The organism is Chelatococcus sp. KU-N122, assembly GCF_055391085.1.
This window is the reverse complement of the sequence record NZ_AP043981.1, coordinates 1-113,255: the sequence shown is the minus strand read 5'-3', so window position 1 is coordinate 113,255 and position 113,255 is coordinate 1. Positions and strand designations below refer to the sequence as shown.

Genomic DNA, 113,255 nt, shown 5'->3' with positions numbered 1-113,255 from the left:
CACCAAGCCGAACCACGCTTTTCGAGGATGTGTTTCAATGCCCGGTGCTCTTCAATGCGCCGGCCGTGGCGATCGTCTTCGAACGGCGCCACCTGATGGCGACCTCGAAACGGGCATCACAGTCAATCGTGACCATGGAGGATGTCGCGCGGGACCGGCCTGGTGGCGCTCCACGAAGCTTGTTCGGCGTCGCCGTCGAACAGATCCGCGCCCAGCTTCTCACAGGGAGCGTGTCGATCGACGATGTCGCGCGATCGATGGACACCAGTGTTCGGACATTGCAGCGAGAGCTGAATCGCACTGGCACGGACTTTCGCAGCCTGACGACTGCGGTCAGAATTCAGCGCGCGACCGAACTGTTACAAGACCCGAGTCTGTCGATTACTAGCATATCCAACGACTTGGGCTATTCCTCGCCCGCAGGGTTTTCCCGGGCTTTTCGAAAGGCAACAGGCTTTGGGCCGCGCGAATTTCGCACCAAGGAGCCAACCTTCCCCGGCTCCTGATTGGAGGAGAAACACGAGCCACTAGGTTCACAGGTAGGCCACGTAGGATTGGACCCAGAGCAGGACATACGCGATGAGGCCGATGACGCCGGCGGTCTCGGAAAAGACCGTTGCAGTCCCGGAGGTCCCCAAACGCAATATGCTGCGGTCGGCGCCTTGCGGAACTGAGATCACGGCCGGGTAGGCGCCGGTACCACCGATCGATCCGACTCGAGCCAGTATGCCCGATACTGCGATCTCGCCCTGTCCGACACCTTTCGGAATGTCGACGATGCTGGCCTCGTACATGCGGCCAGGATCGGCATCGAGGAACAGGCGCACCTTGGCGCCAGGACGGATCGTACGGAATCCGTTCTGCAGGAATGTGCCGACGATCCTGATATCGGACTCGACGATGAAGGACATTGCGGCGCTTGCCTTGAGAGCGCGTGCGCCGATCGCGAGCGCCACGGTGCTCGCATAACCGTCCGACGGAGCCCTGACCGTCGTCTGCGCGAGCTCCCATCTCGCGTCGTCGAGCTCCGCGCGGGTTTGCAGGACCGTCGTGTTGACGCCATCGATGGACGATTGGAGCGCGGCCCGCGCGCTCTGCTGCTGCGCCTTCGCCGCCTGCAACTGAGCCGTGGCGATCTCCAACTGCTCGCGCGTGTCCTGTTCGCGAAACGCGGTTGTCGCTCCGCTCCTCGTCAGCGTTGCGATGTCGGCCAGCCGCTCTTGATGGAAGCCGACCTGCTTCTCGAGGCCGACGACGTTCGCGCTGGCCTGATCGTAGTTGGCCTGAAGCACCTCAGCCTGTTGCTGGGCGGCGACCAAGGCCGCCTCCAGCCGGCGCACTTTGTATTGGAACGGGGCCGGGTCGATCTGGAAGAGCACCGTGCCGGCCTTGACCGGGACATTGGGCTTGACCGGAATGGCGACGATTTCACCACTGACGTTCGGCGTGACCTCCACCACGCGTGAACCGACCACGATAGGGCCGGTCGGCGTCAGCGAATTCAGCAGCGCCCCGAATATCGCAAGGATTAACATGCCGGCAACAACGGCTAAACTCCCGCTCACCCAGGTCAGGCGCATCAATTTGAGCTTGAAGAATAACAACCAGACCAGGACAAGGTAGGTGACGAGTATGATGAGCATGCTCGGACTTTTTCTACGTCCTAGAGCGCTTCTCTAGCGATTGGGCGGCATCACCCAATCGCTAGGGAAGCATTCCAGATTCGAAATACTCTTGGGTGGCGCCGAACCTCGTGGAGCCGTAAACGTCCGCTCCACGTGCATCATCCCCCGCTGCCCGTTCCACCACGGTCGCCGGAAGCACATGCCCGTTTCGCTCGCGGCTACCACTACCGCGGCGAGCTGATGAATCTTATCATTTCACGCCAGCACCCCATCCGCGGTCGCCGCCCACCGCATTTGTGAGCGGTTCAATGCAGCTTCGGCGCCTTCGCGCGTGCGGTCTTCGCCATGACGGGGCGGCTCGCGGTGATTGACACCCGCTGCGGCGCAGATCTCGCAGTCACAAGCCTTCAGTATCGGCGGGGCACTGTTGATGTGCGGGCGCGGATGCGGCACGGGACGTCGCCGTCGCACCGCGCATAGGCGGCGAGCAAGGGTTCGGCGGGTGAAAGGATCAGGGACGAGGATGCAGACGAGGCAGGTTGCGGCGTTACCGTACCACAGGAAGGGCGGCGTCAAGATCCTTCTGATCACCTCCAAGGAGACCCAGCGTGCGGTCATCCCCAAGGGCTGGCCGAAGAAGAAAAAGAAGGAGCACACTGCCGCCGCCAAGCGGGCGCGCCGGGAGGCGGGCCTTAAAGGCAAGATCGGGAAGCAGCCCATCGGCGTCTACAGCTATTGGAAGCGCCGCGAGGGCCACTACGAGCTGTGCGAGGTCGCCGTCTATCCCCTCCGCGTCGCCAAGTTCCGCAAGCGCTGGCGCGACATGAAGGACCGGCGCATGCGCTGGTTCAAGCCCGGCGACGCGGCCCTTCTGGTCGACGAGCCGGACCTGGGCGCCCTGATCCGCCAGTTCGCCAAGAACAACGATGGGAAGCGGAAGGCGGCGGAGTAGGCCATCGGCTAGAGCGCTTCGCGATTGGGTGGAATCACTCAATCGCAAAAGAAGCGCTCCAGATCAAAAGACCATGAGCATTTCTCTGCCATTGGATGGGTCCATCCAATGGCGAAATGCTCTAGCTCACCGCAACGTGCGGGCGAAGGCACGGATTTCGCCCATGAGCAGCTCGGGCTCCTCCAGCGCCGCGAAGTGGCCACCGCGCGGCATGTCGGTCCAGCGCACCAGGTTGTAGCCCTTGGCGGCGAGGCTGCGCGGCGGCGGCGGGTACACCGGCTCGGGGAAGGCGGCGACGCCGGTGGGCGTCTCGACGCGGCCCGCCGGCAGCCGGTTCGGGGTCTCCAGCAGGCGGCCGCGGTAGAGCCAGGCGGCGGTGGCGAAGCTCCTGGTCACCAGATAGATCATGACATTGGTGAGCAGTTGGTCGCGGCTGTAGCGCGCCAGGAGATCGGGGCTGCCATCGGCGGTGCGCGGCAGGTCGGACCAGGCGGCGAACTTCTCGATGATCCAGGCTGCGACGCCGACGGGGCTGTCCATCAGGCCGAAGGCAAGCGTCTGCGGCTTGGTGCCCTGCAGCCTGAGATAGGCGGCCTCCGCATCCATGCTGGCGCGCATGCGCTGGGCGTAGGCGAGCTCCTCCGCGCTCTCCGGCTTCATCAGCGGGCTCAGCGCCGGCACCATGTTGAGGTGCACGCCGATGCAAGCCTTGTGGTCGTAGCCGAGCCAACCCGAGATCGAGGAGCCCCAATCACCGCCCTGGGCGAGGTAGCGGTCGTAGCCCAGCACATCGGTCATCAGCTCGTCGAAGCAGGCGGCGATGCGGCGCGGGCCGATCGGCTTGTCCGGCCGTCCCGAGAAGCCGTAGCCCGGCAGCGACGGCACCACCACGTCGAAGGCGTCAGCGACGTCGCCACCGAACCGCTCGGGGTGGGCGAGGGGCTCGATGACGTGCAGGAACTCGAAAAAGGAGCCGGGCCAGCCGTGGCTGAGCAGCAGCGGCAGCGGCTTGCGGCCGTCGGGGCCGACCGAGCCCGGCACATGGATGAAGTGGACGTCGAGGCCGCCAGCTGTCGCCTTGAACTGGGGAAAGCGGTTGAGCTGCGCCTCTTGGGCGCGCCAGTCGTAGCCGTCGAGCCAGTAGGCGGCGATGTCACGCATGAAGGCGAGATCGGTGCCGGCGCTCCAGCCGCCCGCATCGGGAAGCATCGACCAGTCATAGGCGCGCACGCGCTCGCGAATGGCGGCGAGGTCGGCGTCGGATATGGCGATGCGGAAGGGGAGCGGCCCGGCGGCCAAGTCTGAGCTCATGGAGGATTACCGTGCTGGGTGAGGGCGCTCTCGACAGTGTATGCGCACGGTTGCCGGCGGGCCAGGCTCTTTCGAGGAGGCGGGTTCTGCAGGCGTCGAGGTTCACCCCCACCAGGCCCTTCCGCTTCGCGCGGTGAGCCTCCCCACAAGGGGGAGGCCGTTCGGCTGGCCGCTCCGCCCAACTTCTCCACGGTGAAAAATAAGACTCCTCCCTCCCCATGAAGGGCTATCGGATTCACAGATCTGTGGCAGCGGCCGTCGGGCTGCATACCTCGCCTCACTTGTGGGGGGAGGTCGGCTTGCGCGCCAGCGCAAGGCGGGTGAGGGGGCTCCCGGAGAAGACGCCAGGCGGTCACGGCACGCGGCAAGCCCCCACCCCTCCCTCTCCCCACAAGTGGGGCGAGGGTGTGCGGTGGCTCCGTCGACGCAAATGCCGTCAGACAGAGCTTCGCCCTATCGCTCGCCGTAGCGGCGGCGGCGCACGTACACCGGCTTGCGTAGGCGTGGCGCCGCGGCCGGCGGCGGCGCCACATCCTGCGCCGCGCCGACGCCGAGCAGCCGGAACACCATGTCGACGTGCAGCCTGATGAGGTCGGCCTGGGAGACGCGCCCGTCGGCGCGGTACCAGTAGCAGACGCCGGAGAGCAGCGAGAGGACGGCGAAGGTCGTGACGCGCGGGTCCTCGGCCTTGAACAGTCCTTCGTCGACGCCCTGCTTGATGAGGTCCGTCAGGATCGCCGAATAGCGGTCGCGCAGGCCGGTGATGACGGCCCGATCCTCGGGCGACAGGCTGCGCAGCTCGAGGTTGCCGATGATGACCTCTTCCTGCTGCTCGGTATGAAAGCGGATGTGCAGCTCGATGAACTTGGTCAGCCGCTGCGACACGTCGGCGATGCCGACACACTCGCGCTCGAAGTCCGCGAGCATCAGCTCCAGGTGCTCCTTGAGCAGGTTGAACAGGAACTCGTCCTTGCTGCTGATGTAGTTGTAGAGGGACCCGGCCTGGATGCCGACTTCTTCGGCCACCTTGCGCAGGCTGGCGGCCTTGAAGCCGTATTGCGCGATCATCGAGACCGCGGCCTGGCGAATAAGCCGTGCAGTGGTTTCCCTGCGAAACCCGACCCGCCGCATCAACCGTCCTCTGTCATCGGACGGCGGGATATCCGCCGCCTCCCGGAAGAATCGCTTCCGACTGTACCTTGCATCTGCTGAAGCTGGAAAAAGCGCCGTGCCGCCGAAGATTCGGAGGCGACCCGACATATCGGAGCATGCGGAGGCAAGCTCCCGATCAGCTTGTTCCTCCTGTAGCGCGGCGGCCGCTGGCCTGTCCAACGGCGCAGGCGCGGTCATCAAAGCGGCTCATGCGCTCTCCGTGCGGCCATCCAGGGCGGGATAGTCGATGTAGCCCTTGGGGCCCGGCGAATAGAACGTTGCGCGATCCGGCTCGGCGAGTCCGGCGCCGAGGCGAAGGCGCAGCGGCAGGTCGGGATTGGCGATGAAGGACCGGCCGAAGGCGACGAGATCGGCGACCCCGCTGGTCAACTCCTGCTCGGCAGACGCCTTGTGGTAGCCGCCGGCGACGATCAGCCGGCCGGCGAAGCGCTCCCGGGCAAAGCGCGGCACGTCGACGGCGGTGTCGGCACCCGCGGCCGCGCTGCGGTCGCCGGACACCTCCGGCTTGATGACGTGGAGGTAGGCGATGCCCAAGCCGTCCAGGCGCCGGATGACGTGATCGAAGAGGGCTGCCGGGCCACTGTCGGCGGCATCGTTGAACGAGCCGAAGGGCGACAGGCGCACGCCGGTGCGGTCGCCGCCGACGGCTGCCGCCGCCGCCTCGACGACCTCGACGAGCAGCCGCGCCCGGTTGTCGATGGTGCCGCCGTAGCGGTCGGAGCGGCGGTTGGAGCCGTCGTGCAGGAAGGCGTCGAGGAGGTAGCCGTTGGCAGCGTGGATCTCGACGCCGTCGAAGCCCGCCTGCCGCGCATTGCGGGCCGCCGCGGCGTAGTCACGCGCCACGCGCGCGCATTCCTCCGTCGTCAGGGCGCGCGGCGGGGGGAACGGCACCAGGCCGTCGGGCGTGAAGATGGTGCCGGCCGCCGTGATAGCGGAAGGGGCGACGGGCGCGTCGGCGATGGTGCGGTTGGCCGGGTGGGCGATGCGGCCCACGTGCCAGAGCTGCAGCACGATGGTGCCGCCCGCCCGATGCACCGCGTCCGTCACCCGCCGCCACGCAGCGATCTGCGCCTCGGTGTAGATGCCGGGCGTGCGCAGGTAGCCCTGGCCCTCGGCGCTGATCTGGGTCGCCTCGGCCACGATCAGGCCAGCGCCCGCGCGCTGGCCGTAGTAGGTGGCGTGCAGATCCGACGGCAGGCCCTCGCCGACCGCTCGCGAGCGGGTCAGCGGCGCCATCGCCACGCGGTTGCGCAGCGCCCAGGCGCCGACCTGCACCGGTTGGAACAGCAGCGGCTCGGTGGCGGCCATCAATGGCCTGGCCGCGCCGCGGCGCCGGAACGCATGACCTTGCCCGGCAGCGGATGGCCGACGATGGCTTCGGCCATCTCGGCGCAGGCGACCAGCTTCGCCAGATCGATGCCGGTGGTGATGCCCATCTCGTGGCACATGTAGACGAGGTCCTCGGTGCAGATGTTGCCGGCGGCGCCCTTGTGCCCGGCGAAGGGGCAGCCGCCGAGCCCCGCGCAGGAGCTGTCGAACTGGTCGACGCCGAGCCGCAGCGCCGCGTAGGCATTGGCCAGGCCGGTGCCGCGCGTGTCGTGCAGGTGCAGCGCGAGCTTGAGGTCCGGCCAGCGCTCGCGGATGGCGCCGATGCGCTGCTCCATGGAAAGCGGCGTGCCGTGGCCGACGGTGTCGGCGAGATAGACGCCCTTGAGCTTGACGCCGTGCTCGTCGGCCAGGTCGAGCAGGCCGCCCACCATGCGCAGCACCTGAGCGATCGGCACGTCGCCCTCAAAATTGCAGCCGAAGGCGGTCATCACATATCCCCACTCGGTGGGGATGCCGTGCTCGCGATAGATCGCCAGCCAGCGCCGCTGCTCAGCAAAGGTCTGCGCGATGGTCATGCCGGTGTTCTTGACGCAGAACGTTTCTGACGCCGTCACCCGGATCGCCCCCACCACATCGAGCGGCGCGCGCAGCGCTCGCTCCAGCCCGCGGGTGTTGAGCCAGAGCCCGGTGTAGCGCACGCCGGGGCGGCGGTGGATGGCCGCCGCGACCGCCTCGGCGTCGCGCATGCCCGGCACGCGCTCGGGGTTGACATAGGAGATGCAGTCGATCTGCGGCACGCCCGTCTCGGCCAGCGCCTCGATGAAGCGCACCTTGTCGGCGGTGGCGATCGAGGCCGCCTCGATCTGGAAGCCTTCGCGCGGTCCTTCCTCGTGGATGCGGACGGTTTTGGGAAGATCGGACATGGTGCGTTCCTTTCAGCTGAGGGCCGGCACAGGCCGGCGGCTCACGCCGCCACGCTGGCCCGCTGTTCGATCTCGCTCTGGTGGGCGGCCAGGAAATCCGTGCTCAAGCGGCCGGCGCGGAAGGCGGGATGCGCGAGCACCGCCCCGAGCCAGCCCACGTTGGTCGTCAGCCCGGTGATCTTGAGCTCGCCGAGCGCCCGGATCAGGCGGTCGATCGCCTCCTCCCGCGAGGGGGCGTGGGCCATCACCTTCATGATCATCGGGTCGTAGAACGGCGTGACCACCGAGCCCGCCCGGCAGCCGGTATCGACGCGCACGCCCGGGCCTGTCGGCAGCACGAGGTCGGCGATGGTGCCGGGCTGCGGCATGAAGCGGCGTGCCGGATCTTCGGCGTAGACGCGGGCCTCGACGGCGTGGCCGTCGCAACGGATGGTGTCCTGTGCGAGCTCGGCCGCCACGTCCTCGCCCATGGCATGGCGAAGCTGGGCTGTGACCAGGTCGATGCCGGTGATCAGCTCGGTGACGCCGTGCTCCACCTGGATACGGGTGTTCATCTCCAGGAAGAAGAAGCCGCCGGTGTCGTCGTCGTAGAGGAACTCGATCGTGCCGGCGCCGTCGTAGGTGCAGGAGCGGGCAAGATCGACCGAGACCTTTGCCATGGCTGCGCGGGTGGCCTCGTCGAGCCCGGGCGCCAGCGCCTCCTCGATCACCTTCTGATGGCGCCGCTGCAGCGAGCAGTCGCGGTCGAAGAGGTGCACCGCCCGGCCGTCGCCGAAGCCGAACACCTGCACCTCCACGTGCCGGGCGCGCCGCACGTAGCGCTCGAGGTAGACCGCGCCGCTGCCGAAGGCGCGCTCGGCCAGGCCCCGCGTGGCGGCGATGCCGGCGAGCAGCGCGTCCGGCGTCTCGACAAGGCGCATGCCGATGCCGCCGCCGCCGGCTGCCGCCTTGATCAGCAGGGGATAGCCGATGGCTGCCGCCGCGTCGGCAACGGCGGCCCCATCCGGCGGCAGCTTGTCGGTTCCCGGCAGTACCGGAACGCCCGCGGCGCGGGCGAGGGCGCGCGCCCGCTCCTTGTCGCCCATGGCGGCGATGGTCTGCGGCTTGGGGCCGACGAAGGCCAGGCCCTCGTGGCCGCAGCGCGCGGCGAAGGCCGCGTTCTCGGCCAGGAAGCCGTAGCCGGGATGGACGAGCGTCGCGCCGGTGTCGCGCGCCGCCGCCAGGATCGCGTCCTGGTCGAGGTAGGATTGCTGGGCCCGCGCCGGGCCGACACGGCGGGCCTCGTCGGCAAGCGCGACGTGCGGGGCGTCCGCATCGGCATCGGAATAGACGGCGACGGTGGCGAGGCCGAGCGCCCGGGCCGACGAGAGGATCCGGCAGGCAATCTCGCCCCGGTTGGCGACGAGCAGCTTGTGCATGAAAGGTAGCCTATTAACGTACGTTTGTTAGTTTAGATGGTGGAAAATTAAGGTCAAGCGGCGGACGCCGGATGATGCGCGGCGATCCAGGTCCTGAGCTCACGCTTCATGATCTTGCCGGAGTAGTTGATCGGCATCTCATCGTAGTCGACGAAGATGACGGTCTTCGGCGCCTTGTAGCTCGCCAGATGTTCCTTGGCGAAGGTGATCAGCTCGTCGGCCGACGCATCCTGGCCGTCGCGCAGCACGACGACGGCCGTCACCTCCTCGCCCCATTTTTCGCTGGGGAGACCGATGATGCCGACTTCGCGGATCTTGGGGTGCCGCTGCATCGCGCGCTCGACTTCTTGCGAGTAGACGTTGAGGCCGCCGGTCTTGACCATATCCTTGATGCGATCGCGGAAGTAGACGAAGCCGCTCGCGTCCATGGCGCCCGCATCGCCCGTGCGCAGCCAGCCGTCGTGGAAGGCGTCGCACGTCGCGTCCGGCCGCTTGAAGTAGCCCTCCATGACGGACGGGCCGCGCACCAGGATCTCGCCTTCCTCGCCCACGTCCGCGTCCGTCAGGTCCGGCCTCGCGATCTTGACCTCGAAGTTGAGGAAGGGCCGCCCGATGGAGTCGGGGGCGAGATGGTAGTCCTCCTCCTTCAGCACGGTGACAATGACGCCGGCTTCAGTCAGGCCGTACTGGTAGTAGATCTTCATGTCGGGAACGAGCCGGTGCATCTCCTCCCGGTCCTTCGCCGACAGAATGCCGCCGCCGACGTACCAGCCACGGAACGTCCGCATCCGGGCCGGGTCGGAACGGGCGGCGAGGCATAGCTCGCGGGCGACCGACGGCGGCGTGAAGCCGTTGGTGCCGCCGTGCCGATCGATCAGCCCGACCATGCGGTCGGCGGAGTAGTCGCCGAGGATCGTCGAGCGGGCGCCCAGGTAGAGGTGCGGCAGCAGCCAGCAATTGAGGGCGGCGGCATGGTGCAACGGCGTCGCCAGCACGGTGTTGCCGAACTCGTTCATGCCGGTGTCGAGGGCTTCGTGCACCGTATTCCAGAACACCTGGCGGCTGCGCATCATCACGCCTTTGGAGCGGCCGGTGGTGCCGCCGGTGAACATGATCAGCTGCAGATCGTCGTCGCTATAGCTCAGCTGCGGCGCCGCATCCGACGCCTTGGCCAGGATCGCGCCATAGCGATCGACGCCAGGCCCGTCGTCCAGGAGCGCAACCGGACTCTCGGTCCGGCCGGTCAGGTGCTGTTCGGCCAGCTCGGATGTCGCGAAGACGAACCGGCATTCGGCGTCCTCGAGGTTGCCGAGAATCTCCGGCGTGGTCAGGCGGTAGTTGATCGGCACGCAGGTGGCACGGACGGCCGAGATGGCGACCATGGCGACGACCCAGCGCAGGCTCGATTTCGCCAGGATCGCCACCTTGTCGCCGGGCGCGATGCCGCGAGCCAGCAGGAAGTTGGCAAGCCGGTTGGCGGAGGCGTCGAGCTCGGCATAGGTCATCGACCGATGCTCGTCGAGCAGCGCCGCGCGCTCCGGAAACTTGCGGGCATTGCGGGCGACATGCTGTGAAACGACAGTGGTCAAGCGATCACTCCCAGATTAGCCGGCCGCAGATCTTCTACGAACTGCACCGCACCGAGCCTTGATTGGTGCCGACGGAGCAACCGCGCACCCTCGCCCCGCTTGCGGGGAGAGGGAGGGGCGAGGGGGGCTTGCCGTAGGAGCCCTGTCCTGGACGCCCCCTCACCCGGATCACGCTCCGCGCGATCCGACCTCTCCCCGCAGGCGGGGCGAGGTGTGCGGCTGGACCTTGGGCGGTATCTTCGTCACCGAGCGCGGATCCGAATGAGGACCTCACGACAGCTCGATCAGCGGTGTATCCTGGTCGACCACCTCGCCCTCTTCGACCAGGATCTTGCTGATCGTGCCGCGGTTGTCGGCCTCCACGGCGATTTCCATCTTCATGGACTCGAGGATCATGACGGTGTCGCCGTAATCGATTTCATCGCCCGGCGCCTTGACGATCTTCCACACCGTTCCGGCCATGGGGCTGGCAATCTTCTTCATCGGGGGCTCCTCAGACCGGATGGACGGCGTTGCGCCGCTCGATGGCGGGCGTGGGCTTCAGCGAATAGAGCGCGAAGCGGTTGATCAGCTCGCCGCGCAGCTTGTTGGGGTGGATCACGGCCTCGGAGGCAAAGCTGTCGGCCGCCGCCGAGTAAACGTTGATGTCCTGAGCGTATTCCTCGCGCTTCTCCTTGATGAAGGCGGTGCGCTCGGCCGGCGGCAGCTCGGCGATCTGGTTGAAGTACATGGCGTTGACGGCAGCCTCGGGCCCGACAAGCGCCGGCATCGCCGTGGGCAGGGCGAGCATGGCGTCGGGCTTGGTCGGCGCGCCGGACATGGCGAGGAAGCCGCCGCCGTAGGCCTTGCGCACCATCACCGCGATCCGCGGCACCGTGGTCTCGCAGACGGCGGAGAGGAGCTTGGCGCCATGGCGGATGATGCCGGTCTTCTCCACCGAGCTGCCGATCATGTAGCCGCTGATGTCCTGCAGGAACAGCAACGGGATGTTGAAGGCGTTGCAGAGCCAGATGAAGCGGGCCGCCTTGTCGGAGGAATCGTTGAACAGGACGCCGCCCTTGAACTTGGAGTTGTTGGCGACGACGCCGACCGGGCGGCCGCCCAGGCGGATGAAGGCCGTGGTCATCTCCTTGGCGAACAGCTCCTTGCTCTCCAGGAACGAGCCATCGTCGGCGAGCGCCTGGATCAGGGTCTTGATGTCGAACGGCACGTTCTGGTCGCGCGGCAGCAGCGTCGCCAGGTCCGGCGGGTCAGCCTTGGCAGCCGCAGCCGCGATCGGAGGCTTTTCCGACCACGAGGAGGGGAAGTAGCCGAGATAGGCCTTGGCGACCGCGATCGCCTCGGCGTCCGACTGCACCAGGATGTCGCCCAGGCCGCTCAGGGTGCAGTGCATGCGCGCGCCGCCCAAATCCTCCTCGCTGATGTCCTCGCCGATAGCCATCTTGGCCATGCGCGGCGAGCCGACGTAGGCGGTCGCCTTCTTGTCGACCATCACCACCGTGTCGCAGAGGCCGGGGATGTAGGCGGCGCCCGCGGGCGAGGGCCCGAACAGCACGCACAGCTGCGGCACCACGCCGGAGAGCTGCACCAGGTTGTAGAAGATGTTCCCCCAGGCGGTGCGGCCGAGATAGGACTGCTTCTGTTCGTCGATGCGGGCGCCGGCGGAATCGACGAAGTAGACCAGCGGAATCTTGAGCTCGCGCGCCCGCTCCTGCATGCGCGTGATCTTGAGCATGGTCTGGTAGCCCCAGGAGCCGGCTTTGACCGAGATGTCGTTGGCGATCATCGCCACCATCCGGCCGTCGACCTTGCCGATGCCCGTCACCACGGCATCGGCCGGCACGCGCTTCTCGGCGCCGGCGAGCAAGCCGTCCTCGATCTCCAGGCCGTTGTCGAAGAACTGGTCGAGCCGGTCGCGGACGAAGATCTTGCCCTCGAGCAGCTTGGCCGACTTTTCGGCGTTGCGCCCGCCGGCGAGAGCCCAGGCCTCCCGCTGCTTGAAGTCGTCGTACACGTCCATCGGAAGGTCCTCGATCTCAATCACCGAAAAGTCTTGCGCCGAAAATCATGCGCCGAAAATCATGTGGCGGACGTCGGAGTCCTGGCTCAGCTCTCGGCACGTCCCCTGGCGGCGCACCACGCCTGCGCCCAGGATCAGCGCACGGTCCGCCACCTCGAGCGCGAGGCGCGCGTTCTGTTCGACGAGCAGCACGGTGACGTTCATCTCGCGCAGCCGGCGAATCTCCCGGTAGATCTCGGTCACGATGACCGGCGCCAGCCCCATGGAGGGCTCGTCCAGCATCAGCAGCGTCGGCTGCGCCACCAGGGCGCGTCCGATCGCCAGCATCTGCTGTTCGCCGCCGGAGAGGTTGCCGGCGGCCTGTCGCCGCCGCTCGCGCAGGCGCGGGAACAGCTCGAATACCCGCTCGATGCGCTCGCCGAGATCCGGGCCGCGCTTGGCGTAGCCGCCCATGCGCAGGTTCTCGGCGACCGACAGGGTCGAGAACACCAGCCGGCCCTCGGGCACATGGATCAGCCCGGCGCTGATGCGCTGGCGCGGCGTCAGACGGGTCGCCTCCCGGCCCAGATAGGAGATCGCGCCGTCGGTCCGGTCGAGCACGCCGGAGATGGCCTTGAGCAGCGTCGTCTTGCCGGCGCCGTTGGGGCCGATCAGGCAGACGCATTCGCCCGCCGCGATGCTGAGGTCGACGTCGCGGATGGCGCGCAATTCGCCGTAGTAGGCGCTGAGGCCCTTGACCTCGAGGACAGGGCTACGCATCGGCATCGAGCCCCAGGTAGGCGGCTACGACGAGCGGGTCGCGCCGGACCTCCTCGCCGCTGCCGTGCGCGATCACCGCCCCCGCATCGAGGACGTAGACGCTGTCGGAGACGGCCATGACCAGGTCGAGGTCGTGCTCGACCAGGATCAGCGTCACCCCCGTGGCGATGATCTTGCGGAACAGCTGGCCGAGCGCCGCCGTCTCGCTGGTGTTGAGGCCCGCGGCCGGCTCGTCGAGCAGCAGCAGGCGCGGTCCGGTGGCGAGCGCCCGGCCGATCTCCAGCTTGCGCTGCAGGCCGTAGGAGAGATCGCCGGCGCGACGCTGCCACCACACCGGGTCGAGGTCGAGGAACTGCAGCAGCTTGCGGGCATCGGCTTCCACCCTGCGCTCCTCGGCGCGGCTTGCCGGCAGATTGAGCAGGTCGGCCAGCAGGCTCGCCGTCTGGTGCCGATAGAAGCCGGTGGCGATCACCTCCCAGGCCGGCATGTCGACGAACATCTGCAAGTTCTGGAAGGAGCGCGCCAGGCCCATGGCGCAGATGCGGTGCGGCGGAAGGCCGGAGATGCGGACGCCGTCGAGGCGGACCTCCCCGGCGGACGGCGCCGCATAGCCCGAGATCACGTTCATCAGCGTGCTCTTACCCGCGCCATTGGGGCCGATCACCGAGGTGATGACGCCGGCGGGGATCGCCATGTGGACGTCGCGGAGCGCGTGCACGCCCCCGAAGGATTTGGACACGCCGTTGATCGATAGCATGGCGCTCACCCTGCCTGCGCCGGCCGGCGCAGCCGGGAGGTGATCCGCAGCCGCAGCCGGGACGCGATCTGGGTGAGCCCGTCGACCAGGCCCTGCGGCGCGAACTTGACGATCAGCACCATGAGGACGCCGAAGGCGAGGGTCTTGTAGTCCTCCGCCCGGTCGAGCAGCAGCGGCAGCACGGTGACGATGAGCGCGCCGACGATGGCGCCGGAGATGCGCTGCAGTGAGCCGACGATGACCATCACCAGCACGTCGATCGAATAGGAGAAGCCGAACGAGGAGGCGTTGAAGGAGCGCGCGAAATTGGCATAGAGGCCGCCGGCCACGCCCGCCAGCATGGCGCCGAGCGAAAACACGAGGGCCTTGGTGCGCACGCAGTCGATGCCGACGCCGGCGGTGGCGAACTCCGACATCTTCATGGCGCGCAGGCTGCGGCCGACCTTCGAGCGGGTGATGTTGGAGCCGATGAAGGCGGCGGCGACGAGGAACGCCCAGCAGACCCAGAACAAATCGTTGGAGCGCGGCAGCTCGTGGCCGGCGAGCTTGAAGCGGGCGATGGTGACGCCGGGGTCGAGGCCGCCGGTGAGGCTCGAGAGGTTGGCGAACAGGATGTAGGCGATGATGCCGAAGGCCAGCGTGCCCATGGCCAGGTAGTGGTCATGCAGCCGCGACAGCGGCCGGCTCACCAGCCAGCCGAACAGCATCGCCACCAGCCCGCCGACGACGATCGCCAAGGTGCTGTCGAGATGCAGCCGGTTGGTGGCGAGCGTCGTTGCATAGGCGCCGATGCCGACGAAGGCCGCCTGGGCGAGCGAGATCTGCCCCGCAAGGCCGAAGATCAGGCAGAGCCCGATGGCGGCGATGGCGTTGATGGCGGTGTAGATCAGCAGCGATTCGTGGAACGAGTTGCCCGACGCGAGGAAGGCGACGGGGAACAGCACGAGCAGGGCCGCTGTGATGAGGCGATCGTGAATCATCGGCTGGCGTCACAGCTTCTTGAGGGCGCGGCCGCCCAGCAGCCCCTGGGGGAACAGCATGAGCACGACGAAGAGCAGCGACAGCGTGATCGCATCCTTGTAGGCGGAGCTCAGGTAGCCGGCGGAGAGCGCTTCGGTCAGGCCGAGGATCAGCCCGCCGGCGACGGCGCCGATGGGGCTGCCGATGCCGCCCAGGATGGCGGCGCCGAAGCCCTTGAGCCCGAGGAACAGGCCGTTGTCGTAGCTCGCCGAGGCGATCGGCGCGACGAGGGCGCCGGCGGCGGCGCCGAAGAAGCCGGCGATGGCGAAGGACGAAGCGGCGATCCAGCGCGGGGCGACACCCATCAGCACGGCGGCGTAGGGGTCGAGCGCGACGGCGCGCATGGACAGGCCGAGCCAGGTGGTGCGCAGCACGACGGCCAGCCCGAGCGACAGCACGATGAGCGTCAGCACGATCCAGGCCGCCTGCGGGCTGACGAAGATGCCGAACACCGGCCACGTGGCGGCGCTGGACAGCGGCGGCAGGAACAGGGTGGCCTTGCCGATGGTCACCTCGACCGCCCCCTTGATGGCGATGGCGAGCCCCAGGGTGAGCATGATCTGGGTCAGCGGATCGCTGGTCTTCTGGTCGAGCACCAGCAGGTAGAGAACGAGGGCGATGACGGCGACGCAGACGACGGTGGCCAGCAGCGCCGCGGCCATGGGCAGGCCGAGCGACTGCGAGAAATAGACGGCGAGCACGCCGCCGAGCATGACGAACTCGCCGTGGGCGAAGTTGATGATGCGCTTGGTGGCGAAGACGATGGTGAAGCCGATGGCGATGAGCGCGTAGACCGCGCCCAGGGACAGGGCCGAGATGATGATCTGGGTGATCATGGTCGAAGCTGCCGTGCGGACCGTGGCGCGTTCACTCGGCCACCACCCACTGGCCGTCCTTGGCCACCAGCAGCACCATCGACAGCGAATTCTTGTTGAGGCCGCCGTGGTTGTCCGGCGTGAACTGGAAGATGCCGTTGCCGCCGATGATCGAGACTTTCTCGATCGCGGCGCGCAGCTTGTCGCGCGTCAGCTCGCCGTCGATCTTCTCGGCGGCCGCCTTGACGATCATCAGCGCGTCGTGGCTGTGGGCGGCGAAGGTGGCTGGCGCCTCGCCGTACTTGGCCTTGTAGTCGGCGTAGAGCTTCTGCACGACCGGGCGCACCGGGTCGTCCGCCTTGAGCGACTCGGGCGCCAGGAGCCGCATGGAGGTCACGTAGGTGCCGTTGGCGGCAGGGCCCGCCTGCTGCAGCAGGTCGCGGCTCGCGGCGGCGTAGCTGTTGAAGATCGGCTTCTGGTAGCCCACCGCCGCCGCATTCTTGATGATGATGCTCGGGCCGGGCAGCGCGCTCCAGATCAGCATGGCCTGCGCATCGGAGTCCTTGATGCGCAGCACCTGGGCCGTCATGTCGGTGTCCTGGCGGTTGAACTCCTCGTGGCGGACGATGTCGATGCCATAGTCCTTGGCGAGCTCGCGCAGCACGTTGGCGCCGGATTGACCGAAGCCGTCGGCGGACGACATCAGCGCGATCTTGGCGATGCCGCGCTTCTGGAGCTTGGCCAGCAGGTCGGCGGCGACGATGCGGTCGGACGGCGGCGTGTTGAAGCCGTAGGGCGTCGTCGGGGTGAACACCTTCTCGGTGCCGGCGTGCATGATGATCGGCGTCTTCGCCTCGTTGGCGATGGGCAGGACGAGCAGGCTCTCGCCGGAGCTCGACGGCCCGAGGATGACGTCGACCTTGTCGGAATCGATGAGCCGGCGCAGCTGCTGCGAGGCCTTGGTGCCGTTGCCCTCGGTGTCGTAGACGATGACCTCGACCTTGCGGCCGGCGATGCCGCCGCTCTTGTTCAGCTCCTCCGCCGCAAGCCTCAGCCCGCGCTCCTCGGGGATGCCCAGGAAGGCAGCCGGCCCCGACGTGGCATAGACCGCGCCGACCTTGATCGGTTCGGTCGCCCGGGCGGCGGAGCCGAGCGGCGCGGCCACGGCGAGCGACAGCGCGGCGGCGGCGGCAGGACGGCAGAGCGAGTGGAGGTTGGGCCATGGGCGCATGCGCGGTTCCCCGAGATTTTTATCTAACAGGCGTTAGTTAAAAGTTGACGGGACGGTTTGTCAAACGCATTTTGAGCGGAGGCAGCGCGTCGCCATTGAGGCTCGGCTGCTTGACTAACGTTTGTTAGCTTCGTACCGATTCCCGTCCCCTGCATAGCCAACGAGTAACCGTGATGACTTCGTTGTCAGAAGAACAGATTGCTTTTCAAGATGTCATCAACCGGGCCATCGTCGAGACGTCGCCGGTCGAGCGCGTGCAGAAGCTCGACAGCTCCAAGACCTTCGACGGCGATCTCTATAAGGTGCTGGCCGAGCTGGGCGTGCTTGGGCTCGGCGTGCCGGAGGAAGACGGCGGCAGCGGCGGCAGCAACATCGAGCAGGTGCTTGCGCTGCGTGCGCTCGCCAACCGCGCCACGTCGATGGCGGTGTTCTGCGTCGTGCAGTTCCTCGTCACGCGGCTGCTCAAGGACAATGCCAGCGACGAGCAGAAGCGGGCGTTCCTGGCGCCGCTGGCCGCGGGCCGGCAGAAGGCATCGTTCTGCCTGACGGAAGCAGGCGGCGGCACGGATATCCTGCGCGCCATGAAGACGACCGCCCGAGCCGACGGCGGCGACTACGTAATCAACGGCGCCAAGATGTGGATCAGCGGCGCCACGACCTCCGACTTCTACGTCGTGCTGGCGCGGACCGCGCCGGGCAAGACCGACGGTGTCTCCACCTTCCTGGTGCCGAGCAAGACGCCCGGCATCACGGCGCGGGAGATCGATACCTTCGCCATCCACAGCTACGACACCTGCCAGGTCTTCTTCGACGACGTCCGCATCCCCGCCGCCAACCTGATCGGCGCAGAGGGGCGCGGCTTCCGGCAGGTGCTGGCGACGCTGAACTCCGAGCGGATCAATGCAGCGGCCGTGGCGATCGGCATCGCCCAGGGCGCCATGGAGGTCGCCGCCGACTACGCCCGCGAGCGCCAGGCCTTCGGCAAGTCACTGGCCGAGTTGCAGGCGGTGCAGCACAAGCTCGCCAATGTGGCGACCACGGTGGAATTGGCCTGGACCTTCCTGCTGGCGACGGCGCAGCGCGACGACAACGGCGAGCCGGTCGACGTGGCGAGCTCCATGGCCAAGCTCGCGGCGTCGAATGCGGCCAAGCAGTCGGCCGACGTCGGCATGGAGATCCTGGCGGCGGCGGCCTTCGATACGGCGAGCCCGATGCAGCGTTACTACCGCGACCATCGGCTCTATTCGTTCGCGCCGCTGAACGACGAGATGTGCCGCAACCTGATCGCCGAGCGCTATTTCAGCTTCGGTCGCGCCTTCTGACGGCGTCGCGCGCGGTGATGACGACAGACCAGGGGGGCGATGAACGATGCAGCTGCGTACCTCGCCCTGCTTGCGGTGAGAGGTCGGGTTGCGCACCAGCGCAAGCCCGGTGAGGGGGCGCTCAGAAAGAGGCTCGAGATCGGTCTCACGCCACGCGGCGGGCCCCCTCTCCCCGCAAGCGGGGCGAGGGTGCGCAGCGTCACCGCCAATGCGCGCAGCGGCAACGTCCAGGCGTCCGGGACAACAAGGGCGTCGGATGAGTGTGAAGGGAGGAAACGATGAATAAGCTCAATTCGATGCGCCTTTGCTTTGCATGGCTCGCGCCGTTGCTGTTGGGCGCAGGCGCCGCCGCCGCCGCCGCAGCAGCCGAGTCGATCACCATCGGCGCCATCTATCCGATGAGCGGCTCGGCCTCGTTCCTGGGCATACCCGAGGAGCGTGCGCTCCGCATGGTCGTTGATGACTGGAACAAGACCGGCGGGCTCGGCGGGCGGCCGGTCAAGCTGATCGTCTACGACACCGAGGGCAACAGCACCAAGGGCGTGCAGCAACTGCGGCGGCTGGTGGAATCGGACAAGGTCGACGTGCTGTTCGGCCCGTCGAGCTCGGGTGAGAGCCTCGCGGCCATTCCCATCGCGAACGAATTGCAGACCCCCATGATCGCCCATGGCGGCACCGAGGGGATCGTCAATCCGCCGCTCAAATATGTGTTCAACTCCTGCCCCGTCGATCGTGTGGCCATCTCGCACGTGCTGGCCTACGCTCAGCGCAAGGGGCTGAAAAAGCTTGCGATGATGAGCGCGGCCGACGGTTACGGCCAGTCCGGCACGCGCATCCTGCGCGAGCTCGCGCCGACCTACGGCATCGATGTCGTGGCAGCCGAGGAGTTCAACCGCCAGGATCCGGACATCACCGCCCAGGTGCTGCGCGTGCGCGAGCGCAATCCCGACGCCATCGTCGTGTGGAGCGCGCTGCCGGGGCCGACCGTGCTGCTGAAGAACGCCCGGGCGGTCGGCTACGACGTGCCCATCATCATGGGCTATGGGGCGGCGTCGAATGCGCTGGTCGCCAATGTCGGCGCGGCCGCTGAGGGCGTGTACATCTCCTCGTTCCGGCTCCTCGTCCCCGACAGCCTGCCCGACACCGATCCGTCCAAACCGGTCGTGCAGAAGCTGTATGCCGACTACAAAGCGAGATACGGGCAGGCGCCCGAGAATTTCGCCCAGCACAGCTATGATGCGGCGCTGATCCTGGAGCAGGCGGTGAAGTCGCTCAAGGGACCGCTGACGCGCGACACCCTACGCGATGCCCTCGAGACCGTGCAGGTCACCGGCGCCAACGGCCAGTTCCACTTCTCGCCGGAGAGCCACGGCGGGCTCAACCTCAAGTCCAAGCCCCTGGTCATGCTGCGCTACGACAAGGGTCAGTGGCAGGTGGTGGAGTAGCGCGGCGCCCGACGGCAACCTCCGTCGAAACCTTTGGCAGCGGAGCAGGCCATGCCCGACATTTCCCAGAACACGCTCCCCGAGATGTGGTCGTACAACGCCTGCATCGCCCCGGCGAAGCGGGCGATCGCCTGCGGCGACGAGGTGCTGACCTGGGGTGAGTTCGGCGCGCAGATGAACCGTATCGGCCATGCGCTCCTCGGGCTCGGCCTGCGCAAGGGCGACCGGGTCGCCTTCGTCATGTCGAACACGGTCGAGCATCTGGTGCTGCTGTGCGGGGCGATGAAGGCCGGCGCCTGCGTGGTGCCGCTCAGCACGCTGCTCGCGCCGGAGCAGATCGCCGGCCTGATCAATGATTCCGGTGCCGTGCTGCTGTTCACCGATGCGGGCTTCGCGGAGGTGATCCGTGGCATCCGGGACCGGCTGACCACGGTGCGGCCGGACGGGCTCTTCGCCAGCGGCGGTAAGGCCGGGTTCGGCTCGACCGAGGCGCTGCTCGCGGCGGCGAGCCCGGCCGACCCCGGCATCGCGCTCCACCTCGATGACCTCATGAACATCAGCTACAGCTCCGGCACGACGGGGCTGCCCAAGGGCGTCGCCTATTCCCACCGCGCCCGCCAGATCATGGGGCTCACCTACGCCATCCCCATGAAGTTCGGCTCGACGGCGCGCACCCTCCTGACGACGCCGATCTATTCCAACGGCACCTGGATCACCCTGTGGCCGGCCCTGCTGACCGGCGGCGAGATCGAGATCATGCCGACATTCGCGGTGCGGCCGTGCCTGGCGCTGATCGAGGCGCGCCGCATCACCCACACCTTCATGGTGCCGACCCAATACATCCGCATCCTCGAGGATTCTGCCCTCAAGGACGCTGATCTCGGCTCGCTCAGGATGTGCCTGACCGCAGGCTCGTCCATGAGCCCCGAGGTGAAGCGGCGTGTCCAGCAAGCGCTCGGCCCCTGCCTGCACGAGCTCTACGGTTATTCGGAAGGCGGCGCGACGATCATCACGCCCGAGGAGATGGCCGAGCGGCCGGCCTCGGTGGGCCGCCCCACGCCCGGCTTCGACATCTGCATCCTCGACCAGAACGACCGCGCGGCCGCGCGTAACGACGCCGGCGAGATCGCCTTCTACGGCGGCTGGGCCATGCGCGGCTACCACGGCAATCCGGAACAGACCGAGGCGACGATCTGGCGCGACGCGCGCGGCCGCACCTTCATCCGCTCCGGCGATATCGGCCGGCTCGACGACGACGGCTACCTCTACGTGGTCGACCGCAAGAAGGACATGATCATCTCCGGCGGCTTCAACATCTATCCCTCCGACATCGAGGCGGTGCTGAGCGCGCACCCGGATGTCGTCGAGGCCACGGTGATCGGCGCCCCGCATCCGAGCTGGGGCGAGACGCCGGTCGGCTTCGTCATCTTGCGCGCGGGCACGGCGTCGTCGGGCGAGGCCCTGCGCGCCTGGGCCAACGAGCGGCTCGCCAAGACCCAGCGGCTGGCGAAGGTGGTGCCCATGGACGAGTTTCCGCGCAACGCGCTGGGCAAGGTGGTCAAGCGCGAGCTGCGGGACCATCCGGAGGTTGGGCTGCTGAAGTAATTTTCAAGTAGATGGATGGCGGGTCAAGCCCGGCCATGACGGCATGAAGGTAAGGCGCACGCCTTCCAACGTCATGGCCGGGCTTGACCCGGCCATCCATCGATCAAAAGAGAATCCCGACGTGGATGCGGGCGAAAGCTCTCCTTCGCATGTGCCTAAGACTGCCACCGCGGCTTGCGCTTCTCGATGAAGCTCTGCATGCCCTCGGCCGCCTCCTCCCAGCCCCACATCTCGGCCACACGGTCGACGGTGTAGATCATGTTGTCCGCCGCCGTATGAGTCGAAACATACTCGATCAGCCGTTTGGCGGCCGCGAGCGCCCCCGGCGCGCATTGCAGGATCATGGCGATCTCCCGCTCGGCGGCGGCGTCGAGCTCGGCCGCCGGCACCGCCTCGGTCAGCAGCCCGATCGCCGCTGCTTCCGCCCCGGAGATGCGGCGGCCGGTGAGGAACAGCCGCCGCGCCGCGGGCTCGCCGATGCGCCGCACCACGTAGGGGGAGATCATGCCCGGCAGCAGGCCGAGGCGCGCCTCGGTGATGGCGAACGGCGCGGTGTCGACGCCGATGGCGATGTCGCACACCGCGATCAGCCCGAGGCCGCCGGCGTAGGCCGGTCCGTTGATGCGGCCAATCACGGGCTTCGACAGGGTGTCGAGCTCGCGCAGCCAGAAGGCGAGCTTGCTGGCCTCGGCGAGGCGCTCGGTCTGCGGCCGCTCGGCCTGCGCCCGCTGGTACTTGAGGTCGCCGCCCGAGCAGAAGGTGACGCCCTGGCCGGAGAGCACCAGCGCGCGGATGCCCGGGTCGGTGTTGCAGCGGCGGACAGCTTCGCGCGCCTCGTCATACATGACGCCGTTCATCGCGTTGTGCGCCTCCGGGCGGGCCAGCGTCAGGCGCGCGACGCCCCGCGCGTCGACGTCGAACTCGATGGTGGACAGGGGCGGCATGGGCTCTCCTCGAAAATCTAACTAACAAACGTCAGTTTACTTTGCGCAACGAGTCGGAGCAATATGCAGCCGTCGGCCCGCTGCAATCGGGTCGGCTGCGAGGCAGGAGGGACATGTCGATGGAGCTTTCGTTCTCGCTCGCGGGCCGGCTGGCGCTGGTGACGGGCGCCGGGCAGGGCAACGGCCGGGCGATCGCCGCAGGCCTCGCGGCGGCAGGTGCCAAGGTCGGGCTCGCCGACATCAACGGCGAGGCCGCCGAAGCGGCGGCGGACGAGATCCGTCGCGCCGGCGGCGCGGCGTGGGCCGCGGCGCTGGACGTCGCCGACCGCGCTAGCTGCGCGACCTTCGCCGCGACGGTCGGGGAGCGCGACGGGCCCGTCTCTATCCTGATCAACAACGCCGGCATCCTGATGCGCGGCCCGGTCGATCAGCCCGACGGCGATCTCGCCTGGGACAGGACGCTGCGCGTCAATGTCGACGGCGTCTACAACATGGTGCGCGCCTTCCTGCCCGCTCTACGGGAGACGAGCGGCACGATCGTCAATCTCGGCTCGATCCAGTCGTTCATCGCCACGCCCAACTCCGCCGCCTACACGGCGTCCAAGGGCGCCGTTCTACAGCTCACCAAGGCGCTGGCGGTCGAGTTGGCGCGGGACGGCATCCGCGTCAACGCCATCGCGCCCGGCTTCATCGAAACGCCGATGACCGAGGCCACGCGGGCCCGCCCCGAGCGCATGGCCGCCCTGCTCGCGCATACGCCCATGCGCCGGGTCGGGCAGCCCGAGGAACTGGCCGGCGCCGCGGTGTTCCTGGCCTCGCCCGCGGCGAGCTACATCACCGGCGCGACGCTGCCGGTGGACGGCGGCTATCTCGCGGTATGACGCCGTCCGATCCCGCGTCCGGTCCAGGGCCGGGCCGGATCGATGTGCGCGCCACCCGCGTCCTGCCGGTGCCCGCCGCAGAGGTCTGGGCCTTGATCGGGGATTTTGCCGGGGTTGGCGCGTGGCTTCCCGGCATCGAGGCCGTCACGCTCGAGGGCCACGGCATCGGCGCAACGCGCGTCTGCCGGACTGTGCTCGGCGTCTTCCGCGAGCGGCTGATCGCTGTCGACGGGCAATCCTGCCGCTACGCGATCGACGCCGGACCGGTGCCGGTGCGCAACTACGAGGCCGTGCTCGCCATCGAGCCGTGGGGCGCAGGCACGCACTGCCGCGTGGTCTGGAGCTCGTCGTTCGAGGCGGCGGCGGGCACGGACGACGGCGAGGCGCGTCGCCGGATTGCGCAGATCTATGCCGCCGGTCTCGGCGCGCTCAGCGCCAGGTTCGGTGTGCCTGCCAGCGACGCTGCGCTTGACAACGCAGGTCGCTAAATTAACGGTTGTTTGTTAGTTAAATCTGGACGGCATGTTAGGGGAGGTCGCTATGGCCGCAGATGTCAAACCCATCGTCACGCGCAAGGATCACCTGGACACGCAGACCGCCCAGTCCGGCGGCGCCGTGCGTGTGTCGGGCGTGAGCCGGCAGCACACGCCGGCGACGAAGCTCTGGTACGGCAAGGTCAGCAACGAGCCGGGCTTCCGCTCGCTGCCGCATCACCACGGGGAGGCGGAAACCGGCGGCTATGTTCTGCACGGCCGCGGCCGCATCTACTTTGGCGAGACCTACGGCGAGTGGATCGATATGGAGGAGGGCGACTTCGTCTTCGTGCCACCCTTCATGCCGCACGTGGAGGTCAATCTGAGCGCCGACGACGATCTCGTCTGGCTCACTACCCGCACGCCCGAGAACATCGTCGTCAACCTGCCCGACGTGCCGGACGAGTCCCTCGCCGGCTTTGCCGAGATCGCGGCGGCCGCTGCCGCCCGCGCCAAGGCCTGATCCGGGTTGCCGCCATGAGCCCATTCGTCGTCGAGCCGCCGGCCATCCCGTACCTGGACATTGCCGACGAGGCTGGCCGCTTCCCGGTCCGCCGCATCTTCTGCGTCGGCCGAAACTACGCCGCCCACGCCCGCGAAATGGGCAAGGACCCGGACCGGGAGGCGCCGTTCTTCTTCACCAAGCCGGCCGACGCGGTGGTCCGCAATGGCGCGACGATTCCCTATCCGCCGGAAACCGCCAACCTTCACCATGAGATCGAGCTCGTCGTCGCCATCGGCTCGCCGGGGTTCCAGGTGCCGGCGGAGGAGGCCCTCGGCCTGGTCTGGGGCTACGGCGTCGGCATCGATCTCACGCGGCGAGACCTGCAGATCGCGGCTCGCGACAGCGGCCGTCCCTGGGACTGGGGCAAGGCCTTCGACCAGTCGGCGCCGGTGGCGCCGCTGCATCGCGCCGCCGTGGTCGGCCATCCTGCCCGTGGCCGCATCTGGCTCGCGGTGAACGGCGAGACCAGGCAGGACGCCGACATCGCCGACCTGATCTGGAGCGCGCCGGAGATCATCGCGATCCTGTCGCGCTCCATGGCCCTCAGGCCCGGCGACCTGATCATGACCGGCACGCCAGCCGGCGTCGGCCCGCTGGTCCCCGGTGATGTGGTCACGGGCGGCGTCACCGGATTGAGCGATATCGGGATCGGGATCGGTCCGCCACCAGCCGCCCTCGGCAAGTAAAGGTGCTGCCGGGGAACGCCCCTCCACCGTCATGGCCGGGCCTGACCCGGCCATCCATCCACTCAAGAAGTACATCTCGGTTGAGCGGAGCCTTAAAATCCGAGATAAGTCCATGCTTGCGCATGGCGTTTCTTAGTTGATGGATGGCCGGGTCAAGCCCGGCCATGACGTGGGGGATGGCTTTAACCACTTACTCAAGTTCGACCTGGACGACGGCGCGCGCCGCCGGGATCAAGACCGCATCGATGGCCGCGAACTCTGTCTCCGACAGCTCGACGCCGGTCTTGAAGGTCATTGGGTCCATGTGCCCGTTCAAGACGTCCGGATAGGGCCACCGCACCTCGGCGACCACGCGGGGCCCGGCACGCAGCTCGATCACCAACGGCACGCCTCCGTTCGAGCCGCGCCCGCTCTGGTAGCCGTCGCCGATGCAATAGAGCTCGACCTGCGCCCGGCCACCCTGCAGCCATTGCACCGAGATTTCTACGTCGAGCAGGCCGAAGCCTGGGTGCGCCTGGGGTGCCGTCTCGTAGAAGTAGATGTGTGCGATCCGCGCGTATTTGGCCGGGCCGCGGGCAAGGTCGTTCGGCACCTGCGCGTCCGGGCGTCCCGGCGTGCGCGGCGGCACCGGTCCGAACAGGCTGGTCTGCGGCAGGGAGCTGCATTCGCTCACGTGGTCACCCCTGGCGTTGCGACGGTGTTGTGCTCGCGCCGGCTGCTGCCGCGAGGGCGCCCCCGGCAGCCTGGCCGAGGAAGGCGAGGGCGTTGTCCCAGGCGATGGCCGGGCGGGGGCCGAGGGCGGCGTCCGCGAAGGCCGCGGGACGAGGCTGGCGGATGGCGAACGGGTAGTCGGAGCCCACCACGATCCGCTCGTCGCCGACCGTCTCGGCGAGGAAGCGTAGCGCCGCGCCGTCGTAGAGCACGGTGTCGTACCAGAAGCGCCTGGCCAGCACCGACGGCTTTTCGGGCATCGCCTTGCGCATGGCGCCGCCGAGCTCGAAGCCGCGGTCGAGCCGCGGCAGGATCCAGGGCAGGGCGCCCCCGCCGTGGCTCAGCATGACGCGCAGCGTGGGGAAGCGGCTCATCGTGCCGCTGGTCAGCAGCGAGGTGGCGGCGAGCGCCGTTTCCAGCGGAAAGGCGGCGACGGCGCCGAGCTCCGGCAGGCCGCCGATGCGCTCGAGGCCGGCCGGGTGCAGCGGATGCACCAGGATGCCCAGGTCCAGCGCCTGCGCCGCCTCGTAGATCGGATGCAGCGAGGCATCGCCCAGCGGCACGCCGCCGATGTGGGTGCCGATCTCGATGCCGCCGAGGCCGAGCCGCTTGACCTGCTCCAGGCCGCGCACCGCCCGGGCGACGTCCTGCATGGCAACCATGCCGACGCCGGCGAAGCGGTCGGGGACGTCCGCGATCATGCGCGCGATGTCGGTGTTGACGATGGTGGCGAGATCCTCCGCTTCCGCCGGCTCGAACCAGTGCGACAGCAGCTCCGGCATCGGCGACAGAACGTGTGCATCGACGCCGTCCTCCGCGAGGTCGGCCAAGCGGCGCGGCACGTCCCAGCAGCGGTCGTCGATGATGCGGAAGACCTTGCCGTCGATGACGACGGCGGCTGCGCCATTGTCGCGCAGCTCGACCGACGGCCAGCGCCGGCTCCGCTTCGGATCCGCCATAAGCGTCGGCGGCACGACATGCGTGTGTGCATCGATGGCCCGACCCACGATCGTCCTCCCCCGGGATCTGCGCGGAGATCCCCTTTTGCCCGCCGCACCGACCCGAGCGCGGCTGCCTGTTCGCTCTTTACAAACAAGCTGGACTGCTTTTAAATTAGCGTCAAGGCACCTGACAGAGGCCACTTCGAATCCGCTAGGGAGAGGATGATATGCGTCCGGCCGTTCCCGGTCGAGGCCGGGTTACCGATCCAAGAGCTCTGCCGTCGGCAACGCCGACCAAGGTGCGGACCCAGTCATGAGCGATCCGCAGAGCCGCATCGTGATCGTCGGCGCCGGCCAGGCCGGTGGCCGTGCGGCGGAGGCGCTGCGCAGCGCCGGCCATCAGGGCGAGATCACCCTTCTCGGCGAGGAACGGCATCCGCCCTATGAGCGGCCGCAGCTGTCGAAGGCCATCCTGCTCGACGACGTGGCGGCCCCGATCTTCATGCGTCCGGACGCGGATTGGGGCGCGCTCGGCATCGAGCTCAGCGTCGGCGCGCCGGCGGTCGGCGGCGATCTGCACAAGCGCCGCATCGGCCTCGCCGACGGACGTGAATTCTCGTTCGACAAGCTCCTCATCGCCACCGGCACGCGGCCGCGCCGCCTGCCGCGGCTGGAGGCGGGGCCGCTGCCGGTGCTCTACCTGCGCGATCTCGACGACGCCATGGCGCTGCGCGCCGCGCTGGCGCCGGGCCGCCGGGTTGTGCTCGTCGGCGGCGGGGTGATCGGCCTCGAGGTGGCTGCCGCCGCGGTGGGCCGCGGCTGCGACGTCACCGTCGTCGAAGCGGCACCCCGCCTCATGCCCCAGGTCGGCTCGGCGCTGCTCAGCCGCTTCATGCTCGATCTGCATCGCGGCCGCGGCGTCGCCGTGCGCTGCGGCGTCACGGTGGAGCGCCAGGCCGAGGGCGGCGTCGCGTTGTCGGACGGCAGCTTCGTCGCCGCCGATCTCATCCTGGTCGGCGTCGGCGTCGAGCCGGCGCTCGACCTGGCGCGGACCATGGGTCTCGCCGCCGAGCACGGCATCGGCGTCGACCCGTCCGGCGCGACCGAAGCCGACGGCGTCTACGCCGCCGGCGACGTGGCGCTGCAATGGAGCCACTGTCACGGGCGGCAGCTGCGCCTGGAAAACTGGGCGAACGCGCAGAATCAGGCGATCGCGGCGGCCCGCTCCATGGCCGGCGAGACGACGGCCTACGATGCGCCGTCGTGGTTCTGGTCGGACCAATACGACGTCAATATCCAGGTGGTCGGCCATCCCGGCGCCGGCGAGGAGGTGGTCCGGGGTGATCCCGGCTCCGGCCGCTTCGCCGTGCTGAGCCTCGCGGGGGACGAGATCGTCGGTGGCCTCACGGTGAACGGCGCACGCGATATGGCCGTCGTGCGCCGGCTGGTGGCAGCCCGCAAGCGCATCTCGCCGGCGGATTGGCAGAACCCGGCCTATGATCTGCGCCAGGCGCTGAAAGGATAAGGGTCGGCGCGGCGCAGCGGCAAACGGCGCGCACAAGACGCGCCAGCGATCGATATGGGAGGACGAGCGATGGAACGAGGCGAGCAACCCGCAATATGGGTCGACGAGCGTCAGCAGTTCTTCAAGGTGGCGCGGCGCAACTTCGTCGATCAGGAGATCTGGAGGGCGGAGAAGGAGCGCATCTTCGAGCGCTGCTGGCTCTACCTGGGCCATGAATCCGAGGTGGCCAAGCCCGGCGATTTTCTGACCCGGGTCGTCGCCGGCCGCAGCATCCTGTTCACCCGCGACAGCAAGGGCCAGTTGCGCGCCCTGCTCAACACCTGCCCGCATCGCGGCGCCCAGGTCTGCCGCGAGCGCAAGGGCATCGCCAAGTCGTTCCAGTGCTTCTACCACGGCTGGGTGTTCGGCGCCGACGGCAAGCTGCGCAGCCAGCCCGGCGAGGCCTCGTACGCCGAGGGCTTCAAGAACCGCGAATCGTCCAACATGACGCCGGTGCCGCGCTTCGAGAGCTACCGCGGCTTCAATTTCGTCTGCTTCGACCGGGATTCGATCGGCCTCGACGAGTACCTCGCCGGCGCCAAGGAATATCTGGACATCGTCTGCGACCAGTCGGAATCCGGCATGTCGATCGTCGCCGGAACGCAGGAATATTCGATCCGGGCGAACTGGAAGCTGCTCACCGAGAACAGCATCGACGGCTACCACGCCACCACCACCCACGCGACCTACTTCGATTACTTGATGAACACCACCTGCGGCCTGAGCGGCGGCGGCATGGGCGGGTTCGGTATCGACCTCGGCAACGGCCACGCGGTGCTCGAGTACGGGGCGCCGTGGGGACGGCCGGTGGCGCAGTGGATCCCGGCCTGGGGCGAGGAGGGGCGGGCGGAGATCGACCGGCTGTTCGCGGGCCTCGTCGCCGGCCATGGGCAGGAGCGGGCGGAGCGCATCGCGCACAAGAACCGCAATTTGTTCATCTTTCCCAATCTGGTCATCAACGACATCATGGCCACCACCGTGCGCACCTACTATCCGGTGGCGCCCGACTACATGACCATCAACGCCTGGGCGCTGGCGCCGAACGAAGAGACCGCCTGGGCCCGCAAGTTCCGGCTCTACAACTTCCTCGAGTTCCTCGGCCCCGGCGGCTTCGCCACGCCCGACGATGCCGAGGCGCTGGAGCATTGCCAGCGCGGCTTCGCCAACAACAGGGAAGCCGCGTGGAACGACATCTCCAAGGGCATGGGCAAGGCGCGGCCGTCGTACGACGACGAGCTGCAGATGCGGGCGTTCTGGACGCAGTGGAACAACCGCATGTTCCCGCCGCCGCTCGTGAACAAGACCCAGGCCGCGGCGTGAGGAGGGCGACATGACTGTAACCGCAACCACAACCCGTGTGACCCGGGCCGAGGTCGAGGACTTCCTGTTCGCCGAGGCCGACCTGCTCGACCAGTGGCGGCTGCCCGAGTGGCTCGGCCTGTTCACCGACGACGCCACCTACGAGGTGCCCTGCACCGACCTGCCGGCCGACGCCCGCTCGGACGAGAGCCTGTTCTACATCGCCGACGACCGCTTCCGCCTGGGCGAGCGCGTCAAGCGGCTGATGAAGCGCACGGCTCACGCCGAGTTCCCGCATTCCAAGACGCGGCGCCTGATCGGCAACGTGCGGGTCCTGGCCCAGCAGGGTGAGCAGGTCGACGCCAAGGCGGTGTTCGCCACCTACCGCAGCAAGGACGGCGTCACCGATCTCTATGTCGGCACGGCCTATTACGAACTGGTCGCCACCGACGACGGCCTGCGCATCCGCTCCAGGCGCTGCGTGCTCGACAGCGACAGCCTGCGGCCGAGCGGCCGCATCTCGATCGTGCTGTGAGGCCGGCCATGGCAGACGCACAGCGCAGTGAAGCAGCGCCGGCGCGGGGCCGGCCGCTCGAGGGGCGCATCGCGCTGGTCACCGGCGCGGCCGGCGGCATCGGCGCGGCGATCGCGCGGCGGCTGGCGGCGGACGGGGCGAAGCTGGTGCTGGCCGACGTGCCCGGCTCGGCCGTGACCGATGTGGCGGCGGCCATCGCCGACGCCGGCCACGGCCGCCCGGTGGTGGAGACCGGCGACCTGGCGCAGGAGGAGGCGGCGGGCCGCCTCGTCGCCGCCGCGGTCGCGGCGCACGGCGGCCTCGACATCCTGGTGAACAACGCCGGCGGCGGCATCATCAAGCCGTTCCTGAGCCATACGCCGGAGACGCTGCGGACGACCATCGACCGCAATCTGTGGACGACGCTGTGGTGCACCTGGCACGCCATCCCGGTGATGAAGGCCCGGGGCTACGGCCGCATCGTCAACATCGGGGCCGACTCGGTGCGCAACGGGCTGTGGGACCATGCCGCCTACAACGCCGCCAAGGGCGGGGTGCACGCGCTGGCCTCGGGCCTGGCGCGGGAGTTCGCGGCCGACGGCATCACGGTGAACGTGGTGGCGCCGTGCATCGTGGAGACGCCGCAGGTGACGGCGGCGCGCCAGACCGCGCCGGAATTCGTCGACAAGTTCGTGAGCGTGGTGCCGCTGGGGCGGCCCGGGTCGCTGGCGGAGGTGGCGTCGATGGTGGCGTACCTGGCGTCCGAGGAGGCGTCGTTCGTGACCGGGCAGGTGATCAGCGTCAACGGCGGCAGCACGATGCAATGACGATCGCGGCGATGGACAGAGTGCATATCGGCAAGGTGTCGGACTATCCGGCCGGCGAGATCCGTCCGGCGGAGCTGTCCGACGGGACGGCGCTCGCGGTCTACAACGTGGACGGCCGCCTCTACGCGACGGCGGACCTGTGCACGCATGGCGAGGCGTCGCTGTCGGAGGAGGGGATTCTCACCGGGTGCACGGTGGAATGCCCGTGGCACTTCGGCACCTTCGATGTCACCAATGGCCGTGCCACGGCCATGCCGTGTACCATCCCGTTGAAGACCTACGCGGTCGAAGTCGTCGACGAGGATGTGTATGTCCAAGGCTAAGCTCACCCGCCCCAAGACCCAGACCCTGAGCGGGCCGGCCGTGGATGCGCCGCGCCCCGGCCGCAGCCGGCCGGCTCCGCTTGCGGAGAAGACCGAGCGGACCGGGCAGGGGCCTCGACAGCGGCGGACGCAGGCGGAGCGCAGCGAGACGACGCAGAAGAAGGTGCTGGACGCGGCCATCCAGTTGCTGCGGCGGCGCGGCTACGGCGGCCTGCGAACCAGCGAGGTGGCGGAGCTGGCCGGGGTCTCGCGCGGCGCCCAGCTGCATCACTTTCCAACCAAGCACGACCTCATCGTCGCGACGCTGCGGCACCTGAACGAGAAGGCCGCTGCGCAGAGCCGGCGGCGGGCGGAAGCCGCCCACGACCATGACGACGCCATCGCCGCGATCATCGCGGATGCGCACGACTTCTTCTTCAGCGATTTCTTCTTCGTGCAGCTTGCCATCAGCATGGGCGACGGCGAGGCCAAGGAGTTGCGCCGCGAGACCTTCCAGCTCTCGCGCGAGAGCCGCTTCGCCGTCGAGGCGGCGTGGTGCGAGGCGCTGGTGGCGGCTGGTGTGCCGGCCAAGCTCGCCGAGGACGTGCTGGCGCTGACCCTGAGCATCGTGCGCGGCTTCTCGGTCCGCACCTTCATCGAGGATGATCCCGAGCGCTTCAGCCACCTCTACGAGGTCTGGCGCAAGATCGTCGGCGAATACCTGGCCTCCCATCTCGGGCCGAGGCGGGCCGGCAGCCGGCCGGACAAAGATAGGGAGATGAATGTTGGGCACGATCAGGATCGTCCAGCTGTGCTACGTTCGCCTGGGCACCGACGACCTCGAAGCGAGCGCCCGCTTCGCGACTGAGATCCTCGGCCTCGAGCGCGTCGCCGGCCGTGCCGGCGACATCGTCTTCCGCTCCGACCAGCGCGCCCACACGCTGGCCCTCTCCGGCGACCGGGGCTCCGCCATCGGCGTCGAGCTCGACGACGAGGCCGCCCTCGACGCCGCCGCCGCCGCCCTGGAGCGGGCCGGTCATGCCTGCCGCGAGGCCTCGGCGGAGGAGTGCGAGCGCCGTTTCGTGCGCCGCGCCCTGATCTGCGCCACCGGCCAGGGCACCGCCGTGGACCTCGTGCTGCGTCCCGCCGTCAGCGGCCGCCGCTACTTCGGCAGCCGCGACGCCGGCATCACCGGCCTGCAATGCGTCGGCCTGCGCAGCACCGACCTCGCCCGCGACACCGCCTTCTGGACCGCCATCCTCGGCGCCACGGTCAGCGACCGGGCCGGCGACGTCACCTATCTCCAGCTCGACGACGCTCATCACCGCATCGCCCTCTATCCGGCGGCCCGGCCCGGCGTCCTCTACGTCACCTACGGCGTCGAGAGCTTCGATGCGGTGATGCAGAGCCACTACTTCCTCCAGGAGCACCAGGTGCGCGTCGTGCACGGCCCGGGGCGCGAGGCCGCCTCGGGCCAGGTGTTCGTGCGCTTCACCGCGCCCGACGGCCAGATGTTCGCCTACGGCTACGGCATGACCGACATCGACCCGCGCCGGCACCGGGCGCGCCAGTTCGCCGCCGAGCCGACCTCGCTCTGCGCCTGGGGCAGCACCAGCGACCTGCCCGAGCTGGCGATCGCCGGCGCCTGACCCGACACCAAGGAGATCCCCCATGATCGAGCTCAAGGACGTCAGCTACGCCCGCCTGGGCGCGCCGGACCTGGAGCAGGCCGAGGCGTTCGCGACGCGCTGCCTCGGCCTGCAGGTGGCGGAGCGGACGGGCAAGGCGCTCTACCTGCGCTCCGACGACCGCGCCCACACGCTGTGCTACTTCGAGGGCGATCCCCAGGACCAGACCGTGGCCTTCGAGATCGAGGACCAGGGCCAGCTCGACGCGGCCGCCGGCACGCTGGAGGCGCTCGGCCACCCCGTGCACCTGGGCACCGACGGCGAGTGCGCGGCGCGCAAGGTCAAGGCCTTCATCGCCTTCAAGGACCCGACCGGCAACCAGATCGAGCTGGTGGTGCGGCCCGACCGCAGCGGCCGGCGCTACTTCCCGACGCGCGATGCCGGCATCACCGGCTTCAGCCACATCGGGCTGAACACCACCGACCCCAGGCGCGACGAGCGCTTCTGGACCCAGGTGTGCAACGCCCGCGTCAGCGACCGCATCGGCGACATCGCCTTGATGCGGGTGAATGCGATCCACCACACCATGGCGCTGGCGCCGGGGTCCGGCCCCGGCATCCAGCACATCAACCACCAGGTGACCAGCAACGACGACGTGCTGCGCTCGTTCTACCATCTGTCGGAGCAGAACGTGCCGATCGTGTTCGGGCCAGGCCGGCACCCGACCTCGGGGGCCCGCTTCCTCTACTTCCTCGGCCCCAACAACATGGTGTTCGAATACTCCGTCGGCGTCGACGAGATCGAGGACGAGGCCACCCACCGCCCCCGCCAGTTCGGCTTCGAGCCATCAAGCCTCTGCATGTGGGGCTCCAAGCCCGGCAACGCGATCACGCTGCCGAACGCCTGAGACGCGCCGCTCACGGCCTCGTCATGGCTGGGCTTGATGGCCGACCTTGACCCGGCGCGCTTCCCGCACACGTCATGGTCGGGCTTGACCCGACCATCCATCTTCTTAGAAAATCTGCTATCCTCAGCCAGCCTATACGCACCATAACTTAGCGGATGGATGGCCGGGTCGAGCCCGGCCATGACGCGTTTGGGAACCCGCCGATCAGCCCAGCGCCGCCCGCTGCGGCGGCGTTGCGCTCTCCGGGATTGGCGCGCGGCCGTAGCGGGCGCGCAGCTCGGCCTTGCGGACCTTGCCCGTGGCGGTCATCGGCAGCTCGGCGACGAAACGCACCTCGTCGGGCACCCACCAGCGTGCCAGCCGTCCGCGCAGGTGCTCCAGGATCTCGTCGGCGCTCGCCTGCAAGCCCGGCCGCAGCACGGCAAGCAGCAGCGGACGCTCCTGCCAACGGTCGTGCGCGATGCCGATGACGGCGGCCTGCTGCACCGCCGGGTGGTCGAGGGCAGCGTTCTCGACGGTCACGCTGCTGATCCATTCGCCGCCCGACTTGATGACGTCCTTGGAGCGGTCGACGATCTCGATGCTGCCGTCGGAAAAGATACGGGCGACATCGCCGGTCGACAGCCAGCCGGTGCCGGCCCCAGGCGTCTCCCTGTAGTAGCCGGCGGCGACGCACGGGCCGCGCGCCTCCAGGTGTCCCACCGCTTCGCCGTCCCACGGCAGCTCCGCGCCGTCGTCGTCGAGCAGGCGCAGCTCCGTGCCGTAGCCGACGCGGCCCTGGCGCATGCGCCAGACCACCTGCTCCTCCGGTGGGCAGGCCGCGGCGCCCGGCGGCAGCGTCGAGCGCAGGCCCGCCACCTCGGTCATGCCCCAGACCTGGCCGACCGGCACGCCGAGCGCCGCCAGATCATCGACGAGCTTGCGCGGCGCCTTGGTGCCGGCGACCAGGGCGGCGCGTAGCGACGCCGGCCGGCGGCCGAGCGAGCGCCAGTGATCGACGAGCCCGAACCATACGGTCGGCACCGCGGCGGCGGCCGTCACGGCTTCGCCGTCGATGAGCTCGGCCAGGGCGGCAGCCTCGAAATGGCGGCCGGGCAGCACGAGCTTCTGCCCGCTCATCGGCGCGGTGAACGGCATGAACCAGCCGTTGGCGTGGAACAGCGGCGCCACCGGCATGACCGCCTCGCGGTCCCCGGAGCGCAGCACGCCGATCATGTCGGAGCTGCTCATCAGCAGCGCCGCGAGAACGAGCGAGCGATGCGTGTAGACGACGCCCTTCGGCGCCCCGGTCGTGCCCGACGTGTAGCAGATGGTGCAGGCCTGCCGCTCGTCCAGCTCCGCCCACTCGGCTTCGCGCCCCGCCGCGGCGAGCAGCGCCTCGTAGGCGTGCACGTTGACCAGCGTGGTCTTGGGCAGCTCTCCGGCGGGGCCCATGTAGATCCAGCCGCGCACGCTGGGCAGGACGGGCGCCAGCCGCTCGGCGAGGGCGAGCGTCGCCGCATCGATGCAGATCCAGCTGTCCTCCGCATGGTTGACGATGTAGGCGATGGTCTCGTCGTAGAGGCGCGGGTTGATGGTGTGCAGCACCGCGCCCAGGCCGGGAACGCCGTAGAACAGCTCGAAGTGCTGGTGCGTGTTCCAGGCCAGCGAGCCGACACGATCGCCGCTCGCCACGCCGAGCGCTTGCAGCGCCGCCGACAGGCGCCGGCAGCGCGCATAGGCCTCCCGGTAGGTGGTGCGGAGGACCGAGCCGTCGATCGTCCGCGCGACGATCTCCGTCGATCCGTGAACCGTCGCCGCGTGCCGCAGAATGCCGCCGACCAGCAGCGGCGTGTCCATCATCAGCCCTTGCACGAATGCCTCCCTTGGTTGTTGTCCTCCCGTCCGGGCGTCGTTGCGCCCGGATCGTTTGTGCGCGACGGCCCCCGGTGAGGGCCGCCGTCGCCGTCGTTCGATCGATCGTGCCGTCAGAACGTGCCGCGATAGGCGCCGCCGTCGATCAGCACGTTCTGCCCGGTGATGTAGGCGGCCTGGACGCTGCACAGGAAGGCGCAGGCGGCGCCGAACTCGCTGGGGTCGCCGAAACGGCCGGCGGGATTGTCGCGCTTGACCTGCTCGACCGTCTCGTCGACCGGGCGGCCGCGGCTCGCCGCCAGCGCTGCGAGGTTCGATTGCAGGCGGTCGGTGTCGAACGTGCCCGGCAGCAGATTGTTGATGGTGACGTTGTGGGCCACCGTCTTGCGGGCGAGGCCGGCGACGAAGCCGGTGAGGCCCGAGCGCGCGCCGTTCGACAGGCCGAGGATGTCGATGGGCTCCTTCACCGCATGCGAGGTGATGTTGACGATGCGGCCGAAGCGCCGGGCGATCATGCCGTCCACCGTCGCCTTGATCAGCTCGATGGGCGACAGCATGTTGGCGTCGAGGGCCTTGATCCAGTCTTCCCGCGACCAGTTGCGGAAGTCGCCCGGAGGCGGGCCCGCCGCGTTGTTCACCAGGATGTCGGGGTCGGCGCAGACGGCCAGCGCCGCGGCACGGCCATCGGCGGTGGTGACGTCGGCAGCAACGGTGCGCGGCCGGCGGCCGGCCAGCCGCTCGATGTCGTCGGCCGCCTGCTCCAGCGTCGCCGGAGTCCGGGCGACGATGACCACGTCGCAGCCTTCCTGGGCCAGCGCCAGGGCGCTCGCCTTGCCCAGGCCTTTGCTCGCCGCGCACACGAGGGCTTTGCGCCCCTCCAGGCCAAAATTCATGTCTCGTTTCCATCCCTTGTCAGCCGCTTAAGGCTCTACCGGCGTCACCGGACAACCGTCGGCACCGTGCGCCGACGCGGTCCGGCAGGCGCCTGGATCGCGGCGCCGTTCAGTTTAGAGCTCTTAGCAACTGAGCCGTTGCGCCGAATTAAAAGACAGTCCATCCTGCTTGTAAAGGGACGTCAGATCCCCGGCCGATCGCGGCGGTCCGCGGTTCGTGCGCCGACCGAGCGGCCAGGTACGGCAGCCAATCAAGCGGAGGAAACCTATGCGTCATCTCATGGTGATTGCGGCCGCATCGCTGTGTGCGACGGCGGCGCTGGCCGAGCCGACGTACGGCCCCGGGGCCAGCGCGACGGAGATCAAGGTCGGCCAGACCATCCCCTACAGCGGCCCGGCGTCAGGGTTCGGGCTCTACGGGCGGGCCTGGACCGCCTATTTCGACATGATCAACAAGAAGGGCGGCATCAACGGCCGCAAGATCACCGCCATCTCGCTCGACAACGGCTACAATCCCAGCAAGGCCGTGGAGCAGACCCGCAAGCTGGTCGAGGAGGATGGCGTTCTGGCCGAGATCGGCACCGTCGGCACCGTGCCGAACGCCGCCGTGCAGAAGTACATGAACAGCAAGAACGTGCCGCAGGTGCTCGTCTCGGCCGGCGGCAGTCGCTTCAACGATCCCAAGCACTTCCCGTGGACCGTGCCGTTCTATCCGACCTTCGATGTGGAGGCGAGCGTCTACGCCAAGCATATCCTCGATACCAGGCCGGATGCCCGGATCGGCGTCCTTTACCAGAACGACGACTACGGCCGCGATTTCCTGAAGGGGTTCAAGGAGACGCTCGGTCCCAAGACGTCGTTGATCGTCAGCGAGCAGAGCTATGCGCTGACCGACCCCACCGTGGACTCCCAGGTGCTCGCCCTGCAGAGCGCCGGCGCCAACGTGCTCGTCCAGTTCACCACGCCGAAGTTCGCCGCCCAGGTGATCCGCAAGGCGAACTCGATCGGCTGGTCGCTGCCGCAGTACATCGCCAGCCCGGCCAGCTCGATCCAGGGGACGCTCATGCCGGCCGGCGTCGAGGCGTCGACCGGCGTGATGACCGCCATCTTCTACAAGCAGGTCGGCGACCCGGCGTGGGAAAAGGACAAGGATGTCGTGGATTTCATGGCGTTCATGAAGGAATGGGCGCCCAACCAGAACGTATTCGATGCGATGGCCATCTCGGGTTACCTCAACGCGCAGCTGACCGCCATCGTGCTCGACCGCTGCAAGGACGACCTGAGCCGCGAGAACCTGCTCAGGCAGGCCACCACGCTGAAGGATGTGGCGCTGCCGATGCTGCTGCCGGGCATCCGGGTGAGCAATTCACCGACCGATTACCGGCTCTACCATGAGCTGCAGCTGGCCCGATTCGACGGCGCCAGCTGGAAGCCGGTCGGCGGCCTGATCCGCGTCGAGCAGCCGGCCGGCAACTGAGCGCCGGCGGGCGGGGCGGCGTCGGGCGCGGCGGCCACGCTGGCGGGCCGCGCCTAGTGTGGCGAATCCGAAATTCGCACCACCCTGGGGCAGCGCTGGGAGCGAATTTCGGATTCCTAAGCCACACTAGCAACTCTATGATTCGAGTGTGGTTTAATGGATCTGAAGGTCCTGAACGCTGATGCCGTGTGGGGGCAGGAACTTCAGATCCACCACACTAGAGCATTTCGCCATTGGATGGACCCATCCAATGGCAGAGAAATGCTCATAACCTTTTGAATCTGGAGCGCTTCTTTGCGATTGGGTGAGTCCACCCAATCGCGAAGCGCTCTAGGCCCCCGCGAAGCGGGTCTCGAGCAGATCGAGCTCGCGCACCAGCCGGCGAGCCATCTCGTCGGAGATCCGGTGCGTCCGCACCAACTGGTAGAACGCATCGCGCTCGGCCCGCAGGCCGGCAAGCCGCAGCTCGCGCTCGATGCGGTCGATCTTGTGCAGGTCGTCGGCTTCGGCCCCGGTCTTGGAGCCGCGCACGATCCGCTCGCGGTAGAGATCCATGATGCGTGCGCCCGCATTGGCATAGATGTCGGCGTCGCTGCGGCCTTCGCCGAGATCGTGCTGGGCGCGTTCGATCGCCTTGATGGCGGCCTCGGCCGCCATGATCCGGGCGCGGTCCTCCAGCCGCCGGTGCGAGGGCTCGGGCGGCAGCTCGAGGCCCTTCATGAGCATCGGCAGGCCGATGCTCGCCGCCACCAGCGAGGCGACGATGACCCCGGCAGCGAGGAATATGGCGAGGTCGCGCGCCGGAAACGGCGAGCCGTCGGCTGCGAGCAGGGGCAGGGTCAGCACGCCCGCGAGCGTGAGCGCCCCGCGCACGCCGGCGAGCGAGGTGGCCGCGATCAGCCGCCAGCTGGGCTTGCGCAGCGGCTGCCCCTTGCGGGCCGCCCGGAACATGGTGAAGCGCAGCGAAACCCACACCCAGAGGAAGCGCAGGGCGGCGAGGGCGGCGTTGATGGCGACGATGTAGACGAGGAGCCAGGCCGGCTGATAGTGCCCGGTCTCGACCACCACCTGCGCCGCGCCCGCGACGATCTTCGGCAGTTGCTCGCCGAGCAGCACGAAGATGACGCCGTTGGCGGCGAATTGCACCATGTCCCAGAAGGCGGCCCGGCGCACACGGGTCAGCGCCAGCGCCCGCCCGGTCTGCTCGACGTAGGCCATGGTGATGCCGGCGCCGACCGCGGCGAGGATGCCCGAACAGTGGAGGCGCTCGGCCAGGAGGTAGGCCCCGAAGGGGATCAGCAGGCTGATCAGGATCTGCGAGCCGGGCTCCTCGCCGAGCCGTCGCGCCACCCAGTTCTTGGCCTGGGTGATGGCCCAGGTGGCGGCGACGCCGATCGCCACGCCGCCGATCGCCAGCCACAGGAAGGTGCCGAAGGCCTCGCCGAGCGAGAATGTTCCGGTCATCGCCGCCGCCACCGCGAAGCGCATGCAGACCAGGCCGGAGGCGTCGTTGAGGAGCGACTCGCCCTCGAGGATGTGCATCAGCCGGCTGGGGATCGGCACCCGGGCGGCGATGGCCGAGACGGCGACCGGGTCGGTCGGCGAGATGACTGCGGCCAGGGCGAAGGCGACCGCCAGCGGCATCGCCGGGATCAGCCAGTTGATGAAGAAGCCGACGCCGACGACGGTGAAGACGACCAGCCCCATGGCTAGCGCCAGGATCGTCCCGCGGTCGCGGAATAGCCCCTCCTTGGGGATGCGCCAGCCGTCGAGGAACAACAGCGGCGGCAGGAACAGCAGGAAGAAGACCTCCGGCTTCAGCTCGACGCCGAGGTCGGCCACTGCGGCGACGAGGCCGCCGAGCGCGATCTGCACCAGCGGCAGCGGCACCGCGACGGGCAGGGCCCGCGAGATCGAGCCGCTGATGGTGACCGCGAGAAGGAGAACCAGGGCTGTGGTGACGGATTGCATGCGGGATCGCGGCAGGAGGCGACCGCCCTCGCGCTTATGCCGGAGGGGATTGCCCGGTACGATGGTGACCGCCGCCGGCCGGCGCCTGCGACGCTGCGCACCGCGCCGTCGCAACGGACCGGAGGGGTCCGACTAGCCCACTTTCGGCCGTGGGGAAAGCCTGGACCTCGCCGCGAAGGCCCTGTCATTCTCCCGCTACCTGCTATGATCAGTGTGGGGAGGACGAGCAGCGCCATGGCGGCGGACGACATCAGATCGCTTTTGGAGACGGACGACTGGTTCCACGGGCTGCCGGAGCCGCTGCGCGCCCTCATCGTGCAGAAGGCGGTGCTGCGCGACTACGCGGGCGACGCCCTCGTCTTCGCCACCGGTGACCCGCCGACCGGACAATTCGCGGTCATCTCCGGCGAGATCCGCCTCGTCTCGCATACGGCCAACGGCAAGCACGTGCTCTACAGCATCTTCAAGCCGGGGATGTGGTTCGGGCACCTGTCGGTGCTCGATCAGCAGCCGAGGTTCCAGGACGCGTTGACGGTCCGCCCGACGCGGCTGCTGTTCCTGAGCATGGCCGCCTTCAACAGCATTGTCGCGGAGGAGCCGCGCTACATCCTCAACTTCACCCATCTGCTCTGCCGGCACATCCGCAGCGCCATGGACATGCTGGCCGAGATGAAGACCGCGCCGTTGCCGGCTCGCCTCGCGCACGCGCTGCTCGACATGGCCGCCGCCGCTCCGCCCGAGCCGGAGGGCTCCCGCATCACCCAGGAAGAACTCGCCGCGATGATGGGCGCATCGCGCCAGACCATCAACCGCGTGCTCCGGGATTGGGAAGACAAGGACCTGATCGGCCTGGAATACGGGCGGGTGATCGTGCGTAACCGGGCCGTCCTGTCGACGCTGGCAAGCCACGGTCACGTGCCGTTCTCGTAAGCCCGCCGCGCCGTTCGTCCCGGATCTCCGCATCGTGCAAGTCGTGTAAGCCATCGACGGGGCCAGCCGATCGGGCCGGCCTGTCGAATGCGGCCGCGCGCTCGGCTTGCCGCGTTGCAGCAAAAATAAGTTGCATGCGCATTATTGTTGTGCGCATGATCCTCATATGAAGCATGAGGACGACCCGCGTTTTCTCCTGACCTCGACGCTGCTGCAGGCGGGCCGGCAGTGGCGCCGCCTGGCCCAGCAGGTGCTCGCGGAGCACGAGATCTCCGAAGCCCGCGGGGCGACGCTCCTGTGGGTGAGGCGCCTGGGCGGAGGGGTTCGCCAGGTCACGCTCGCGGCCTATGTCGGCATCGAGGGGACCTCGATCGTCCGGCTGCTCGATCAATTGAGCGCGCTCGGCCTGCTGGAGCGCCGCAGCGATCCCGATGACAGGCGCGCCAACGCGGTCTGGCTGACCGAGGCCGGCGAGCGGCTGGCGGAGCACATCGAGGCGGCGCTGACCGAGTTGCGGGAGCGCGTCCTGAAGGACGTGAGCGACGCGGACCTGGACGCCACGCTCCGGGTCTTCGCGGCCATCGACCGGGCCGTAGCGGATTCCCGCGCCCAGCTCCCGCTCCCGCCCTTGGACACGTCCGTATGACATGGCCGTCATGACATGGCCTTCCTGGCGTGACTGGCTGTTCTCGGCCAAGGCCTACGCCGCCGCTATAGCGGCCCTGTGGATCGGTCTGGCATGCGGCCTGCCGCGTCCTTACTGGGCGATGACGGCGGTCTACATCGTTGCCAACCCCATGTCGGGGGCGATGGTGTCGAAGGCGTTCGACCGTACGTTCGGGACCCTGCTCGGAGCGACCGGAGCGGTGGTGCTGGTGCCGCTGCTCGTCAACGCGCCGGAGCTCTTGATGCTCGCCATCGCGCTGTGGACCGGCATCTTCCTCTTCGTCGCCTTGCACAACCGGACGCCGCGCAACTACGTCTTTATGTTAGCCGGATATACATTGCCGCTGATCGCGTTGCCGACCGTCGGCACGCCCGAGGCGATCTTCGACGTGGCCTCGGCGCGCGCCGAGGAGATCATCGTCGGCATCGTCGTCGCCGCCGTGATCGGCACCATCCTCTGGCCGCAAAGCGTCGGCCAGGTGCTCGACGCGCGCATCGCCGGCTGGCTGAAGGACGCCGGCGGCTGGGCGCAGGAGGTCTTGCGCGCCAAGGGCGCACGCCCGGCGGCCTCCCTGGCGCGTCAGCGACTGGCGGCGGACATCTCGCCGCTCACCGCCGTGATCAGCCAGCTGGCCCACGATGCCGGCACGCGCGACGTCAAGCAGCATGCCGAAGAGCTGCGCGGGCGGCTGCTGCTGCTCCTGCCGCTGCTGTCCTCGATCGCCGATCGCATGCATGCGCTGCGGCTGGACCTGAACGGCTTTCCGCCCGAGCTCGCCGCCGTCACCGATCGCATCGCCGCATGGATCGAGGCGCCGGCCGTTGCCGTCGACGGCGATGAGCCGGAGCGGCTGCGGGCGGCCCTCGGCGCGCTCGGCCGTCCGCTGGAGGACGCGGCGGACTGGCGGGCGCTGGTGCACGGCAGCCTGTTGACCCGCCTCACCGAGCTCGTCGACCTCTGGCAGGATTGCCTGGCGCTGCAGCGCCGGATCGCCGGAGGCACCTCGACGCGCTGGAAGCCGGCGCTGCGTCATCGGCCCGTGATCGGGCGTGAGCAGCACTACGACCGCGGTCTGATGCTCTTCTCCATGGGCTCGACCATTCTGGCGACCTTCCTCGCCGGTCTGCTCTGGATCTGGAGCGGCTGGTCCGACGGCGCCAACGGCGTCGCCTTCGTCGCCATCGCCTGCTGCTTCTTCGGCGGTCTCGACCGGCCGGCGCCGTCCATGCGCGACATGCTGATCTGGTCGATCGTCGCCTATGTGCTGACCGGCTTCTACCTCTTCGCCGTCCTGCCCCGCGTCAACGACATCGAGATCCTGGCCGTGGTGCTGGCGCCGCCGTTCCTGTTGATCGGCGCGCTCATCCCGCGCCCGGAGTTGTCGCTGGTCACTTTGTTGATGGCCACCAATCTGAGCGGCGATCTGGCCCTTCAGGGGCGCTACAGCGCCGAATTCACGTCCTACGCCGATGCGGGGCTCGCGATCGTCGCCGGTCTCCTCTTCGCCCTGCTGTGGACGCTCGTCACCAAGCCGTTCGGCGCCGAGCTCGCCGCCCGCCGCCTGGTCCGCGCCGGCTGGAGCGATCTGGCCGCCCTGGCGGCCGGCGACCGCGGCTTCGACCATGCGGCCTTGGCGAGCCGCACGCTCGATCGCCTGGGCCAGCTGATGCCGCGTCTGGCCGCTGCGGACGGTGGCTCCGACACCGTCGACGGCCTGGCGGATCTGCGCACCGGCTACAACATCGTCACGCTGCAGCGCGATCGCCGCGCGCTGCCGCGGGCGGTCCGGCAGCCGATCGACGACGTCCTGGGAGGCGTCGCCGCATTCTTCCGCGCCTGCCTCGACAGCGGCCGGCGCGCCGCGGCGCCCGATCAGCTGCTGCGCGACATCGACCGGACGCTCGAGGCCGTCGCCGGCGCCGGGCAAGGGCAGGCCGCCCGCACCACGCTGGACGCGCTGGTGGGCCTGCGGCGCGCGCTGTTTCCCCTGGCGGCCGGACCCGACCGCCTCGACCCGACGCGGACCGGCCGGGACACCCAGCCCATGCTGATGGCCGCGGAGTAACGGCATGCCCCCCGAACTGGATCTCTACGGCGTCTATCTGCCGGGCGTCTTCGGCCTGATGCTCGCCGCCTACATCATCGTGCGGATCCTGAGCGCCGTGGCCGGCCGCGCCGGCTTCTATGCGCTGGTCTGGCACCGCGCGCTCTTCGATCTCGCCGTCTACGTCATCGTGTTCGGCGCCCTGTTCTCCATCACCCCCAAGTTCATCCCATGAAATACTTGCTAGGCACCGGTCGTCTCCTCGTCACCCTCGCCGTGGTGGGCGCCGCCGTGTTCGTCGGGCGCGGGCTGTGGGACTACTACATGAACGAGCCGTGGACGCGCGATGCGCACGTGCGCGCCGACGTGGTCGAGATCGCGCCGGATGTCGCCGGGCTGGTCGACGAGGTCTCGATCCACGACAATCAGGTGGTGCACCGCGGCGACGTGCTGTTTCGCGTCGATCGCCGGCGCTTCGCCATCGCGCTCGATCAGGCGGAAGCGACGGTGGTCGGGCGCAAGGCGGCGCTCGATCTGGCCCAGCGCGAGCTCGCCCGGTCGCAGAACCTCGGCGACTATGCCTCGCGCCAGCGGGTGGAGCAGGCCCAGGCAGCGCTGGCGCAGGCCGACGCGGCCTATCGCGAGGGGCTCGCCGAGCGCGACCTCGCCAAGCTCAACCTGGCGCGCTCGGATGTGAAGGCCTCGGTCAACGGCATCGTCTCGAACCTGGCCCTGCATCCGGGCGAATACGTCTCTACCGGCAAGTCGGTCGTGGCCCTCATCGACACCGATTCCCTGCGTGTCGAGGGCTATTTCGAGGAGACGAAGCTGCCGCGCATTCATCCCGGCGACAAGGTCGCCATCCGGCTCATGGGCCAGCCGGTCACGCTTCAGGGCAGGGTGGAGAGCATCGCCGGCGGCATCGAGGATCGTGAGCGCAGCGACGGCGCCGGTCTGCTCGCCAACATCAATCCCACCTTCACGTGGGTTCGTCTGGCCCAGCGCGTCCCGGTCCGCATCAAGCTGGACAAGCTGCCGCCGGATGTCCGGCTGGTCACCGGCCTGACCGCCACGGTGCAGGTGCAGGCGCCGGGCGTCCCCGCCTCCACGATCTTCGGCCGCCTTTCGCTGACCTGAGGTTGCGGACGAGAGCCCGCGGGACCGGTGGCCGGATCCCGCGGGGCTGCGTATCAGAGCTGCTTCAGCGTCAGCTTCTCGATCTCGCGCCAGTCCAGGTCATAGCCCAGGCCGGGCTTGGTCGGCGCGTTGACGTAGCCGTCCTTTTCCACGCGGATCACGTCGGCCATGCCGATGTCGAGGATGCCCTGGGGCACCGGGATCTCGAACAGGTCGCAGTTGTGGATGGCCAGCATGACGTGCAGGTGTGCCGCCTGCACCAGCGTGGTGCCGTAGCTGTGCGGCTCGTACTTGGTGTTGAAGGCCTCGCACAGGGCCGCCGACTTGCGCATGGCCGAGATGCCGCCGATCCAGTCGCCCACCGAGCGGATACTGTCGACGGCGTGGGCCATCAGGTACTTGGGATAGCCGCGCAGGCCTTCGATGACGCTTTCGGTGGCGGTGATCGGGATCTTGAAGCTGCGCGTCAGGTCGGCGAGCCCCAAGAGGTCAGAATCGGCAATGGGCGCCTCGTACCAGTAGAAATCGAGCTCCTCCAGCACCTTGCCGACTTTGAAGGCGCCCAGCCGGTCGTAGGCGTTCACCGGGTCGAGCATCAGGTCCATCTTGTCGCCGAAGGCCTTGTGCACGGCCCGGCAGACCTCGATGTCCTTGTTGGGCACGCCGAAGGCGTGCAGCTTGAACGCGCGAAAACCCTGCTCGTAGCATTCGCGGGCGATGTCCACGTATTCCGGCACGGTCTCGTACATCACGGTGCTGGCGTAGGCCTTGATGCGGTGGCGGGCCGCGCCGAGCAGCTTGTAGATCGGCACGCCGTGGTGCTTGCCCAGGATGTCCCACAGGCAGATGTCGACGGTGCTGGCGACGGCGTTGGGCGACCTCAGGCTGTCGGTAAGCTTGTAGGAGATCGCCTCCACGTCGTGCGGGTCCTGCCCGATCAGCAGGGCGCGCAGGCCCGGCAGGGCGGATTCGATCTCGCCGGCCGACATCAGCCAGGTGATGCACTGGCCCTCGTGGCCGTCGTCGGTGCCGATGCGCAGCAGGATGTGCTCGATGGTGCGCGGCGGCCATTCCTCCTTCCAGCGGAACTGGTAGTCGAGCGGCTTCAGCACGTGCGCCTTCACGTCGGTGATCTTCATGGGCTCTCTCCCTGGGCTTGAGTGATCGGTGGTGGTCAGGTCGGCTTGGCGGCGAGCGCCGCCCGCGAGCGCGGCCAGACCTCGGGGTTGACGAGGCCGTCCGGCTCGACGCCGCGCAGCACCGCGTCGATGGCCCGGGCGGCCGCCATGGCCAGGCGCTCGAAGGCCTGGGCGGTGATGCCGGCGTTGTGCGGTGACACCACCACGTTCGGCAGCGTCAGCAGCGGGTCGTCGGTGGGCGGCGGCTCGGGCTCGAACACGTCGAGGCCGGCGCCGGCGATGCAGCCGCCGGCCAGCGCCCGGCGCAGGGCCGCCACATCGACCACGCCGCCGCGCGACGTATCGATCAGCCAGGCGCCCGGCTTCATCGCCGCGAGCTCCGTGGCGCCGATCAGGGCGCGGGTGGCCGGGCGCAGCGGCACGTGCACGGAGACGATGTCCGCCTCCCGCAGGGCCTCCGGCAGCGCCGTGACCGCATCGACGTTCGGATCGCACGGGTCGCGTCCGTCGTGGGTGACGGCCAGCACCCGCATGCCGAAGCCGTGCTTGGCGATGCGGGCGAGCTCCCGGCCGATGGCGCCGAAGCCGACGATCGCCAGCGTGCGGCCGGAAATCTCCTCGAAGGCGCCGTCCCAGCGCGCCTCGAAGCGCCCGGCACGGACGGCGCCGTCCGTGTGCACGAGCCGCTTGGCAAGGCAGAGGACGAGGCCGATGACGTGCTCGGCGACGGACAGCGCCCCGGCACCGACGGCGTGGGTCACCAGGATGCCGCGCGCCGAGGCGGCCTCGACGGCGATGTGGTCGACGCCCGAGCCGGCCGCAGCGATCACCCGGAGCCGCTCGCCCGCGTCGATCAGGTCGGCCGAGACGGTCAGCGGCGGATAGGCGTAGAGCGCGTCGGCGCCGTCCAGGACGGTGCGCACGTCCTGGCCTGGGGCGACGTCGACGACGCGGTGGCGGGCCGCCAGCCAGTCTCGCCCCGCCGGGTGCAGCATGGGCAGGCCGAGCACCACCGTCGCCGGTCTCATGCGGCACCCGCCAGGTCGGTCGGCGCGCGCCCGAGGTAGGCCTGGCTCACGACGTCGGTCTTGGCGAGGTCCGCCGGCGTGCCGGCTGCCGCGATACGGCCGTTGGTCAGCACATAGGCAAAGTCGACGAAGCCCAGCGTCTGCTCGACCACCTGCTCGACGAGCAGCACCGAGACGCCCTGGGCGCGGATGTCGCCCAGCACGCGGAACACCTCGTCGACCAGGATCGGGGCGAGGCCCAGCGACGGCTCGTCGAGCATCAGCACGCTCGGCCGGCGCACCAGCGCCTGGGCGATAGCGAGCATCTGCTGCTGGCCGCCGCTGAGCGTGCCGGAGACGGCGCCCGCCTTCTCGCGCAGCGCCGGGAAGATGGCGAACACCTCGTCGCGCCGCCGGGCCATCTCGGCGCGCCCGAGGCCGAGCCGGTACATGCCGAGCAGGATGTTGTCGGCGACGCTCTCCTTGCGGAAGATGCGGCGGCCCTCGGCGACGTGAGACAATCCGCGTCCGACCAGCACCTCGGCGGCGAGGCCCTGGATCTCCTCGCCGGCCAGGCGGATCGTTCCGGCCGAGGGTTTCAGCAGGCCGGAGATGGCCTTGAGCAGCGTCGACTTGCCGGCGCCGTTGGCACCCAGCAGCGCCACCGCCTCGCCGCGCCCGACGGCGAGCGATACGTCGCGGACGATCGGCACCACGCCATAGCCGACGGCGAGCCCGTCGACCGCAAGGATGGGGTCCGGCCGGCTCATGACCGTCCTCCCGTATAGGCCTTGACGACCTCGGCGCTGCGGAACACCTCCTCGGCGCTGCCCTGGGCGAGGATGCGGCCCTGGTCGAGCACGGTGACGGTGTCGGCGATGTCGGCGACCAGCTCGATGTGGTGCTCGACCATGACGATGGTGATGCCGAGCTTGCGCATCTCGGCGATCAGGGTGCCGAGCCGCTCCAGCTCGCCCATGGAGAGCCCCGCCGCCGGCTCGTCGAGCAGCAGCAGCTGCGGCCGGCCGATCAGGGCGCGGGCGATCTCCACCAGCCGCTGCTGGCCGTGCGGCAGCAGCGCCGCCTGGTCGTGGGCCCGGTCGGCGAGCCCGACGAGGGCGAGCCATTGCATGGCCTCGCCGTCGAGATCGGCGGCCTCGCGTCGGGCTCGCGGCAGCCGCAGCGCCAGCTCGACCCCATTGGCCGCCTCGCGGGCATAGCCGCCGAACCGGGTGTTCTCGAGGACCGAGAGGTCGCCGAGCAGTTTTGGGGTCTGGAAGGTGCGCTGCACCCCGAGCCGGGCGATGCGGTTGGGCGGGGCGCCGACGAGCTCCGTGTCGCCGAGCCGGATCGAGCCGCTGCTGGCCGGATAGAAGCCGGAGATCAGGTTGAGCAGCGTCGTCTTGCCGGAGCCGTTCGGGCCGACCACGGCGTGGATGCGGCCGGCGGCGAGCGCCATGGTGACGCCGTCCAGCGCCTTGACGCCGCCGAAGGTCTTGCCGACGCCGTCGATGGCGACGGGGGCGCCGTCGATCGGGGCGATCGGTTTGGCCCGGGCGGGGACCGCCGGCGCCGCCTTGCGCTCCGGCGCCAGCCGCTGCTGCAGCCCGGCCAGCGCTCCGGCCAGCCCCTCCGGCAGGAAGACCGAAAAGGCCAGCAGCCCGACGCCGTAGGCGATCATCCGGTATTCCTTGAGGCTGCCCAGCAGCTCCGGCAGCACGAAGAAGGCGAGCACGCCGAGCAGCGGGCCGGAGAGCCGTGCCGGCCCGCCGAGCACCACGACGAACAGGAAGAAGATCGAGAAGTCGAAGGTGAAGTCCTCGGGCGTCACCACCACCTTGGCGACGGCGAAGAACGCCCCGGCGAGGCCGGCGATGGCACCCGAGAACAGGAAGGCGAAGAGGCGCAGGCGCGCCGGCGACACGCCGTTGGCCTGGGCCCTGACCTCGCCCTCGCGGATCGAATGCAGCGCCCAGCCGACCCGGGAGTTCATCAAGTTGGCGATGACCCACCACAGCACGGCGTTGACGGCGACGACCAGCCAGAACACCGCCGTGCCCGAGAAGCGGTAGCCGGCGAGGCTGGGCGCGGGCACGCCGACGATGCCGCCGTAGCCGCCCGTCAGCCAGCGCAGGTCCGCCAGCATCGCGGTCACGGCCAGCGTGAAGGCGATGGTGATGAGCACGAAGTACCACGACGACAGCCGCAGCGCCGGCAGGCCGAGCAGGCCGCTGAAGCCCATGCCGACCGCGGCGGCCAGCGCGGCCGCCGGCCAGAAGCTCCAGCCGTACTGGACGGTGGCGATGGCGGTGGCGTAGGCGCCGACGCAGATCAGCGCGCCGTGGGCGATGGAGATGATGCCGGCGTAGCCGCTCACCACGTTGAGGCCCATGGCCGCCATCACGTAGATGGCCGCGAAGGTGAGCAGCAGCAGGTAGTAGGAGTTGGTCATCGCGAAGGCGGCGGCGACGAGCGTCGCCACCACGCAGATCGTGGCCGTGAGCGAGGGCAGCCGCAGGCGGGCGGCGGGCGCGGCCGGGACGGTGTCGATCATGCCCATCCTCACACCTCTCGCGCCAGCCGGGCGCCGCCGAGGCCGTGCGGGCGGATGAGCAGCAGGACGAGGACGATGGCGAGCAGCAGCACCTGCCGGTAGCCGGGGGTGGCGGAGACCGAGCTCAGGCTCTCCACGCAGCCGACCAGCACTCCGCCGGCGAGCGCCCCCCAATTGTTGCCGACGCCGCCGATGGCCAGCGCCATGAAGCCCTTGACCAGCAGCATCATGCCGATCGACGTGCTGGCCAGGACCAGCGGCGCGGCGATCACGCCGGTGAAGGCCGAGTAGGCCGCCGCCACCGCGAACGAGCCCATCGTGAGGCTGAGCGGGCTGATGCCGTTGAGACGGGCGCCATCCCGGTCCTCGGCGACGGCGAGCACCGCCTTGCCCAGCAGCGTGGCGCGGTAGAACCATTCGACCGCGGCGATGGAGAGGGCGGCGAGGACGATGATCGCGACCTGCTGGGTCGAGAAGGTGAGCGCGCCGATCTGGACCATGTCGAGCGAGGCGCCAGGCACCGGCGGCACCGCCTGCGGGTCGGTGCCGTAGACGCGGTCGCTGGCGTGCAGCACGACGATGGAGAAGGCGAGCGTGCTGATGATCCAGCCGTGATGGTGGCGCGCGTTGCGGAGCAGCGGCGCCACCGCCAGCCGCTCCTCCAGCAGCCCGAGCGCACCCGCCGCGACGAGCACCAGCGCCGTGCCGACGAGCCAGGGCAGCGACCAGCCGGTCATCAGCCCCCAGGCGAACATCGCCCCCAGCATGACGAACTCGCCTTGCGCGAGGTTGAAGACGTTGGTGGGCTTGAAGGCGATGTTCAGGCTCACCGCCACCATGGCGTAGATGGCGCCCATGGTGACGCCGGAGACGAGCAGCGCCAGGAAGTCTTCGAGCGACATCAGGCGACTCCCGGCGCGCGCCGCCGCAGCAGGCCGCGGTATTCCTTGGCCAGCGGATCGTCGGTCGAGTTGGCGACCGCCATCGCCACCACGTCGGCGCCGTAGGCGGTGTGCTTGTCGGCGGTGAAGCTCATGTTGCCGAACAGGCCTGCCACCGACGAGGAGCCGTCGAGCACTTTCTTGATCGCCTCCGGATCCAGCGACTGGGCCTTCTCGGCCGCGTATTTGAGCGCGAAGAGGAAGTCGTAGAACGGCGTCGTGGCGGCCGGCCCGATCAGGCTGTCGGGCACGTCGCTGGCCAGGATCTGCTTGGCGTAGGCGCGGATGCGCTCCGCCGGCGGCTGGGCGTCGGTGTAGGTGAGGGCGGTGAAGGTCGCCGCGTAGATATCCGGATAACGCGCGCTCTCCGGCACCGCGCCGGGCGTGCCGGCGAACAGCAGGCCGGTGTGGCCGACCACCAGCGGCTTCCAGCCGATGCGCGACAGGCCGACCAGGAACTGGGTGACGTCGACGTTGTTGGAGATGTGGGTGTCGAGCGCCTCGGCGCCGTCGCTGCGCAGCTTGCGCAGGAAGGGCGTCATGTCCGTCGACTTGATCGGGAAGGTCTGGTCGCTGACGATCTGGAGACCCTTGGCCGGCGCCTGCTTCAAGATGGCGTCGCGCGTCGAGGCGCCCGCCGCCGAGTCCTCCACCAGGATGCCGATCTTCTTGGCGCCGGCCTTGGCCAGGTATTCCACGTGGCGCGTGACCTGGGCGTCGGAGGTGAAGTTGAACTGGTAGTGGAAGGGATAGCGCTTGCCGTCGCCGACCTCGCTGGCGGTGGCGTAGGTCGCCTGCAGGATCTTCTGCGGGGTCGAGACCTCCAGCGACGCCAGCGCCTGGGAGCTGCCGACCGGACCAACCACATAACGCACGCCTGCCTCGATCAGCCGGCGCATGGCGATCGGCTCCTGGGCCGGGGAGGCCTGGTCGTCGACCTCCACCTTCACCAGCTTCTTGCCGAGGATGCCGCCGGCCGCGTTGATCTCGTCGAGCGCCAGCTGCGGCGAGATGTAGAGCGGGTTGAAGCTCGACGCGAGCGGTCCGGTCAGCGGCTTGAGCCAGCCGATCTTGATCTCGTCTGCGGCCAGTGCGGCGCGGCCGCCGAGCCCGCCGGCGGCGAGGGCGGCAGCGCCGGCGCCGAGCTTCAGCACGTCGCGGCGGTGCATCGAACGGCGCCGCGCCGGGCGCCCGTCCTGGTCGTGTCGGTTCATGGTCATCCTCCCGTGGCCGTCTGATCTTGCTTCTTGGATCGCTCAGTTGACGCAGCACGTTCTGCTTGCGTCGAGGCGGTTGGGGCGGCCCCCACCTGTCCCTCCGCTTCGCTCGGGTAACCCTCTCCCCGCTTGCGGGCAGAGGGCAGCGTGAGGGGGCTGCCGCGTGCGCGTGACCGCCCCGAGTCCTCTCCGGTACGCCCCCTCACCCGCCCTGCGCTTTGCGCAAGGCGACCTCTCCGAGAAGAAAGCGGCTTGCCGCATTCTTCTGTCCTTTGAGTGCGCAAGTCGGGCAGACCCGACTTGCGGCGAGGCGGGGCGAGGTGGGGGCGGTCCAGCCTCTTCGCGGCTCAGGCGAAGGCCTCGCCGCTGCCGCCCTTACAGCTCGCCGAGCTTGTGCTTGTTCACAAAATCCCAATCGATCTTCATGCCGAGGCCGGGGCCCTGGGGCACGTGGGCGTAGCCTTCGCCGTCGACGCGGATCAGCTCCTCGACGCCGAACTGGAACAGCGGCTCGGGCACCAACTGCTCATAGTATGTAGTGTTCTTGATCGAGCAGGCCACGGCGAGGTTCGCGGCTTCGAGAACCTGATTGGCGTTGTTGTGGACTTCCAGGTTCATGCCGAATGCTTCGGCAAGCCCGGCCGATTTCTTCACCGCCCCGATGCCGCCCTTGAAGGCCACGTCGGCGCGCAGGATGTCGATGGCCCGGTCGGTGATGTATTCGGGCATGGTGTAGATCGAGCCCTCGTTCACCTCCACCGCCAGGATGGGGATATCGAGGGCCTGCGCCAGCATCTTGTAGCCGTGGATGTCGTAGTCGCGCAGCGGCTCCTCGTACCAGACGAAGCCGAGCTCCTCGAGCGCCCGGCCGACGCGCAGCGCGTCGGTCTGGTTGTAGGCGGAGACCACGTCGATCATCAGCGCCCAGTCGTCGCCGACCGCCTTGCGGACGGCCTCGCAGGCCTTGATGTCCTCGTTCGGCCTGCCGACGACGTGCAGCTTGTAACCGTGGTAGCCGCGCTCCTTGTACTGCAGGGCCTCCTCGACGAACGCTTCGACCGTCGGCTTGGTCATCGAGCTCGCATAGGTCGGCAGCTTGGTCTGGTAGGTGCCCAGAATCTCGTGCACCGGGCGGCCCACGGACTTGCCGTAGAGGTCCCAGATGGCGACGTCCATGATGCCGATGGCGAACAGCGGCGTGAACCACAGCCGGTTCAGCTCCCACATGTCCTGCCAGATCGCCTCGCGCTGGGCCGGGTCGCGGCCGATCAGCAGCGGCTTGATCGAATTGGCCAGGTAATGGGCCATGCCGAGGCCGCCGCCGAGGCTCAGGCTCTCGCCGGTGATGCCCTCGTCGGTCTCGATGCGGATGGCGACGAACTCGGTGATGTGGGGCAGGAGCGACTGGCCCTTGATCATCACGTCGGCAGCCTTGCCGCCGAGGGGACGCCGGAACGGCACGAGCTTGACGTCGGTGATCTTCATGGGGGCCTCCCTTTGAGCATGTCCCCATCGGACGACGTCGTCCGATGGGGACATGCTCCAACTTTTTGAAATTGGAGCGCGAAGCGCTCCGGGTGCGACGTGACGCTCATGGGCGTCTTGCCGTGCACCCTAGGCGGCCTTGCCGGCGAAGAATGACAAAGGTTAACATTTCGCCGATGATCAACCCGCGCCACGATCTGAGCGTGCTCGATACCGACGGCTGGTTCCGCGGGCTCGGGGCCGGTCTGCGCGCGCGCATCCTGAGCGACGGCATCGTGCGTGCGTATCCGACCGGCTCGCTGATCTACGCTGCCGGGGACCCGCCGGAGGGGTTCTTCTGCGTCATCACGGGGGAGGTGCGGCTCGTGCACTATGCATCGAGCGGCAAGCACGCCTTCTATGCCATCTTCGGCCCTGGCGGCTGGTTCGGGGCGCTATCGGAGCTGGACGGCCTGCCGCGCTTCAGCGATGCGGTGGCTTCGGCCGACAGCGTCGTCTTCATGCTGGGGCACGCCGCCTTCCAGCGCATCCTCAGGGAGCACGAGGACGGCCCGGCCGCGTTCGTGGCGCTGCAATGCCGCAACCTGCGCACCACGCTCGATATGGTGGCCGAGGCGCATGCGCTGCCGCCACGCCTGCAGGTGGTGCAGATCCTGCTGTCGCTCTACGAACGGGAGATCGCCGGCGCCCCCAAGGAGCGGCCGGCGCGGCTGACCCAGGAGGCGCTGGCGGCCATGGCGGGGCTGTCGCGCCAGACCGTCGGCAAGGTGCTGCATCGCCTGCGCGCCGAAGGGCTGGTCGACCTCGGCTACGGCAGCGTGCGGCCAACCAGCATCGCGGCGCTGCGCGCCGCCGCGCGCGAGGAGGGCCGTCTCGTCGAGGCGCAGCGGTGAGGGCCGAGCGCCGGCCGAGACGACCCGACGGGGTGCCGCCCTACGCCGCCTTGGCGGCGAGGTCGACGTTGCCCTTGATCTCGACCTCGATCTCCAGGACCGACATGGGCGAGCCCCGCTCCAGGCGGACCTTCACCGTCTCGCGCTCGCAGGCGACGCGCTTGGCGACCGCCGCCAGGATGTCCTCACGCAGCACCGCGAGCAGGTCGTCGCCGCCGCCCAGGACCTGGCGTTCGTGCGACAGCAGGATTTGCAGCCGCTCGCGCGCTTCCGGTGCGCTGGCGGACGGGAACAGTCTCCCCCACAGCTTCATGCCGCCCTCCGCAGGAACTTGCCGAGCAGGCCGCCGCGCCGCTCGGTCGGGATTTCGACGGCCACGTCCTCGCCCTTGAGCCGCCGCGCCGCATCGACATAGGCGCGCGCCGCGGGGCTCGCCGGATCGTTGATCGACACCGGCACGCCGAGGTTCGAGGCCTTGAGCACGTCGCTGCTCTCCGGGATGATGCCGAGCAGCGGGATCGACAGGATCTCCAGCACGTCCTCGGTCTTCAGCATGTCGCCGCGCGCGGCGCGGGCCGGGTCGTAGCGGGTGAGCAGCAGGCGCTTGTCGACGCTCTCGCCGCGTATCGCCTTCAGGGTCTTGGCGTCGAGTATGCCGACGATGCGGTCGCTGTCGCGCACCGAGGACACCTCCGGGTTGGTGACCACGATGGCGATGTCGGCATGGCGCATGGCCAGCGTGGCGCCGCGCTCGATCCCGGCCGGGCTGTCGCAGATCACCCAGTCGAACTGGTCGGCCAGCTCGGCGATGACCTTGTCGACGCCCTCCTCGGTCAGCGCGTCCTTGTCCCGCGTCTGCGACGCCGGCAGCAGGAACAGGGTCTCGACGCGCTTGTCCTTGATCAGCGCCTGCGGCAGCTTGGCGTCGCCCTGCACGACGTTGACGAGGTCGTAGACGACGCGCCGCTCGGCTCCCATGACCAAGTCGAGGTTCCGCAGGCCGACGTCGAAATCGACCACCGCGACACGGTCGCCCGTCTTGGCGAGCGCTGCGCCGATCGCTGCCGTGGTCGTGGTCTTGCCGACCCCGCCCTTACCCGACGTCACCGTGATGATCCTGGCCATGCTCCGCTCTCCCCTCAAAGTGCGGCAAGCCGCAACGCGTCATTGTCGATCCAGGCCCGCACCGGCTTGCCCCACAGGGCTTGATCAAGGTGCTCGGCCGTCTTGTAGGCACCGTCGATGGCCATGAGTTCGGCCTCCATCCGCTGGCAGAAGATCCGCGCCTTGGCGCCGATCGTCGCGCCGGCGATCACGCGGCCGCAGAGCGCGCCGTAAACGTGGATCGAGCCGCCGGCGATGATCTCGGCCCCCGAGGCGACCGAGCCCACGACGGTCACGTCACCCTCCAGGCAGACGATCGACTGGCCCGAGCGCACCTTCTGCTCGACGATCAGGTTGACCGGTTCGATCGGCTTGCTCGACTCTGCGGCCACAGCCGGGTCCGGCAGCGCCATGTCGACGTCGCGGCCGCCACGCATCAGCGGCGGCATGGTGAGATCGACCATGCTCGGCCGCGCCCCCTCCAGGCCGACCAGGCGCACGCTGCGCGCCGCCAGCGCCGCGATCCAGTGCTCCACCTCCGCCTTGCTCTCGGCGATGCCGCCCAGGTCGAGCACCACGGCTCGCCCGATGAAAAAGCCCGGCGAGCGCGCGAGCCAGATGTCGAAGTCCGCCAGCCATTGCTCGAGCGGCGCATCGGCCACTAACGTCATGGCGACGAACGAGCGGCCGCGGAAGCGAATGGATGGACCGGGTCGACTGACTGCGCTCACAACACGAATCTCCCTTTAGGGAAGATTCAGTTTACGAAGGTTAACAGCGGGTTAAGGACATGCGATTTGGCAGCATCGGAGTGTTCACAATCGGCACGGTGCATGGCGGCCTCGCCGATGTGGCGCTCACGGCGCCGTCGATCCAGCCCCACCTGACCCCTGTGCCCTTGGCCTGGTGCCATGCCCGATCGCCAGCTTGATCTCTTCTCCGGAGCCGGATTCGGCGCCGAGCCGGCGCCAGCGGCCGATGCGGACCGATCCCGTCCGGCGCCGGCCGCGCTCGACGCTGCCGCGCTGATCGCGGCGATCACCGGCGCCTCGTTCCAAGATTGCCATGACCTTGCGGCGGAGGCCGGGCGCCGGCGGCTCGTCGCCGCCGTCCCGGCCCTCGAGGCGCTGTGCCGGCGCCTCAAGGGCTTCGGCTCGGAGCGGCCCCTCGCCGAGCAGGTGGCGGCGCTCGACGGGCTCACCGCCGTCGGAGGCCGCGAGGCGGCGCAGGCGGTGGCGCGGATCCTGGCCGATCAGGTGGTGCAGGGGCCGGCGCTCGCGCAGGCGCTCACCGCCGCGGCCGAACTGGGCGCGAGCCTCACGAGCGCGGTCGTCGTGCCGCTGCTGCGCCATCCCCTGCCCGAGGTCCGCGCCGGCGCCTGCCGCTGCGCCCGGCCGTGGCCCGAGGCCGTCGCTCTGCTCACCGAGCTCATCGGCGACCTGAACGAGATGGTTGCGGCGCGGGCCGCGTGCGCCCTCGGCCGCATGGGCCGCGTCGAGGGCCGTGCGCCCCTGCTGCGCCTGCTGCGGCGGGCGCCCTCGGCCGAAGCCATCGAGGCCCTGGCGCCGATCGCCGACGAGGACGGCCTGGTCCTGCTCGGTCGCATCGCGCGCGAACGGCCCGATCTGGAGGCGGCGGCGCTCGCCGCGTTGGACGGCATCGAGACGCCCCGCGCCGCGGCCGTGGCCGCCGCCGCCCGGCGGGCGCGGCCGGAGCCGGAATAGGGCGCGATACGGGAGCGCCGCTTGCGTCCGCGGTCGGTGAAGGAAGAGAGGCCGGACATAGCCCGCAGCGATCGACCTATTGCCTTCTGTTGTTCTGCGGATATAGCGAAGGTGCTGCTTTCTATTGATTTTACCAAGCAAACATAGGCCGCTGTCGGCCTGGGTGCTCCCACCCAATCGCGAGAAAGCGCTCCAGATTCAAAAGACGATGAGCATTTCTCTGCCATTGGATGGGTCCATCCAATGGCGAAATGCTCTAGAGCGGGATGATTTATCTTCGAATCATCATCTCACTCTAAGCCGTTGCTTTGAGCATGATCTTATCCAAAAGCCGGTGTCCACTTTTTGGGATCATGCTCTAGATCGGTCCATCGGATCCTCCTGCGAGATGGAGTCCGATGGCTTGCCGGTCGACGTCGGCAATGGGAGCCCTGTAGATGATCTTGCCTTGCGAGATCACCGCGACCGTGTCGGCAAGCTCCAGGACCTCATCGAGATCGTCCGAGATGAGGAGGACGGCCGCACCCGCATTCCGCGCCTCCACGATGCGCGAGCGCATCTCCGCGGCCGATACGAAGTCGAGGCCGAAGCACGGATTGCCGACGATGAGCACCGAGATCGTCTCGCACGAGAGCTCACGCGCGAGCACCGCCCGTTGCACGTTGCCCCCCGACAGCGTGCCGATGGGCGCGTCGGGGGACGATGCGACCACCCGGAAGCGCGCCATCAGCTCGGTGCCCGCGGCCCGGATCGCCCGGCGATCCAGCCACCAGCCCCCCCGGCTCAGCGGCGGTTTCTCGAAGCGGCGGAACGCGATGTTGTCGGCCACCGACATGCCGGGCACCGCCGCGTTGCGGAGCGGCTCTTCCGGCACGATGAACAGGCCGGCTTCGTCGAGCGCCTGCCGCGTCGGCACGAAATCGCGCCCTTTCACGAAGATCTGCCCGGCCGAGAGCGGCCGTTGCCCGCAGCAGGCCTCGACGAGCGCGCCTTGCCCGTTACCGGAGACCCCCGCCAGGCCGACGATCTCGCCGGCCGCCACCTTGAGGTTCACGCCCCGCAAAGCGGGCCGTCCGTCCTCGTCTTCCGCAAAAAGCCCGGCGAGCTCCAGCAGCGGCTCTCGCGAATGCACCCGCTCGCGGCGAGGCGGCCGCGCCGTCTTTTCCGCCTCGGCGGCCTCGCCGACCATCATCGTGGCCATCTCGCGGGTCGAGAGATCGCGGCCGGTGCCGACGATCCGCCCGCGCCGCAGCACCGTCACCGCGTCGGCGAACGCGGTCACCTCGCGAAACTTGTGGGTGATCATCAGCACGGTGATCTCGCCACGCTCCGCCATGGCCTTGAGGTGGCCGAGCATTTCGTCCGCCTCCGCCGGCGCGAGCACCGAGGTCGGCTCATCCAGGATCATGAAGCGCTGCTCGAGATAGAGCTGCTTCAGGATTTCGAGCTTCTGCCGCTCGCCCGCGGACAGGGTGCCCACCTGCCGGTCCAGCGCCACGCGGAAGGGCGTGCTGGCGAGAAAGGCTTCGAGCCGGCGCGTCTCCTTCGGCCAATCAATGACGGACGGCGCATCCCGGCGCGCGATGACGAGATTTTCCGCCGCGGTCAGGGACGGCACCAATGTGAAATGCTGGTAAACCATGCCGAGCCCGAGCGCCTGCACCTCGCGCGGGTTGCGGATGCTCACTTCCCGCCCGTTGAGCAGCACGCTCCCTTCGTCGGCCTGGTGATATCCCATCAGGCATTTGACCAGGGTCGACTTGCCGGCGCCGTTCTCGCCCAGGAGCGCGTGAAACTCGCCCGCCGGCACCTTGAGCGAAACGCGGTCGAGCGCTTGGAACGTGCCGAACCGCTTCGACAGGCCGACCGCTTCGAGCGCGAGCGCGCCCTTGCGCGCCGGGACGGACGGCACGTCGTTCATGGCGCCTCCTCACCGGTTGATCGAGAGCTCGCCCGGCGCATACCGGGCGGCGCGACGGGCGCTCCCCGCGCCGGCCATGACGAGGAGGGTGAGGAGATAGGGCGCGGCGTTGAGAAAGTAGTAGCCGCTGGTGATGCCGATGGACTGGAGCGCGGGCCCGAGCGCTCCGGCGGCGCCGAAGACGAGCGATGCCACCAGGCAGCGTCGCGGCTGCCAGCACGCGAAGATGACGAGGGCGACGGCCATCAGCCCCTGGCCGGAGGACAGCGCCTCGTTCCAGCTCCCGGGGTAGTAGAGCGACAGGAATGCGCCGCCGACGCCGGCGCTCGCCCCGCCGAGCGCGGTGGCGAGGAGGCGCACGCGGTCGACCCCGATGCCCAATGCGCGGGCGGCCGTCGCGTCGTCCCCCGTGACCCGGATGACGAGACCGACGCGGGTGTTGCGGAACATCCAATCCAGCAGGAAGGCGAGCCCGACGCCGACGAGGAAAAGCGGGCTCACGTCGAGCGCGTGGGCCAACGCCGGGAGGCCGAGCCAGTCGCCGAGCGGCAGCGGGGCGAGCCGTGGCGCGGTCGGCTGGATGTAGGGCTTGCCGAGGAAGAAGGCGAGACCGGTGCCGAGCGACATCATGGCGATGCCGATCGCGATGTCGTTGACCCGCGGCAGGCGGCAAATGGCACCATGCAGCGCGCCCATGGCGAAGCCGGCCGCCGCTGCCGCCGCGACGCCGAGCCAGGGACTGCCGCTGTGGTAGGAGACGGCGAAAGCGGCCATGGCGCCGAGCACCAGCGTTCCTTCAAGGCCGAGATTCACGCGCCCCGATTTCTCGGTGAGGCATTCCCCCAGCGAGACGAACAGGAACGGTGTCGACGCTCTGATCGCCCCCGTCACCATGGCGAGGAGGATGGCGAGGATGTCGGCTTGTGTCATGGGCTCCGCCTCGTCCCTTTGGGCTGGAACAGCGCGAAGCGCCCGTAGAGCGTCTCGCTGGCCAGGAGGGTCACGAAGATCACGCCTTGGAGGAGCGCCACCGTGGCATCGGGCAGGCCGAGACGCCTTTGAATCAAGCCTCCCGCGGCGCCGAGCCCGCCGAAGAGGATCGCCACCAGCGGTATGGCGAGCGGATTGTGCCGGGCGAGAAAGGACACGAGAATCCCGGTGAAGCCGTAGCCCGCCACAAGCGAAACGTTCGCCGCACCGTGCACCGTCGCGACGTCGAAGAAGCCGGCGAGACCGGCCGCCGCCCCCGCGAGCAGGCAGCACAGCACGATCATGCGCGCCACCGGCAGGCCCTGGCCGAGCGCGGCGCGCGGATTGCCGCCGGCGATCCGGATGGCGAAGCCCAGCGTCGTCCGGTTGATCAGCACGTGGGCGAGGACGCAAAGGACGATCCCGGCCGCCAGGCCCCAGTGAATGGTGGTGCCCGGAATTGCGCCCAGCATGTTGTCCGCCCCGATTGGACGGGTCGACGGCTTGTTGGGCGAGGCCAGGTCGCGCAGCGGGCCCTCGACCAGGAACGACAGCACGGCGATGGCGATATAGGTCAGAAGCAGGCTGGAAATGGTCTCGTTGACACCACGCCGGCAGCGCAGCACGCCTACGACCCCGATCCAGAGCCCGCCCGCCACCGCCCCGGCGAGCGCCATCACCACACGAACCAGGGGCGTCGACGCCCAGTCGAGCAGCGGCAGGGCTGCGGTGGCGGCGGCGAGCCCGCCCATGATGAAGGCGCCTTCACCGCCGATCACCATGAGGCCGGCACGGGCGGGGAGCGCGACGCAGAGCGCGGTGAGGATCACCGGCGCGGCGCGCTGCAGCGTATTCTGCCAGGATAGCGGCGTGCCGAACGCGCCGCGCCAGAGGAGCTGAAAGAAGTCGATGGGTGACTGCCCCATGGTCAGAAGGATCGCGGCGAAGATCGCAGCCGATATGGCGAGCGCCAGTGCCGGAACAACGGCGAGTTCCGCCGCCCGACGGATCTTGTCTTCGTCCGGCAGAACAGCGCCCATCATGCTTGGCCTTGCGGCACCTTCGGAAACCGCGTCTCTTTCCATCTCGTCGCCATAGCTCCAGGCATTGCGCCGCAGTCCGGGCGTCGAATGTCGCCAGGGTTGCCTTGCGATCGAAAAATGTTATCGAGCCGATACTGAAATAATGATAGAATGTATGCCTCTAAATTTCCGCCTTCAGGTGACAGATCCTTCGATGCCTTCGACGAGATAGTTCATCGTCTCCAGCTCCGGGGCATAGTTGCCGAGCGAATGGCCCGCCGGGACGATCGTGTTGCCCCTGTTATCCTTGATCGGACCCGCGAACACCGGCTTGCCCGCCCTCAGGGCATCCACCGCCTCGACGGCGGCCTGGCGCGCCTTGTCGCTTGCTCCGGCGCCGAATGGCGTGTTGGTCACCATGTCCTTGTCGTAGCCGCCCATGGCGATGTTCGGCAGCGGCTTGCCCTGTGCGAGAAGCTCGGCGAAGCCCTTGTAGATGGTCTCGTATTTGGCTTCGGCACCGGTGATGAAGCCCTTTGGCGCCAGCGCCGCCTGCGAGGTGTTGTGCCCGCAGCTCTTCGCCCCGCGCCGCTCCAGCGTCTCGACGATCACCTTGGGGCTGTCCACGTGGCAGGCGACCACGTCGCAGCCGGCGTTGACCAGCGCGTTCGCGGCCTCCGCCTCCCGCACGGGCAGCGACCAGTCACCGGTGAAGATGAGCTTGACGCCGGCCGTGGGATTGCCCTTGCGCACGCCCAGCATGAAGCTGTTGATGGTGCGCAGGACAAGGCTGATGGGCTTCGCCGCTATGTAGCCGATCTTGCCCGTCTGCGAGGACAGCCCCGCTGCAACGCCATCCACATAGTGCGCCTGATCAATGTAGGAGAAGTATCCGCCAAGGTTTTCCGGGTGCTTGTCTTGAGACCAGAGCGTGGTCGGATGGCGGAACTGGACGGTGGGATACTGCTTGGCCAGATCGATCATGAACGGGTCAAAGTAGCCGAACGACGTGCCGAAGATCAGTCTTGCGCCGTCGAGCTCGATCATGGATTTCATGGTATTCGTGATGGCGAGCGTCTCGGGCACATTCTCCTCTTCGACGACGGAGACGTTCGGAACCTTCTTCAGTGCCGCGACCGCCGTGGCGTGAGACTGGTTCCAGCCGAAATCACCCCGCGGGCCCACATAGACGACGCCGACGACCAGGTTCTGCGCGGCCGATGCCCTGGACCATCCGGCTGAGGCGAGTGCCGCGCCGATGGCCGCCCCCTTGACGAGGCTGCGCCGATCGATCCTTGCGGTCATCATGATGTCCGCCTCCTTCTGGCTGGAGAGAGGCCGCGCGCACGGGCCTTTTACGTTTCGGATTGTTCACGTCGTCGCCCGGATGCTTCGGCATCACGTGCGCCCCCGCTGGACCGGGCGCCGACGGGGTGAGCGGTTCGCGTCGGCGGGGGGCCGTTGGCCCAGTCCGCCGTCGTCATGGTACGAAGATCGAAATAGTCCCGGGTCCGCGCATAGCCGTGCCCGCCCATGCGACCGACGGCGTCGAGGCCGGCCTGGTCCACGTAGTGATTGTGCGGATCGACCAGATCCTCGCGGATGTGAGCGGCGACCACCTGACCGAGGATGATCTCCCGGGACCGTCCGAGCTCGAGCGTGACATAGCGGCGGCACTCGAGGCTGGCCGGCGCCTCGCCGATCCTCGGGCATTTCACCTGCGAGCCGGAGATGGCCAACAGCCCGGCTTCGGCGAGTTCATCCACCGTAACGGGAAAAGGGATGGCGCAAACGTTCATGCGCTCGACCAAGGCATCCGACACGATATTCACCGTGAATTCCTCGGTCATCCGGATGTTTCGCGCCGTGTCCTTGAAGACCATGTCCGGCTTGTTCTCTACGCCCAGGGCGACGATGGCAGGGTCGGCCGAGAGGCAGTTGAAGAAGCTGTAGGGCGCGGCATTCACGCGTCCCTCCTCGTCCACCGTCGTGACCAGCGCGATCGGACGCGGCACGACGGTGCCGGTCAAAAGCTTGTAGCGCTGGCGCGGCGTGAGCCCGGAAAAGTCGAAGAGGGTGTGCGTGCTGTTCATCGCTGTCGCTTTGCCACGGATAGGTGTCCGGTCATGCGTACATGGATGCCGACCGTATGCAAATTCTCGTATGCAAGAGATGTATGATCAAGGATGCAATACGTGCAGATTCGGCTCGAAATGCACATAAAACGGGCGCCGGAGCTGCGGAGGGCTTCGCGGCGCGCCTGGGCTGCGGAGTCGTGCAGCCAACCAATAGACCGCCTTGCTGACGACGACGCTTGCCTGGAGAGCCGCGAGCATCGGCGGTGCGCCCGACGCCGGGGCGCAGCCCAGATTGATATCAAGGTATTGTATTAGATGAAGTTTTTGAAAGATGCCGAGATCGGCGGAGGCAGCTTGGTGTGCTGAAAGGCTCATCGCTCGGCCCCGGCCGTGGCGGCCGGCGGAGCCTCAGCGGGGCAGGCTGTAGCGCGCCAGGATGTCGGAGACGCTGATGTCCTCGGCCCCCTGGGGCTTCGGCAATGCCCGCGTCTCGACCGCGTGAAGATGCTCCCTCATAAGCCGGATCGATCTCTCGGCATCGCCGTCCCGGAGCGCGGATATCACGCCGCGGTGCTCGCTCGCGGCGCATTCGGTGACATGAGGCCGCCCATAGGCGGCCAGGATCAGCGAGCAGCGGGAGACCACCTCGGAAACATAGCGCGCGAGCAGGGAATTGCCCGCAAGGCGGGCAAGCACGATGTGGAACTCGCCGGCCAGTCGGCTCGCCGAGGCGGTGTCGCCGCGCCGGGCCGCCGCCTCCTCCTCGCTCACATGCTCTTCCAGCGCCTTGCCCATCTCCGGCTTCCACTGGGAGGTCAGGCGGTGCACGACCTGCTCCTCCAGGCAGTGGCGGACCTCGAAAATCTCCCGCGCTTCGTCGAGACTGGGAACGGCGACCGTCGCCGTCCGCTTGCGCTTGATCTCCACCAGCCCTTCCTGACTGAGCCGCATCAGCGCTGCCCTGACGAGGGTGCGGCTGATGCCAAAATGCGCGCCGATCTCGTCCTCGCGCAGCTTCGTTCCCGGAACGAGGGCCTGCTCGATGATGGCGCGCCTCAGCGCGTGATAGGCAATGTCGGATCGCGACGAACTCTCCATGACCGACGGCATATAGCGACAGGCGTCTTGGGCGCAAGAATGCGCTCTGGCTTGGTCGCGGCGAAGTTATGAATTCATGATTGCTATGACATCGCGCATTCATGTATACAAGAATGCGCGACCTAGCTCGACAACCGCCAGGAGCCTTCGCCATGGCAGCACGCATCGTCCAAATCACTCTCAATCAGCAGCAGCTGGAACTTGTCGACCGAACCCTCGCAACCGGCATCGCAAGCGATCGGGCAGCGCTCATCACCCTTGCGCTCCGCCGCTACGCGATCCGCCACCTGCCGCAGCAGGACGCGAACACCCGTCCAAACCTGCGCGTCGGATAAGAGGAGAGACCCCATGGCACACGAAGCTCAGGCGCGTGACGTTCTGTTCGAGCACGTCATCGAGCCGGGAACGGGCAAGGCGCTCGAGGTCCGCAAGGGCCAAGTTCTGCGGCTCGAGCAGATCGAGGGCGGGCAGTGCCTCGATTTCAACTGCTTCAATCTTCACGATTACAAGGAGTATTTCCACGCGGGCCGGACCCGCACCCTGCACGGCCTGCATCCCACGAAGGGCGATTTCCTATGGTCCGCGCCGCCCCGCGAGCGCGCGATGATGTTCATCGCGGCCGACACGGCCGGGGCCAATGACGTGCTCTTTCCGCGCTGCAGCGCAAATCTCTATGAGTCGCTCTTCGGCTTCTGCGCGCACACCAATTGCCAGGACATCCAGGCCGAGGCTCAGCGCGAATACGGATTGACCCCCGACGACGTCCACGATTCCTTCAATCTCTTCATGTGCACGGGCGTGGATGACACCGGGCGGCCTTACATCACCAGGCAAACCTCCAAGCCGGGTGACTATGTGGAGCTCATTGCCCTGATGGATGTGCTGGCGGTTCCCAACATCTGCGGCTCCGACGTGATGCGGACCAGCAATTTCTCCCTGAAGCCCGCGAAGATCAGCATTCTCAAAGCAACGGACGAAGATCTTGCCGCGATCCCCGCATTGCCTACCTGGCGCACGCAGCGAACCGCCGCGGACTTCAAGCAGAAGGCTATAAAGGCGGATCGGGAGCTGCACCGCGATCCCTCCTATGTGGCGGAGTTCACCAACGCCCCGATCCAGACCAGCACGCTGGACGTGCTGCTCGACGAGGAGGAGCAGGCCCTCCTGGATCAGCTCAAGCGGACAGACCTCTATACGGACGATGGCGCGGCCTTGCGCGACATCTTCTTCAGCTGGTGGGACGAAGAACGACCCGTCCGCTGACTCCGAAGCCAGCAGAGCAATGTCGTTTTAGTTTAACGCAGGCGGCCGCGTGCGGCACGCCGTTCAATCCCAGACCTCGTCATGCTCCGCGTGCGTCGGCAGATAGGCGCCGTCGCCGTAGAACGTGTCGTAGAAGTCCAGGTCGATATGCTGCGCCTGGGTGTAGACGGCGATGCCGACCGACGGCTGGGTGGACGGGAACTTGCCGTAGGTGTCGTAGATGTCCTGCGCCAGGCTGCCGAGGTAATCCACGAACGCGGCGTCATAGCGCTCGATGCGCGACTTGACGGCGGCGTTGTCGCGGAAGGGCCCGGCGCGCCACGGCTCGTGATTGCCGTTGGGGCCGAACTTGCGGGTGGCGAAGCGCGCGGCGGCCTCGTGCATATCGCGCACGTAGGGCGGCACCAGGGGCTCGAACAGGCCGTCGAGGCCAAGCGGGTTGGGCTGGAGCCAGCCGGGGTTGCGGGCGAAGCGGAAGCCGAAGCCGAGAATGCCGTCCCCGGCGTTGGCGCCCAGCAGGGCGTTGACGTTCAGCCCCGAGAACAGCCAGCCGCCGAGCCCGATCGCCTGCTCCAGCAGGTGGATGTTGTAGGCGGCGATGGAGAGCTCGGCCGCGACGCTGGTGCGCGACGCCCCTTCGATGATCGGAAGCGGCACCTTCCGGTCCTCGTTCAGCACGCCCGCCCGGATCAGCTTGTCGGGCTTGCCGAGCACGCGCTTGTCGCGCGGATCGACCACCACGACGCCTTCGCCGCTGCGGATCCAGAGCTGGTTGAACAGCGATTCCACCTGGTCGCCGACCGGGATGAACAGCGATGTGCCCGGTCGGCCGGCGACCCAGCGGTTATGGGCGGAGACGTGGGGGAACTCGCGCGGCAGCTCGACGCGAGCGTCGCTGAGCTTCACGGTATTGTCGCGCACGACGGCGAGCAGGCGCTCCAGGTCGTCGGCCTGCGTGTATTCGCGGATGGCAGCCGGATCGAGATCGCGGAAGCGCGTGATGTAGCTGCCGCTGTCGTCGGTGATCAGCAACTCCGAGCCCTGCGCCGCGGCGCCGCTCGGAAACGTGCGGCCGATCGGCCTGACGGTGTAGTTGCAGCCGGTATCGGCGGTTCCCGCCGCCGTATAGGGGATGCCGAGGTTCCAGCCGCTCAGGCCGGCGCCGGCGGCGATCAGGACCGAGCGCTCGATCTCGCTCAGGGGCTTGGGCTCCTGCTTGGAGCGGTAGGCGAGGGGCCCGTCGGTGATCTCCATGCCGCGGCCGAAGCGGCGCGAGCGCCGGCCGTAGAGGGCATCGAGCAGCGGGAAGCGGGTGAGCGATCGCAGCGCGCGTGTGTAATCTTTGGGCGTCGTCGACATGGCCGATCCTTCCTATGCTTGCCTCAGCAGCGACGCGGGAGCGGGCTGCTCCGGCCCGGCCGCCGGTGTCGTCGCAGCCTCCTCCCCGAGGTAGGCGCGCAGCACCTGGCCGTCGTTCAGCAGGTCGGCGGCCGGGCCGGAGCGCACGAGGCGTCCTGCCTCGAACACGTGGCCGGTGCGGGCGAGCGAGAGCGCCAGCCGGGAATTCTGCTCGGCCAGCAGCACGGTGACGCCGGAGGCCGCGATGGCGGCGATGGCGCGCGCCATGTCGCCGACCACCTTGGGCGCGAGGCCCAGCGACGGCTCGTCGAGCAGCAGCAGCCGCGGCTCGGACATCAGCGCCCGGCCGATGGCGCACATCTGCTGCTCGCCGCCGGAGAGGTTGCGGGCGAGGCTGGCACGTCGCTCCGCCAGCCGCGGAAACAGCCCGTAGACCCGGTCGAGATCGCGGCGTACCGCGCGGCCGTCGCGGCGGGTGAAGGCGCCGGCCCGCAGGTTGTCGGCAGCGCTCATCTCCGGGAACAGCCGCCGGCCCTCGGGCGAGAGGGCGATGCCGAGGCGGATGCGGTCCTCGGTATCCAGCCGGGCGAGATCGGCGCCGTCCGCCACGATCCGCCCTGCGGCCAGCGGCTCCAGCCCGGCGACGGCCCGCAGCAGCGACGACTTGCCGGCGCCGTTGGCGCCGATCACGGCGGCGGTGGTGCCGGAGGCGACGGTCAACGTCACGCCGCCGAGGGCGGTGACGGGGCCGTAGCGCACGCCGACGCCATCGAGCTCAAGCCGCATCGGTGTCGCTCCCCAGGTAGGCCTCGATGAAGCGGCGCGAGCGCCGGACCTCGGCGGGCGGCCCATCGGCAATGACGCGGCCGTCGGCGAGGGCGATGAGGCGGTCGGACAACCGCATGATCATGGGCAGGTCGTGCTCGACGACGATCAGCGACACGCCGCGCTCCCGGTGGATGCGGCGCAGCAGCGCCTCCATGGCCAGTGTCTCGGCGCCGTTGAGGCCGGCGGCGGGCTCGTCGGCGAGCAGCAGGGTGGGCTCGGCGGCGAGCGCCATGGCCACGCCGACGATCTTCTGCGAGCCGTAGGGCAGGGTGGCGACGGGGGCCTCGGCCACGGCGGCAAGACCGGTGAACTCCAGGATGTCGTCGGCGAGCCGCGCGGCCCGCCGCCGCGCCTCGGCGATGCGCGCGCGGCGCAGCAGCAAGCCGGGCGCCGCGAGCGCGCGCAGCAGGGCCGCCTGCTCGAGGTGCCGGCGCACGCCAAGGCCCGGCCAGCTCATGGTCGATTGGAAGCTGCGGACCAGGCCGCGGCGCGCCATGGCGCCGGGTTGGCCGGCGGCCAGGGGCCGTCCCTCGAACAGCGCCGTTCCGCCGGTCGGGCGGAGCGTGCCGGTGACCACGTTGAACACGGTCGACTTGCCGGCGCCGTTCGGCCCGACCAGCCCGGTGATGCCGCCGGGCGCGATGGCGAAGGACACCCCGTCGACGGCGCGGATGCCGCCGAAGTGCCGGCTGAGATTGCGGAGCTCGAGCTGCGCCGTCATGGGCGGCTCCGCCCGGTGAGCAGCCCGCCGAGCCCGCGCGGCAGGAACAGCATTAGTGCCAGCAGCGACAGGCCGTAGAGCAGTTGCTGGTAGCGCACGCTGGCGCGGAACAGCTCGGGCAGCGGCACCAGGATCAGCGCGCCGATGAGCGGGCCGGCGAGCAGCCCGACGCCGCCGACCACGTTCATGATCAGCGCCTTCACGGTGGCGCCGATGGTGAAGGCCTCGGGCGAGATATAGCCGAGGTAGTGGGCGTAGAGGCTGCCGGAGATGGCGGCCACCGCCGCGCTCGCCGCGAACACCAGCCGGCGCCAGGCGAGCTCGTCGGTGCCCAGCGACCGGCTCAGGGCCTCGTTGTCGGCGAGGCTCCGCAGCACCATCCCGGGCGTGCCGGCCAGCAACCCCCGCACGGCGAGGAGGACGACGAGCACGACGGCGAGCGCGAAGCCGTAGAAGGCGGGGCGCGCTTGCAGCGACAGAGGGCCGAGCGAGGCGGGCGGGATGCCCATGAGCCCGTTGTTGCCGCCGAACGGCACCACGAACTCGACGAAGAGCAGCACGATCGCTTCGCCGAGGCCGAAGGTGAGCAGCGCGAACTGCACCCCGCGCACGCGCAGGATGACCGTGCCGAGGGCTGCTGCGATCGCCGTCGCGATGGCGACGGCGCCGACGAGCGCCAGGGGGAAGGGCAGGCCCACATCCCGCGCCAGCAGGGCCGAGGCATAGGCGCCGATGCCCATGAAGCCACCCTGGGCGAGGGAGAGCTGGCTGATGCGCAAGGTGAGGTGGAGGCTCACCGCCAGCAGCCCCTCGATCGCGATCAGGATGGCCACGTGGTAGAGGAAGCCGTCGCCGATGAGGAACGGCGCCAGGGCGATCCCTGTCGCGACCAGTGCGGCAAGGGCGGTCGCAGCACGCCCCATCAGGCTCTCCCGAGGATGCCGGAGGGCCTGAACAGGAGCACGGCGATCACGGCGCCGAACGAGGTGAGCGCGGCGAGCGTCGGATCGAACAGGATCGAGATGCCGGCATCGAGCGCGCCGAGCAGCAGGGCCGCGATCAGCGCGCCGGGGATGCTGCCGAGCCCGCCGAGAACGACGACGACGAAGGCCTTCATCAAAGCGGCGTCGCCCATGTCGGGCGAGGCGCCGTAGATCGGTGCCGTCAGCGCGCCGGCAAAGCCGGCCAGCGCGCAGCCCACGGCGAACGCGGCGGGGTAGGTCGTCCAGGGCCGCATGCCCTGCAGGCGCGCGGCCTCCGCATCCTGCGCCACGGCGCGCATGGCAAGGCCGAGCCGGGTGGCCACCAGCAGGCGATGGGTGAGGGCGACGAGGACCAGGGCCACGACGGCCGCGAACAGCTGGTCCTTGGGGATGATGGCCCCACCGAGCGTGACGACGCCGCTGATCGGCCGGGCGATGCTCGGCCCGTCGGTGCCGAAGATGGCCGTCACGGCGCCCTTGAGCGTGACCGCGAGCGCCAGCGCCACGATCATGCTGCCGATCTCGTCGCCGGCGAAGCGCCGGAACACCAGCCGCTCGGCGGCGACGCCGACGAGGCCCGCGAACACGGCCGCCAGCGGCAGTGCCGCTGCATAGCTGATGCCCAGCCCATCCTGCACCACGTAGAGCGCGTAGGCGCCGAGCATGACGAACTCGCCATGGGCGAAGTTCACCACGCGCATGACGCCGAAGATCAGCGTGAAGCCGAGCGCCAACAGCATGTAGATCGCCGCGGACAGGGCCAGAATGACGAGGAATTGCTGAAACATGGTAGGATGAAGGCCATGACGGCGAGGGAACGCCGCGATGGCCTATTGCAGCTCGACCTTGCCGATGACCCGGCCGGCGCCCTGCTGGATGGCGACCAAGAAGAGCGGCGTGTAGATCTGGTGATCGACGCCGTAGGCCTCCTTGCCGCCCCAGGTGAGCGGACCCACCGTGCCCGGGAAGGGCGCGGACTGCTCGATGGCCTTCACCACCTTGTCCGCGTCGGTCGCGGTGCCGGCCTTCTCGATGCCGGCGAACAGCAGGCGGGCGGCGTCGTAGAACAGGAAGACGAAATCGCCCATCTCGTTCTTATGGTACTTGGCGTAACCGGCGCGCAGCCGCGCCCACTCGGGGCTTGCCGGATCGCCCTGGGAGATGCCGACGACGCCCTCCGCATATTCGGCGCCGGCAGTGCGCACGATCTCGGCCGCGTCGAAGCCGCCGAACTTGGTGAACAGGCCCTTGTAGCCCTGCTCGCGCGCTTGCCGGATGATCAGGCCGGCGGTCGGCGGCGGGGTGGTGTCGAGCTCGATGCTGTCCGGGTTGGCCGCGAGCAACTTGGTCAGCAGCGCGCGGAAGTCGGTCTGCTGGCGCTCGAAGTGCTCGGCCGCCACCACCTCGAGGCCGGCTTTGGCATAAGCCTCCTTCTGGATCCGCTGGCTGTTCCAGCCGGTCTCGTCGTTCGCCGACACGGTGGCGATGCGCTTGACGTCGGGATGGGTGCGCTTCAGCCAGGCGATCGTCGCCGGCGTGAACTCCTGCGTCGTCGGGCCGACGCGGAAGATGTAGTTGCTGTCCTTGAGCACGGCGGCCGACCAGCTCGCCGTGAACAGCACGATCTTGTCGCGCTCGGTGATGGGCTTGATCGCCAGCAGCGAGGCCGAGCCGATCGGGCCCAGGACGTAGCGCACGCCGTCCGGGCCGGCGAGGCGGTTGAGCGCGGTGACGGCGGCGGCCGCCTTGTACTGATCGTCATAGGCGACGATCTCGACCTTGTAGGTTTTGTCGCCGACCTTGAGCCCGCCCTTGGCGTTGACCTCGTCGGCGGCGATGCGTGCGCCGCCGTCGATGGCGAGGCCCCAGGTGGCGCCGGGGCCGGTGAGCGTGCCCAGGACGCCGATCTTGAGCGTCTCCTGGGCTTGGCCCTGCTCTTGCGTTTGGGCCTGCGCGCCGGCAGCGCCCGCGATGGCGGAGAGGACGGTTGCGGCCAGCGCCGCATGCCTGATCAGGCGCAACATGGAGGCTCCATTGGGGGCGTCGGGAACGGGTGTTCGAGGTGCGGTCAGGCGGGCTTTGCCGCGATCTGCTCGGCGAACAGCTCGAGCACGCGTTGCTCTGCCAGCGTCGCGGCTGCCGGCCGATAGGGCGCATAGCCTTCCCGGGCAAAGCCGTGGCCGGTGTCCGGATAGCGGAAGAAGCGCACGTTGGGGCTCTGCCGGAAGAGCGTCTCCACCGCATTGACGGTCTCGGCCGGAATCCAGGGATCGTCGGCGCCGAAGTAGACCAGCGCGGGCACCGCGAGGCGCGGCAGCTCGTCGAGGTGCTGGTCGAGCTTCACGCCGTAGTAGGACACCACGGCGTCGACCGGCTCGCGGACGCCGCCGAGCAGCGCGAGGCGGCCGCCGAGGCAGAAGCCGACGACGCCGACCTTCGCGCCATCGCCCAGGTGCGTGCGCAGCCACGCCGCCAGGGGCCCGAGGTCGCTGACGACGCCGTCGACGTCGACCTCCTCGCCCTGGGCGCGCGCCCGCTCGGGCTGATCGTAGTCGAGGTGGACGCCAGGCTCCTGGCGCCAGAACAGGTCGGGGACGAGCACGGTGTAGCCTTGGGCCGCATAGCGCGCCGCGACGCCCTTGACCCAAGCGTTGACATTGTAGACCTCCGGCAGGATGACGAGCCCGCCGCCGTTCGGCGTCTCCGGCGTCGCCAGATAGGCCTGGAAGGGGCGGCCGTCCTTGCTGGTCAGTGTGATGAAGCCTGTCATGGCACCCCGTCGTTAGGCATAGTGCCGGACGATTCTTCTTCGAATTATCATCCCGCACTCTGCATTTATCTTGAGCCTGATCCGGTCCGAAAACCGGCGTCCACTTTTTGGGATCATGCTCGGGGCGCTCGCCGCCCGGCCGGGATCGGCGAGCGCGCAGTGGACGAGCGATGTTCGGTTTCGTCAGGGGCCGCTTCACCCCGGATCGATCGGGAAAGTCATCTTTATGACCTATGAGGTCAATGATTTTCCAATCCAAAGTTGCCGCTATAGAGAGATGATCATGTCGTCATCTGCCGTCCGGCTAGAATAATTGTGTGGCACAAAGTGAGCCCCCGGAGGCTCAGGCCGGGACCGCTGCGCGCGCTGGTGCGGCCGCCGCCGGCCGCACCCGGTGGCGGGCAGCGGGATGGCTGTCGGGCAGGCGGCCGTCGCGGCCGAACACCTTCTCGCGCAGAGTTCCCGGCGCGTAATCGGTCGGGTAGACGCCGCGGCGCTGCAACTCGGGCACCACGAGATCGACGAAATCGGCGTAGCCGTCCGGCGTGATGGCGTAGCTCAGGTTGAAGCCGTCGATGTCCGTCTCGGCGACCCACGCCTGCAGCTGGTCGGCGACCTGCTCCGGCGAGCCCACCGCCAGCGGGCCACGGCCGCCGATGGTGGTGTGCTCGATGACCTCGCGGATGGTCCACACCTTCTCGGATCGGGCAAAGGCATCGACCATCGAGGTGACGGCGTTGTCCTTGCGGATGATCGGGAACGGATCGTCGAGGGAATAGGCTGCGAGGTCGATGCCGGTCCAGCCGGAGAACAGGGCGAGTGCCCCTTTGAGGTCGACGTATTGCCGATAGTCGGCGAGCTTGGCCTGCGCCTCCGCCTCGGTCGCCCCGACGATGACCGTGATCAGCCCGTAGAAGCGGATGTCGTGGGGGTCGCGCCCGCGCGCCGCCGCCCGGCGGCGGATGTCGGCGACGGTCTCCGCGGCTGCGGCCTTCGCGGAATCGCCGAGGAACACCGCCTCGGCGTGGCTGGCCGCGAAATCGCGGCCGCGGTTGGAGGCGCCGGCCTGGAACAGGAACGGCGTGCGCTGCGGCGACGGGTCGACGAGGTGGATGGCGTCGAGCCGGAAGTGCTCGCCCTGGTGTTCGATGCGATGGATCTTGCTGGGATCGGCAAAGACGCGGCCGGCCTTGTCGCGCAGCACCGCCCCGTCCTCCCAGCTGCCTTCCCAGAGCTTGTAGACGGCCTCCAGAAACTCGTCGGCGATGTCGTAGCGCAGGTCGTGGGCGTTGATCCCCGGCCGGCCGACGGCGCGCGAGGCGGCGGCCGAATAGCCGGTGACCACGTTCCAGGCGATGCGGCCCCTGGTCAGGTGGTCGAGCGTCGAGAAGCGCCGCGCCAGCGTGAACGGCGGCTCGTAGGAGACCGACGCGGTGATGCCGAAGCCGAGATGCTCGGTGACGTTGGCCAGGGCCGACACCAGCAGCATCGGATCGTACTTGGGCACCTGCACGCCGCTGCGCAGGGCGGCATCGGCATTGCCGGCATAGATGTCGTGGATGCCGATGCCGTCGGCGATGAACAGGGCGTCGAACTTGCCGCGCTCCATGATGCGGGCGACGTCGGTCCAATAGCCGAGGGTGTTGAACTCCAGCGAGCGGTCGCGCGGATGCGTCCACAGCCCCGGCGACAGATGCACCGGCGCGTGGATGGCGAAGCCGTTGACGCGTATCTGCTTGGGCACGTGCGGGTCCTTCGTTGGGCGGCTGTCTGGATCAGGCGGTGGCCGCTATCCGCCCGGCGGCGGGGTCCGCCCCCAGCCCGCTCGCGACGTCGTCAGCGATGCGCTCCCGCCTCCCGGCGCGATGGAGCACAACTGCTCTCACTGGAAGATCCCCGGCTCCGGATAGGCGCCGTCGAGGAACCACGTCCCGACGTTGCGGATCTTGTATTCGGCGGGATTGTGCAGCGTGTGGATGCGGACGTTGCGCCAGAAGCGGTCGAAGCCGTTGCTGTTGGTGGCGGAACGGGCGCCCATGACTTCGAAGATCTTGCTCGTGACCTCGAGCGCCGTATCGCCGGCGAAAGCGTTGGCCGCGGCAACGGCGATCGCGGCCTCGCCGCGCTCCCCCTCCGTCAGGTCGAACCCGCGCGCCCAGACGTCGTCGAGCGCGTCCAAGGCGCGGTCGGCCAGCAGCGTCGCGGCCTGGGTCTTGATGTAGAGGTCGCCGTAGGTGCGCTTCACCCAGGGATCGTCGGTATGCTTCTCCACGCCCGCGTAGATCCAGGGGCGGGACCTCTCGCGCGTATAGTCCCGCGCCGCGATCAGGGCGCCCTGCGCGCTGCCGATGAAGACGTTCAGCAGCGTGCTCTGCTGCAAGAGGACGCCGACCGACTGGAACGGCTTGCCCGCATGGCTACGGCCGTCGAGCACCTCGCTTTCGTGGACGCGGACGGCGTCGAAGCTGACGCGGCCGCTGCCGGTCTGGCGCTGCCCGATGCCGTCCCAATCATCGTGGATGGTGAGGCCCGCCCGGTCGGTGGGGATCGCCGCAAAGGTGAAGTCCCGTCCCTCCGGATCGAGCCAGGAGATCTGCAGGTAGTCGGCGATGTGGGAGCCGGAGGTGAACGGCTTGTAGCCGTCGAGCACGTAGTCGGCGCCGTCGCGCCGGCCGAACAGCGTCCTGGAGAAGCTGTTGCGGGCGTTGCCCCAGAACCAGTTCCCGGCGGCCGAGCGCCGGTAGAGATCGGCGGCCTGGTCCAGGCTGCCGCCCAGATAGGCGCCGTGCACCGAGCCGAAGTGATAGCCGAACAGGTGCCCGAGCGAGCCGTCGACCTTGGCGAACTCGCGGGTGATGCGGAGCGCCGTCGACCAGGGTTGCCCCTGGCCGCCGTAGGCGGTGGGAATGGTGAGCGTCAGCAGGCCGCTCGCCTTCAGCAGACTGAGCTGCTCGAGCGGCCGGCCGCCCTGCTTGTCCCGGGCGACCGCATCCACGGCGAAGCGCTGGCGCAGCTCCACCGCCTTGGCGAGATAGGGATCAGACGTATCGAGGTCGAAGCTCATGCCGACGGCCCGTTCGCGGGTGGAAAGAGATCCGGAGACCGGCGTGCTCAATCGAAGTAATCGGGAAGCCTGAAGCCGTCGTAGAACCGGTCGGCGCGAATGGCGGCCTTGAAGTCGTCGGACTTGTAGGCGGCCACGATGTCCTTGGCCCAGGCCGTATCGACGTTGCCTTTGCGGATCGCCACCACGTTGATGTAGGGCGTCGTCATCTTTTCCAGCGCCAGCGCCTCGGAGAGCTTCAGGCCGCTGAAGATCGCGAAGTTGCCCTGGATCGCCGCGAGCTCGACGTCGTCCAGCGCCCTGGGCGCCTGCGCCGCCTCCAGGGGCACGATCTTCACGCCCTTGGGGTTCTTGATGACGTCGAGCTCGGTCACATCGATCGGGTTGCCGCTGCTCTTGAGCTCGATCCACCCGAGCTCGCGCAGGATCTTCAGCGCGCGCTCCAGATTGACCGGATCGTTCGGCACCGCGACCTTGGCGCCCGCCTTCACATCGGCCGCAGCCTTGTACGACTTGGAGTAGAGGCCCATCGGCGGGGTCGGCACGTGGACGATGCCGGCGAGGTCCGTCTTGTTGCGGTCGTTGTAGGAGTTCAGGTAGACGGTGTGCTGCATCACGTTGGCGTCGATCTCGTCCTTGAACACGGCGTTGTTGGCTTCGAGGCCGGCGCTGAAATTGTAGTACTTGATCGTATAGCCGCGCTTGACGAGCCAGGGCTCGACGCCGACCCGGAACTCGTCGATGTACGGGCCGGGCACGAAGCCCACCTTGAGCTCCTTCTTGCCGGTGTCCGCCTGGCCGAGCGAAGCGCCCGACAGTAGTCCGATGTACATAAAGGCCGCAGCGAAAATTTTCAGCGAATATTTAATCACAAGACGATTTCCTGCTCGGTATATCCTTGAATAGCAGCATATTTGATTGAAAACCGATGGAGAAGGGTAATATTTTTCCATTATTGTCTCGAAGCTGAATTCTCATTTCGGCGACGCCCGGCGCGGGAGCATGAACCGTGCGTCGGGTGGCTCGAGCTTCGCAGGCGGCGCGACACCCGGGCGGGTCAGCGGGCCGTGACAAGCGATGGCGGCCTGCAGCAAGGAAGGGGAGCTTGACGTCCGTAGACAAAGGCCGCGGCGGCATGGCCGATCGTGCGGCAGTTTAAAACCGCTCCAACAAACTGTCTGCTTTTTGACAGTCCTGGCCTATCCTCCCCTCTAAGCTCCGAAGCGGCCGGTCGGCTTGCGTCGGGCGATGCCGCAACACGGGGGCGGGGCGTGACCCATCAGGTCCGCCGCGACACCCCGGAGAGACCAACGATCTGGTGGGAGGATCGCATGCCTGATCTGCGCTCGCGCAAAGTGACGTTCGGACGCAACCTGACCATCACCCGCTCCCTGTGGCGGGCGACCGGCATGAAGACCGGCGATTTCGGCAAGCCGATCATCGCCATCGCCAATTCGTTCACGCAGTTCGTGCCCGGCCACGTGCACCTGAAGGACCTGGGCCAGCTCGTCGCGCGCGAGATCGAGGCGGCCGGCGGCGTCGCCAAGGAGTTCAATACCATCGCCGTCGACGACGGCATCGCCATGGGCCACGACGGCATGCTGTACTCGCTGCCGTCGCGTGATCTCATCGCCGACAGCGTCGAGTACATGGTCAATGCCCACTGCGCCGACGCGCTGGTGTGCATCTCCAATTGCGACAAGATCACCCCCGGCATGCTGCTGGCGGCGATGCGCCTCAACATCCCGACCATCTTCGTGTCCGGCGGCCCGATGGAGGCCGGGCGCATGACCTGGGAGGGCGAGGAGATGCGCTTCTCCGGTGTCGAGGCCTTCGTCATCCAGCATGATCCGAGCGCCTCCGACGAGAAGGTGGCTGCGATCGAGGAGCATTCCTGCCCCACCTGCGGCTCCTGCGCCGGCATGTTCACCGCCAACTCCATGAACTGCCTCACCGAGGCGCTGGGGCTGTCGCTCCCCGGCAACGGCTCGGTGCTGGCCACCCATGCCGACCGCAAGGAGCTGTTCCTCCAGGCGGCGCGGCAGATCGTCGAGCTGTGCCGGCGCTACTACCAGGAGGACGACGCGAGCGTGCTGCCGCGCTCGATCGCCACGTTCAATGCCTTCGAGAACGCCATGCGGCTCGACGTGGCCATGGGCGGCTCCACCAACACGGTGCTGCACCTGCTGGCGGCGGCGCACGAGGCCAAGGTCGACTTCACCATGGGCGACATCGACCGTATCTCGCGCATCACCCCGCATCTGTGCAAGGTGTCGCCCTCCAGCCCCAATTACTTCATGGAGGACGTGCACCGGGCCGGCGGCGTCTTTGCCCTGCTCGGCGAGCTCGACCGCGCCGGCCTGGTGCATCGTGAGGTTCACACCGTCCACACGCCGACCATTGGCGAAGCCATCGACACCTACGACATCCGCCGCACCGACGATCCGGAGATCAAGCGGCTCTACTCGGCGGCACCGGGCGGGGTGATCACCATCGAGGCCTTCTCGCAGGCACGCCGCTACCCGAGCCTCGACCTCGACCGCGCCGGCGGCTGCATCCGCGACATGGCCCATGCCTACTCCACCGACGGGGGCTTGAGCGTGCTCTACGGCAACCTCGCCGTCGACGGCTGCATCCTGAAGACCGCCGGCGTCGATCCGAGCATGCTGAAGTTCACCGGCCGCGCCATGGTGTTCGACAGCGAGAACGAGGCGGCGTCCGCCATCGCCTCCCGCGTCGTCACCCCCGGCACCGTGGTCGTCGTGCGCTACGAAGGGCCAAGGGGCGGCCCCGGCATGCAGGAGATGCTGAAGCTCACGTCCATGCTGAAGTCGTTCAAGCTCGACAAATCCTGCGCGCTGATGACCGACGGCCGCTTCTCCGGGGCGACGTCCGGCCTCTCGATCGGCCACGTCTCGCCGGAGGCGGCGGGCGGAGGCGCCATCGGGCTGGTGGAGGACGGCGACGAGATCGAGTTCGACGTGCCCGCCCGTTCGGTCCACCTCAAGCTGGCCGGAGACGAGCTGGCCGACCGGCGTCGGCGCATGGAGGCGCGGGGTGCCGCGGCCTGGACGCCCAAGCCGCGCGAACGGGCGGTCTCGACGGCGCTGCGGGTCTATGCCGCCTTCGTCACCTCGGCCGCCAAGGGCGCCGTCCGCGACCTCGGCCAGGTCGCGCCCGCCGACCCGGGGCTGGCCGGCCGGCTGCTGCAGGCCGAGCCGCGGACGACGGCGCCCCAGCCGGGCGAGTGACGGCGCTCCAGGCGTCCTCAGCCGTCATGGCCGGGCTTGACCCGGCCATCCATCCGCCGGGGAGCGCGACATATAGCCAGCCCTGCCGGGCTGAGGTCGATGCGACGATGGATGGCCGGGTCAAGCCCGGCCATGACGCCGGACGTGCATCGCGAGACTTTCGACATTCTGCGAAGCGAGACGCCGATGAACGCGATCCCCAAGACCTTCAACGCCGACTTCTCGCTTCAGGACCGCTACACCCTGGAGAGCGGGGCGATCTACTTGAACGGCATCCAGGCGCTGGTGCGCATCCTGCTCGACCAGCGGCGGGCGGACATGCGTGGCGGCCTGAACACCGGCGGCTTCGTCTGCGGCTATCCAGGCTCGCCGGTCGGCGGCGTCGACGATGAGATGGAGAAGAACGCGGCCATCCTCGGCGAGCACCACGTGGTGCACCGGCGCGGCCTCAACGAGGAGCTGGCGGCGACGGCGATCTACGGCACCCAGGCCCTGCACGGGGTGCCCAAGGCCCGCTACGACGGCGTCTACGGGATGTGGTTCGGCAAGGCGCCCGGCGTCGATCGCTCCATCGACGCCTTCCGCCACGCCAACTTCCGCGGCGTCGGCCGGAACGGCGGCGTGCTCGCCGTCGCCGGCGACGATCCGCACGCCCGCTCGACCATCTTCCCGTCCGATTCCAACGGCGTCTTCGCCAGCCTCTACATGCCGACGCTCTGCCCCGGCAACGTCCAGGATGTCGTCGACTTCGGCCTGCACGGCTACGCGCTGTCGCGCGCCGCGGGCCTGTGGGTCGGCTTCAAGCTGGTCACCGACGTGGCCGACAGCGCCGGCACGGCGCTGGTCGACCCGGCGCGCATCGCGCCCGTCATCCCCGAGGTTCTCTATGACGGCCAGCCGCTGGTGCCGCGGCTCAGGGTCAACGAGGCCGGCGGCGCGCTGATCGAGGCGGAGCGGCGCATCGTCTACGGCCAGCACGAGATCGCCCGCCAGTACGCGCGGCTGAACGGCCTCAACCGCATCACCTTCGAGCCCAAGCGGCCGCGCATCGGCCTCATCACCGTGGGCAAGACCTACTACGACCTGCGCCAGGCCCTGCGCGACCTCGGCCTCGACGACGCCATGCTCGAGGCGGCCGGCGTGCGCATCCTCAAGATGGGCATGATCTATCCGATCGAGCCGCAGATCATCCGGGAGTTCGCGAGAGGCCTGGAGGAGATCGTCGTCATCGAGGACAAGCGGCCGACGCTGGAGACGGCGGTCAAGGACCTGCTCTACGACGGCCCCGAGCGGCCGCGTGTCGTCGGGCGGGCGGACGAGACCGGCGCGCCGCTGCTCACCGCCCACGGCGAGCTCTCCGCCGACCTGATCGCGCGCGCCCTGGCCAAGCGGCTGCGCCGCGTCGTGCCGTCGCCGGCCGGGATCGACGAGCGCATCGACCTGCTCGACCGCAACCGTAACGCCGTGAGCTCGCCGGCCGCGGCGCGCACGCCCTATTTCTGCTCCGGCTGCCCGCACAACCGCAGCCTGCGCGTGCCCGAGGGCTCGGTCGTCGGCGCCGGCATCGGCTGCCACATCATGACGTTATGGATGGGCCCGGTGTTCGGCGACGTCGTCGGCTTCACCCAGATGGGCGGCGAGGGGGCCCAGTGGGTCGGCCTGGCGCCGTTCTCCGACACCGGCCACTTCTTCCAGAACCTCGGCGACGGCACCTTCGCGCACTCGGGCAGCCTGGCCGTGCGCTTCGCCGTCTCGGCCGGCATCAACGTCACCTACAAGCTGCTCTACAACTCCACCATCGCCATGACCGGCGGCCAGGACGTGCCCGGCGGCATGACCGTGCCGGACATGGTGCGCATGCTGACCGCCGAGGGCGTCAAGCGCGTCGTCATCACCACCGACGAGCCGGAGAAATACGGCGGCGTCGATGTCGCCGGCGCCAGCGTGCGCGATCGCGACGATCTGGTCGAGGCGGAGCGCGAGCTCGCCGCCACGCCGGGCGTCACCGTGCTGATCAACGACCAGCAGTGCGCCGCCGAGAAGCGGCGCAAGCGCAAGCGCGGCGCTCTCGCCTACAAGCGCCAGTCGGCGATGATCAACGAGCGGGTGTGCGAGGGCTGCGGCGATTGCGGCGCCAAGTCGAACTGCCTCAGCGTGCAGCCGGTGGCGACCGAGTTCGGCCGCAAGACGCAGATCCACCAATCCTCGTGCAACCAAGATTTCTCCTGCCTGCTCGGCGACTGCCCGTCGTTCATGACGGTGGAGACGACGGCCGGCAAGGCCGAGCCGCGCAAGATCGTGGCGGCGGCGTTCCCCGAGGATGTGGTGCTACCCGAGCCGCGGCCGCTGGTGCCGGCGGACGATTTCAGCGCCGGGCTGGTGGGCATTGGCGGCACCGGCGTGGTGACGGTGAACCAGATCCTGGGCACGGCCGCCAACATCGCCGGCCTGCATGCCCAGACCTACGACCACACCGGCTCCAGCCAGAAGGCGGGGCCGGTGATCTCCCACCTCAAGGTGAGCCGCGGCCCGGTCGACGGCGCCCCCACCGTGTCGAGCGGCAGCGCCGACCTCTATTTAGTGTTCGATCCGCTCGGCGCCGTGAACCCCAACAACATTGCCATGGCCGCGCCGCACCGCACGGTGGCGGTGGTGTCGACGACGCGGGTGCCCACCGGCGAGATGGTGTCGAACCCCAACAAGGCCTATCCGTCGCTGAGCCGGCTCACTGACCGCATCAACGCGGCCAGCCGGCCCGACCACAACATCTTCTTCGATGCGCAGGATCTGGCCGAGCGGCTGCTCGGCGACCATATGGCCTGCAACCTGCTGCTGGTCGGTGCGGCCTACCAGCAGGGCGCGCTGCCGATCCCGGCGGAGGCCATCGAGCAGGCGATCCGCCTCAATGCCACCGCTGTGCCCATGAACCTCGCCGCCTTCCGCTGGGGTCGGCTCAGCGTGGCCGATCCGGCCCGTGTGGCCGCCGCCGCGCGGCGCGAAGAGGCCCCGGCGGGCGCGGCGCCGACTGCCCCGGCGCCGGCCGTCGTCAGCCTCGCCGCAGCGCGCATCGTCGACGGCGTCGGCGCCGACGGCGAGCTGAAGCGGCTGCTGGGCGTGCGCGTGGCGGAGCTGATCGCCTTCCAGAGCGAGGCCTACGCCAAGGACTACGCCGGCGTGGTGCGCGCGGCGCTGGCCGTCGAGGTGCGGGCCGGCGGCGGGCGGCGGGGGCTGTCTGAGGCGGTGGCGCGCAACCTCTACAAGCTCATGGCCTACAAGGACGAGTACGAGGTGGCGCGGCTGATGCTGGCAGAGGAGGCTGAGGCGCGGCTGACGAATGCGTTCGGGCCCGAGGCGCGCGTCTCCTGGCACCTGCACCCCACCTTCCTGCGCGCCCTCGGCGTCAAGAAGAAGGTCAAGCTGGGCCCCTGGTTCAGGCCGGCCTTCCGCCTGCTCAGGGCGATGAAGCCGCTGCGCGGCACGCCGCTCGATCTCCTCGGCCGCACCCAGGTGCGCCGCGTGGAGCGGGCGCTCATCACCCACTACCGGGCGCTGCTCGCGGCGGCCTTCGCCAGGCTCGAGCCGGCCACTTACGACCTTGCCGCGGAACTCGCCGAGACGCCGGACCTGGTGCGCGGCTACGAGCACGTCAAGCTCGGCAACGTGGCTCGCTACAAGGCGGCCACCGAGCGGCTGGCCGGCGCGCTGGGTCTCGCGGTGCCGTTCGGCCCGGTACTTGACGCCATCCCGCACGAGCCGGCGGCGAAGCCGGAGATCGCCAAGGCGGCGTGAGGGATGGCCCGGTCGGCCGCGGCGAGGATGGTCGCGCTATGCGAAGACGTGCTTCCGGCGATCGTTCGCCAGAGCGCTGCCGCCCGCCAGCAGCGATGCGATCGCTTGCTCGTCGAGCCCCGCGGCGCGCAGCACCTCGACGGTATCCTCGCCGAGAAACGGGCTCCGGCGCACCACGCCGCCCGGCGTCGCCGTCATTTTCAGCGGCACCCCCGCCACCTGCACGGCGGGGCCGTGCGGTTGCTCCAGCGTGACGATCATCTCGCGGGCCGCGAAATGAGGGTCGTTCGCGCTGTCGGCGATGTTCATCACCGGCCCGTAGGGGATTTGGCCGCCGAGCCTGGCGGTCAGCTCCGCCTTGGAATGGCGCACGGTGTGGCGGCCGATCGCGACGATGAGCTCGCGCCTGTTGCGGGTGCGCCGGTCCTTGTCCGCGAAGCGCGCGTCGCCGGCCACGTCGGCCATGGCGAGCTCGGCGCACAGCACGGCGAAGAACTCGTCGGTGTGGGCGGCAATGGTGACGTGGCCGTCGGCGGCGGGAAACATGCCGAACGGGCACAGGAACGGATGGTGGTTGCCTTCGGGGCCGGGCACGATGCCTTCGGCGGAGTGCTGCCAGATCATGCGCTCGCAGACCGCGAAGATGGAATCGACCATGGAGATGTCGACGAACTGGCCAACGCCGGTGCGCCGGGCGTGGTGGATCGCCGCGACGACGCCGAAGGCGAGCATGATGCCGGGGATGATGTCGCCGATGCCCGGGCCGACCTTAGTCGGCGTCGCCGGGTCCGGGCCGGTGATCGCCATCACGCCGCCCATGGCCTGGGCCACGACGTCGAAGGCCGGCCACTTCGCATAGGGTGACGCGCCGGTGCGCGGGTCGCCGAAACCGCGCAGCGTGCCGTAGACGAGCCGCGGGTTGATCTCCCGCAACACCTCGTAGCCGAGGCCGAGCCTCTCCATCACGTCCGCCCGAAAATTCTCGACCACGGCGTCGGCGCCGGCCACGAGGCGCTTGAGCGCGTCGCGGCCCTCCGGCCGCTTCAGATCCAGGCAGACGCTGCGCTTGTTGCGGTTGACGCTCTGGAAGTAGGCCCCGAGCGACGCCGCCCCGTCCGAGGGGGAGGCCGCCGCGCCACGGGTGACGTCGCCGGCAAAGGGCTCGATCTTGATGACGTCGGCGCCATGGTCCGCCAGCATCATGGTGCCGTAGGGGCCGGCCAGCATCTGCGTCAGGTCGAGGACGGTCACGTCACTGAGGGCGCCGAAGCGCTGCGATGGGTCGGTGCTCACGTGGCGCTCCTGGCTGCTGCATGTGGGGAGGGGGCGCCCGATCAGCCGCGCCCGGACTCGAGAGCTTTGAATGATATGGATGAAGTAAAATCAAATGTAAAAACTGCGATAGGCACCGGATAACTGCCGGATAGATGCTAATTTAGATATTATTACATATATAAACTGCGAATCGGTCGCGCCGAGTGCGGCAGGCGGGGTGCTGCGACGGCGCTTGAGTCGATCGGATGGTCACATCCGTTCGGCGAACCTGCCGGGCTGTGGGCCATGACGGACGCTCCGACCCGCGCAGCGTGCGGCGGGCGTGCGGTGATCGGCGCTGGCCTCCGGCGGAGGCGTCTGCTCGGCCGCGAAGTTCGCCTCGAAGGCGCGCAGCGCCCGCACGATCGCCGGCCGGTCCCTGGCCAGCCGCTCGATCGTGCCGCCGACGCCGACGGCGAGCGGCGTGCCGTTCAGCGGGCAGGCGATGCTGATGGCGATGGCCCCGACGCCGGGCGTGATCTCGCCGGCCGTCTCGGCGTAGCCGTTGGTTCTGACCGCGGCGATCCGGTCCAGGTATTCGGACGCCGAAACCCTCAGGCCCGGGTCGTCGGTCTCCGCATTGCAGCGCGCGATCCAGCGGCGGATCTCGTCGTCGGGCTTCAGGCTGAGCAGCCTGGCTCCCATCGCCGAGATCGTGAGGGAGCGATGCATGCCCGAGGTGATCAGCATCGCCGGCTGGTCGGGTTTCATCACCAGGATGTACTGGGCCGACGCGCGATTCTGCATGCCGACGAAGACGGTGTCGCCCACCTGGCGGAACAGCCGCTCCAGCATCGGCATCATCAGGTCGGTCCGGTCGAAGCGGCGGCTGATCCAGCTGCCCAGAAACGGCAGGCGCAGCGTCGGACAGTAGCGCCTCTCGTTCTCGTCGTAGTGGAGATAGCCGAGGCTGCGCAAGTTGCGCAGCAGCATGCTGACGCTCGGCTGCGGTATGGACAGGTGTTTGCTGATCTCGCCGACGGAGAGCGGCTTCTGCTGCTCCGAGAACAGCTCGAACACGCTGAGTGTCCGCTCGGCAGATTTGACGGTTCGCTCTTGCATGGCGCGCACGATCCCGATGGCGTGGATTGGGACGGCGAAGGCGATCAGGTTGCCGCTCGCGGGGCGCACTGCGCCGGCGTGCCGAGCTGCCCCGTGCCCCAGCCGCAAGCATCCGGACATGCGCTCTCATGCGCCGTCACCGGGCCGGCACTGGTGGAGAAGGTTCGTGTCGCAGCGTTCATGCCTACCTCCCACGCGTCCGTCTTGCGGTCGGCCGTTCCGGCCCCTTGCGGACGTTTCTGCTCAGGTGCCGGAGTATATGGCTCTGCCCGCCGTTTGCAACAAGCGTGCGATCATAACCGTGATATGTGATGATTTTCGCAATTCGATTGCGGAAAATGTTGACGACTCCGTACGCGCGCCGTCCCCGGGCCTGCGGGCTGCGACGCCACATCCTCGTGGCGCGCAGCCCCCGCCGGCCGGGCGCCGACAGCCGCAGTCGCAATCGCTCAAATGGTCGGAGCACCACCGTGCCGCGCGAGAACGCCTCCCGCTCGGGCGGCGAGGGGGCCCCGGCTCAAAGGCTTCGAGCACGTCTATCCGATCGGCCGATTCCATCTGACGGATCGGAAACGCGCCGAGGCGCTTTGCGATTGGGTGGAGCTACCCAAAGCGCCAGGTTCAAGAAAAGTGATGAGCATGTCTCGGCCATTGGATGATCTCATCCAATGGCGAAATGGCTTTAGAACGGCCTGGTCCGGTAGCCGAGCTGGCGGGAGATTTCCGAGGCGCAGCGCAGGATCGCCTGGGTGAGCTCCTCCAGTTCGTCGCCGTCGACGAAATTGATCGGGCCGCCGGCCGAGATCGTGGCGATCACCGTGCCTTCGTGGTCCCTCACCGGGGCCGCGACATGGCGTAGGCCCAGGAACAGCTCCTGCTCCTCCGACGAATGGCCTTGCTCGCGCACCCGGGCCAACTCGTCCATGAAGGCATCGATGGACGTGAAGGTGTGCGCGGTAAACGCGTGCATCCCCTCGGATCGCAGCATCTCGCGCACGTAGTTCGGGTCCTGCCAGGCCGCCAGCAGCTTGCCGGGGGCAGTGGCGTGGACGGGAAGCGTGCTCATCAGGCTGACGTCGAGCGCGTGCTGCGGGCTCTGCTGGCGCATGATGATGACCTTCCAGCGGTAGAGCCTGCCGAGGCTCACATACTCCTTGATGAACCGCGACGAGACTTCGCCGATGTAGGGCAGGGCGATGCGGTCGAGCTCGCGGCGGCCGAGCGTCGCGTGCCCCATCAGCGCCAGGCCGAAGCCCAGATGGCAGCGGCTGTCCTCGTCCTGGTCGACGAAGCCGCTGGCGGCGAGCGTGCTGACGAGGCGCGACACGGCGCTCGCCGAGATATTCAGGGCCTTGGCAAGCTCGATGACGCGCATCGGCCGCCCCGCCTCGTAGAGCGTTTCGAGCAGCGCCATGGCCTTGCCGACCGATTTGACCAGTCCGGGGTCGGCGCCGCCTGCCCCGTCGCCATTGGCTGCCTCCGCCAGGTCGGGGCCGCGGCTCTTGCGGGATATCGTCGCTCTCATGCCGGGCCTCCTCCGTGCTTCCCCCTGCACGCTCGCCGGGATTTCGCCGATATTCATGCGCTATTCGCAATGCGATTGCAAAAATATGGACTTCGACGGGGCGAGACCGGCACACGCCCCTATCGCTTTAATGCCCGGACAGGGGAGCGTGTGGCAAGCCGTCATCGGCGCGGAGGAGAGCGGCACAGGCCGTGGAGCTCGCGCCACGGCCGGGTCTGCGCCGGCTGCACCGCGCGCCGGCGGCCCGGCGCTCGTAGAGAGGGTGAGCCTGGCGGGCTCCTACGCCGGCCAGTCCGGAGGTCGCACGACCAACGGGGCCGGAAGCCCGGCCACCGCGTCGGGCTGGCAACGGGAGGGCCCTGCCCGACGGGCGGCGATTTCACGCCCGGCGGCGGTCCCTGCGCGGCTGGGGAAGGGCGCGTGCGTGCGGCGCTCGATCAATTGCCGCCACGGACGCTCCCTCATCTCGCGAAGCGCTCCAGACTCAAAAAGTTATGAGCATTTCGCCATTGGATGGCCCCATCCAATGGCGAAATGCTCTAGCGTGGCGAATCCGAAATTCGCACCACCTCGGGGCAGCGCTGGGAGCGAATTTCGGCTTCCTAAGCCACACTAGCAACTCTATGATTCGAGTGTGGTTTAATGGATCTGAAGGTCCTGAACGTGGATGCCATGTGGGGCGGCAGGAACTTCAGATCCACCACACTAGGGCGGATCGCTCAGGAGATGATGCTGGCGATGAAGCCGATCCGACCGGCGCCGACGGCTTCACCGTTCGGGCCGACGAGGCCCTCCATCAGCCCCGTTTGCCGCCAGGACTGCAGCATGCGGAAGAAGGGAATTGGCCCGTCGCCGTAGCGGCCGCCGAAGAAGATGTCCTCGCCCTTCTTCGCCTTCCCTTCGGCGTTGTAGTATCCGGGTGTGCAGTCCTGGTAGAAATCGACGAGCTGAGCATTGGTCCGCGAGCTTCGGATCACGTCGACATAGGCATCCACCGCCTCGGGCGAAGCCTCGACCTGAGCGATGCCACGGCGGCCCATCTCCTTGACCACGTAGGCGACATGCTCGGCCTGCTCGTCGAGCAGGTGGACGGCGTTCACCGCGGCGGCGGATTGCTGGTTGCCTCCCAAGAAGAAGCAATTGGGAAAGCCGTCCGTGGTGAGGCCGTGCAGCGTGCGCACGCCCGGTCGCCAGTGCTCGCTCAAGGCAAGCCCGTCTCGCCCGTAGATCTCGAATCCCGTCAGCCGCGTATAGCTGATGCCCGCCTCGAAGCCCGTCGCGAAGATGAGGCAGTCGGCTCCGTATTCCTGCCCGTTGGCGACGAGGCCCGTCTCGGTGATGCGTTCGACGCCGCCGCCGCCGGTGTCGACCAGGCGGACGTTGGGCAGGTTGAAGGTCTGGAGATAGTCGTCGTGGAAGCAGGGCCGCTTGCAGAACCAGCGGTACCAGGGCTTGAGCACCTCCGCGGTCGCGGCGTCCGCCACCACCTCGTCCACCCGCCCCCGCAGCCGGTTCATGACGTCGTAGTCGTAGATCTCGGCGAGATACTTCAGCTCCTCCGTGGTCGGCTCGCGGCCGAGCCGCTTGGCCACCTCGGCAGCCTTCGGCGGCGTGATGGCGGCCGTCAGCTCGGTCCAGCCGTCGTCGACGTCGTCGCGCTCCTGATGGATGCCGGAAATGAGCGATTGGAAATTATAGCGCCGGGCGCGCTGCCAGCCCGGCACGGACATGTCGACATGGTCGGGCGGCGTCTCGCGGTTGGCGCGCACGCCCACCGACGAAGGCGTGCGCTGGAGGACGACCAGCTCCTTTGCGAATTTCGCCAGCTCGGGCACGAGCTGGATGGCCGACGCGCCGGTTCCGATCACGGCGACGCGCTTGTCGCGCAGGCCCGTGAGGTCCCCGTAAAAATCACCTCCGGTATAGGCATAGTCCCAGCGGCTGGAATGGAAGGTGTGGCCCTTGAAGGTGTCGATGCCGGGTATGCCGGGCAGCTTCGGCAGGCTCTGCCGGCCACAGGCCAGCACGAGGATATCGGCCGTCAGGCGATCGCCGCGATTGGTCTCGACCAGCCAGCGCGCCTCGGCATCGAGCCAGCGCGCCGCCGTGATCGTCGTTTGAAAGCATGCCTTGTCGTAGAGGCCGTAGTGCCGACCGATGCGCTGGCTGACATCCAGCATCTCCGGGGCATAGGAGTAGCGGTGCTTGGGAGCATAGTTGAGCTCCTCGATCAGCGGCAGATAGATGTGCGCCTCGATATCGCACATGGCGCCGGGATAGCGGTTCCAATACCAGGTGCCGCCGAAGTCGCCGCCGTCCTCGATGATGCGGATGTCGGTGCAGCCGGCTTCACGCAGGCGCGCGCCCGCCAGAAGGCCGCCGAAGCCGCCGCCGGCGATGACGACCTGGCTGTGCTCCGCGATCGGCGCCCGGGTGAAGTCGGGGTCGACCCACGGGTCCTTGTCGAAGGCGGCGAAGCGCCCCTCGACGGGCACGTATTGACTGTTGCCGCCGGGGACGATGCGCCTGTCGCGCTCGCTTTCATACTTGGCCTTCAAGGCATCCGGATCGAAGTCGCGATGGCCCGCGATCTCCAACAGCTCGAGTTTTGCTGAATTATCCATCGTCAACCACAGATCTGGTGTTTCCGGCGGGGCCGCGTGCGTCGCCGAACCGAAAGTCGGCGAGCACCGTAGGCCAGTAATCGAGCTATCAGATAGTCTATATGGAAATCAACGGACGCGCTGAGCGCTGGAGATACATATTGCAGGTGAAATATTCGTAGATCGATATGCCGGTCACCGGTTGCAAATTCTGGCCGCGGTGCGCGCCGCAACTTAGGCGGCGGTCAGCACGCTGCCGCCGCAGACCGAGATGCACTGGCCGGTCACGTACCGCGACAGGTCGGTGACGAGGAATTCGACCACCAGGGCGCAGTCCTCCGGGTTGCCGTAGCGGCCCAGGGGGATGCCGCCGCTCTCGCTCTCGCGACCGATGCCGCGCGCCTCCGATTGCGCCTTGACGCGCGAGGACCAGATCACGCCCGGCGCGATGCAGTTGGCCCGGATGCCGTGCGGGCCGAGCTCGGCCGCCAGGCTCCGGGTGAAATGGGTGACGGCCGCCTTGGCCGCTCCATAGCCGGCCATGGCGCCGCCCGCTGCGGTCGTCCGCGCGGCGGCCGAGGAGACGTTGACGATGCAGCCGCTCCTTTGCTCCGTCATCACCGGCGCGGCCGCGCGGCAGCAGTGCACCATGGTCAGGACGTTGGCGTCGAACAGCGTGCGCAGCTCCTCGTCGGACATCTGCGAGGGACGGCTGCGCTCGATCGGCGTGATCAGCCCGCCGGCATTGTTGACGAGGATGTCGAGGCGGCCGAGCTCGGCCACGCAGCGGGCGACCATGGCCTCCGCCGCGCCGGCGTCGGCCAGATCGGCTTCGACCTCGACGCTTCTGCGGCCGATCTGGATGATCTCGCGGCCGACCGACTCGGCATCGAGCACCTCGCCGAACCGCGTGGCGGCGGAGAAATCGGCGTCGGCGACGAGCACGTCGGCGCCGAGCCGGGCCAGATGAAGCGAGATCGCCCGCCCGATGCCGCGCGCGGCACCGGTCACGAGCGCGACTTTTCCGCTGAGTTCCATGGCGTTTCCATCCCTGGCCGAAACCGGGTGCGGCCGGTTCCATATGATCTTCACAAGCGCCGAGACAAGCTATATTCGTTGGAAATACGCTTCAAGCCGTCTCAGAAGTCGCGGTCGGGCGAGATAAGACAATACAGATGTGGTGTTTGGCTCGCGAAAGCTAATTATTACAATTGTAATAACAGCAGTTTCGGTCCGCGGCCTCGTTGTAGGTGCGGCCAAAGTGGGAATGATGACGGCTGCAACAGATGGCCGTGTCGCGAGCATCAGAGCATCAGCTGCCGATCGAAGCCGGCCATGTTCAAATTGAGGGAGGATATTTTGCGCGTTCGCTTGGGATTGGTCGCCGCCGCCTGCCTGCTGGCCGCATCCTCGTCGGGCTTCGCCCAGTCCGGAGCCAAGCGCTATGGACCCGGCGTCTCCGACACCGAGATCAAGCTGGGGCAGACGGTGCCCTACAGCGGCCCGGTGTCCTCCAGCGGCGCTCTCGGGCGGGCGCAGGTGGCCTATTTCGCCATGCTCAACGCCAAGGGCGGGATCAACGGCCGCAAGATCACGCTGATGTCGCTCGACGACGGCTACAGTCCGCCGAAGACGGTGGAGCAGACGCGCAAGCTGGTCGAGCAGGAGGAGGTCCTGGCGATCGTGGGCTCCAATGGGTCGCCGACCGGCCTCGCCGTGCAGGCCTACCTGAACAAGAAGGGCATCCCCCAGTTGTTCCAGGCGTCCGGGATCAGGCGGTTCAACGATCCCAAGCAGTATCCCTGGTCGACCGCATTCTATTTCCCGTTCACGGTCGAGGGCGCGGCCTTCGGCCGCTTCGTCCTGCGGACGAGGCCCGACGCGAAGATCGCCATCCTGTCGCCCAACGACGAGCTCGGCCGCGAGTACGTGGCCGGCTTCCGCGCGGCGCTGGGTGACAAGGCTGACAAGATGATCGTCAAGTCCGTCACCTACGACTACGCCTCGCCGACCATCGACTCGGAGATGGCCCAACTCGCGGCCAGCGGCGCCGACGTGTTCTTCAACGTGTCGATGGCCAAATTCGCCTCGCAGTCGATCCGCAAGGCGAGGGAGCTGGCCTGGGGGGCGCAGATCATCTCGCCGTCCGTCGCGGCCTCGATCGGCGATGTCCTGAAGCCCGCCGGTCTCGACAACGCGAAGGGCCTCATCAGCGGCCGTTGGATGAAGGATCCGTCCGCGCCGGACCAGGCGGACGATCCGGGCGTGCGCGAGTACCTCGCGTTCATGAAGACGTGGCTGCCGGGCGTTGCCGCCGAGCAGGCGACCTTCTCCCTCGGCTACAATGTTGCCCAGCTCACCGAGATCGTCATCCGCAAGTGCGGCGACGACCTGACCCGCGAGAACTTCATCCGCCAGGCCACCAACCTGAAGGACATCGAGCTGCCGCTCGGCCTGCAGGGTGTCAAGCTCAGCAACTCGCCGGAAGACTACAACCTCCTCAGGGAGACGCGCTTCATCGTCTTCGATGGGGAGAAGTGGGTGACGCTGCCCGACGTGGCGAACTGAGACGGCGGCGTCCGATCAATCAGACGATGAGGAGGCCGGATTGGCCAGCGCGGAGTTCCAGAGCTTTCTGCAGGCATTGCGATCGCGGGATTTGACCGAACTGTTGCCGATCGAGGCGGTGCGCCAGCGCTTCGAAGCCCTGGCCGCCCAGTTCACCCCGGCCGCAGACCTCGCCTTCGAGGCCGTCGACGCGGGCGGTGTCCCGGCCGAGTGGACCGTGCCCGCCGACGTGGCGACGGACGGGGCGTTGTTGTACCTCCACGGCGGCGGCTATTGCATCGGCTCCATTCCCGCCTACCGCGAGTTCACCGGCCGGCTGGCGAAGGCCGGACGGTGCCGTGTGCTCTCGGTGGGGTATCGGCTGGCGCCGGAGCACCCGTTTCCGGCTGCGATCGAGGACGCCGTGGCGAGCTACCGGTGGCTGCGCCAGCGGCTCGGCCCGCACGGCCGGATCGTGCTCGGCGGCGATTCGGCCGGCGGCGGCCTGAGCCTGGCGCTGCTCGTCGCCCTCAGGGACGCCGGGGATCAGTTGCCGGACGGCGCATTCTGCATCTCGCCCTCCACGGACCTGGCCAAGGAGGGCGCTTCGATGGACACCCGGGCGGCGGTGGATCCGCTGATCACGCGCGAATCGACGACCCGCTTCGCGACGTTCTACCTGGGCGAGGACGGGGATCCGAAGCATCCCCTGGCGTCGCCGCTCTATGCCGATCACCGCGGCCTGCCGCCGCTGTTCATCCTGGTCGGCGATTGCGAGCGGCTGCTCGACGATTCGACGCGGCTCGCCGAGCGGGCGCGTCAGGCCGGCGTCGACGTGCACATCGAGGTCTGGGACGAGATGGTGCACATCTGGCCGTTCTTCGCCGCGATCATTCCCGAAGGTGTCGCCGCCATCGAGCGTCTCGCTCCCTTCATCCGCGCACGGCTGGTGGCCTGAGGCCACGCCGCATCACCGCGATCGCAGGAGCCAGCTGGGTGACGACCAAGGATTTCGATGGGCTGGCCGCCCTCGTGACCGGCGCCGGCGCCGGCCTGGGACGCCAGTACGCGCTCGACCTCGCTCGGCGGGGTGCCTGCGTCATGATCAACGACATCGCGGTGGCCGAGGACGGCACGCCGCTGGCGGGCCAGGTTGCCGAGGACTTCAGGCGCGAGGGCCTGGTGGCCGCGCACGATACCGGAAACGTCAGCGTCGAAGGCGACGCCGAGGCCATGGTGCGGCGCACGGTCGAAGCCTTCGGCCGCATCGATATTCTCGTCAACAACGCCGGCAACACCTGCGCGGCGCATAGCTACGACGTAACGACGAGCGATTTCGATGCGGTCCTGCGCGTGCACCTGCACGGCACGCTCTGGACCATGCGGACGGCGCTGCACCACATGCGGGCGCGGAACTACGGCCGCATCGTCAACACGGCCTCGTCGCTCGGCGCGTTCGGCGCGCCGAACGCGCTGCCCTACGTCGCGGCCAAGGCCGCCATCATCGGCCTGACCAAGGCCGCGGCGCTGGAGAACGCCGACCGCGACATCCGCGTCAACGCCATCTCGCCCACCGCCTACACCCAACTGGCGAAGGGCTATTTCGACACCCAGCCGCAGATCCCGCTCGACAAGCTGCACGTGGCCCGCGTGTCGCCGGCGGTGCTGCTCCTGGCCCATCGCGACTGCGCGTTGAACGGCGAAGTCATCAGTGCGGGAGCCGGCCGCGTCGCCCGCATCTTCACCGCGACCGTCCGCGGCTATTGCAGCGACGGCCTGACCTATGAGGAGGTCTCCGCCAATCTCGACACGATCCTCGATACGGACGAGTTCTTCGCGCTGAAGAGCTCGCTCGAGCAGTACAAGCTAATGCCGATCCAGATCGCGCCCTGAGCCGGTTGCCGGCCGGCGGCTTGGGCCGGGGCGCCGCAGCCGGCTGTCAGCCGACCGGGATCGGCTGCGCGATATCGGCGTATTCCACATCGCGCAGCGTGCCATCGCGCCACATGAACACCAGGAACGAGGCGTCGCCGCCGATGACGCATAACGGCGCATGCCACACGCCGGGGCGCAGGATGATGCCGACGTCGCCCGGCGCGGTGAAGGCGGCGAGCCGCTCGAGGTCCGGTCGGCCCGCGGCATCGTCCCAGGCGACGGCGACCAGCCAGCCGTCGCAGCGCAGCGGCATCAGCATCTGCACCGTGGCCGGGTGGCGCTCCAGCCGGTCGATGGCGAGCGGCCCCGGGCGCGCCGCGACGCCGACCCGGAACAGGGACGGCTGCGCCGCCGCGTCGTGCTCGGCCAGGTCGAAGCCGTGCGCGGCGGCATCCGGGCTCGCCTCGATCACCTGGCCGAACGGCGCGAAGGCGTCGGCGGTGAGGCGGCGCAGCGCAATCGGGCGCCCCGCCATCAGCTTGCCTCGCCCATATGGCCGGTGGCTCCGCCGGCCAGCAGGTGGCGGATGGAGACGAACAGCACCACCGCGGCCAGCAGCACGGCACCGCCGAGCACGATCAGGGCGCCGCTGAAGCTGCCGGTGCCGTCCTTGAACCAGCCCATCAGGGTCGGGCCGAAATAGCCGCCGAGATTGGACACCGAGTTGATGAAGGCGATACCGGCGGCCGCGACCGTGCCGCTCATGAACAGCGCCGGCAGCGACCAGAATACCGGCAGCACCGCGTAGATCCCGATCGCCGCGATCGTGAAGGCGACGATGGCGCCGAGCGGCCTGTCGAGGAAGATCCCGGCGAGGACGAGGCCGATGCCCGCGAGCACCGCCGGCAGCACCGTGTGCCACAGCCGCTCCGCCGCCGCGTCGGAGCGCCTCGCCCAGACGACCATGGCGATGGTGGCGAACAGGTAGGGCACTGCGGCCACATACCCGGTCTGCATGCCGGTGAAGCCCAGCCCGCGCACGATCTGCGGCAGCCAGAAGCCGAGGCCGTAAAGGCCGAGGATCAGGAACGTGTAGCTGATCGTCAGCGCCAGGATGCCCGGGTTGACGAAGATGTCGCGCAGCCGATGCTTGGCGCCGGCCTCGCGCGCGTTGGCCTCCGCTCCGATCCGCTGCGTCAGCCACGCGCGCTCGTCGGGCTCCAGCCAGGTCGCATCCGCCGGCCGCTCGGTCAGGTACCAGAGGCAGGCGATGCCGAGGACGACGGCCAGCAGGCCCTCGATGATGAACATCCACTGCCAGCCCGCGAGGCCCCCGATGCCGCCCATGGCCTCGATGATGAAGGTGGAGAGCGGCGCGCCGAGGAAGCTCGAGAGCGGAATGGCGATCAGGTAGAGGCCGATCAGCTTGGCCCGGTGCTGATCGGGGAACCACGACAGGGTGTAGAACAGGATGCCCGGCGCGAAGCCCGCCTCGGCGGCGCCGAGCAGGAAGCGCATGACATAGAAGCTGGTCTCGCCGGTCACGAAGGCCATGCCGGCCGCGACCAGTCCCCACGTCACCATGATGCGGGCGATCCAGCGCCGCGCCCCGACCCGCCCCTGGATCAGGGCGCTGGGGATCTCAAAGATGATGTAGCTGAGGAAGAAGATGCCGGCGCCGGTGCCGAACACGGTGGCGCTGAAGCCCAGATCCTTGTTCATGGTCAGGGCGGCGAAGCCGACGTTCACCCGGTCCAGGAAGGCGACGAAGTAGAGCAGCACCAGAAACGGGATCAGCCGGCGCGTCACCTTGGCCATGGTGCGAGCTTCGATCGGCTCGGCGAGGGGCAAGGAGGCGGCAGCTGCATCCTGCGACATGGTCATCTCCGTTTGTCGTTGGTCATGGTGCGTGGCCGGGCGGCCCGCGCGAGGCCGCCCGGGAGCACAAGTCGATTCAAAGAGCTGGCGCATTCCCCGCCGATCGGATGCTTTGACCGGATCGGGAAATACGATGGGTTTCTACAGCGCGTTCATGCAGAAGCCGCCGTCGATCAGGACGTTCTGGCCGACGATGTAGCCGGCCTGGGCGCTGCACAGGAAGGCGCAGGCGTCGCCGAACTCGTCGGGCTCGCCCAGCCGGCCGGCCGGGACCGTCGCGGCCACCTCGGCGACGGCGGCGCCAAGGGCGGCGACGCGTGCCGTGGCGAACGAGCCCGGCAGCAGGTTGTTGATCGTCACGTTGCGCCCGGCGACCTGCCGCGACACGCCGGCGACAAAGCCGGCGAGCCCCAGCCGCGCCGCGTTGGACAGATCGAGGTTGGTGACCGGGCGCACGCTCGTCATCGAGGTGATGTTGACGATGCGGCCGAAGCCGCGGGCCATCATGCCGTCGACCGTGGCGGTGATCAGCGACACCGCGGCCAGCATGTTGCTCTGCAGCGCCTGCGCCCAGTCCTGCTCGGTCAATTCGCGAAAGTCCTTCTTCGGCGGACCGCCGGAATTGTTGACCAGGATGTCCGGCTCCGGGCAGGCGGCCAGCAGGGCGGCGCGGCCGTCCGGCGTCGCCAGGTCGGCGGCAACGGTCGTCACCGTGGCGCCTGTGCGCCGCCGCAGCTCGTCCGCGGCCTTGTCCAGCACCTCCGCACGGCGCCCGTTCATCACGAGCTCGCATCCGGCTTCGGCCAGCGCGCGGGCGCAGGCGAAGCCAAGCCCCTCGCTGCTGGCGCAGACGATGGCCTTTCGGCCCGCGATGCGTAGATCCATCCGTTACTCTCCTGCGATTGTCGCCACGCGGCGCGTCGACGACGGCTGGGCTGCGGCGGCGGTGTGCAGCCACTCGGCCGGGACGTGGGCCAGCGCCTCGGGCCCGACGTCGGCGACGTCGTTCAGCCCCATCAGTCCCAGGGCGGAGACCATCTCGATCCGGAAGCGCTCGATCATGCGGGTGACGCCGGCCTCGCCGTCGGCCGCCAGAGCCAGCACCCAGGGGCGGCCGACGAAGCAGGCCTTGGCGCCCAGCGCCCGGGCGCGAAGCACATCGATGGCGTTGCGCACGCCGCCGTCGAGAAAGATCTCGGCCCGTCCGGCAACGGCGCCCACGATGGCCGGCAGCATGGAGATGCTGGACGCGACGCCGTCGAGCTGCCGGCCCCCGTGGTTGGAGACGACGATGCCGTTCGCTCCGGCGGTGACCGCAGCTGCCGCATCCTGTGGGTCGAGAATCCCCTTGATCACCAGCGGGCCGTCCCACAGGCCGCGCACCCACGCGACGTCCTTCCAGCCGATGGCGTTGTCCCAATTGGCCCGCGTGAAGCTGCGGAAATCGGCCAGGCCGCGGGCATCGGGAATGGCCGCGGCCAGATTGCCGAAGATATGCGGCCGGCCGCCGATGGCGACGTCGCGCAGCCATGCCCAGCGATGGGAGAAATCGGCGACGACCTTGGCCCGCTCCAGGGGCGACGGGACGCTGCTCATGCCGGTCTGCCCGTCGCGATGGCGTGGACTGTTGACGGGCACGTCGACAGTCATGACCAGCGCCGTGCAGCCGGCCCGCTTGGCGCGGCCGATCATCTGCGCCACATAATCCCGGTCGCGCAGGAAGTAGAGCTGGAACCAGAACGGCTGCGAGGCAGCCGCCGCGACCTCCTCGATGCTGCACAGCGACACGGTGCTGAGCATGAACGGCAGGCCGGCCGCTGTTGCCGCGCGCACCGCCTGGGTCTCGCCTCGCCGTCGCATCAGACCGGCGAGGCCCACGGGCGAGAGGCCCAGCGGCATGGCGAAGCGCTCGCCGAAGATCTCCGTGTCCAGCACCGCGCTGCCGACGTCCATCAGCACCCGCTGGCGCAGCTGAACGCGGGCGAAGTCATGGCGGTTGGCGGCCAGCGTCTCTTCGCCGAAAGAGCCGCCGTCGATGAACTCGAAGAGCTGACTCGGCAGGCGCTGTCGGGCGCGCTGCCGGTCATCCTCGAAGGTCGTCGCTACAATGGATCGCGCCATCGCCGTCCCCTCCCTGGTCCTGGCGGTTGCCGTGCCCGCCGGTGCTATCGTTGGCCGCCCATGCTCGGGCCGACACGCTCAGCCGGCCCGTGGGCGCCATCGGCGCACCGGCCTGGAGCATGGCCTCGGGCCCGGGACGCCTTCCGCACAGCGCCCCCGAGGTCCACCCGTCTTCGGCTACGCGGGCGCCGGCTGGCTCACTCGCCGATCACCTGGCCGAACAGCTCCCAGGTCTTGCCGTTGAAGCGCTGGAGCTGCTGGCCTTCGATCGGGTAGTAGTCGGTGGCCGACGTCTTCACCTTGATGCCCGGCAGCAGCATCGGCAGTGGGAAGTCCATGCTGGCCGCCTGCTTCATGATGTTCTCGCGGGTGAGGTCGTCGCCGCAGTTCTTCAGCACCTGCACCAGCGCCTGCGCCACCGTATAGCCGTAGACGTTGAGCTGATCCTGGAGGTTACCGTCGGGGTAGTACTTCTTCATGAAGGCGATCCATTCCGCCGTCGCCGGGTCGTTGTTCCACTGCGGGTCGGTCGGGTCCTTCTGGTAGTAGGCGGAGATGATGCCCGTGGCGGCGTCGAAACCGGCCGGCTGCAGCACGCTGGAGACCGAGGTCGAGGTGGCGGCCAGGAAGAACATCTTCGGCTTCCAGCCGATCTCGTAGACCTTGCGGATGGCCTGCGCCGCCTGCTTGGGAATGGCGTGCATGAACAGCGTGTCAGCGCCGGAGGCCTTGAGCTTCACGATCTGGCTGTCGATGCTCGGGTCGGCCGGCTCGTACGTCGCCTCGGCGATGACCATGCGCTTGGCGTTGTCGGCCCCGAGACCCATCTTGAAGCCGTTGCCGTAGTCCTTGCCGGCGTCGTCGTTCTGGTAGAACAGGGCGATCTTGGCGTCCGGGTTGTTTTTCAGCACATACTTGGCATAGACCGCGGTCTCGGCCTGGTAGGACGGCTGGAAGCCCATGCTCCACGGGAAGTGCTTGTAGTCGCCCCAGAGCGTTGCGCCGCCGCCCACGAACAGCTGCGGGATCTTCTTGTCGTTCAGGTATTTGCGGACGACGAGCCCGGTCGGCGTGCCGAGCGGGTTGAAGATCAGCGCGACCTCGTCCTGCTCCACCAGCTTGCGCGTCTGCTCGAAGGTCTTGGGTGGGCTGTAGCCGTCGTCGAGGCTGACCAGGTTGATCTTGCGGCCGTTGATACCGCCCTGATCGTTGATCATCTTGAAGTAGGCCGCCTCCGACATGGGGATGGCGCGATAGGCCGAGGCCGGGCCGCTATAGGCGAAGGTCTGGCCGATCTTGATCTCCGTATCCGTGATGCCGGGCGCGTATTTCTTGTCCGCGAAGGCGCTCGTGCTGGCGACCGCCGCGAGCGCGGCGACGATGGCTGCTGTCCACTTCATCCGTTGTCCTCCCTGGATTGCGCTGTTCTTGATGTGAGCTCTATGGCTGCTCAGGCGGCCACAGCCGCGCCGGCGGCCGGGCCGCTCGCCGCCCGGAAGGCGTCGAGCAGCTCCGCTTCGCGGGCGCGGGCCGTGGCGAGCTGAGCCGCCTTGACGTGCCCGTAGCCGCGGATCGCGTCCGGGATGGCGGCGATCTGCGCCGCCAGCGGCAGGTTGTGGGTCCGTAAGCCGGCCGCGACCTCCCGGATCGTCGCCTCGTAGGCCTCGATCAGCTGCCGCTCGGTCCGGCGCTCCTCGGTGTAGCCGAAGATGTCGAGCGGTGTGCCGCGCAGGCGCCGCAGCCGGGCGAGCACACGGAATGCCGACAGCATCCAGGGGCCGAAGGCGCGCTTCTTCAGGACCCCGGTTTCCGGGTCGCGGCGGGTGAGCAGCGGCGGGGCGAGGTTGAACTCGATCCGGTAATCGCCGTCGAACTGCTGGCTGAGCTTGGCCTGGAAGGCGGGGTCGACGTAGAGGCGGGCCACCTCGTACTCGTCCTTGTAGGCCATCAGCTTGTAGAAGTGGCGCGCCACCGCCTCAGCGAAGCGGCCGTCGCCGTGGGCGCGCTGCTCGGCCGCGCGCGCCGTCTCGACCAGCGCCTGATAGCGCCGCGCATAAGCCTCATCCTGGTACTCCGTCAGCCGGCGGGAGCGGTCGGCGACGAGCGCGGCGAGGTCGCGCAGCTCCTCCCGCGCCGGCCGGGCGGAGGCCTGGCCGCCGTCGGCGAAGCGGTCCACTGCGGCAGGATCGTGCGCGGCGAGGCGGCCCCAGCCAAACGTCTGGCGGTTGGCCTCGACCGAGACGTTGTTGAGCGCGATGGCGCCGTCGATGGCCTCCAGCGAGAGCGGCACCAGGCCCTTCTGGAAGGCGTATCCCAGCATGAACAGGTTGGCGGCGATGCTGTCGCCCATCAGTCGGGTGGCGAGCCGCGTCGCGTCGACGAGGTCGAGGCCGGTGGCGCCCACCGCCTCGGTGACCGCCTTGCGCATGACATGGCCTTCGAAGTCGATGCTGGCGTCGGTGACGAAGGCCGCGGTCGGCTGCTCGTGCGTGTTGACCACCGCCCGCGTCACGTCCCGCTCGATGCGCGCCAGGGCCTCGGCACCGGCAGTGACCACGAGGTCGCAGCCGAGCAGCAGGTCGGCGCCGCCGGCGCCGATGCGGACGGCCTTGAGGTCGTCCGGCGTGGCGGCGAGCCGGACGTGGCTCATCACGGCGCCGTTCTTCTGGGCGAGACCCGTGAAATCGAGCACCGAGGCGCCCTTGCGGTCGAGGTGCGCCGCCATGCCCAGCAGGGCGCCGACGGTGAGCACGCCGGTACCGCCGATGCCGGTGATCAGGATCGAGTAAGGCTCGCTCAGCGCCGGCAGGCAGGGCAGCGGCAGCGCCGCGAACGGATTCTCGCCGGCCGCCACGGTGGCGCGCTCGGCCTTGCGGATCTTGCCGCCGTGCACGGTGACGAAGCTCGGGCAGAAGCCCTTGAGGCAGGAAAAATCCTTGTTGCAGGCCGACTGGTCGATCTGGCGCTTGCGGCCGAGCTCGGTGTCCAAAGGCTTCACCGAGATGCAGTTGGACTGGGTGGAGCAGTCGCCGCAGCCCTCGCACACCGCATCGTTGATGAAGACACGCTTGGGCGGATCGGGGAACTGGCCGCGCTTCCTGCGACGGCGCTTCTCCGCCGCGCAGGTCTGGTCGTAGATGATGGCGGTGAGGCCCGGCGTGTCGCGCATGCGGCGCTGGAGCGCGTCGAGGTCGTCCCGGTGGTGGACGAGCGTGCCGGGCGGGAAGATGGCGGCCGACGGGTACTTGTCGGGCTCGTCGCTGACGACGGCCACCAGCTTCGCCCCTTCCGCTGCCACCTGGTGGGCGATCTGCGCCACCGTCAGGCCACCCTCGGCGGGCTGGCCGCCGGTCATGGCGACGGCGTCGTTGTAGAGGATCTTGTAGGTGATGTTCACGCCGGCCGCCGCCGCCGCCCGCAGCGCGATCGAGCCGCTGTGGGTGTAGGTGCCGTCGCCCAGGTTCTGGAAGACGTGCCTGGTGGCGGTGAACGGCGCCTGGCCGATCCAGTTGGTACCCTCGCCGCCCATCTGGGTGATGGTCTGCGTGCGCCGGTGCGGCATGTAGGTCGCCATGCCGTGACAGCCGATGCCGGCCATGGCCCGGCTGCCCTCGGGAACCACGGTGGACGTGTTGTGCGGGCAGCCGGAGCAGAAGAACGGCGTGCGGGCCAGCTTGGTGCCGCTGGTCACGCGCTCGAAGGATTCGAGCCGCGCTACGCGCTGGCGCAGGTTCGGCGTCACCGCGTCGAACCGCTCCAGCCGGGCGACGACGGCGCGCGCCACCATGGTCGGGGTGATCTCGCCCTCGCTGCCGAGCAGCCGGGCGCCGCTCTCGTCGCGCTTGCCGACGATGCTCGGGCGCCGCGAGGCGTCCATGTTGTAGAGCAGCTCGACCAGCTGGCGCTCGATGAAGCCGCGCTTCTCCTCCACCACCAGGACGTCTCTGAGCCCGGCGGCGAAGCGCAGCGCCCCCTGGCGCTCCAGCGGCCAGGTGAGGCCGACCTTGTAGATGCGGATGCCGAGCGCGGCGATGGCGGCGACGTCGAGGCCGAGGTCGTCGAAGGCCTGGCGCACGTCGAGGTAGGCCTTGCCGGTGGTGATGATGCCGAATCGCGGCGCGGCCGGCTCGACCACCAGCTTGTCGATGGCGTTGGCGCGCACGAAGGCTGCGACGGCGTCCATCTTGGGGCCGTGCAGGCGCCGCTCGGCTTCGAGCGGCGGATCGGGCCAGCGGATGTGCAGGCCCCCCGGCGGCGCCTCGAAGTCGGTCGGCAGCACGATCTGGGGGCGGGTGATGTCGACGTCGATGGAGGTGGCGCTCTCCACCGTCTCGGCGATGGCCTTGAAGCCCACCCAGCAGCCGGAGAAACGCGACAGGGCCCAGCCGTAGAGGCCGAAATCGAGGTATTCCTGCACGTTGGCCGGGTTGAGGATCGGCAGCAGGGCCGCCTCGAACAATTGCTCGCTCTGGTGCGGCAAGGTCGACGACTGGCAGCCGTGGTCGTCGCCGGCGATGGCCAGCACGCCGCCCCAGGGCGAGGTGCCCGCCATATTGGCGTGCTTGAGCACGTCCATGGTGCGGTCGACACCCGGCCCCTTGCCGTACCAGAGGCCGAACACGCCATCGACGGTGGCGTCGGGCTGCAAATTGACCTGCTGGCTGCCCCAGACGGCCGTGGCTGCCAGATCCTCGTTGAGGCCCGACTGGAACACCACGTTGCGGCGCTCGAGCAAGGCCTGCTGCCGCCACAGCTCGTTGTCGAGGCCGCCGAGCGGCGAGCCGCGGTAGCCCGAGATGAAGCCGCCGGTGTTGCGGCCGGCCAGGGCATCGCGCTGCTGTTGGATCATCGGCAGGCGCACCAGGGCCTGGATGCCGGAGATGTAGATGCGGCCGGACCCGACCTCGTACTTGTCGGCGAGCGTGACGGCTCTCGTCATGGGCACGTCCTCCGCGCCGATGCGCGAGGCCGTGCGGCGACGGGGCGCCCACGATTCGTCGGTTGCCTGCCCATGGCGTTCGTCCCGGTGGTTCCTTGTTTGGAACCACTCTGCACTGGAAGGAACACCGGCAATGTCAAAATTGCGACAGTGTCGGCGGCGCCGTATGGGCGAATTGTCGTCGACTTGACGGTCCGCCGCGGTTAACGGCGTAAGATCGCACGGCAACAACGAGCGTGAGGGGAGGAGCGATGACGGCACTGGTGAGCGACCTGCTGCGGGCGCGCGAGACGCGCACGGCGCTTGTCGGCCCGATCGACCTTCCGGCCTCGCTCGCGGCCGCCTATGCCGCCCAGGACGAGCATATCCGGGAGCTCCTGGCGCGCACCGGCTGCACCCGGATCGGCTACAAGATCGGAGCGACGACGCAGGCGGCGCTCGATGCGCTCGGCCTTGCCACGCCCTTCCATGGGCCGATCCTGTCGGCGGCCGCCCACGCGAGCCCGGCGATCCTGGCCCGCAGCTCGTTCTTCGTCGCCATCGTCGAGACCGAAATCGGCTTCCGCTTCGGCCGCGACCTGCCGCCCCGTGCGGCGTCCTATGACATGGAGACGGTCGCCGCGGCGGTGGCCGAGGTGGTGCCGGTGATCGAGGTTGCCGACAGTCGCGTGCGCGACTGGCAGAAGGCCGATCCGCGCCTGATCATCTCCGACCTGGGCTATGCGGGCGCCGTCGTGATCGGCGCGCCCGTGCCGGACTGGCGCGCGGTCGACCTGCCGTCGCTGGCCGTCACCCTCGAGGCCGACGGGCGCGACATCGCCCAGGGATCGGGTGCGGCGGTGCTCGGCAATCCCCTGTCGTGCCTGACCGGGCTGGTCAACGACCTGTCGGCGGCGGGCCAGGCGGTCCGCGCCGGAGAGCTGGTGAGCAGCGGCACCTGCACGCCGCCCTATCCGTCCGCCGGGGGCGGCCGCTTCGTCGCCCGTTTCGGGCCGCTGGGCTCGGTCACGCTCACCCTGGATTGATCGCCGCCGCGAAACCGTATCGTCCCGTCAGCCCGAAGGGAGCAGCCTTGTCGAAGCGCATCGTCGTGTGCTCGCCGATCATGCCGGCCGAGATCGCCGCCAGGCTCGGCCAAATTCCCGACCTCGAGGTCGCCGCAGCCAAGCCGGGCGAGCTGCCGGAGGCCGCGCAGGCGGCGGACGGTCTCGTCCTGCTCGGTCAGCACTACACGGCGGCCCTGGCCGAGGCCCTGGGCCGGCCCGGGTGCCGCTGTGCCTTGCTGCTGCTGCTGACGGCGGGCTACGAGCCGCTGGTCGAGCACGGGGTTCCGGCCCGCATCGCCGTGTGCAACGCGGGCGACGTGTGGTCGCCGATCGTAGCGGAGCACACCATGGCGCTGCTGTTGGCCCTGGTGCGCCGGATGCGCGAGATCGAGGCGGCGCAGCAGCGCGCCACCTGGGACATCAGCATCCGCTCGCGTGCGGACATGCTCTACGGCGGCCAGCTGCTGATCGTCGGCATGGGCAGCATCGGCGCCGAGCTGGCGCAGCGCGCCCGGCCGTTCGGCATGCACGTCACCGGCGTGTCGCGGGCCGGCCGGCCGCACCCTCTCGCCGACGCCATGCTGCCCCTGTCCCGCCTCCACGAGGGGCTGGCCGAGGCCGACGCGGTGGTCATCGCCGTGCCCTATTCGGCGGAAACCCGGCACATGATCGGCGCCCGCGAGCTGGCCGCCTGCCGGCCCAGCGCCGTCCTCGTCAACGTCGCCCGCGGCGGCGTGGTCGATTCGGCGGCGCTGGTCGCGGCGCTCGAGGCCGGCACCATCGCCGGCGCCGGGCTCGACGTGACCGAGCCCGAGCCGCTGCCGTCCGACAGCCCGCTGTGGCGCTTGCCCAACGTCATCGTCTCGCCTCACCTCGGCGGCGGCGCACCCACGCGGTATTTTACGCGGCTGGTCGACCACATCGCCGCCAACGCCGATGCCTTCGTGCACGGCGGGCCACTGCGCAGCCAGATTTCCTGGTAAGACGTCGCCACGTTGCGGCCGGCCTCCCGTGGAGGTGCGGCCGTGTGGGGAGAATTCAATGAGAAAGATCGTTGCCGGCAAGCTGCACGGCATCCGGGTCACCGACGCCAACCTCAACTACCACGGATCGATCACGCTCGATCCCAGCCACTGCGAGGAAGCCGGCATCCTGCCCATGGAGTTCGTCGAGATCTGGAACAAGAGCTCGGGCGCGCGCATCTCGACCTACGTCATCCTGGGCGAGCGCGGCTCCCGCTGCTGCGTGCTGAACGGCGCGGCGGCCCGCACCTGCCAGCCCGGCGACGAGATCATCGTCTGCAATTCCGTGTACGTGCCCGAGGACGAGCTGGTGTCGCTGCGCCCGCGGATCCTCGTCTTCGACGCGGCCAACCACGTCATCGACCGCCTGGCCTACAAGGTCGACCGCGATGCGGACGGCCGCTACGCCTTCTCCATCCTCGACGAGAGCGGCAAGGCGAGCGTCACGCCGCTCGAGGTCAGGACCAGCGCTTGAACACGCCGCCGCCGGGTGGCCGGTCAAGGTCCGGCCATCCATTGGCTGTGATGAGCGGCTTGCTCACACGTCCAGGTTCGAGACCGTCAGCGCGTTTTCCTGGATGAACTCGCGGCGGGGCTCCACCACGTCGCCCATGAGCTTGGCCATGAGGTCATCGGCGTCCTGCCCGTCCTTGACCTTGACCTGCAGCAGCGAGCGGTTGTCGCGGTCGAGGGTCGTGTCCCACAGCTGGTCCGGGTTCATCTCGCCGAGGCCTTTGTAGCGCTGGAGCGACAGGCCCTTGCGTCCCACCCCGGTGACGGCCTCGAACAGGCCGGCGGGGCCGTTGATGGGCACGCTCTCCCCCTTCCGCAGCAGGGCGGCCGGCTGCCCGTAGACCTCCCCCAGCGAAGCCGCGCGGTCGTCGAGCCGCCGCGCCTCGATCGAGGCGAGCAGGCCGGCGTCCAGGGTGACCACCTGCTTGACCCCGCGCACGGTGCGGGTGAGCGTGAAGCCGCCGTCGCCGATGGTGCCGTGCCAGCCCCTCTCGGTTTCCTCGGAGATGGCATCGAGCCGATGAGCAATGCGCTCGGCGATGGCCGCGGCGGCGTCCGGCTCGTTATCGACGATATGCGCCCGCATGCCGCCGGCGATGGCCGCCTGCTCCACCACCGACCGGTCGTAGCGGGTATGCAGCGCGCCGAGGACCTGGCGCACGTGGCGCGCCTCCTCCACCAGCGCGCGCAGGTCGCGGCCGCCGCGCTCTTCGCCGGAGGCAAGGCGCAGCGTGGTGCCCTCGAGACCGGCGTCGATCAGGTAGTCCTCCAGCGCCCGCTCGTCCTTGAGGTATTGGTGTGACTTGCCCTTGGCGACCTTGTAGAGCGGCGGCTGGGCGATGAAGATGTGGCCGCGATCGATGATGTCGCGCATCTGCCGAAAGAAGAACGTCAGCAACAGGGTACGGATGTGGGATCCGTCCACGTCGGCGTCCGTCATGATGATGATCTTGTGGTAGCGCAGCTTGTCGGCGTTGAAGTTCTCGCTGCCGATGCCGGTGCCGAGCGCTAGGATCAGCGTGCCGATCTGCTCGGAGGACAGCATCCGCTCGGGGCTGACACGCTCGACGTTGAGGATTTTGCCGCGCAGCGGCAGCACGGCCTGGTACTCGCGGTTGCGGCCCTGCTTGGCCGAGCCGCCGGCGGAATCGCCCTCGACGATAAACAGCTCCGACTTGGAGGGATCGCGCTCCTGGCAGTCCGCCAGCTTGCCCGGCAGCGATGCCATGTCGAGCGCGCCCTTGCGCCGCGATAGCTCGCGCGCCCGGCGGGCGGCCTCGCGCGCGGCCGCAGCGACCACCACCTTGTCGGCCACCTTGCGGGCGGCTTGCGGGTTCTCCTCGAGCCACTGGCCCAACGCCTCGTTGAGGATGCCTTCGACGACGGGCCGAACCTCCGACGAGACCAGCTTGTCCTTGGTCTGCGAGGAGAACTTCGGGTCCGGCACCTTGACCGAGAGCACGCAGGTGAGCCCCTCGCGGCAATCGTCGGCCGAGAGCGAGACCTTCTCCTTCTTGGTGGCGCCCGAGGTCTCGGCATAGCCGGTAATCTGGCGCGTCAGGGCGCCGCGAAAGCCGGCCAGATGAGAACCGCCCTCGCGCTGCGGAATGTTGTTGGTGAAGGCGAGCACGTTCTCGTGGTAGGTGTTGTTCCACCAAAGGGCGGCTTCGACGCCGATGCCGTCGCGCTCGGCCCGCACCACGATGGGCTTGTCGATGACGGCTTCCTTGGAGCGGTCGAGGTAACGCACGAAGGCCTCGACGCCGCCCTCGTAGATCAGCTCCGCGCGCTTGTGCTCGGCGTGACGGGCATCCGTGAGGATGATGCGCACGCCCGAGTTCAGGAAGGCGAGCTCGCGCAGCCGGTGTTCCAGCGTGTCGTAGTCGAATTCGATGATGGCGAAGGTCTGCGGCGAGGGCAGGAAGCTCACCTCGGTGCCACGCCGGCCCTCCGACGGGCCCACGACTGCGAGCGGCGCCACCGCATCCCCGTGACGGAACTCCATGGCGTGTTCGTGGCCGTTGCGCCAAACGCGGAGCTTAAGCCAGCTCGACAGCGCGTTGACGACCGAGACGCCGACGCCGTGCAGGCCGCCCGACACCTTGTAGGAATTCTGGTTGAATTTTCCGCCGGCGTGCAGCTGGGTCATGATGACCTCGGCCGCGGATACGCCTTCCTCGGCGTGGATGTCGGTGGGGATGCCGCGCCCATTGTCCGTCACCGTGCACGAGCCGTCGGCGTTGAGCGTGACCGTGACCTCGGTGGCATGGCCCGCCAGCGCTTCGTCGATGGCGTTGTCGACCACCTCGTAGACCATGTGGTGGAGGCCGGAGCCGTCATCAGTGTCGCCGATGTACATGCCCGGCCGCTTGCGGACGGCATCGAGCCCCTTCAGGACCTGGATCGATTCGGCACCATAGGCATCGGGGTCGACGTTGTGTGCAGGTTCGGCCATCGTGTTCCTTCGCGATCAAACCGCTGGCGGCTCTTGATTCGTCAGCCCCTAATGTAGTCGTTGCAGCGCATATAAACCACCGCGCACGCGCGCGCGTAGTTAATAATATAGGGGCGCTACGATCGGCCGCGGCCTTGTCCTTGCGCGGCGTGTCGCAGGCATGGCCTATAGCGGTTCGACGGCCCCAGCCCTCCGATCGATCGGCCGGCGGCGGAGCCACGGGAGACACGAGATGGGGATGAGGACCTGGGCCGCTCTGGCGGGGCTGGCGGTCGTGGCGGCGATCGCGCCGGCGGCGGCCGATGTGGTCGTCGGCAAGATCGGCACGGACTGGACGGGCAACGACCTGGTCATCGAGGCGGTGCCGGATCCCAAGATCGGCGGCATCACCTGCCATGTGGCCTACTTCCAGCGCGGGCTGATCGACCGCCTCCAGCAGGGCAACTGGTTCGAGGACCCGTCCAACGCGTCCATCTCCTGCGCCGCGACCGGACAGATCACGGTCGGCCGCATCGAGCTCGACCGCAACGGCGAGAGCATGTTCGACGAGCGCCGCAGCCTGTTCTTCAAGCGCATCGTGGTCAATCGCGTCTACGACAAGGCCAACAACACGCTGATCTATGTCGCCTTCGGGCGCGAGATCCAGAAGGGCAGCGCCAAGATGTCGATCTCCACCGTGCCGCTGTTCAACCAGCGCGTCATCTGGTTGAACGGCGCGCCCCAGTAGCGCTTCGCGATTGGGTGGATGCACCCATGCGCACAAGAAGCGATCCCGAGCCGGCCTATGCTGGCGCGTGCGAGACCCGGCCCGGCGTAACGTGAAGGACCTGGGCCGCCGCCGGCAGGTCGCCGAACAGCGTGGGATCGGCGCCGGTCATCCAGACCTGGGACCCTAGAGCGGCGAGGGCGTCGTAGAGGCCGCGCCGCCGTCGGGGATCGAGGTGGGCGGCGATCTCGTCGAGCAGCACGAGCGGCGCGATGCCGCTCATGGCCGCCACCAGCCGGGCGTGCGCCAGCACGATGCCGATCAGCAGCGCCTTCTGCTCGCCGGTGGAGCACAGGCCGGCCGGCGTGTCCTTCGGGCCGTGGCGGACCGCCAGATCGGTCGTCTGCGGGCCGGCAAGGGTGCGGCCCGCGGCGCGGTCGCGGGCGCGGCCGTCGCGCAACAGCCGCCGGTAGTGGTCCTCCACGTCGAGCGCCGGGCGGTCGGCCACCATCGCCTCGATCTCACCCTCGAGCGCCAGCGCGGCCCATGGAAACGGCGAGGGCGCATCGCACCGCGCGGCGGTGAGCACCGCGAGGCGGTCGGCGGTCTCGCGACGGGCCGAGGCGAGGGCGACGCCGAGCTCCGCCACCTCGCGCTCGACCGCGTCGAGCCAGGCGGTGTTCGGCCGGTCCTCCTCGAGCAGCCGGTTGCGGCTGCGCAGGGCCCGCTCGAAGGCGTTGGCGCGGGCGCCGTGGCCGGCGTCGACCGCCAGCACCAGGCGGTCGAGGAAGCGGCGCCGATCGCCCGGCGAGCCTGCGAACAGGCCGTCCAGCGCCGGCGTCAGCCAGACGATGCGCAGATGGTCGGCGAATGCCGTCGGTGTCGCCACCCCCTCGCCGTCGATGCGGCAGCGTCGCTGGGCGCCTTCGCCGGGGGGGCGGGGCTCGATGCCGGTGCCGAGCCGCGTCGCGCCGCTCGCTTCATCCAGGGTGAGCGAAGCGGCGAAGCCGCCGGCGCCGCCGATGCGGCTCATGTCGGCAAGATCGGCCCGCCGCAGGCCGCGGCCGGACGTGAACAGCGACAGGGCCTCGAGCAGGTTGGTCTTGCCGGCGCCGTTTTCGCCGGTCAGCGCCACGAGCGGGGCGTCGATGGCGAGGTCGAGCCCGGGATAGCTGCGAAAGTCCTGCAGCATTAGGCGGGCGACGCGGGGGCGGGCGGCACTCATGTCCATGGCTTGCGGGCGCAGGCCCGCTCTATCGCGAGGAAATGGCCGCGCTGCGGCCGTCGAGCGCTCCCCGACCGGCTAGAACCACCGGATCGGAGAGAAGCGCTCCAGATTCAACGAGTTAATGAGCATTCCGCCATTGGATGTCTCCATCCAATGGCGGAGTGCTCTCAGGCCGGCGGGGCGGAGGCCCGGCGGGCTTACACCCGCATCGGCATCAGCACGTAGAGCGCCTGTGCCCCCTCGCGGTCCTGGATCACCGTGGGCGAGCCCGGGTCGGCGAGCTTGAACAGGGCCGTATCGCCGTCGAGCTGCCCCGTGATGTCGAGCAGGTAGCGGGCATTGAAGCCGATATCGAGTGATGGCGCGTCGTAGTCCACGTCGATCTCTTCGGTGGCGCTTCCCGAATCGGGATTGGTGACCGAGAGCGTCAGCCGGCCGTCGACGAGCGCCAGCTTCACCGCCCGGCCGCGCTCCGACGAGATCGTCGACACGCGATCGACGGCGTCGGTGAATTCCTTCTGGTCGACGACGAGGATCTTGTCGTTGCCGGCCGGAATGACGCGCTGGTAGTCGGGGAACGTGCCGTCGATGAGCTTGGAAGTCAGCACCACCGAGCCGACCGAGAGCCTGATCTTGATCGCCGACAGCTCGACGGTGACGTCGCCCTCGTGGCCGTCGAGCAGCTTCTGAATTTCCGCCACCGCCTTGCGCGGGACGATGACGCCCGGCATGCCGTCCGAGCCCGTCGGCGCCGGGATCTCGACGCGGGCGAGGCGATGACCATCCGTGGCGACCGCCCGCAGCATGGTGCCGCCGTCGGCGGTCAGCGTGTGCAGGTAGATGCCGTTCAGATAGTAGCGCGTTTCCTCCGTCGAGATGGCGAACTGCGTCTTGTCGATGAGCCGCTTAAGCTCCGCTGCGGGCAGGGAGAAGCGGTGCGGCAGGTCACCGGCGGCCAGGTCCGGGAAGTCGCCTTCCGGCAAGGCCTGCAGCGAGAAGCGGGAGCGGCCGGCGCGGATCAGCATCTGGCCCGTGTCGCCCGTAGCCTCGAGGGAGACCTGGGCGCCGTCGGGCAACTTGCGGACGATGTCGTAGAGCACGTAGGCCGGCACGGTCGTCGCGCCGGTCCCGGCGATGTCCGCCGGTATCGTCTCGGTGACCTCCAGATCGAGGTCCGTGGCCTTCAGGTTGAGGGTTCCCTCGCCCAGCCGCACGAGAACGTTGGACAGGATCGGGATCGTGTTGCGCCGCTCGACGACGCGGTGGACATGGCCGAGGGCCCTGAGCAGAGCTGTCCTCTCGACGGTGACTTTCATGACCGAACCCGTTGACGTTCGTGGAGGGCGCAAGCCGCGCCGAGCGGAAAGGCGAGCGTGCATATGGGTGAGGCGCCGATGTCGGCGCCTTGCCTGCACGGGGACGCGACAATGACGTTTCGCCCGCACGGGCGCAAGGCCCGACAGGCCTTCGCAAGCGCCTGAAACGGGCTCCACCGCTGGGCAATCGCCTACAATGACGTCTCGACAAGCCGTCGACCGCGACGGCATCATCGCGCCGCGCGCTCCCGACGGCAATGGCAGGAGACACGCTGGAGCAACTCGCGATCGGATGAGGTCATCCGGGCGGAGCTGTTCCACGTTTTTTGAGACTGGAGCGCCTCGTCCCGGCCGGGACGCGCGCCCGGCATCACTCAGAGGAACGACGATGAGCCCGCTCGACCGCATCAAATCCTTCGAGGATGAGCTGGTGGCCATCCGCCACACGATCCATGCCCATCCCGAGATCGGCTTCGAGGAGGTGCAGACGTCGGCCCTGGTGGCGGAGAAGCTGGCGAGCTGGGGCGTGGAGGTGCATCGCGGCATCGGCGGCACCGGCGTCGTCGGGGTGCTGCGCGGCACCGGCGGCAACGCCCGCCGCATCGGCCTGCGGGCCGACATGGACGCGCTGCCGATGCAGGAGGAGACCGGGCTGTCCTTCGCCTCGAAGATCCCGGGCAAGTTCCACGGTTGCGGCCATGACGGCCACACCACGATGCTGCTCGGCGCCGCCCGCTACCTGGCGGAGACGCGCGCCTTCGACGGCACCGTCAATTTCATCTTCCAGCCGGCGGAGGAGGGGCTCGGCGGCGCCCGCGCCATGCTCGCCGACGGCCTGTTCGAGCGTTTCCCCTGCGACGAGATCTATGGCCTGCACAACGCGCCCGTCGGGCCGCGCGGCAAGGTCGGCATCTGCAAGGGGCCGGCCATGGCCGGGGCGGATTTCTTCGACATCGAGATCGTCGGCAAGGGGTCGCACGGCGCCATGCCGAGCATGGGCATCGATCCAGTGACGGTCGCCGCGACGCTGGTGCAGGCGATGCAGACGATCGTCAGCCGCAACGTCGATCCGCACCAGCCGGCCGTGGTGTCGGTGACCCAGCTCCACGCCGGCTCGGCCTACAACGTCATTCCCGAGCGCGCGCAACTCGCCGGAACCGTGCGGGCCTTCGACGACGGCGTCCTCGAGCTCATCCGCGCCCGCATCACGGCGCTGGCCACCAACATCGCCTTGAGCCACGGCGCCGAGGCCAAGGTCAGCATCCGCAACATCTTCACCGTACTCGACAACCAGGACGTGCAGACCGACGTGGCGGCGGACGTCGCGACCGATCTGTTCGGCGCCGACATGGTCAACCGCAACGAGACGCCCAAGATGGGCAGCGAGGATTTCGCCGACATGATGCGCCAGGTGCCGGGCGCGTACGTATGGCTGGCGGGCAACGTCTCGGCGCCCCTGCACAATCCGGCCTTCGTCTTCGACGACGGCATCCTGCCGCTTGGTGCGGCGCTGCTGGCGCGCATTGCCGAGCAGCGGGCCACCGCCGGGGCGTAGTTCGGCAACGGGAGCTCAAGCCGATGGGCGGCTGCGGCGAGCTCCGCCGCGGCCGGAGCATACCGCAGTCGGAAAAGGTCATTCGGCTGCGAATAAATGCTCCAATTCTTCTTAATACAGCGCGTTTCTTATAGTAACGGTGCCGATCCTTGACTGGTGCCGAGAATTTAGCTCGCACGCCGCGCCAACCTGAGCCAAGGGCAAAACTCATCTGCCCTTGGCGTTCGCCCTGGCCGGGCTCGCCGGGCCCCGCCGGCTGCAGGCCGTTCAGTCCAGCAGCATGCGCTTCAGCAGCTCGACCTCTTCGGACAGCGAGCGATCCTCGCCCACTGCCTTCTCGATCTTGCGCACCGCATGCAGCACGGTCGTGTGATCGCGGCCGCCGAAGCGACGCCCGATCTCGGGCAGCGAGCGCAGGGTCAGCTGCTTCGACAGGTACATGGCGATCTGGCGGGGCTTCACCACCGCCGCCGTGCGCCGCTCCGACAGGATGTCCGAGCGGGACACATTGTATCGGGTGGCGACCAGCTTCTGGATATCCTCGATCTTGACGCGTTTGGGCTCGCGGGTGCGCACGAGGTCGCGGATCGCGCTCTCGGCCGTCTCGATCGTGATCGTCCCGCCGGTCAGCGTCGTGTGGGCCAGCAGGCGGTTGACCGCACCGTCGAGGTCGCGGCCGTTGGTGACGATGACCGTCGCCACGTACTGGACGACCTCGGGGCCGACGCTGAACGACGGATTCGCGCTCTGGACGGCGGCGATGCGTGCCTCCAGGATGCGGGCCCGCAGGCCTTCGTCGAGCGAGCCCATCTCGACGACGAGGCCGCCGGCCAGCCGCGAGCGGACGCGCTCGTCCAGCGCTTCCAGATCGCTCGGCGGCCGGTCCGCGGCGACGACGATCTGGCGGCCGGCGTCGATCAGCGCGTTCACCGTATGGCCGAACTCCTGCTGAATCGAGCGTCCCTGGATGAACTGGACGTCGTCGATCACCAGGAGGTCGATGCCGCGGAGCTTTTCCTTGAAGGCGAGCGCCGTTTGCGCCTTCAACGCCGAGACGAAGCCGTACATGAAACGGTCGGCCGTCAGATAGATGACGCGGCGGCCGCGCTGCTCCATCTCGCGTGAGATCGCCTGCAACAGGTGCGTCTTGCCCAGGCCGACGCCGGCATGGAGAAAGAACGGACTGTAGAGCGGAGCGCCGCCCTCGTGGCTGGCGATGCGCTCGGCGGCCGCGTGCGCCAGGGCGTTCGAACGCCCGACGATGAACTGCGCGAAGGTCAGCCGTGCGTCGAGCGGGTTGCCGACGAGGTCGTCCGTTCGCCGTTCCGCCGCCGCCGGCGGCGCCGTCGGTTCGGGGGCGCCGGCGGCGCGCACCTGAGACAGCTGCACAGGCCGGACCACCGGCTCGGCGCAGCGGGCGGCCGTGCTGCCGGCAGCCGAGCGCACGGCCACCGTGATGCGGCCGACATCGTTGAACTCGGTCTGGAATACCGTGCGCACACGGTCGAGATAATTCGCTTCGATCCAGCTCTTCAGAAAGCGGGTCGGCACAGTCAGGCGCGCCACGCCGTCGTTCACCGCCTCCAGCTCCAGCCGCCCAAACCAGCTGGAGAAGACATCCTCGCCAAGCTCCGCACGCAACCGGCGGCGGACAATCGACCAAGCCTCGCCGGGCTTTCGGTCCGACGAATCGGCAGCATCGTCCACGCGGTCGCGGACGCTGGGATGATGTCCTGCGCTGCTGATGTCGCCTTTATACATCTCCTTGCACTCCGTTGTTTGCACGGCGTCCGCATCGCCTGCACAAGCCAGTGAGGCGGCGCCGCATAGTTTTGTGCATGGGTCATCGTCGGCTTAAGCC

At 68.7% G+C, this 113,255-nt stretch carries 98 protein-coding genes (1 of these 98 running past the window's edge); 37 read left to right on the top strand and 61 right to left on the bottom strand.

From position 1 onward, the window contains the following. On the top strand, positions 1–506 hold the final stretch of the coding sequence (locus ACZ5PO_RS00490) for an AraC family transcriptional regulator (protein ID WP_464189152.1). 517 nt of this gene lie to the left of the window's left edge; the window shows 506 of its 1,023 coding nt (coding positions 518–1,023); its start codon lies beyond the left edge, outside the window; it ends in the stop codon at positions 504–506. Between the two features lie 27 nt (positions 507–533). On the opposite strand, the gene ACZ5PO_RS00485 is transcribed toward ACZ5PO_RS00490, so the two are convergent. Then, positions 534–1,643: an HlyD family secretion protein gene (locus tag ACZ5PO_RS00485; RefSeq protein WP_464189150.1), complete on the bottom strand. Its 1,110-nt coding sequence runs from the start codon at positions 1,641–1,643 to the stop codon at positions 534–536. Positions 1,644–2,148: 505 nt separating this feature from the next. Here ACZ5PO_RS00485 and ACZ5PO_RS00480 point away from each other — a divergent pair. Next, positions 2,149–2,577: an NUDIX hydrolase gene (locus ACZ5PO_RS00480; protein ID WP_464189147.1), complete on the top strand. Its 429-nt coding sequence runs from the start codon at positions 2,149–2,151 to the stop codon at positions 2,575–2,577. A 126-nt stretch (positions 2,578–2,703) separates the two neighbouring features. Here ACZ5PO_RS00480 and ACZ5PO_RS00475 read toward each other — a convergent pair whose 3' ends face one another. The 13 genes from ACZ5PO_RS00475 to ACZ5PO_RS00415 all read right to left on the bottom strand — a co-directional run bounded on the left by ACZ5PO_RS00475 (position 2,704) and on the right by ACZ5PO_RS00415 (position 16,922). After that, a complete protein-coding gene (locus ACZ5PO_RS00475; protein ID WP_464189145.1) occupies positions 2,704–3,888 on the bottom strand; it encodes an epoxide hydrolase family protein in 1,185 nt (394 codons plus the stop codon). 453 nt (positions 3,889–4,341) lie between these two features. Then, the gene (locus ACZ5PO_RS00470; RefSeq protein WP_464189143.1) at positions 4,342–5,019 is read right to left on the bottom strand and encodes a TetR/AcrR family transcriptional regulator; all 678 of its coding nucleotides are present in this window, start codon (positions 5,017–5,019) and stop codon (positions 4,342–4,344) included. A gap of 228 nt (positions 5,020–5,247) precedes the next feature. Beyond that, a complete protein-coding gene (locus ACZ5PO_RS00465) occupies positions 5,248–6,369 on the bottom strand; it encodes an alkene reductase (RefSeq protein WP_464189139.1) in 1,122 nt (373 codons plus the stop codon). Further along, entirely contained in the window at positions 6,369–7,313 is a 945-nt protein-coding gene (locus ACZ5PO_RS00460) for a hydroxymethylglutaryl-CoA lyase (protein ID WP_464189137.1), read from the bottom strand. Before ACZ5PO_RS00460 ends, ACZ5PO_RS00465 begins: the two co-directional genes overlap by 1 nt. 41 nt (positions 7,314–7,354) lie before the next feature. After that, entirely contained in the window at positions 7,355–8,731 is a 1,377-nt protein-coding gene (locus tag ACZ5PO_RS00455) for an acetyl-CoA carboxylase biotin carboxylase subunit (RefSeq protein WP_464189135.1), read from the bottom strand. A 53-nt stretch (positions 8,732–8,784) separates the two neighbouring features. Then, a complete protein-coding gene (locus tag ACZ5PO_RS00450) occupies positions 8,785–10,320 on the bottom strand; it encodes a class I adenylate-forming enzyme family protein (RefSeq protein ID WP_464189132.1) in 1,536 nt (511 codons plus the stop codon). A gap of 270 nt (positions 10,321–10,590) precedes the next feature. Continuing rightward, positions 10,591–10,803, bottom strand: a complete 213-nt coding sequence (locus ACZ5PO_RS00445; RefSeq protein ID WP_464189130.1) for an acyl-CoA carboxylase biotin carboxyl carrier protein subunit — start codon at positions 10,801–10,803, stop codon at positions 10,591–10,593. 10 nt (positions 10,804–10,813) lie between these two features. After that, on the bottom strand, positions 10,814–12,340 hold the full coding sequence (locus tag ACZ5PO_RS00440) for an acyl-CoA carboxylase subunit beta (protein WP_464189128.1): 1,527 nt from the start codon (positions 12,338–12,340) through the stop codon (positions 10,814–10,816). A 45-nt stretch (positions 12,341–12,385) separates the two neighbouring features. Beyond that, positions 12,386–13,099 carry an ABC transporter ATP-binding protein gene (locus ACZ5PO_RS00435; protein WP_464189126.1) on the bottom strand — a complete coding sequence of 238 codons (714 nt, stop codon included), beginning with the start codon at positions 13,097–13,099 and terminating at the stop codon, positions 12,386–12,388. Further along, entirely contained in the window at positions 13,092–13,856 is a 765-nt protein-coding gene (locus tag ACZ5PO_RS00430) for an ABC transporter ATP-binding protein (RefSeq protein WP_464189124.1), read from the bottom strand. The genes ACZ5PO_RS00435 and ACZ5PO_RS00430 overlap by 8 nt, the downstream gene beginning before the upstream one ends. Positions 13,857–13,861: 5 nt before the next feature. Continuing rightward, positions 13,862–14,836, bottom strand: a complete 975-nt coding sequence (locus tag ACZ5PO_RS00425; RefSeq protein WP_464189121.1) for a branched-chain amino acid ABC transporter permease — start codon at positions 14,834–14,836, stop codon at positions 13,862–13,864. A 9-nt stretch (positions 14,837–14,845) separates the two neighbouring features. Beyond that, the gene (locus tag ACZ5PO_RS00420) at positions 14,846–15,712 is read right to left on the bottom strand and encodes a branched-chain amino acid ABC transporter permease (protein WP_464189119.1); all 867 of its coding nucleotides are present in this window, start codon (positions 15,710–15,712) and stop codon (positions 14,846–14,848) included. 31 nt (positions 15,713–15,743) lie between these two features. Further along, entirely contained in the window at positions 15,744–16,922 is a 1,179-nt protein-coding gene (locus ACZ5PO_RS00415) for an ABC transporter substrate-binding protein (RefSeq protein WP_464189117.1), read from the bottom strand. A 173-nt stretch (positions 16,923–17,095) separates the two neighbouring features. Here ACZ5PO_RS00415 and ACZ5PO_RS00410 point away from each other — a divergent pair, with 173 nt between their 5' ends. The 3 genes from ACZ5PO_RS00410 to ACZ5PO_RS00400 all read left to right on the top strand — a co-directional run bounded on the left by ACZ5PO_RS00410 (position 17,096) and on the right by ACZ5PO_RS00400 (position 21,294). Beyond that, positions 17,096–18,244 (top strand): acyl-CoA dehydrogenase family protein, encoded by a 1,149-nt coding sequence (locus tag ACZ5PO_RS00410; protein ID WP_464189115.1) that lies wholly within the window; start codon positions 17,096–17,098, stop codon positions 18,242–18,244. A gap of 278 nt (positions 18,245–18,522) precedes the next feature. Then, positions 18,523–19,689 carry an ABC transporter substrate-binding protein gene (locus ACZ5PO_RS00405; RefSeq protein ID WP_464189113.1) on the top strand — a complete coding sequence of 389 codons (1,167 nt, stop codon included), beginning with the start codon at positions 18,523–18,525 and terminating at the stop codon, positions 19,687–19,689. A gap of 51 nt (positions 19,690–19,740) precedes the next feature. Beyond that, on the top strand, positions 19,741–21,294 hold the full coding sequence (locus ACZ5PO_RS00400) for a class I adenylate-forming enzyme family protein (RefSeq protein WP_464189111.1): 1,554 nt from the start codon (positions 19,741–19,743) through the stop codon (positions 21,292–21,294). A 155-nt stretch (positions 21,295–21,449) separates the two neighbouring features. Here ACZ5PO_RS00400 and ACZ5PO_RS00395 read toward each other — a convergent pair whose 3' ends face one another. Beyond that, the gene (locus ACZ5PO_RS00395) at positions 21,450–22,238 is read right to left on the bottom strand and encodes an enoyl-CoA hydratase-related protein (protein ID WP_464189109.1); all 789 of its coding nucleotides are present in this window, start codon (positions 22,236–22,238) and stop codon (positions 21,450–21,452) included. 113 nt (positions 22,239–22,351) lie between these two features. On the opposite strand from ACZ5PO_RS00395, the gene ACZ5PO_RS00390 reads away from it, so the two are divergent. The 4 genes from ACZ5PO_RS00390 to ACZ5PO_RS00375 are packed head-to-tail and all read left to right on the top strand — an operon-like array spanning position 22,352 to position 24,843. Beyond that, positions 22,352–23,119 carry an SDR family NAD(P)-dependent oxidoreductase gene (locus tag ACZ5PO_RS00390; RefSeq protein WP_464189107.1) on the top strand — a complete coding sequence of 256 codons (768 nt, stop codon included), beginning with the start codon at positions 22,352–22,354 and terminating at the stop codon, positions 23,117–23,119. Then, complete coding sequence (locus tag ACZ5PO_RS00385; protein ID WP_464189105.1) at positions 23,116–23,607, top strand: SRPBCC family protein; 492 nt, start codon at positions 23,116–23,118, stop codon at positions 23,605–23,607. Before ACZ5PO_RS00390 ends, ACZ5PO_RS00385 begins: the two co-directional genes overlap by 4 nt. Positions 23,608–23,659: 52 nt before the next feature. Continuing rightward, positions 23,660–24,115, top strand: a complete 456-nt coding sequence (locus ACZ5PO_RS00380; RefSeq protein ID WP_464189103.1) for a cupin domain-containing protein — start codon at positions 23,660–23,662, stop codon at positions 24,113–24,115. A gap of 14 nt (positions 24,116–24,129) precedes the next feature. Then, a complete protein-coding gene (locus ACZ5PO_RS00375; RefSeq protein WP_464189101.1) occupies positions 24,130–24,843 on the top strand; it encodes a fumarylacetoacetate hydrolase family protein in 714 nt (237 codons plus the stop codon). A gap of 190 nt (positions 24,844–25,033) precedes the next feature. On the opposite strand, the gene ACZ5PO_RS00370 is transcribed toward ACZ5PO_RS00375, so the two are convergent. After that, positions 25,034–25,516, bottom strand: coding sequence for a hypothetical protein (locus ACZ5PO_RS00370; RefSeq protein WP_464189099.1), 483 nt, complete (start codon positions 25,514–25,516; stop codon positions 25,034–25,036). A 4-nt stretch (positions 25,517–25,520) separates the two neighbouring features. Then, complete coding sequence (locus ACZ5PO_RS00365) at positions 25,521–26,561, bottom strand: amidohydrolase family protein (RefSeq protein ID WP_464189096.1); 1,041 nt, start codon at positions 26,559–26,561, stop codon at positions 25,521–25,523. A gap of 247 nt (positions 26,562–26,808) precedes the next feature. Between ACZ5PO_RS00365 and ACZ5PO_RS00360 the strand changes: the two genes are divergently transcribed. The 8 genes from ACZ5PO_RS00360 (at position 26,809) to ACZ5PO_RS00325 (ending at position 33,536) form a co-directional block, all read left to right on the top strand. Then, positions 26,809–28,020, top strand: a complete 1,212-nt coding sequence (locus tag ACZ5PO_RS00360; protein ID WP_464189094.1) for an NAD(P)/FAD-dependent oxidoreductase — start codon at positions 26,809–26,811, stop codon at positions 28,018–28,020. Between the two features lie 69 nt (positions 28,021–28,089). Continuing rightward, entirely contained in the window at positions 28,090–29,379 is a 1,290-nt protein-coding gene (locus ACZ5PO_RS00355) for an aromatic ring-hydroxylating oxygenase subunit alpha (protein ID WP_464189092.1), read from the top strand. Positions 29,380–29,389: 10 nt separating this feature from the next. Continuing rightward, entirely contained in the window at positions 29,390–29,893 is a 504-nt protein-coding gene (locus ACZ5PO_RS00350; RefSeq protein ID WP_464186722.1) for an aromatic-ring-hydroxylating dioxygenase subunit beta, read from the top strand. Positions 29,894–29,901: 8 nt separating this feature from the next. After that, a complete protein-coding gene (locus ACZ5PO_RS00345; protein WP_464189090.1) occupies positions 29,902–30,699 on the top strand; it encodes an SDR family oxidoreductase in 798 nt (265 codons plus the stop codon). 11 nt (positions 30,700–30,710) lie between these two features. Next, complete coding sequence (locus ACZ5PO_RS00340; RefSeq protein WP_464189088.1) at positions 30,711–31,022, top strand: non-heme iron oxygenase ferredoxin subunit; 312 nt, start codon at positions 30,711–30,713, stop codon at positions 31,020–31,022. After that, the gene (locus ACZ5PO_RS00335; protein ID WP_464189086.1) at positions 31,009–31,869 is read left to right on the top strand and encodes a TetR family transcriptional regulator; all 861 of its coding nucleotides are present in this window, start codon (positions 31,009–31,011) and stop codon (positions 31,867–31,869) included. The genes ACZ5PO_RS00340 and ACZ5PO_RS00335 overlap by 14 nt, the downstream gene beginning before the upstream one ends. After that, positions 31,787–32,650: a VOC family protein gene (locus tag ACZ5PO_RS00330; RefSeq protein ID WP_464189083.1), complete on the top strand. Its 864-nt coding sequence runs from the start codon at positions 31,787–31,789 to the stop codon at positions 32,648–32,650. Before ACZ5PO_RS00335 ends, ACZ5PO_RS00330 begins: the two co-directional genes overlap by 83 nt. Before the next feature lie 22 nt (positions 32,651–32,672). Then, positions 32,673–33,536 carry a VOC family protein gene (locus ACZ5PO_RS00325; RefSeq protein ID WP_464189081.1) on the top strand — a complete coding sequence of 288 codons (864 nt, stop codon included), beginning with the start codon at positions 32,673–32,675 and terminating at the stop codon, positions 33,534–33,536. A gap of 204 nt (positions 33,537–33,740) precedes the next feature. Here the strand turns inward: ACZ5PO_RS00325 and ACZ5PO_RS00320 are convergent, their stop codons facing one another. Both ACZ5PO_RS00320 and ACZ5PO_RS00315 read right to left on the bottom strand, forming a co-directional pair. Next, positions 33,741–35,390, bottom strand: a complete 1,650-nt coding sequence (locus tag ACZ5PO_RS00320) for a long-chain fatty acid--CoA ligase (protein ID WP_464189079.1) — start codon at positions 35,388–35,390, stop codon at positions 33,741–33,743. Between the two features lie 113 nt (positions 35,391–35,503). Continuing rightward, a complete protein-coding gene (locus ACZ5PO_RS00315) occupies positions 35,504–36,283 on the bottom strand; it encodes an SDR family oxidoreductase (protein ID WP_464189077.1) in 780 nt (259 codons plus the stop codon). Positions 36,284–36,551: 268 nt separating this feature from the next. Between ACZ5PO_RS00315 and ACZ5PO_RS00310 the strand changes: the two genes are divergently transcribed. Further along, positions 36,552–37,760, top strand: a complete 1,209-nt coding sequence (locus ACZ5PO_RS00310) for an ABC transporter substrate-binding protein (protein ID WP_464189075.1) — start codon at positions 36,552–36,554, stop codon at positions 37,758–37,760. Positions 37,761–38,090: 330 nt separating this feature from the next. Here ACZ5PO_RS00310 and ACZ5PO_RS00305 read toward each other — a convergent pair whose 3' ends face one another. Then, entirely contained in the window at positions 38,091–39,731 is a 1,641-nt protein-coding gene (locus ACZ5PO_RS00305) for a Na+/H+ antiporter (protein ID WP_464189073.1), read from the bottom strand. Between the two features lie 234 nt (positions 39,732–39,965). On the opposite strand from ACZ5PO_RS00305, the gene ACZ5PO_RS00300 reads away from it, so the two are divergent. The 5 genes from ACZ5PO_RS00300 (at position 39,966) to ACZ5PO_RS00280 (ending at position 44,509) form a co-directional block, all read left to right on the top strand. Further along, a complete protein-coding gene (locus ACZ5PO_RS00300; protein ID WP_464189070.1) occupies positions 39,966–40,661 on the top strand; it encodes a Crp/Fnr family transcriptional regulator in 696 nt (231 codons plus the stop codon). 166 nt (positions 40,662–40,827) lie between these two features. Next, positions 40,828–41,307 carry a MarR family winged helix-turn-helix transcriptional regulator gene (locus ACZ5PO_RS00295; protein WP_464189068.1) on the top strand — a complete coding sequence of 160 codons (480 nt, stop codon included), beginning with the start codon at positions 40,828–40,830 and terminating at the stop codon, positions 41,305–41,307. Between the two features lie 10 nt (positions 41,308–41,317). Further along, on the top strand, positions 41,318–43,393 hold the full coding sequence (locus ACZ5PO_RS00290; protein WP_464189066.1) for an FUSC family protein: 2,076 nt from the start codon (positions 41,318–41,320) through the stop codon (positions 43,391–43,393). 4 nt (positions 43,394–43,397) lie between these two features. Then, a complete protein-coding gene (locus ACZ5PO_RS00285; RefSeq protein ID WP_464189064.1) occupies positions 43,398–43,607 on the top strand; it encodes a DUF1656 domain-containing protein in 210 nt (69 codons plus the stop codon). Then, positions 43,604–44,509 (top strand): efflux RND transporter periplasmic adaptor subunit, encoded by a 906-nt coding sequence (locus ACZ5PO_RS00280; protein WP_464189062.1) that lies wholly within the window; start codon positions 43,604–43,606, stop codon positions 44,507–44,509. The genes ACZ5PO_RS00285 and ACZ5PO_RS00280 overlap by 4 nt, the downstream gene beginning before the upstream one ends. Positions 44,510–44,562: 53 nt before the next feature. Here the strand turns inward: ACZ5PO_RS00280 and ACZ5PO_RS00275 are convergent, their stop codons facing one another. From ACZ5PO_RS00275 to ACZ5PO_RS00245, 7 genes are all read right to left on the bottom strand, one after another. Beyond that, a complete protein-coding gene (locus ACZ5PO_RS00275; RefSeq protein WP_464189060.1) occupies positions 44,563–45,648 on the bottom strand; it encodes a mandelate racemase/muconate lactonizing enzyme family protein in 1,086 nt (361 codons plus the stop codon). 35 nt (positions 45,649–45,683) lie between these two features. Continuing rightward, complete coding sequence (locus ACZ5PO_RS00270) at positions 45,684–46,676, bottom strand: NAD(P)-dependent oxidoreductase (RefSeq protein WP_464189058.1); 993 nt, start codon at positions 46,674–46,676, stop codon at positions 45,684–45,686. Beyond that, entirely contained in the window at positions 46,673–47,425 is a 753-nt protein-coding gene (locus ACZ5PO_RS00265) for an ABC transporter ATP-binding protein (RefSeq protein ID WP_464189056.1), read from the bottom strand. Before ACZ5PO_RS00265 ends, ACZ5PO_RS00270 begins: the two co-directional genes overlap by 4 nt. Continuing rightward, positions 47,422–49,209 (bottom strand): branched-chain amino acid ABC transporter ATP-binding protein/permease, encoded by a 1,788-nt coding sequence (locus tag ACZ5PO_RS00260; protein ID WP_464189054.1) that lies wholly within the window; start codon positions 49,207–49,209, stop codon positions 47,422–47,424. Before ACZ5PO_RS00260 ends, ACZ5PO_RS00265 begins: the two co-directional genes overlap by 4 nt. Positions 49,210–49,217: 8 nt before the next feature. After that, entirely contained in the window at positions 49,218–50,111 is an 894-nt protein-coding gene (locus tag ACZ5PO_RS00255) for a branched-chain amino acid ABC transporter permease (RefSeq protein ID WP_464189052.1), read from the bottom strand. Then, the gene (locus ACZ5PO_RS00250) at positions 50,111–51,364 is read right to left on the bottom strand and encodes an ABC transporter substrate-binding protein (RefSeq protein WP_464189050.1); all 1,254 of its coding nucleotides are present in this window, start codon (positions 51,362–51,364) and stop codon (positions 50,111–50,113) included. The genes ACZ5PO_RS00255 and ACZ5PO_RS00250 overlap by 1 nt, the downstream gene beginning before the upstream one ends. Before the next feature lie 378 nt (positions 51,365–51,742). Beyond that, positions 51,743–52,852: an enolase C-terminal domain-like protein gene (locus ACZ5PO_RS00245; RefSeq protein ID WP_464189048.1), complete on the bottom strand. Its 1,110-nt coding sequence runs from the start codon at positions 52,850–52,852 to the stop codon at positions 51,743–51,745. A gap of 152 nt (positions 52,853–53,004) precedes the next feature. Between ACZ5PO_RS00245 and ACZ5PO_RS00240 the strand changes: the two genes are divergently transcribed. Beyond that, a complete protein-coding gene (locus ACZ5PO_RS00240) occupies positions 53,005–53,745 on the top strand; it encodes a Crp/Fnr family transcriptional regulator (protein WP_464189046.1) in 741 nt (246 codons plus the stop codon). Positions 53,746–53,785: 40 nt separating this feature from the next. Here the strand turns inward: ACZ5PO_RS00240 and minE are convergent, their stop codons facing one another. The 3 genes from minE to minC are packed head-to-tail and all read right to left on the bottom strand — an operon-like array spanning position 53,786 to position 55,580. Then, positions 53,786–54,058 carry a cell division topological specificity factor MinE gene (gene minE / locus ACZ5PO_RS00235; protein WP_464189044.1) on the bottom strand — a complete coding sequence of 91 codons (273 nt, stop codon included), beginning with the start codon at positions 54,056–54,058 and terminating at the stop codon, positions 53,786–53,788. Beyond that, positions 54,055–54,870 carry a septum site-determining protein MinD gene (minD, locus tag ACZ5PO_RS00230; protein ID WP_464189042.1) on the bottom strand — a complete coding sequence of 272 codons (816 nt, stop codon included), beginning with the start codon at positions 54,868–54,870 and terminating at the stop codon, positions 54,055–54,057. The genes minE and minD overlap by 4 nt, the downstream gene beginning before the upstream one ends. A gap of 14 nt (positions 54,871–54,884) precedes the next feature. Continuing rightward, positions 54,885–55,580, bottom strand: coding sequence for a septum site-determining protein MinC (gene minC / locus ACZ5PO_RS00225; protein ID WP_464189040.1), 696 nt, complete (start codon positions 55,578–55,580; stop codon positions 54,885–54,887). A 180-nt stretch (positions 55,581–55,760) separates the two neighbouring features. Here minC and ACZ5PO_RS00220 point away from each other — a divergent pair, with 180 nt between their 5' ends. Next, entirely contained in the window at positions 55,761–56,573 is an 813-nt protein-coding gene (locus ACZ5PO_RS00220; RefSeq protein WP_464189038.1) for a HEAT repeat domain-containing protein, read from the top strand. A 358-nt stretch (positions 56,574–56,931) separates the two neighbouring features. On the opposite strand, the gene ACZ5PO_RS00215 is transcribed toward ACZ5PO_RS00220, so the two are convergent. The 6 genes from ACZ5PO_RS00215 to ACZ5PO_RS00190 all read right to left on the bottom strand — a co-directional run bounded on the left by ACZ5PO_RS00215 (position 56,932) and on the right by ACZ5PO_RS00190 (position 63,661). Further along, complete coding sequence (locus ACZ5PO_RS00215) at positions 56,932–58,494, bottom strand: ABC transporter ATP-binding protein (RefSeq protein ID WP_464189036.1); 1,563 nt, start codon at positions 58,492–58,494, stop codon at positions 56,932–56,934. A 9-nt stretch (positions 58,495–58,503) separates the two neighbouring features. Continuing rightward, positions 58,504–59,424 (bottom strand): ABC transporter permease, encoded by a 921-nt coding sequence (locus ACZ5PO_RS00210; protein WP_464189034.1) that lies wholly within the window; start codon positions 59,422–59,424, stop codon positions 58,504–58,506. Further along, positions 59,421–60,506, bottom strand: a complete 1,086-nt coding sequence (locus tag ACZ5PO_RS00205; protein ID WP_464189032.1) for an ABC transporter permease — start codon at positions 60,504–60,506, stop codon at positions 59,421–59,423. The genes ACZ5PO_RS00210 and ACZ5PO_RS00205 overlap by 4 nt, the downstream gene beginning before the upstream one ends. A 174-nt stretch (positions 60,507–60,680) precedes the next feature. Further along, a complete protein-coding gene (locus ACZ5PO_RS00200) occupies positions 60,681–61,793 on the bottom strand; it encodes a BMP family ABC transporter substrate-binding protein (protein ID WP_464189030.1) in 1,113 nt (370 codons plus the stop codon). Positions 61,794–61,840: 47 nt separating this feature from the next. Then, positions 61,841–62,578, bottom strand: a complete 738-nt coding sequence (locus ACZ5PO_RS00195) for a flavin reductase family protein (protein WP_464189028.1) — start codon at positions 62,576–62,578, stop codon at positions 61,841–61,843. Between the two features lie 393 nt (positions 62,579–62,971). Further along, the gene (locus ACZ5PO_RS00190) at positions 62,972–63,661 is read right to left on the bottom strand and encodes a GntR family transcriptional regulator (RefSeq protein WP_464189026.1); all 690 of its coding nucleotides are present in this window, start codon (positions 63,659–63,661) and stop codon (positions 62,972–62,974) included. A gap of 152 nt (positions 63,662–63,813) precedes the next feature. Between ACZ5PO_RS00190 and ACZ5PO_RS00185 the strand changes: the two genes are divergently transcribed. Both ACZ5PO_RS00185 and ACZ5PO_RS00180 read left to right on the top strand, forming a co-directional pair. Further along, entirely contained in the window at positions 63,814–63,996 is a 183-nt protein-coding gene (locus tag ACZ5PO_RS00185) for a hypothetical protein (RefSeq protein ID WP_464189024.1), read from the top strand. 13 nt (positions 63,997–64,009) lie between these two features. Beyond that, positions 64,010–64,924, top strand: a complete 915-nt coding sequence (locus ACZ5PO_RS00180) for a DUF1989 domain-containing protein (protein ID WP_464189022.1) — start codon at positions 64,010–64,012, stop codon at positions 64,922–64,924. 63 nt (positions 64,925–64,987) lie between these two features. On the opposite strand, the gene ACZ5PO_RS00175 is transcribed toward ACZ5PO_RS00180, so the two are convergent. The 10 genes from ACZ5PO_RS00175 to ACZ5PO_RS00130 all read right to left on the bottom strand — a co-directional run bounded on the left by ACZ5PO_RS00175 (position 64,988) and on the right by ACZ5PO_RS00130 (position 75,482). Continuing rightward, complete coding sequence (locus ACZ5PO_RS00175; protein WP_464189019.1) at positions 64,988–66,283, bottom strand: hypothetical protein; 1,296 nt, start codon at positions 66,281–66,283, stop codon at positions 64,988–64,990. Between the two features lie 12 nt (positions 66,284–66,295). Further along, positions 66,296–67,069 carry an ABC transporter ATP-binding protein gene (locus ACZ5PO_RS00170; RefSeq protein WP_464189017.1) on the bottom strand — a complete coding sequence of 258 codons (774 nt, stop codon included), beginning with the start codon at positions 67,067–67,069 and terminating at the stop codon, positions 66,296–66,298. Next, complete coding sequence (locus ACZ5PO_RS00165) at positions 67,059–67,832, bottom strand: ABC transporter ATP-binding protein (RefSeq protein WP_464189015.1); 774 nt, start codon at positions 67,830–67,832, stop codon at positions 67,059–67,061. The genes ACZ5PO_RS00170 and ACZ5PO_RS00165 overlap by 11 nt, the downstream gene beginning before the upstream one ends. Further along, positions 67,829–68,755 (bottom strand): branched-chain amino acid ABC transporter permease, encoded by a 927-nt coding sequence (locus ACZ5PO_RS00160; RefSeq protein WP_464189013.1) that lies wholly within the window; start codon positions 68,753–68,755, stop codon positions 67,829–67,831. Before ACZ5PO_RS00160 ends, ACZ5PO_RS00165 begins: the two co-directional genes overlap by 4 nt. Further along, positions 68,755–69,603: a branched-chain amino acid ABC transporter permease gene (locus ACZ5PO_RS00155; RefSeq protein WP_464189011.1), complete on the bottom strand. Its 849-nt coding sequence runs from the start codon at positions 69,601–69,603 to the stop codon at positions 68,755–68,757. Before ACZ5PO_RS00155 ends, ACZ5PO_RS00160 begins: the two co-directional genes overlap by 1 nt. Before the next feature lie 42 nt (positions 69,604–69,645). Beyond that, the gene (locus tag ACZ5PO_RS00150; RefSeq protein WP_464189009.1) at positions 69,646–70,839 is read right to left on the bottom strand and encodes an ABC transporter substrate-binding protein; all 1,194 of its coding nucleotides are present in this window, start codon (positions 70,837–70,839) and stop codon (positions 69,646–69,648) included. A gap of 44 nt (positions 70,840–70,883) precedes the next feature. Then, positions 70,884–71,585: a dienelactone hydrolase family protein gene (locus ACZ5PO_RS00145; RefSeq protein WP_464189006.1), complete on the bottom strand. Its 702-nt coding sequence runs from the start codon at positions 71,583–71,585 to the stop codon at positions 70,884–70,886. Between the two features lie 343 nt (positions 71,586–71,928). Further along, complete coding sequence (locus tag ACZ5PO_RS00140) at positions 71,929–73,329, bottom strand: LLM class flavin-dependent oxidoreductase (RefSeq protein WP_464189004.1); 1,401 nt, start codon at positions 73,327–73,329, stop codon at positions 71,929–71,931. Positions 73,330–73,467: 138 nt separating this feature from the next. Then, positions 73,468–74,649 carry an acyl-CoA dehydrogenase family protein gene (locus ACZ5PO_RS00135; protein ID WP_464189002.1) on the bottom strand — a complete coding sequence of 394 codons (1,182 nt, stop codon included), beginning with the start codon at positions 74,647–74,649 and terminating at the stop codon, positions 73,468–73,470. A gap of 47 nt (positions 74,650–74,696) precedes the next feature. Next, positions 74,697–75,482, bottom strand: a complete 786-nt coding sequence (locus ACZ5PO_RS00130; RefSeq protein WP_464189000.1) for a MetQ/NlpA family ABC transporter substrate-binding protein — start codon at positions 75,480–75,482, stop codon at positions 74,697–74,699. Between the two features lie 498 nt (positions 75,483–75,980). On the opposite strand from ACZ5PO_RS00130, the gene ilvD reads away from it, so the two are divergent. After that, positions 75,981–77,900: a dihydroxy-acid dehydratase gene (ilvD, locus tag ACZ5PO_RS00125; RefSeq protein ID WP_464188997.1), complete on the top strand. Its 1,920-nt coding sequence runs from the start codon at positions 75,981–75,983 to the stop codon at positions 77,898–77,900. A gap of 186 nt (positions 77,901–78,086) precedes the next feature. Next, positions 78,087–81,689, top strand: coding sequence for an indolepyruvate ferredoxin oxidoreductase family protein (locus ACZ5PO_RS00120; protein ID WP_464188995.1), 3,603 nt, complete (start codon positions 78,087–78,089; stop codon positions 81,687–81,689). A gap of 36 nt (positions 81,690–81,725) precedes the next feature. Here ACZ5PO_RS00120 and ACZ5PO_RS00115 read toward each other — a convergent pair whose 3' ends face one another. The 5 genes from ACZ5PO_RS00115 to ACZ5PO_RS00095 all read right to left on the bottom strand — a co-directional run bounded on the left by ACZ5PO_RS00115 (position 81,726) and on the right by ACZ5PO_RS00095 (position 89,231). Beyond that, entirely contained in the window at positions 81,726–82,982 is a 1,257-nt protein-coding gene (locus ACZ5PO_RS00115; RefSeq protein ID WP_464188993.1) for a CaiB/BaiF CoA transferase family protein, read from the bottom strand. 231 nt (positions 82,983–83,213) lie between these two features. After that, a complete protein-coding gene (locus tag ACZ5PO_RS00110) occupies positions 83,214–84,065 on the bottom strand; it encodes an IclR family transcriptional regulator (RefSeq protein WP_464188990.1) in 852 nt (283 codons plus the stop codon). A gap of 682 nt (positions 84,066–84,747) precedes the next feature. Then, entirely contained in the window at positions 84,748–85,590 is an 843-nt protein-coding gene (locus tag ACZ5PO_RS00105) for an IclR family transcriptional regulator (protein WP_464188988.1), read from the bottom strand. Between the two features lie 719 nt (positions 85,591–86,309). After that, on the bottom strand, positions 86,310–88,214 hold the full coding sequence (locus ACZ5PO_RS00100) for a flavin-containing monooxygenase (RefSeq protein WP_464188986.1): 1,905 nt from the start codon (positions 88,212–88,214) through the stop codon (positions 86,310–86,312). Between the two features lie 213 nt (positions 88,215–88,427). Continuing rightward, entirely contained in the window at positions 88,428–89,231 is an 804-nt protein-coding gene (locus tag ACZ5PO_RS00095; RefSeq protein WP_464188983.1) for an SDR family NAD(P)-dependent oxidoreductase, read from the bottom strand. A 321-nt stretch (positions 89,232–89,552) separates the two neighbouring features. On the opposite strand from ACZ5PO_RS00095, the gene ACZ5PO_RS00090 reads away from it, so the two are divergent. From ACZ5PO_RS00090 to ACZ5PO_RS00080, 3 genes are all read left to right on the top strand, one after another. Continuing rightward, positions 89,553–90,761 (top strand): ABC transporter substrate-binding protein, encoded by a 1,209-nt coding sequence (locus ACZ5PO_RS00090; protein ID WP_464188981.1) that lies wholly within the window; start codon positions 89,553–89,555, stop codon positions 90,759–90,761. A 91-nt stretch (positions 90,762–90,852) separates the two neighbouring features. After that, positions 90,853–91,698 carry an alpha/beta hydrolase gene (locus tag ACZ5PO_RS00085; RefSeq protein WP_464188979.1) on the top strand — a complete coding sequence of 282 codons (846 nt, stop codon included), beginning with the start codon at positions 90,853–90,855 and terminating at the stop codon, positions 91,696–91,698. A gap of 38 nt (positions 91,699–91,736) precedes the next feature. Continuing rightward, the gene (locus ACZ5PO_RS00080; protein WP_464188977.1) at positions 91,737–92,633 is read left to right on the top strand and encodes an SDR family NAD(P)-dependent oxidoreductase; all 897 of its coding nucleotides are present in this window, start codon (positions 91,737–91,739) and stop codon (positions 92,631–92,633) included. Positions 92,634–92,679: 46 nt separating this feature from the next. On the opposite strand, the gene ACZ5PO_RS00075 is transcribed toward ACZ5PO_RS00080, so the two are convergent. From ACZ5PO_RS00075 to ACZ5PO_RS00050, 6 genes are all read right to left on the bottom strand, one after another. Beyond that, positions 92,680–93,150: an ureidoglycolate lyase gene (locus ACZ5PO_RS00075; protein ID WP_464188975.1), complete on the bottom strand. Its 471-nt coding sequence runs from the start codon at positions 93,148–93,150 to the stop codon at positions 92,680–92,682. Then, positions 93,150–94,493: an MFS transporter gene (locus ACZ5PO_RS00070; protein WP_464188973.1), complete on the bottom strand. Its 1,344-nt coding sequence runs from the start codon at positions 94,491–94,493 to the stop codon at positions 93,150–93,152. Before ACZ5PO_RS00070 ends, ACZ5PO_RS00075 begins: the two co-directional genes overlap by 1 nt. A 141-nt stretch (positions 94,494–94,634) precedes the next feature. Further along, on the bottom strand, positions 94,635–95,378 hold the full coding sequence (locus ACZ5PO_RS00065; RefSeq protein ID WP_464188971.1) for an SDR family oxidoreductase: 744 nt from the start codon (positions 95,376–95,378) through the stop codon (positions 94,635–94,637). Positions 95,379–95,381: 3 nt separating this feature from the next. Continuing rightward, entirely contained in the window at positions 95,382–96,614 is a 1,233-nt protein-coding gene (locus tag ACZ5PO_RS00060) for an L-lactate dehydrogenase (protein ID WP_464188969.1), read from the bottom strand. A 197-nt stretch (positions 96,615–96,811) separates the two neighbouring features. Further along, positions 96,812–98,014, bottom strand: a complete 1,203-nt coding sequence (locus ACZ5PO_RS00055; RefSeq protein ID WP_464188967.1) for an ABC transporter substrate-binding protein — start codon at positions 98,012–98,014, stop codon at positions 96,812–96,814. A gap of 50 nt (positions 98,015–98,064) precedes the next feature. Then, complete coding sequence (locus ACZ5PO_RS00050) at positions 98,065–101,574, bottom strand: indolepyruvate ferredoxin oxidoreductase family protein (RefSeq protein ID WP_464197238.1); 3,510 nt, start codon at positions 101,572–101,574, stop codon at positions 98,065–98,067. Positions 101,575–101,804: 230 nt separating this feature from the next. Here ACZ5PO_RS00050 and ACZ5PO_RS00045 point away from each other — a divergent pair, with 230 nt between their 5' ends. Genes ACZ5PO_RS00045 through panD form a run of 3 tightly spaced genes read left to right on the top strand, consistent with a single transcriptional unit; the run spans position 101,805 to position 104,096 of the window. After that, positions 101,805–102,578, top strand: coding sequence for a 2-keto-4-pentenoate hydratase (locus ACZ5PO_RS00045; protein ID WP_464188965.1), 774 nt, complete (start codon positions 101,805–101,807; stop codon positions 102,576–102,578). 47 nt (positions 102,579–102,625) lie between these two features. Beyond that, positions 102,626–103,582, top strand: a complete 957-nt coding sequence (locus ACZ5PO_RS00040; RefSeq protein ID WP_464188963.1) for a D-2-hydroxyacid dehydrogenase — start codon at positions 102,626–102,628, stop codon at positions 103,580–103,582. A 58-nt stretch (positions 103,583–103,640) separates the two neighbouring features. Next, positions 103,641–104,096, top strand: coding sequence for an aspartate 1-decarboxylase (panD, locus tag ACZ5PO_RS00035; RefSeq protein WP_464188961.1), 456 nt, complete (start codon positions 103,641–103,643; stop codon positions 104,094–104,096). Between the two features lie 63 nt (positions 104,097–104,159). Here panD and gyrB read toward each other — a convergent pair whose 3' ends face one another. Continuing rightward, complete coding sequence (gene gyrB / locus ACZ5PO_RS00030) at positions 104,160–106,589, bottom strand: DNA topoisomerase (ATP-hydrolyzing) subunit B (protein WP_464188958.1); 2,430 nt, start codon at positions 106,587–106,589, stop codon at positions 104,160–104,162. A gap of 238 nt (positions 106,590–106,827) precedes the next feature. Between gyrB and ACZ5PO_RS00025 the strand changes: the two genes are divergently transcribed. After that, positions 106,828–107,316 (top strand): CreA family protein, encoded by a 489-nt coding sequence (locus tag ACZ5PO_RS00025; RefSeq protein WP_464188956.1) that lies wholly within the window; start codon positions 106,828–106,830, stop codon positions 107,314–107,316. A 55-nt stretch (positions 107,317–107,371) separates the two neighbouring features. On the opposite strand, the gene recF is transcribed toward ACZ5PO_RS00025, so the two are convergent. Next, a complete protein-coding gene (gene recF / locus ACZ5PO_RS00020; RefSeq protein WP_464188954.1) occupies positions 107,372–108,526 on the bottom strand; it encodes a DNA replication/repair protein RecF in 1,155 nt (384 codons plus the stop codon). 194 nt (positions 108,527–108,720) lie between these two features. After that, complete coding sequence (gene dnaN, locus ACZ5PO_RS00015) at positions 108,721–109,839, bottom strand: DNA polymerase III subunit beta (protein ID WP_464188952.1); 1,119 nt, start codon at positions 109,837–109,839, stop codon at positions 108,721–108,723. Between the two features lie 388 nt (positions 109,840–110,227). Between dnaN and ACZ5PO_RS00010 the strand changes: the two genes are divergently transcribed. Continuing rightward, on the top strand, positions 110,228–111,394 hold the full coding sequence (locus ACZ5PO_RS00010) for a M20 aminoacylase family protein (protein WP_464188950.1): 1,167 nt from the start codon (positions 110,228–110,230) through the stop codon (positions 111,392–111,394). Positions 111,395–111,661: 267 nt separating this feature from the next. Here the strand turns inward: ACZ5PO_RS00010 and dnaA are convergent, their stop codons facing one another. Further along, positions 111,662–113,155: a chromosomal replication initiator protein DnaA gene (gene dnaA, locus ACZ5PO_RS00005; protein ID WP_464188948.1), complete on the bottom strand. Its 1,494-nt coding sequence runs from the start codon at positions 113,153–113,155 to the stop codon at positions 111,662–111,664. Between the last annotated feature and the right edge of the window lie 100 nt (positions 113,156–113,255).

Excerpts from the sequence above, each read along its gene's own strand:
- ACZ5PO_RS00485 (WP_464189150.1), bottom strand. The coding sequence starts at position 1,643 with ATGCTCATCATACTCGTCACCTACCTTGTCCTGGTCTGGTTGTTATTC.
- ACZ5PO_RS00480 (WP_464189147.1), top strand. The coding sequence starts at position 2,149 with ATGCAGACGAGGCAGGTTGCGGCGTTACCGTACCACAGGAAGGGCGGC.
- ACZ5PO_RS00475 (WP_464189145.1), bottom strand. The coding sequence starts at position 3,888 with ATGAGCTCAGACTTGGCCGCCGGGCCGCTCCCCTTCCGCATCGCCATA.
- ACZ5PO_RS00470 (WP_464189143.1), bottom strand. The coding sequence starts at position 5,019 with ATGCGGCGGGTCGGGTTTCGCAGGGAAACCACTGCACGGCTTATTCGC.
- ACZ5PO_RS00465 (WP_464189139.1), bottom strand. The coding sequence starts at position 6,369 with ATGGCCGCCACCGAGCCGCTGCTGTTCCAACCGGTGCAGGTCGGCGCC.
- ACZ5PO_RS00460 (WP_464189137.1), bottom strand. The coding sequence starts at position 7,313 with ATGTCCGATCTTCCCAAAACCGTCCGCATCCACGAGGAAGGACCGCGC.
- ACZ5PO_RS00455 (WP_464189135.1), bottom strand. The coding sequence starts at position 8,731 with ATGCACAAGCTGCTCGTCGCCAACCGGGGCGAGATTGCCTGCCGGATC.
- ACZ5PO_RS00445 (WP_464189130.1), bottom strand. The coding sequence starts at position 10,803 with ATGAAGAAGATTGCCAGCCCCATGGCCGGAACGGTGTGGAAGATCGTC.
- ACZ5PO_RS00440 (WP_464189128.1), bottom strand. The coding sequence starts at position 12,340 with ATGGACGTGTACGACGACTTCAAGCAGCGGGAGGCCTGGGCTCTCGCC.
- ACZ5PO_RS00435 (WP_464189126.1), bottom strand. The coding sequence starts at position 13,099 with ATGCGTAGCCCTGTCCTCGAGGTCAAGGGCCTCAGCGCCTACTACGGC.
- ACZ5PO_RS00430 (WP_464189124.1), bottom strand. The coding sequence starts at position 13,856 with ATGCTATCGATCAACGGCGTGTCCAAATCCTTCGGGGGCGTGCACGCG.
- ACZ5PO_RS00425 (WP_464189121.1), bottom strand. The coding sequence starts at position 14,836 with ATGATTCACGATCGCCTCATCACAGCGGCCCTGCTCGTGCTGTTCCCC.
- ACZ5PO_RS00420 (WP_464189119.1), bottom strand. The coding sequence starts at position 15,712 with ATGATCACCCAGATCATCATCTCGGCCCTGTCCCTGGGCGCGGTCTAC.
- ACZ5PO_RS00415 (WP_464189117.1), bottom strand. The coding sequence starts at position 16,922 with ATGCGCCCATGGCCCAACCTCCACTCGCTCTGCCGTCCTGCCGCCGCC.
- ACZ5PO_RS00410 (WP_464189115.1), top strand. The coding sequence starts at position 17,096 with ATGACTTCGTTGTCAGAAGAACAGATTGCTTTTCAAGATGTCATCAAC.
- ACZ5PO_RS00405 (WP_464189113.1), top strand. The coding sequence starts at position 18,523 with ATGAATAAGCTCAATTCGATGCGCCTTTGCTTTGCATGGCTCGCGCCG.
- ACZ5PO_RS00400 (WP_464189111.1), top strand. The coding sequence starts at position 19,741 with ATGCCCGACATTTCCCAGAACACGCTCCCCGAGATGTGGTCGTACAAC.
- ACZ5PO_RS00395 (WP_464189109.1), bottom strand. The coding sequence starts at position 22,238 with ATGCCGCCCCTGTCCACCATCGAGTTCGACGTCGACGCGCGGGGCGTC.
- ACZ5PO_RS00390 (WP_464189107.1), top strand. The coding sequence starts at position 22,352 with ATGTCGATGGAGCTTTCGTTCTCGCTCGCGGGCCGGCTGGCGCTGGTG.
- ACZ5PO_RS00385 (WP_464189105.1), top strand. The coding sequence starts at position 23,116 with ATGACGCCGTCCGATCCCGCGTCCGGTCCAGGGCCGGGCCGGATCGAT.
- ACZ5PO_RS00380 (WP_464189103.1), top strand. The coding sequence starts at position 23,660 with ATGGCCGCAGATGTCAAACCCATCGTCACGCGCAAGGATCACCTGGAC.
- ACZ5PO_RS00375 (WP_464189101.1), top strand. The coding sequence starts at position 24,130 with ATGAGCCCATTCGTCGTCGAGCCGCCGGCCATCCCGTACCTGGACATT.
- ACZ5PO_RS00360 (WP_464189094.1), top strand. The coding sequence starts at position 26,809 with ATGAGCGATCCGCAGAGCCGCATCGTGATCGTCGGCGCCGGCCAGGCC.
- ACZ5PO_RS00355 (WP_464189092.1), top strand. The coding sequence starts at position 28,090 with ATGGAACGAGGCGAGCAACCCGCAATATGGGTCGACGAGCGTCAGCAG.
- ACZ5PO_RS00350 (WP_464186722.1), top strand. The coding sequence starts at position 29,390 with ATGACTGTAACCGCAACCACAACCCGTGTGACCCGGGCCGAGGTCGAG.
- ACZ5PO_RS00345 (WP_464189090.1), top strand. The coding sequence starts at position 29,902 with ATGGCAGACGCACAGCGCAGTGAAGCAGCGCCGGCGCGGGGCCGGCCG.
- ACZ5PO_RS00340 (WP_464189088.1), top strand. The coding sequence starts at position 30,711 with ATGGACAGAGTGCATATCGGCAAGGTGTCGGACTATCCGGCCGGCGAG.
- ACZ5PO_RS00335 (WP_464189086.1), top strand. The coding sequence starts at position 31,009 with ATGTCCAAGGCTAAGCTCACCCGCCCCAAGACCCAGACCCTGAGCGGG.
- ACZ5PO_RS00325 (WP_464189081.1), top strand. The coding sequence starts at position 32,673 with ATGATCGAGCTCAAGGACGTCAGCTACGCCCGCCTGGGCGCGCCGGAC.
- ACZ5PO_RS00315 (WP_464189077.1), bottom strand. The coding sequence starts at position 36,283 with ATGAATTTTGGCCTGGAGGGGCGCAAAGCCCTCGTGTGCGCGGCGAGC.
- ACZ5PO_RS00310 (WP_464189075.1), top strand. The coding sequence starts at position 36,552 with ATGCGTCATCTCATGGTGATTGCGGCCGCATCGCTGTGTGCGACGGCG.
- ACZ5PO_RS00305 (WP_464189073.1), bottom strand. The coding sequence starts at position 39,731 with ATGCAATCCGTCACCACAGCCCTGGTTCTCCTTCTCGCGGTCACCATC.
- ACZ5PO_RS00300 (WP_464189070.1), top strand. The coding sequence starts at position 39,966 with ATGGCGGCGGACGACATCAGATCGCTTTTGGAGACGGACGACTGGTTC.
- ACZ5PO_RS00295 (WP_464189068.1), top strand. The coding sequence starts at position 40,828 with ATGAAGCATGAGGACGACCCGCGTTTTCTCCTGACCTCGACGCTGCTG.
- ACZ5PO_RS00290 (WP_464189066.1), top strand. The coding sequence starts at position 41,318 with ATGACATGGCCTTCCTGGCGTGACTGGCTGTTCTCGGCCAAGGCCTAC.
- ACZ5PO_RS00285 (WP_464189064.1), top strand. The coding sequence starts at position 43,398 with ATGCCCCCCGAACTGGATCTCTACGGCGTCTATCTGCCGGGCGTCTTC.
- ACZ5PO_RS00280 (WP_464189062.1), top strand. The coding sequence starts at position 43,604 with ATGAAATACTTGCTAGGCACCGGTCGTCTCCTCGTCACCCTCGCCGTG.
- ACZ5PO_RS00275 (WP_464189060.1), bottom strand. The coding sequence starts at position 45,648 with ATGAAGATCACCGACGTGAAGGCGCACGTGCTGAAGCCGCTCGACTAC.
- ACZ5PO_RS00270 (WP_464189058.1), bottom strand. The coding sequence starts at position 46,676 with ATGAGACCGGCGACGGTGGTGCTCGGCCTGCCCATGCTGCACCCGGCG.
- ACZ5PO_RS00265 (WP_464189056.1), bottom strand. The coding sequence starts at position 47,425 with ATGAGCCGGCCGGACCCCATCCTTGCGGTCGACGGGCTCGCCGTCGGC.
- ACZ5PO_RS00260 (WP_464189054.1), bottom strand. The coding sequence starts at position 49,209 with ATGATCGACACCGTCCCGGCCGCGCCCGCCGCCCGCCTGCGGCTGCCC.
- ACZ5PO_RS00255 (WP_464189052.1), bottom strand. The coding sequence starts at position 50,111 with ATGTCGCTCGAAGACTTCCTGGCGCTGCTCGTCTCCGGCGTCACCATG.
- ACZ5PO_RS00250 (WP_464189050.1), bottom strand. The coding sequence starts at position 51,364 with ATGAACCGACACGACCAGGACGGGCGCCCGGCGCGGCGCCGTTCGATG.
- ACZ5PO_RS00245 (WP_464189048.1), bottom strand. The coding sequence starts at position 52,852 with ATGAAGATCACCGACGTCAAGCTCGTGCCGTTCCGGCGTCCCCTCGGC.
- ACZ5PO_RS00240 (WP_464189046.1), top strand. The coding sequence starts at position 53,005 with ATGACAAAGGTTAACATTTCGCCGATGATCAACCCGCGCCACGATCTG.
- minE (WP_464189044.1), bottom strand. The coding sequence starts at position 54,058 with ATGAAGCTGTGGGGGAGACTGTTCCCGTCCGCCAGCGCACCGGAAGCG.
- minD (WP_464189042.1), bottom strand. The coding sequence starts at position 54,870 with ATGGCCAGGATCATCACGGTGACGTCGGGTAAGGGCGGGGTCGGCAAG.
- ACZ5PO_RS00220 (WP_464189038.1), top strand. The coding sequence starts at position 55,761 with ATGCCCGATCGCCAGCTTGATCTCTTCTCCGGAGCCGGATTCGGCGCC.
- ACZ5PO_RS00215 (WP_464189036.1), bottom strand. The coding sequence starts at position 58,494 with ATGAACGACGTGCCGTCCGTCCCGGCGCGCAAGGGCGCGCTCGCGCTC.
- ACZ5PO_RS00210 (WP_464189034.1), bottom strand. The coding sequence starts at position 59,424 with ATGACACAAGCCGACATCCTCGCCATCCTCCTCGCCATGGTGACGGGG.
- ACZ5PO_RS00205 (WP_464189032.1), bottom strand. The coding sequence starts at position 60,506 with ATGATGGGCGCTGTTCTGCCGGACGAAGACAAGATCCGTCGGGCGGCG.
- ACZ5PO_RS00200 (WP_464189030.1), bottom strand. The coding sequence starts at position 61,793 with ATGATGACCGCAAGGATCGATCGGCGCAGCCTCGTCAAGGGGGCGGCC.
- ACZ5PO_RS00195 (WP_464189028.1), bottom strand. The coding sequence starts at position 62,578 with ATGAACAGCACGCACACCCTCTTCGACTTTTCCGGGCTCACGCCGCGC.
- ACZ5PO_RS00190 (WP_464189026.1), bottom strand. The coding sequence starts at position 63,661 with ATGGAGAGTTCGTCGCGATCCGACATTGCCTATCACGCGCTGAGGCGC.
- ACZ5PO_RS00185 (WP_464189024.1), top strand. The coding sequence starts at position 63,814 with ATGGCAGCACGCATCGTCCAAATCACTCTCAATCAGCAGCAGCTGGAA.
- ACZ5PO_RS00180 (WP_464189022.1), top strand. The coding sequence starts at position 64,010 with ATGGCACACGAAGCTCAGGCGCGTGACGTTCTGTTCGAGCACGTCATC.
- ACZ5PO_RS00175 (WP_464189019.1), bottom strand. The coding sequence starts at position 66,283 with ATGTCGACGACGCCCAAAGATTACACACGCGCGCTGCGATCGCTCACC.
- ACZ5PO_RS00170 (WP_464189017.1), bottom strand. The coding sequence starts at position 67,069 with ATGCGGCTTGAGCTCGATGGCGTCGGCGTGCGCTACGGCCCCGTCACC.
- ACZ5PO_RS00165 (WP_464189015.1), bottom strand. The coding sequence starts at position 67,832 with ATGACGGCGCAGCTCGAGCTCCGCAATCTCAGCCGGCACTTCGGCGGC.
- ACZ5PO_RS00160 (WP_464189013.1), bottom strand. The coding sequence starts at position 68,755 with ATGGGGCGTGCTGCGACCGCCCTTGCCGCACTGGTCGCGACAGGGATC.
- ACZ5PO_RS00155 (WP_464189011.1), bottom strand. The coding sequence starts at position 69,603 with ATGTTTCAGCAATTCCTCGTCATTCTGGCCCTGTCCGCGGCGATCTAC.
- ACZ5PO_RS00150 (WP_464189009.1), bottom strand. The coding sequence starts at position 70,839 with ATGTTGCGCCTGATCAGGCATGCGGCGCTGGCCGCAACCGTCCTCTCC.
- ACZ5PO_RS00145 (WP_464189006.1), bottom strand. The coding sequence starts at position 71,585 with ATGACAGGCTTCATCACACTGACCAGCAAGGACGGCCGCCCCTTCCAG.
- ACZ5PO_RS00135 (WP_464189002.1), bottom strand. The coding sequence starts at position 74,649 with ATGAGCTTCGACCTCGATACGTCTGATCCCTATCTCGCCAAGGCGGTG.
- ACZ5PO_RS00130 (WP_464189000.1), bottom strand. The coding sequence starts at position 75,482 with ATGTACATCGGACTACTGTCGGGCGCTTCGCTCGGCCAGGCGGACACC.
- ilvD (WP_464188997.1), top strand. The coding sequence starts at position 75,981 with ATGCCTGATCTGCGCTCGCGCAAAGTGACGTTCGGACGCAACCTGACC.
- ACZ5PO_RS00120 (WP_464188995.1), top strand. The coding sequence starts at position 78,087 with ATGAACGCGATCCCCAAGACCTTCAACGCCGACTTCTCGCTTCAGGAC.
- ACZ5PO_RS00110 (WP_464188990.1), bottom strand. The coding sequence starts at position 84,065 with ATGCAAGAGCGAACCGTCAAATCTGCCGAGCGGACACTCAGCGTGTTC.
- ACZ5PO_RS00105 (WP_464188988.1), bottom strand. The coding sequence starts at position 85,590 with ATGAGAGCGACGATATCCCGCAAGAGCCGCGGCCCCGACCTGGCGGAG.
- ACZ5PO_RS00100 (WP_464188986.1), bottom strand. The coding sequence starts at position 88,214 with ATGGATAATTCAGCAAAACTCGAGCTGTTGGAGATCGCGGGCCATCGC.
- ACZ5PO_RS00095 (WP_464188983.1), bottom strand. The coding sequence starts at position 89,231 with ATGGAACTCAGCGGAAAAGTCGCGCTCGTGACCGGTGCCGCGCGCGGC.
- ACZ5PO_RS00075 (WP_464188975.1), bottom strand. The coding sequence starts at position 93,150 with ATGGCGGGGCGCCCGATTGCGCTGCGCCGCCTCACCGCCGACGCCTTC.
- ACZ5PO_RS00070 (WP_464188973.1), bottom strand. The coding sequence starts at position 94,493 with ATGTCGCAGGATGCAGCTGCCGCCTCCTTGCCCCTCGCCGAGCCGATC.
- ACZ5PO_RS00065 (WP_464188971.1), bottom strand. The coding sequence starts at position 95,378 with ATGGATCTACGCATCGCGGGCCGAAAGGCCATCGTCTGCGCCAGCAGC.
- ACZ5PO_RS00060 (WP_464188969.1), bottom strand. The coding sequence starts at position 96,614 with ATGGCGCGATCCATTGTAGCGACGACCTTCGAGGATGACCGGCAGCGC.
- ACZ5PO_RS00055 (WP_464188967.1), bottom strand. The coding sequence starts at position 98,014 with ATGAAGTGGACAGCAGCCATCGTCGCCGCGCTCGCGGCGGTCGCCAGC.
- ACZ5PO_RS00045 (WP_464188965.1), top strand. The coding sequence starts at position 101,805 with ATGACGGCACTGGTGAGCGACCTGCTGCGGGCGCGCGAGACGCGCACG.
- panD (WP_464188961.1), top strand. The coding sequence starts at position 103,641 with ATGAGAAAGATCGTTGCCGGCAAGCTGCACGGCATCCGGGTCACCGAC.
- gyrB (WP_464188958.1), bottom strand. The coding sequence starts at position 106,589 with ATGGCCGAACCTGCACACAACGTCGACCCCGATGCCTATGGTGCCGAA.
- ACZ5PO_RS00025 (WP_464188956.1), top strand. The coding sequence starts at position 106,828 with ATGAGGACCTGGGCCGCTCTGGCGGGGCTGGCGGTCGTGGCGGCGATC.
- recF (WP_464188954.1), bottom strand. The coding sequence starts at position 108,526 with ATGGACATGAGTGCCGCCCGCCCCCGCGTCGCCCGCCTAATGCTGCAG.
- dnaN (WP_464188952.1), bottom strand. The coding sequence starts at position 109,839 with ATGAAAGTCACCGTCGAGAGGACAGCTCTGCTCAGGGCCCTCGGCCAT.
- ACZ5PO_RS00010 (WP_464188950.1), top strand. The coding sequence starts at position 110,228 with ATGAGCCCGCTCGACCGCATCAAATCCTTCGAGGATGAGCTGGTGGCC.
- dnaA (WP_464188948.1), bottom strand. The coding sequence starts at position 113,155 with ATGTATAAAGGCGACATCAGCAGCGCAGGACATCATCCCAGCGTCCGC.